The following is a 115,343-nucleotide window of genomic DNA, read 5'->3' on the forward strand; positions in this document are numbered from 1 at the left end:
TCTCCTGTATCATACTCGATGGCTGCAGGGTGAATGGCATCTGGTGTGGTGATCTTTACCATAACCGCAAATCGTTCTCCCTTATTAAGCTTTTGCTCTTCCTTTAAGCTGCCGGTAACAGGAACCGTATAATAACCGGCATTGATAAAGCTCCCCTTTGCTAACAGCACCTTCCGGTCGAAATCCCCGCCGCTTACGATCGCAGCCTCGTCACTTACCTTCCCCACTCCATATATTTCATAGGAGGTGTTTTTAGCTGTTGCATAAAAGCCAACTGCAGACAAAGCCTCATCACCTTCTGCTTCGTAAACATTGGAAATCCAGATGGTATCTTCTCCATACCCCAGCTGTCCTACCCAGCCTCTTAAATCAGACTGGTAGATATGGCTGTAATTGTCCGTATCTTCCGTCAGGGAATATACCAGATTATTCATTCCAATATTGGAATCATAATATGACACATAATAATAGCCCTGCTCTCCAAAGCCTTTCCCCCAGCTGTTCAAACAAATAAATGCCCCGTTTCCGTTCACCGGCTCATTAAAATTCTCCTTGGGATAATGATCGTCCCAGCCAATGATTACAGAATCGTGGTTTGGAGGCTCAGAGCCAATATAGCAATACGCATATGCCTTTTCATTGTAGGAGGCGGAACGGCTGTTTTCATCGGTCATGGAGGTATATAGGGAACTCTGTACCCCGCCATAGCGTAGAACCGCCTGTTTTATTTTTTCATAATCCTTACCGGGAATCATCTGAACTTCCTGGACATGCTTGACCGCTTTTAATCCCTTTGGAGAAACGCCATCTCCATAAGGATCCTGTTCTTCCAGAACCGGTCCCTTCCAGGAGAGGAGATAAGCTAAAGACATGGTGAATTCACCGCCCTCTTCCTGAGGGATGGAAAAACCATTCCCGAGGGACATATGGTCTTCGGAAAAATCCTTAGATTCTCCTAGCAGCAGGCTGGCCTCCAGTGCCTGAAGGGAGGCAAAGGCCCAGCAGGTTCCAAGGTTTCCCTGGTTTTTAACGGCTGGCACCCTGCCCTTTTTTCTCCCATCATAGGAGGCAGGAAGGGCACCGTTATATTCCGTCACCTTTCCTGCTTCTGGTTGTTCGGGAGTTTTGTATTGACATCCCACGATACTACAGACTGCGAAAAAAATGACGGCAATCCATTTTTTAATTTTCAACCGAATCTCCTGTTTTTCTTTTTGGAGGCTTTGGCCCCATAAACTGATAGAAATAGGTCTTCATCATACCGTTATAGATCTTACGGTTCTTATCTGCTTTTCTTCCAATGTATTTTTCCGCGTCTTCATAGGCCGTGATCATATACAGGGACCAGGCATCAAGGGCTTTGTAACGCTCGCCGATCTGACGGTAGAGCTCAGGAAGATTCTTTTTCTCTTCAATTCGCTCACCATAAGGCGGGTTGGTGATGACAAATCCATATTTTTTCGGATGGCTTAATGCATTCACTGGTCTTTGCTGGAAATGGATCATATGCTCTACGCCTGCAGAGGCTGCATTGGATTTTGCTGCTTTTATGATCTCAGGATCGATATCATATCCCTGTAAATCTACTTTTACATCCTGATCCACCAGATCATTGGCTTCATCCATAGCATCGTACCAGCATTTTCTTGGAATCAGATTCTTCCAGTCTTCGGAAAGGAAGGAACGATTCATGCCAGGAGCCATATTCGCAGCCATCATAGCCGCTTCAATTAAAAAGGTACCGCTACCGCAGAACGGGTCCACTAAAATACGATCCTTATTCCATGGAGTCAGCATAATGAGGGCTGCTGCAAGAGTCTCTGTAATAGGAGCCTTACTGGTAAGGGTTCTGTAGCCTCTCTTATGAAGAGAATCTCCTGTGGTATCGATTCCCACAGTTACCTCATCTTTGTAAAGAAATACTCTGATAGGATAAGAGCTTCCTTTTTCTTCGAACCATTCCACACCGTAAGACTTTTTCATTCGTTCCACCATTGCCTTTTTCATGATGGACTGAATGTCAGAGGGACTGAACAGCTTACTCTTTATTGAGGAAGCCTTGGCAACCCAGAATTTACCGTCCTGGGGAATATACTCCTCCCAGGCAATGGATTTTGTTCCCTGAAAAAGATCCTCAAAGGATTCCGCATGAAAGGTGCCTGCCTTTAAAAGCACACGCTCTGCGGTACGAAGAAAGATATTTGCCCGGCAGATGGCTTCATCATCACCAATAAATGTCACTCTTCCATCTTCAACGGTTGTAATGTCATATCCTAAATCTGTTATTTCTTTTTTTAATACCGCTTCCATGCCAAAATGACAGGGTGCGATCAATTCAAATGTTCTTTTCACCTTATTCTCCTAAGTCTATTTCTTTTTGTACATTTCCCTCAAAATCCAGGATACGAAATACCTGTTCTTCCAGTATTCCATAGGTTGGCGGATTACCGCCCTTTGGAATGGATACAGAACCGGGATTTAATATGGTAATGTCTCCTTCCCGCTCTGCAGTCAGGATGTGTGTATGGCCATGAAGGAGAATATCTCCCTTTTGTACCGGCGGCAGATGATCTTTATGATAGATGTGACCATGTGTGAGATAGATTGTCAGACCGTTTACTACCAACAGTCCATAATCTGCCAGTACCGGAAATTCCAGTACCATCTGATCTACTTCCGTGTCACAGTTTCCTCTCACACTATAGATCTGGTCCTTTATGCCATTTAACATAGAAATGACCGCTTTCGGATCGTAATCCCTTGGAAGGTCATTCCTGGGACCATGATACAAAATATCCCCTAACAAAATCAGCCGGCTGGCACCGGACTTTCTATATTCATCTAACAGGAGCCCACAGTAGTAGGCTGACCCATGAATGTCAGAAGCAATCATATATTTCATAATTTACTCTCCTTCTGTATATAATAGATATATTTTAAAGCTAGGGGATATTTCTGTCAATGAATTTACCTAACCCCATACCATATATTTTCCCCGATAGTAAGCAATTCCATTGGCAATGTTGACCACATGATATCCATATGGCTCCAGATTCCGGCAGACCATCATGCTCTGCCCGCCTCTGGCACAGTAAAAAATTAAAAGTTTATCCTTCGGCAGGGAGCCGATCCAACGGTCCATTTCTTCGTAGGGATAGTTAACTGCGTTTCGAATATGGGCTTTTTGATAGGACTGCCTGTTTCGAAGATCTATAATCATGATATTATCCTTATAATCAATATAATTATCAATTTCCCAAATGGGGATGGTCTGGAACATATTATCACCTGTCCTTTCTATAATAATATATTCCAGATTTTGCGGTTTGCGAAAATTTTAGAGGATGAGCCTGGATACGAAAAAAACGCAGGAAAGAACACCATGTCTCTTTCCCACGCCTTTTTTCGTTTTTTCTTAAAATCAGAAATAATTACTTGTTGCAGTCACGGCTTGTGTCTCTGTAAGAGTCACGGCTGGAATCTCTGCTGGAGTCTCTGCTGGAGTCACGGCTGGAATCTCTGCTGGAGTCACGGCTTGTGTTGTTGTAAGAGTCACGGCTGGAATCTCTGCTAGAATCACGGCTTGTGTTGTTGTAAGAGTCACGGTAAGAATCACGGCTTGTGTTGTTGTTCATCTTATCCTGCATCTTGTCCTGTGATTTGTTCTGGTTGTTATTCTGGCTCTTGTTCTGGTTGTTGTTCTGGTTGTTGTTTCTTGAAGAGTTGTCCATATCATTGTAGTTATTTCTAGACATTGTATTTACCTCCTGTAGGTGTTGTTTGTTACATGAACTAGTATGGCGGAAACAGGACAGATTATACTTATTTCTAATTTAAAAAAATTGTCAAAAATTTAATTATTCTCTGTTTATGAGCATCTCAGAGAGGAGACCCCTATTTTTTTTATAATATAGAAATCCTTATAAATACTTAATAAAAATTAACTTTGCAATTTCATTCTGGCTATATTATAATTGAATTGAGGAGATATATCCTCATCCTTATTAATTATTTATACTCCCCTCGAAAGCAGCCGGATAGCTCCCCTATCCTGGCTGTTTTCATTTGGTTTAAAGCAAAACAATTATCAATAAAGATTATCAACGTTAGCATATCCCATTCATAGATTTATTATTGAAAGATTGCTGGTATCTTCCATCATTTAAAAAAACAATAAAAGATATCTGTTTTATATTTTGTTAACTTGGTGGAAAGATCTATGAAAGGATAATAATAAGAATGAACTACAGATATCGTTTAAACAAAAACTATAATAATAGCATGCGTTAACATAAGTAGAGGATTCGCTTCATTTGAAAAAACCGTTATGAAATATCAGATGCTGTTTCATATTATACTCGCCGCCCCTGCTCTCTTTGTTATTTAACAGTAGAAGAAGGCATATTGCTTAGAGAAAGTATGGATTTTTTTCTTGAGTCTTTATATTTCTGCAATTTGCCAGAGCCTATGAAATTGAATTATTGATAAAATACTTTAACGTTATTTCAGCTAATATCATTTTTATAATGAATGGAAAGCCCTGTATTTTTTGTTCCATATATAATTTTTTTATTATATTATATCTAAAAAAAATAATAATTCAAAAATTGTTTTAAACAAAGCAGATTTAATATCCTATTACTGCTTATAATGCTGCCATTTCTTCGAATCATAAACTTTTTTATTAATAGGTATGTTGCAGAAGATTAACAGAACAATCGGTTCATTATAATAACTCAATTCATTTCTTCAGAAGATATCTATATTGATATTCTTTCCTCCATTATTATTGATAGGAGATCTATTATAATTGGTTTTTCTTATATGAGAGAAGATAATCACCAAAAATATCTGGCATTGGTAAGAGCCTTTATATTGATCTAATATCAGGATATATTAAATTTTGACCGGATGCTTAACTTCATAGTTCCCTTAATAATATCTTTGATGAAAAAATAAACAACCTTTTAATTAATGATACAAAACAAAGACCTTCGGCAATCCCATGCCGAAGGTCCTATACCCTTATCTAAAATCCGTTATCCGCTTATTCATTAATCGCCGATTACATTGACGATTTTCACAGGTGTCCGATAATTCCATGGGGAAGTCTTAATACCTGTGCTGTATGTGGAAGAATGTACAACCTGTCCATTGCCGATGTACATGGCAACGTGGTTGATGGATCTGCCGCTTCCGTAGAAAAGCAGATCGCCTGGGCGCATCTGATCTGCGCTGATGGCTCTTCCCTGAGTGGCCTGTCCGCCTGAGGAACGGCTTAAATTAATTCCTGCCGCATGCTGTAATACATATCTTGTGAAACCGGAGCAATCAACTCCCGTTCTTGGGTCAGTTCCGCCATAAGCGTAACGTCCGCCTACAAACTGTAAACCGTAATTTGCAATGCTCTGTCTGAAATCAACAGCTACATCTTCCTTATTCTTAACTTCCAGTGCTGCCAGAGTGCTTTCATCTGTCTGAGTAACGGTTGCATTGCCATCTACCGGCAAATAGCCGTATGTATCATTAACCTTAACTTTGACTGTTCCATCGCCCATGTCTTCCATCACCTGAAAGGAAGCGCCCTTGGTTGCGGTCATCAAAGCTTCTTGTCCATCTTCATCTTTGCTGATTGTAACTTTATCTGAATCAACAGTTACTAAATAATTTCCATAACTAAGTCCTGGACCGGATATCTCATCTGCTCTTACATCTGAAGGTCTAGCAATTACAATTGCACTGCAGAAAGCCATAAGGCCTAACGTTTTCCATGTTTTTTTCATCATCGGGAAATTTGCTCCTGTTTTTACTTTTTGGTTTTCAAATGTTACGTAATTATTAAATTCATTACGGTTATTATACATTTATTTTATCTTTTCGTCAAGTATTATTTAAAACTGCACCAAATACCTTAATTTTTTAGTTCAAAACACTAACAAATTTCACAGGCTTGCGATACATGACGTTTGTTACGATAATTCCTGTCTTTTCTGTAGAAGCGTGGACCACACGGCCGTCTCCCATATATAGGGCGACGTGGTTAATCGACCCATTTTTACCATAAAATACCAGATCTCCTGCACGGGCATTCTCGTAGCTGACCGTCCGTCCTTCCGCGGACTGGGATCTGGAGCTGCGACTGATACTAACACCGCCAGCCTTCCCAAGTACGTATCTGGTAAAGCCGGAACAATCCACTCCGGTATTGGGATTGACTCCGCCGTATACGTAGCGGCCTCCAACGAACTGAAGTGCGTAATCTACTACCTCCTGGCGCTTTAGGGCGGACTTGTCCACCTTTTCCTGAGCCTTTTCAATCAAGGTAGCAGAGCTGCTTTTTATGTAGCCCTCTCCCTGGGGAACCTTGATTCTCACCCAGCCATCCTTTGGTGCTTCCATGACCTCATAAGTCTTTCCTTCCTCCGCATTGGAAAGTATGCTTCCTGAGGGATTGGCAGTATTTAAAACTGAAACAGGCACATCGATCTTTGCATAAAGTGTTGTGCTGGTTTCCACTGCAATCTCTGCTCCTTGAACCTTAGCCGGAGTAGCCAGACCAAGTCCACAAAGCAGCCCTAAGAGCCCAAACGCCTTCCACATTTTATTCTTCATATAGATTCTCCTGTAGTTCCTTTCCTGACTCCAAAAAACAGCCGAAAAACAAATGTTACATAATTGTTACATTTTCGATTATATATTTAACTCTCGGTTTTGTCAAGCAAAAACGGCAGTTGTGACGTTTTCACGTCGCAACTGCCGTTACACTTTTGTAATATTTCATTGGAATTGTTAACAATATTTGACATTATCGTTTCATTCCTCTGAAAAACCAGAGTATTAAAAGAACCAGGAACAACGGTCCTAAAAGAGGCATTAAAAGGCTGAAAATTCCAGTCAGTATGGTCGCTGTCAGAAAGAATACAAGGATCAAAGCTCCCAAAGCAAGGGCCTTCCAGTACCATTTACTAAGATCAATGTAATGCATACCATGTCCAGTATCTTCCTGATCTTCATAAACGTTACGTGTGGACCCAGTGTAGGATTCGTAATAAGACTTTCCTGAAGCTGATGCATTCTCATTGGCTTCCATGATGGTCTTGGCAATCAGCCTTGGATCTCCGATGGATGCAATTACCTCATCTTCCATGGAACCTTTATTTACTTCCGTACTGATATATTCGTCATAAAATCTGATATTGTCCTCAATTACGTTTCCAGGGACCTCACCGGTTAGAGTTTCCCTTAGGCGCTGTAAAAATTCCTGTTTGCTCATCTGAGCCTCCTTCTTATAAGTAAATCACTCTGACCATTGTACCATCCGGGGGAAGCTTCGTAAATAAACCTTATCTGAAATAATTATTAAAAAATTCGTTGGAATGCTATTCTACATTTTCCTTGAGAATGCCTTCCCGGTATGCTGCCACCAGTTCTTTTAAATCTGATATCCGTCCGGCAAGCTCTGCTCCCTTATCTGTATCAGCCACCATGACCCGGTGTTTTACGTGTTCTACGACGGATACTTTTGGAGTGCTTTCCTGTTCTCTGTTAAATGGTTTATGCTCTGCTAAAGCCAAGTGATTGGAATTATAAATAAGTGTATAACCGGCAATGCCAGTCTTTGACTGATAGGCTTTGGAAAGTCCACCGTCAATTAAAAACAGTTTTCCACCTGCCTTCACCGGGGATTCCCCTTCCTTAATTTTAACTGGAACGTGACCGTTGATGATATGAGAGCCCTCTATGGACAGTCCAAATTCCTCCAGAATCTTATCGCAGTACTCCTCTTTCACGCTTAGACGGTAATATGGATTCATGGGTTCCTTATAGGTCTGGGGATCATCGATGAAATAATGCTCAAAGGTAGTCATCTTACCTTTTCCATAGACCGGTGACTTGGCACCGCACCATAGATACCACATAAAGTCTCTGGCATCGGCTCCTTCCGGCGAGTCCTCAGGCATGAAATAGGCGTTTTGTACCTTTTGGTCTAAGTAATCCATAAGAGCTTTCCCACAGTAGGCCTTACCATCTACCATCAGTTCCTCAAAGGAACCGTCTTCCTTCATGGGGATGCAGCCATGATAAAGAAGGTTTGAATTGGAGCACTTGTACATGCTTCCATGGGAATAAAGGAAGCGCACATGCTTATGAAGCAGTCCGTTATGAAGAAAGGACAGTTGTAAGACCCGAAGAAGCTCTTCCTCTTCTTTATTAAGCTCCAGTGGATGCTCCGGGTCCACCGTAGGGAAGAAGGTATCCACCATGGGATACTCCTTCCCTTCAACGGTTACCGTTCCCTGTTTAAAATCAATGGCTTCCATTAATATTCTGTCATTCATCTCATATTCCGGGTGGCGCTTTATGATTTGCCCCTCCACCTTGAACTGAATGACTGTTATGGCCTTGTGCATCTTAGCTGCCAGAATGGGATCTACTGCGTCATATATGTTTTCATCAAGCGTCATAGGGAAGAACCGCTCACAGGGATCTTCCTTATAAACTCTGGCTGCAAACATGGATAAAGGCCTTAAATTAATTCCATATCCATCCTCTAAGACATCAAAGCTGTTGTAGCTGATGGCAATCCTAAGCACATTGCAGATGCAGGCCAGATTGCCGGTAGCGGCTCCCATCCAGGAGATATCGTGGTTTCCCCACTGGATATCCACATCGTGGAAATGAAGAAGTTCATTCATTATAATATCCGCCCTTGGTCCCCGGTCGAAGATATCCCCGATGATGTGAAGGCTGTCAATGGTTAAATTCTTAATCAGTTCACACAGGGCGACAATGAACTTGTCTCCCACCTCAATATCTATGATGGAACGTATGATTTCACTATAGTATACACGTTTATTATCATCATTATAATCCACATGAAGGAGTTCATCGATGACATAGGCAAATTCCGCAGGCATCTTCTTTCTTACCTTGGATCTTGTATATTTGGATGATACCATCTTACATATCTGTACCAGACGGTATATGGTCACTCTCTGCCACTCATCGTCTGCCGCTTCCAGACATTCCAGCTGATTAAGCACCTTCTCCGGATAATAAATTAAGTTTGCCAGTTCCACTTCCTCTTTTTCCGGCATGATGTGGCTAAAAGTCTCTGTAATCTTCTCCCGGATGATTCCGGATGCACTTCGTAACAAATGGATAAAAGCTTCATGCTCACCATGTAAATCACTGAAAAAATATTCCGTACCCTTAGGCAGGCCCTGAATAGCTGTCAGGTTAATGATCTCACTGGATGCCGCTTTAATCGTCGGGTATTCCCTTGACATCAGTTTCAGATATGCCAAATCTCTCATAATACGCTTTCCTCTCCTGAAACACTGTTGCATTTGTATGAATCATATAGTACCATATTTTACGACAACAGAAAACCCCCGTGTGAAAAAGGAGCAAAAGATGGAACAATTATATATTTTCGGTACAGGTAATGCTGCCGTGTCTAAGTGCTATAATACGTGTTTTGCCATAAAAAAAGAGGATGAGTACTTTATGATCGATGCCGGAGGCGGCAACGGTATCCTTGGAATCTTAAATAGTATGAATGTAGAACTCTCCCATATCCACCATTTGTTTGTGAGCCACGAGCACACAGACCACATTCTTGGCGTGGTCTGGATGGTTCGTTTTATCGGCACCCGAATGAAGTCCAATCAGTACGAAGGGGACTTTATGATCTATTGCCATAAACGTCTGGTATCTGTAATTGATACCCTATGCCGTTTGACCTTACAGGGGAAATTTTATGAACTGATCGGAAAAAGAATCCACCTCACAGGGGTTGATGATGGGGAAACAAGAACGATTCTTGGAAACCAGGTGACCTTTTTTGATATCCATTCAACAAAGGCAGAGCAATACGGATTTTCCACTGTCCTACAAAATGGAAAGACTCTCACCTTCTGCGGGGACGAGCCTTTAAATAGCGCCTGCCTCCCTTATGCAAAAAACTGCGGCTGGCTCTTACATGAGGCATTTTGCTTATATGAAGAAAGGGAACGTTTTAAGCCTTATGAAAAGCATCACAGCACGGTAAAGGATGCCTGTGAACTGGCTCAGGAATTAAATGCAGAAAATTTAATTTTATGGCATACGGAGGACTCTGATATTTTACATCGGAAGGAACGATACGGAAAAGAAGGGGCGCCTCATTATAATGGCAGGCTTTTTATTCCAGATGATAAGGAAATCCTTCCTCTGACGCCTTAAAAAGCCTATCTATGTGGCTCTCGTCCCCGGCAGTGCATATCATATAACATAAAAACACGCAAAGGAGTTTCGTCGTATGGGCTGCCAGGGCTATACCTTCTACCGTGACGTTAACTGCAAAGACCTGGTGATTTTTCATGAAGCGACCAGGGACCTAAGAGGCACCACCTATAAGCCTTATCTGGTATCCACTCAGGAATCCTGCGGAATCAACTTTCGATTCATCTGCAATTCCACCTTCATGACCAGGCCGCCGCAGAATGCGATTACCATGGTATCTATTTTCAAACCCTTTTGCAAGGATAAGGAAAAAGATAAGGAAAAATCAAGACCTTACGTAACCAACATCTGCAAAATGGGGTGCTACAAATAAAAGATTGGATGCGGTAACATTTATCTATCAATAGAAAAGGGGGGCATCAAGCCCCCCCTGGCAATCAGTATTAATATGCCTTTCGGTATATCTCCATCATTTCCTGTTTTCCAAGAGTCATGATTCCAGGTAAACTCCTGGTTCCGTAAAAGGAACATTTTTCTGCCATCAATTCAAAATCATCTTCCCTTACAGCATCATCAAGCTCTCTTAAGCTGACCGGCATCCCAAGGCTTACAAAGAACTCTTCCAGACGGTCGATTCCTTTTAATGCCGTTTTTAAAGGTGCCTCAAAATCCATCTCAACCTTCATCACCCGGACAGCCAGCTGAGCAAATCTCATGGGATCCTTTTCACATACGTATCTGGCCCAGGAACAGAATAAGGCAGATAATCCAGCCCCATGAGCGATACAGGGATACAGGCCGGAGAGCTCATGCTCTAATTGATGGACCTGCATCATATATTCTCTGCCAAGGCCGGTAAGGTCATTGTGCGAAAGGCTTCCTGCCCACATAAGAGTGGCTCTTGCCTCATAATCCTGTGGATATTTATCTGCAACAGCTCCTGCCTCCATGACAGAAATAAGAAGTCCTTCTGCAATCCGGTCCGTCAATGGAGTATCCTTTGTATTGCCGCCCAGATACCGTTCCAAAGTATGCATCATAATATCTACGGTACCACATCCGGTCTGGAACTTATTCACGGAATATGTCAGCTCCGGATTTAAAATAGCAAAGAGAGGGCGGTGTGTCGGACTGTTAAAGCCTCTCTTATAATTTCCATCTTCATTGGTAATGACGCAGGATAAGCTTGTCTCACTTCCAGAAGCAGAAAGGGTCAGTATATTTCCATGAGGAAGGGCCTTTTTAGGCGCTGCTTCCTTTAAGAAGTATTTCCATGGGTCTGTTTCAGGATTTAAGGCACCGTCAGCGATGCACTTGGCAGAATCCAGTACACTTCCGCCTCCAATGGCGAGTATAAAGTCGATTCCTTCTTTTCTGCAAAGCTCCATACCTTCCATAGCCAGGGAGAGGGTGGGATTTGGTTTCACTCCACCAAACAAAACAAAGTCAATTCCCTGTTCCTTTAAGGAGTCTGTCACCTGATCAAGAAGACCGCTCTTTTTCACACTTCCGCCGCCGAAATGGACCAGTACTTTTTTATAACCATATTCTTTTATGACCGTTCCTACCTGCCTATGGGTATCCCGGCCAAACAGCACTCTTGTGGGTACGCAATATTCAAAATTATTCATGTCTTAACCTCTCTTTCCGGTACGGTATTCCCCCTCCCGCACCTTTTTATCATACTTCCATTATAACATGAACAGACTTCAAATCCAACTGTAAGGTGTCTTATGATTTTCGTCATATAATTCCCTGTCTTCGCATATCTTATATGGGAAAGGCTTAAAGCTTCTTTCCCTTTTCACTTGTACCTCTTATGGAATGACAAGGAGAACATTTATGAACCCATTCAAAAAATTCTTAACCTATTCCCAGATAACAAAGCATCATATGATTATATACATAGAAGTCATAATTCTGACCTTTCTTTTAGTATCTCTTTTTTTCATCTCTCCTGTAAGAAGTCTTTCCTTTCCCGTAATCAATCAGGACGGAAAAGCAACTGCTTCAGAACCGAAAAAATATATTAAGTGGGTGGATTTTGGTGTCACGGCAAGAGCCATGCAGGAAGCCTTCCGCTATGACGTTAACACCTGTCAGTCTGAGATTCATTTAAACTGGGTGGATCTTCTCGCTTATCTGGGTGGAAAGTACGGTGGGGACTTTTCAAAGTATTCCACCAAGGACTTAGATGCACTGGCGGAACAGCTTTTAGCTGGAAAGACCATGGCGGAGCTGACAGAGAAGATGAAGTATTATAATTATTATAGAGAAGCTTATGGCGCTGTTTTAGATGGCCTTGTAGGGGTTTATGAGATTCAGATTCCTTCTGCCAATGCACCCCTATATGCGACTCCTGCTCTTTTACCTGACGGATCCGTTGACCCGGATAAGGTTTGGGTGAAAAAATATGGACTCAAAGGCTTTTCGCCCATTGCCAAAGGATATCCTTATAATGACTTTGATGACTTTGGCGTTGCCAGATCCTATGGATTTAAAAGGCAGCATCTGGGCCATGATCTAATGGGTCAGGTAGGGACTCCTGTGATTGCCGTGGAAAGCGGATATGTGGAGGCCATTGGCTGGAACCAATACGGGGGCTGGCGTCTTGGCATCCGAAGCTTTGACGGGAAACGGTATTATTATTACGCTCATTTGAGAAAAAATTATCCTTATCATAAATCATTAAAACAGGGAAGTATTGTAACTGCCGGTGATGTCATTGGATATCTGGGGCGTACCGGCTACAGCCGGACAGAAAACACCAATAACATCAATCAGTCCCACCTTCATTTTGGCCTTCAGCTTATTTTTGATGAGTCACAGAAGGAAGGGAACAATGAAATCTGGATCAGCTGCTATGAACTGACCAAGTTTTTATCCATGAACCGGTCAGAGGCACTGAAAGATCAGGCGACCAAAGAATATGACAGAATTTATGATATGAAAGACCCCGGGATCCCAGATCATTTTGTACCGCCGGAGCCGGTGGCTGAGGAAAAAGAATAACAGGAAAAATATCATATGAAAAGGCGTTGGTCACTTAACATGTAGCCAACGCCTTCTTTTACCTTGTCCTTGACAGAGGGTACCGTTTCCCTTATTACATCAGACATTATTATTGAATTATCAATCATGCTACAATAGACTCTGCATGAAAGTAGTTGCAACAAATTCTTTATGTCTTTGTAGAAAACCCTCTGAAAAAGGATTAATGTTAAGTGACTTTGCAATCAAATCTTTCTGCAAAAAAGGAAACCAGGTAATGGAAAGAGAATACATTAAAATGCTTTCACTATCTTGGCCGACGATAATTCCTCGATTCCGTGCAAGCTCTATCAGTTCTTTCCCCTGTTCTACTACCGCTATAAAATTATGTGTGGATAAAAGAAAGCCGTTGTTATCAAGGGCTTCTCTGCAAATCAATGGAACATAGGTCGGCCTTTTAAATATAAAATCTATATGGGTACAGAGTAAATCCTTGATACGCCCCTCGATATCATCACTTTCTAATAAATCCCTGCGCTTAACAAATTCTCTTTCATCATCAATCAACCGTAACAACACCGCTTTATATAACGTAGCTTTATTCTTAAAATAATAAGTAGGCGTAGCTCTTGATAATTCGGAATATTCACCGATTTCTACAAGGCTGGTATTGTTATATCCTTTTGTTGCAAACAACTGTTCCGCGGAGTCTAATATCTTGTTTTTGGAACGTTCGGCATCTCGCATGGCCTCTTTCATCGTCTTTTGTCCTCGCGCAAAAACAGATAAAATGGTACCGAAAATGATAACCCTATGCAGAAGTTACCCACGAAAGGAATCCACCATAATTTAATGTCATTTTTCTTATGGTCAGCTAATAGGAACAGTAACCAGGCCAACCATGTAATAATAAAATCCGCAGCAAAGAATTTTGAGATTGGTGTGGAGAACCATTCGCGAACAAAGAGTGATACATCTAAACCATTGGTAAGCAACCACGGAACAAAGATAGTAAATGGAATGATTGTGCCAAGAACTGAGAATCCTATAAAAACTTTTTTCATATCGTACCATCCTTTACAATGAATATAACTTGTTGTTCAACAAGTTATATTCATTGTACGTCTCCCAGAGACCAAAGTCAATCGATTCACGGTATAACGAATCATTGATGGTACAGGTTATTGTAAACAGATAAATTTCGTAGTGAGCTACTTATCCTTGGAAGGCTCTTAATTCAACTGAATCTCTATTACTAGTGATCTCACTTTGCCAGCCCTTAGCTCTTTTGCATCATCACCAGTGATTAAGGCATCATTCGTCTCTTTCATCTGTCCATTTAAGAACTCGATCCGGATCTTTTTAATCTGATAAGATCCGGGTGTGATATCTTTCTTTTTGTCAAAGCGATAGACCACCACGGTCTTACCTAAAAATCTGGCTTCTATGCGTTTGATCTCAGGAATTAAATACTGCGGGATTGTCGGTTCCAGCTTACAGATAAGCGTTTCTTTTTCCATGCGAAACGGCTGTTCTCCAAACATCATAATTTGCCACATCTGCAAAAATTCAGCCGTGGAACCGCTTAACCTGGCTACAAACCCTTTTCCGTGAATTTTTTCATCTGCATTGGCACTGCTCGCCAGGAAGGAGGAATTCTCTAAAAGGCTTCTTCCATACATTTCTTCTGACAAAAAAGGAATACAGGCATTGTGGAAATCCTCAAAGAATTCATGATACAGCTTTAATCTCAACAGCTCCAGCAGATATTTGTATTCCATATGAAGCCAGATGGACTCATTCTCCAGCCACCCAGGGGAGAATGCTTTGGCTCTTCCTATCTCAAAGGAAGCCTCCTGAAGGGATTCGTTGACCTTATACATCTTAAGCTTTGAATCATACAGTCCTGATTTTTTTACCTTGTGGTATAAAGCGGTCTTATCTTCTCTGGCAACAGGAAGCTTAAAATACCGAACGTATCCCTCTAAGAATAATGGAAGGGGTACCGCCTTTACATTGACAGGAATTATATGTTTCCCCTCGTACTCATAGTGGTCAAATTCATAGGAAAAATAAGTAGGAATCCGATCATTGCCGTCACAGACTTCATGTATGCCCTCTTCTACATAGGAAATCCAGACTTTCAGCATTTTCTCCAGGTTCTGAAATGGTATTACAATCTCATCTCCAAGGATTCCAAATACGGTTTGCTCCCTGTAATCTTCCTTAAGCCGGTTGCACTCGTTCCAGACCCACAGCTTGCTTTTATGATTCTCTTGATAGCTTTCAAAGGTATTTTGAAGGCCATTCATAAAATCATGCAGCTCCACTGGTACCACAACAGGGTGACAATATCGGTTCTGTACATTTTGAATCCATAGGAGCAAGCGGTATAATTCAAAGGTTTCCGGCATGGAGGAACCAAACAGTCCCGGAAGACCATTTAGGGCATCGTACCAGCCTGGCTTTCCGCCCTCCATCTCAATTCCATACCCCATCATATCAAGAGTTGCCACTTTATTCACTGCCAGCAATATGAGTTTTGAGATTAAATTGGTCCTATACTCCATTCCGGTCCCATAAGCCGTATGTACCGTATGAGTGGAGACACCCTTTTTCCGTTCCTCGTCAAGGGCATGATATTGTCTTACACCATGTTCTGTCTGGACATACCTTTTATAACGGGGATTTACCACTGCCCTTGACTCATAAAACGTATAGCTTTTATCCAGATATAAAAGTTCCTCTTCCATTTCCGGGTAAACACTCAGATAAGATTCTATGAGATCAAGGTTGTAGGTCCAGTGGTCCGTCCAGTAGCCTTCGGTAAATTCAGCCGGGAATTTTGGAATACTCATTTTTACTGCCCGATACAAGAATTCTTCCCTGCTGCAAGCCAGAGTGATATTCTGCTGGTCCAGCAATGTATATAAGCTGCCTGGGGAATATTCTTTCTGGAAAAATTCCTTCACCACCAATTGACTGTCTCCCTGAACCAGCTCCAGAACCTCTTTCACTTGATTCATTTCATAGGCAGCCTGCTTTATGACCAAAGGATTATATCCGTCCAATTGAATCAGATTATAAAACAGTTTTATGTTATGATCCTTTACATAAGGGGCAAATAAAACATCGCTTCTCCGGTTTTGATTCAAGTCCCTGAAATTTCCATTTCCCTGAGAATAGTACTCGGGCAACATGGAAAAATCATTGTAATCCCGCTCGATATCTCCATGTTTTCTGGAATAGATATAAAAGACGGAATCCTCCCCAAGAAGGATAGGAAAGCCGCCCCGTAAAACATTATCTATGAACGTCTGCCTGCAATAAGCATCAAAGACGGGATCGGCTGTTTTTGTTTCGATGGAATCCCCAAGCTGTCTGGTCATTTTTATTGCTGTCTCATACTTTCCATCAAAATAGCTTCGGTCAAGCGTCTGGTCTGCATAGGTATCTCGTATCTGCTTTGAAGCTGCCTGACCAATCACACTGTTCCACTCCAGCTCATTTCCGGGTGAGAGGCATTGTTCCACACAGGAAAAACCGGATGGAACTGTATTCTGCCCAATCTGCTTTTTCTCTAACAGGGTTCTTAAACGATGCTTCAAAAATCCAATGGGGTGCTCCAATGCAGTATCATATTCAAATATCAACTCCGGGTCACCGATGATTGGCAGAAGGTCTCCGGACTTCGAGAATGACAGCATGAAATTGCCTCTTTCCACCTTGGAAACCATGGCATGGTCTCCTGTGCTGTACCGCACCCGGTAATATGGCATTCTTTTCTCTAAATCTTCCACCTGCATCCATGCTTTCATGGTCTGAGCCATATCCTTCATTGCCCTTAAATCTATTCCATAGGGAAGGATTCCTGGAAGTCCATCAAGGATTTCCAAATCCATAGGCTTACCTGATATATTTTTAACGACCACTCTTCTTACAAAGCCAGCCAGGGGTTCCTCCGGAAGGGTAAAATACCGGATATTGATTTTAAGGCCAATCTGGTCATTGATTTCCTCCAATTCCAGCTCATTCATTCCCACGTACATCCGTGTTTGGAGAGAATCGGAACGGAATGGCTCATATACTTCTTCCCCTATCTTTATAAAGGTGCGAAATCCCAGATTTCTCACAAGCTGGTATGCCTGATGAGCCGGGTAAAACTCCAGAATGGAATTATTTTTATTCTCCACGCCAAAGCTTGCAATGGCCTGCCCGCGGTTTACATAAAAACTCCAGAGAGGAATGCCATGGATTCCATTGATCCCAGGCAGAAAACTGGAACATGTGGTTTTCCGGTTATAATCTTCTATAATAAATCTTCCTCTATCATCAAACATCGCTTCTTATCCTTTCACCGCGCCTGCTACCAGACTATCCTGAATCTGATTGCTCAGCATAAAGTAAATGACAATGGTTGGCAACGTTGCAATCACCATACCAGCACCAATGAGTCCCCAATCCGTGGAATACTGTCCGGCAAAGGACATGATACCTACCGGCAGGGTCCGGTAACGGTCGCTGTCTACAAAGGTGTTGGCCAGCATCAGTTCATTCCAGGTTCCTAAAAAGGTAAAAACAGATGCCGTTGCAAGAGCAGGCTTTATAATGGGAAGGATTATGGTTGCAAAGCAGCGGATAATCCCACAGCCATCAATGCAGGCCGCCTCCTCAATCTCCATTGGAATGCTTTTATAAAATCCGGTCAGAATCATAATGCTCATGGGAAGAGCACCAGAGATATAAGGAATCAAAAGCCCAAGATAACCTCCCTTTAGTCCCGTCTTATCCAGAAGCTGAAACAGGGGAAGCAGTGCGGCCTGGGCCGGAATCATGATTCCCAGGGCAAACACACCGAATACCAGGGCTTTTAACTTCCATTTCATTCTGGCAATGGCATAGGCGGCCATGGCTGACAACAGACCGGCAATGATGACGGTGACCATGGAATAGAACACGGAATTTAAGAAATACTGGATCAGTTTGGTCTGAGTCAAGGCGGACTGGTAATTTTCCCACCTCCAGTACCTTGGAAGTCCGATGATATTTTCTCCAAAAATCTCTCCGTTTGTCTTTAAAGAGAAAGTAATCAGCCAGTACAAAGGGAAAATCTGAGAGACCGCAATCAGGCTCAGCACCAAAAATTTAATTTTTTTTCTGATTTTCATAGTATCATCCCCCTCTTATATGGCTGAAGCATTTTCTTCTGCTTTTTTAAACAGCCGGCTCACAATAAAGGTGAAAATAAGGCACTCCACTACGATGAAAAATGCCTGGGCACTTCCATAGCCATACAGCCCTTTTCGGAATAAATTGTTGTACATAAGGGTTGCCGGCACTTCACTTGCATGGTTTGGACCGCCTCCTGTCATAACATAGATTAAATCAAAGGCACGTAAGGAACCGGTAATGGAAAAGATGACACAGGTCTTTACCACCGGAGCCAGAAGGGGAAGGGTGATTTTTGTATTCACCTGCCATTTGCTGGCGCCGTCGATCTGGGCCGCCTCATAATAGTCCGGAGAGATGGATTTGATTCCTGCGTAGAAAATAAGCATATGGTAGCCGATGTATTGCCACACTGCCGGGACCACGGTGGAAAGAAAGGCAGTCTCCGGGTTTGAGAGCCAGGAATAATTAAATTTAGAATATCCCATGGCACGAATGAGTCCATTTAAAAGTCCGTAATCGCTGTTGAACATCTTCATCCAAAGCTGACCGATGACCATACTGGATATTACCACCGGGAGAAAATAGACCGTTCGGAAAAATTGTTCGCCCTTCACTCCTCTTGCCAAAACCATTGCAAGAATCAGGGAAATGGGAAGCTGTATCAGCAGGGACGCTCCTACTAAGATAAGGGAGTTGGTCACTGCTTTGATGAAATGACGGTCCTCTAAAAACATCCTGATATAATTTCCAAGTCCAATGAAATTCATCTTGCCGATCCCATCGTATTGAAAGAAGCTGTAGATCCCGGAAATAATCAGGGGAATGATACTGAAACTGACAAATAAAATAAGGGCAGGCAGCACAAAGCAGGCTACATTTCTTTTTTTCCCTAACATGTTGTTCATAAAAGACCTCCTTTTTGGCAAAAAAAGGGCATCGCCTCAGTCTGTAAGCGATACCCCCTTTGCTCTTACTTACTTGTTAATAGCCGCCTCATGTTCTTTTATGAATTCACCCGTATCCGCATTGGGTGCAAACAAGGTCTGGACCTGTTCATTGTGAATGGTGGCTGGCTCTGCATCTAAGGAAGTATCCCAGGCAAGAACGGCTGTGGTTCCCTGAGAAAGAAGATCCTTGATCTGTATGAACAGCGGATTTAACCCCTTCTCATCGATCTCTGTTTTCCAGCCGCTGAAACCGCTTCCTGTTTCATAGGCTGCTTCCCCCATCTTTTCATTGATGTAGATTGCAAACTTGGCTGCCTGGTCGGGATTCTTTGTGTTTTTATTGACCCAGAAGGATTCTACGAATCCACCGCAGTAATCTCCTTCATTTCCTTTGCCTGGAATCATGGGAATCTTCATGGCAACTACATCCTCCGGTTTAATGGTAACCGTCTTATCGGAATAAATGCTGTTTGCAAACCAGCTTCCCATAAGTCTCATGGCTGCTTTCCCGTTTCCAAAGGCTGCATTGGCATCGTCATTGCTCTGCTCTAAGGGATTGGCACCAAAAGCGCCCATCTTGTATAATTCTTGTACCTTATCTGCAGCGTCCTTATATCCTTCCCCTTCAAAGGGAGCTTTTCCAGACAGCATCTTGTTGATATCTTCCGCACCCACTGACCGTAAGGCCAATGCCTGATAGATAAAAGCTGCGTTCCATCCGTCCTTTGCACCGGAAGCCATGGGCGTTACCCCATCAAGCTTTGAAAGCTTCTCTACCGCAGTAACCAGCTGGTCATACGTCTTAGGAAGTTCTGCTCCTGCCTGCTCAAACAGGTCCTTATTGCAGTACAAGGTCATATACCAGGAAAACATGGGAAGGGAATAGGTTTTATCATTGTATTCAAAGGCTGCCGTAGATCCCTCCAGCAATTTACCCTTTACCTCATCGGTGATATAAGGATCCAGAGGAAGTAATTTATCTGCATTTACCATCTTTCTGGCGGTTCCTGCCCCCCAGTAGTAAAACAAATCGATTCCTTTGGCATCTCCTGCAAACTCTGCGGAGATTTTCGTCTTATAAGCTTCTGTATCCAGCGTCTGCGTATTGATTTCCACATCTGGATTGTCTTTTATGTAAGCGGCTACTGCTTCATCATATTTCTTCTTTAACTCGTTGGTATCATTGGACCACTGGTGCCAGACATTTAACACCACCTTATCTTTTCCAGATCCTGATGATCCCGCTGCTGCTGGCGGCGTACTGCTCTTGCCTGCACAGCCTGCCAATCCCACTGCCAGGGCGGCAGTCAGTATAACGGCTGAAACCCTTTTTCCCATTCCTTTTTTCATTACAAATTCCTCCTCCTGGATTTTGTGTAACCATATGATACTATCAGTATACGGAAAACTGCTTTCTGACTCAATTTAATATTTTGACTCAATAGGTAAGAAATTTTACTACCTTTGTTTAAATTCCTTCACCGTGACGCCCACATGCTTTTTAAAGCAAATGCTAAAGTAATGGGAATCCCGAAAGCCAACTTTTTCCGCAATTTCATACACTTTCAAATCCGTGGAATTGAGAAGGAGAATGCTTTCCTCGATCCGCTTTTTCATCACATATTCAATCAGACTTAAGCCAACCTCTTTTTTAAAGACCCTGCTTAAATAGCTCTCATTGGAATAGACGTTAGCTGCTGCGGTCTTTAAGGACAGGTTGGGATCACAGAAATTCTCATTGATATAAGAAAGGGCTTCTCTCACCACCTTATTTCCCTGCTTCGTCTTTTTTCCATTGTGATAATCTAAAATGAGATTCATCCAGTCTTTTAGGAACCTGCGGCAATCATCCAGAGACTGAATTCCCCGTATTCCTTCATAAAGAGCCTCTTCTCCAATGAGCTGCTCCAGACTGTCCCCATATTTATGTAGGGTGCTTCCTGCCTTGGAAGTTAAGTCCATGGTCATAAGCCTTAGATATTCCACCTCTGTCACTTTGGAATTTCTGATTCCACTAATATAATCTTCTATGAAGGTCCATACCCGTTCCGATATTCCATTGGTCAGAGAAAAGAGAAAATCGTCCCAGTCAAACATCAGTTTCCCTGGATTTTTCTCCTTCACGCGCAGATAATCTTCATAGGTAATGACCTGGTTACCTCCTAAGAGAACCGATGCACTCAGGGCATGTTCCGCCTCAGTAAAGGCCGTTCCGATTCCCTTAAAGCCATGTTTTATTCCGCTGATCCCGATGGTTGCACTTAACCTGTTATCAGAAAGTATGTGGTGAAATTCCTGGGCAATCTCCTTTCCTTTCATTACACTGCTTCCCACGCAGAATATTATCATGTGTTTCATATAATGAAGAAAGGATATGGTCTGGGGAATCTCATGTTCTCTAAAAAGTTCCATTGCTTTTTTATGAGGCTCCGTGTCAGAGTTCTCATCTTTTATATGGATACTAAGGCAGCAGCAGGAATCAAGGAGGGCTTCACAGCTATAAGCATAGAGTTTTTTCTCTGCTTCCTCTTTGGTGATGCGCTGCTCTACCAGCCGCTGAAAGAAGCTTTCCATTAATATATCCTGGTCTGCGGATACATTCTGTTTTAGCATCTCCACTTCCTGCTCGTGGGCCTTTTCCTTCCCAATTTTCATTTTAATCCGGGCTGCAATGTCTGACAGCTCATTCATATCCACCGGCTTTAAAAGAAAATCTTCTACCCCCAGCTTAACAGCCTGCCTTGCGTATTCAAATTCCCGGTATCCTGTTATAATGATGACATGCACCTTCTCATAAAGAGAATAGATATGTTCCGCCAGCTTAAGCCCGTCCATATGAGGCATGTTGATATCTGTTATAATCAGCTCCGGCCTTCTGTGTTTAATAAATTCCAGGGCTTCCATACCAGAAGAAGCTTCCCCTATAATCTGAAAGCCATGCTCTTCCCAGGGAAACCCCTTGCTGATTAATACACGTTCCAGTTTTTCATCGTCAACGATCAGTACCTTAATCAACCCAATAATCCCCCCTTGTATCCAAACGTTTGACCCTCACTGCCACTTCTGTTCCATTGCCCATTTCACTGTGTATGAGAACCGGCTGTTTAATTCCGTGATAGAGAGTGATCCGCTGCATCAGATTATAGAGTCCAAAACCGGATTTCCCCGTTGCAGACCTTCCTTCCATGATTTCCGCAATCTTCTCTTCCGACATTCCAATTCCATCATCGGATACGATGAAAATAATCTCATCCTCATCAGAAAATACCCGAATGGATATGGTGCCTTTCCCATCCTTTGGCTTGATTCCATGGTGCACAGCATTCTCCACCAGGGGCTGAAGTAAAAGCTTTAATATCTCACATTCCTTTACCTCTTCCTCCACATCAATCTCTGTCCTTATTTCATTGTCATAACGGATATTTAATATGGTCAGATAACTCTCAATGCAGCTGATTTCATCCTTTACCTTTATGAAATCAAGGCCACTGTTTAGGCTGTTTCGGTAAAACCTTCCAAGCGCCTGGGTCATCTTAAAGCAGTTATCGTAATCCTTCATCAGTGCCAGAGCGGATACTGCATCCAGGGTGTTGTATAAGAAATGAGGATTGATCTGGGCCTGAAGCAGGTTCAGTTCTGTCTTTGCAATGATCTGCTCCTCCTCCTTCACCTTATGAATCAGGTTCTTTATGGAGGTGGTCATGTGATTGAATCCTTTTTTTAAGTTGTTGATCTCATTTTTTTGCTGGCTTACCTCCATCTCAACAAACTGCCCCTGTTCCACCAGCATCATATGAGATTCCACTTTCTTTAGGGGGTGGAAAATAAAACGGGTCAGCATGACAGAGCAGAAAAAGACGAAAATCACATTGATACAGATGATTAAAATAACGACAGTGGAATAGTATGGGGCAAGAACCGTGATATCATCAAACTGAAACAGTCCCGCCAGCTTCCAGTCTTCAATGCCAATATCCTGGGTAATCACAAGCCGGTTATCTTCCCGTCCTAAGTCTTTTTTCGGCGCCACAATATACTCGCCCTTACCGTCAATGATATAAAAATCATTTTTCTGGGCATCACTGACCTGATTGAAGTAATTGCGGATGGTTTCCTCATTGACAGTGACCAGTAAAATAGCCAGGGGCTTATAATTATTGACATCCCGAATCTCCCGGACATAGGTGATATATGGAGTATCCCCGTAAAATTCAATGACCCCTTCGCTTCCTTTCATGAAGAAACCGTTTCCCCTGTGGTCTGCAATTTTCTGATACCACTCTGCCTCCAGGAGCTTATCCATTGACACAGTCTTGGGAGCCATTTTATAAGAGCTGTAGGAGTTGTGATAGGAATCAATGATCATGACGCTGGATATGTACTCTCCGGACAGTATCATGTTGACCAAACTCTGCTTGATGGTCTTTTGAATGGAGGGATCAATGGAGGCATTGTCCACGTGCCTTAATACCTCCTGAACATTTTTATCAAAGTAGAGGAGATTAGAAAACTGGGTCACATTTTCAAAAATCAGGGACAGGTTTCCTTTCAGGGCGCTGACAGTCTGGGTTCCCGCATTTGTAATCTCATTTTTCGTATAGGAGCTGTTAATGACCGAGATGACAGAAAATGTGATGACAAATGAAATAAACAGGATGGTCAAATACATGACCAATATCTTAGTCTTAATTCTCATGTTGTTCCATAGCTCTCTCAAACCAGTCATAGCGCTCTCCCCTTGTATTCATCATACCCTTATTCTAATGTTTCTGGCAGAAAATGTCAAAAGAGTCACCGGCTTTTCTGATTGCCTCAATCTGCGCTTCCTTCAACGTTTCTGTGGGGGAATTATCATCTGTGGTATCCTGATTTTCTATAATGAGAACGCTTCCTTCCTCATCTAAGGTGTGGGTATGCCAGACCCCTTTCTTTACATTATAAAGCTGGTTCTTCTCCATCTTTACCCATTGGATTTCTTCCGGGTGCTCCCCATTTCCTCCAGAGAAAAGGACACAGTTTCCTTCCAATAAAACAAACACCTCATCTGTTTCCAAATGCCTTTGCATGGTGACCAACTGATCCAATCTTACATCAAGACAGTAACTCAGAACCGCCACTCTCCAGGTTTCGTAATCTATTAGGGGCAAATAACCCTGGTGTTGTATTTTAGTTCTTTCAATTCCATTCATTCCGTCAGTCCCTCCCCGTTCCGTTTAAGCTTATTTCAATGATATGCAGCTGGTGTTCCGGCAGGCTTATAATATGTTCTCTCTCAATTATGGAATCCTGTCTCCCTGATTGATAAGAAACGCCATTTATGGTGATGCCATGAACCTGATATGTCTCCGGCTCTAACTGATCTGGGTTTTTATATATGATTTTTAAGCTTCTTCCTGCAAATTCCAAGGAAGCAGAGGCCTGGTTATTTTCATCAAACTGCTCCTTTAGAAGCTGGGGACGGAACGTTAAGTTCCCATAATATCCTCTGATTCCAAACATCTGAGTCAGCACCGTAACCAGATACCAGCTTGCTGCTCCGGTGAGGTAGTGGTAGACCCCTCTTCCGCTTGCGTCGATATATTCCGGAATTCCAGGATAAATCCTGCTCTTTTCAAAATCACTGCAATGGTCGAATAAGGCAAAGAGCGCTCCATATCCTTCCTTAGAAGCTTGCCTCCGGTATAGGGCATTGCCAAACATAACAGCCATATGAGAAAATACCGCTCCATTTTCCTTATGTCCATAGGCGAATCCGAACATTCTGCCTAAATCCATCTTTACCTCATGAAAATCTGTATTTAACCGATATCCGCCGACTTCTCTTCGGTACAGGTAAGCATTTGCTGATTTTACAATCTCCCTGACCTGATCATCGGTGGCAGTGCCTGACATAAGGGTAAATACCTGACTGGTAAGCATCATGCGGACTCCGGTCTCATGATCGCCTTCAACCTTATTTCCTGAATTGTCATAATAGCCGTTGTACCAGCCATGACCGTCCTTGGAGGTGACCCATTCCGTTTCTCGAATATGATTATAAATCCATTCAGCTTTCCCCTTTAAGTCTTTTTGCAGCCTGTCTCCTCTTATGGTCATCTTTTCTCCAGAGACCTGGTGAATTGATTTTTTACAATACTCAGCCAGGATTTCTTTTTTCCGGTTGATATCATCATATATCGTTTCATCCTCAGTCAACAGAACCAAGATTTCTTCTGCCAGCTGAAATTCATTGATTCCTTGTGCCCCAAGGGCTGCAAGAAGGGCTGCAAGACCATCTAAATTAGAGGCGTACATGGCGGTAAAGGCTACGCTTTCTCCCCTTTCATTGGCTAAATCCAGGGCATCATTCCAGTCAGCACCTCTGATTCTTATGTGATTGTGCTCTCCCACTTCATAAAATGAGGTAAGATTCTGAATCAGTAAATGTTCCAGAATAGTTCCGGTATAAATGTGATTCTCCTTGTCTTTTAACCGTTCTCCTTCTTCTGGCTTCCATAGGGTATCCTTTTCCTCTCCCCGCACTGCCTGCATGTCTTTAAAATAGGAATTGCTCTCCAATAAAATTCCCAAATCTCCGGTTTGATGTATGTATAATTCCGTGGTCAAAAACGGCCATATTCCATGATCCATCCAGACTCTGGTAATGTTGTTCCTGTCTGCAATGAATTCTCCCTGACCGCTTCCTATGATTGTGGCATTGGTTCCATCAAACCGCACTCCCCCGAAGTGATCCAGTAACATCTGGCGGACTCCCCCTGGATTCATCATAAGAAGGGCCAGACAATCCTGCCATAAGTCTCTCCAGCCGCGTCCGCCTTTTCCATAGTCATGATGGGGCAAAAAGGAACAGCCGTAGATTCTTCTAAGCATGGGCTGAAAGCTCACCCACTTCATAAAGCGGTCAAACTCGGAATCTCCCGTCTGAAGACTTACATTTACCTTTTCCTTCCAGTACTCTTTTGTCTCATTCCAGCACCTGTCAAAGGCTGCTTCTGATAAGAAGCCGCAGCAGTTTTCCATTAAATCTTTTTCTGACTTCCCATACCCCATGGCGATCACATAGGTAATGGTTTCCTGAGGGGCTACTCTGCATTCTGAAAAGCAAAGCCCTCCTAAGGCTTCATATCCACCAGTCTCATAATTAGCTCCCTTTACATCAAGACAGCTTTCAAACAAAGCCCTGGGAGTTTCTAAATTACCGCCTTCTCCAATAAAGTCCCCAAGAACCGGATAATACCCCATGGGCTTTTGAGTCTCATTTCCACCAAACACACCATAGGAGCGATCATTTCTCTTATGCCCCCTTTCATCGAAGGTCATGGTGGGAGTTACCATAACACCGCAATCGGTCGTTTTAATCCGGTGCAAAAGAGCCGTGACATGGCGGTGATCTCTGATGTTATCGGCAGAGCGGGCATACATAGGAATGGCTGTGATAACCTGTAAGTTCTTATATTCGTTAGAAATGTTTTGTATCTGGATCTTCATTAATTCCACGGTCTCACCAGTGGCAGGAACCACGCTGCTAAGTTCTGCCTTACATCCAATTTCTTCTGAGATTCTGGTGATCTTATGATGCATGAATCCTGCTTCTAAAACCACAGGTTCCTTGTATCTGGAAAACTTCTTCGCCTGCTGCCAGGCAGAGCGTCCGGTCAGAGACCATAACTCTTTTCCATTGATTCTGCACCAGATGTTTCTGGACGATCTGTCATTGTGAAGATTATCTATGCTCACCGGCGGCAGCAAAAAGGAGTTCTGATCCATCTTACTGTCTCCCCCAAGGTCTGGCGATATACTGCTCATGACTCCGGCTTCATTGGCCAGAGGAAAATAAAGACCGCTGACCAGGTCTGGATTTTCCATGATAAAATCTCCCTGTTCCCCTAATAGCTCATACTTCATCCCAGTTCCCTTCCTTTCATCCTCATGGTTTTCTTAAATTATATCCTATGGGGATGGATTACTAAATCAAAATATTTTGGAGAAAAGGTTATTATTTTTACTTTTAACAAAGAAAATGCAGAGCTATTATTACTGCCAAGCTCTGCATCCTTTTATCTAATCTTTAATTGCTGCCTTCCATCCAGGCTCCATTTTCATCCACCTGATAGCCATCCGGCGTTGTCTTGTTCATCAGGCAGTCTCCGTTTACGGTATCCAGGTAATACCACTTTCCGTCTGCCATAACCCAACCCGTTGCCATTCCGCCATAAGTCGGATTTAAATAGTACCATTTTCCATCCGCTGCCTGAAGCCAGCCTACCGCCATATATCCGCTCTGGTTGAAATAATACCATATTCCATCTGCCAGACACCACTCCTGTACTGCAATGGTACCGTCCTTTTTTATGAGACACCATGCATTTTCACTGTTTTTCAGCCAGGTTCCAGTGTCAGCTTCTTTTACTTCTACGGCATTTCTCCTGCGGTTTGCTGCCTCTTTTTTATCTGTCTTTAATTCATAAACTGAGGTATCCTCATCGGAATCGGAGTCCTCCTCCTTCGGATCTGTATTGACATCATCATCATCGTCAGGAATTGTATTGACCGTGTCAAAATATATTCCCTTTTCCCATTGGAGAACTGTCATCTCAATCGCTCCGGCTCCGCCCTTAGGAATCACAAGCTCCTTTAACCTCTCTGCCGGATACAGCACAGGTGCCTTATATGGAAGCTTACTCTTAAATTTCCCAGCATCAAGCACTAATATGGAAGAATCCGTAGTGCTGTTGGATTTAGGCTTAAGCTCAGTCTTAATTCCGTCCATATAGTAAACGGAATTAATTGCATTGATATAGCCTGAGGGACTTTCGCCATTGCCGCTGTTTAAGGCATTAACAATACCGTCAATATAGCAGTTTTCTAAAAGTAGCTCCCCTTTGCAGGTAGAGCTTGCGCCATTGCTTACAATCTTTGCTGCCGCCTCACTGTTTGCTATGGAATTCTTAACCTGGTATAAATCTGCCGCATCAAGCACGCAGTTATACACATGGGCCGCTCCATATCTCAGCCTTGGCATACGGTCCATAGAATCCTTATAATAATTGTTTGCCAGTGTCAGCCTGATATTTGCCGCATTGACAGCATCATCTGACTGTCCCAAAAGATGGGTCTTCTTCTGACCATACGCATAGTAGTATACCTGTTCCCTGGTCATACGAAGGTCATTGATCAAATGAGTATAATAAGGGTATTTCTGTGGATTAGATGCAATCTCCTCCATCATATCGTCAAAGAAATCTCCTCTGCTGGCCGGTAAAAAGCTGCACCAGGAAATGGTGATGTTGCTGGTTTTTGTAGTACTTGGATTTTTAACGTCAATGACACCGTCATATGCCTTATAAAAGGTACAATGATCCACCCAGATGTTGGTGCTTTCATTTTCAATGGTCATATAATCCCAGTCATTTCGGTCATAGTTACCTTCCGTCTCCTCATCCCACTCCCATAATTCATCAAAGACCAGATTTCTGATAATAATGTTAGAGGAATTGCTGATATCAACATTTGCATGAAGCAGTGCGGAACCATTTCTTGAAAAAATCGTCAGATTACTCATATTTTTAAGCATTAATACGGAAACACCAGTCTCCTTTAATACGGGATGAGTCAGTGCCTGGGCACTGTATGGCTTAATCAGGCTGCTGTACTCCGCGTAATTTTCTATCTCCTTGCTTCCCAGCTTAATATCCTCTGTAATTTCGATTACCGATTTTTTGCCGCTGTCACTAGCGTACTTTAACGCCTTTAGGAAGGACTCCCCATCTGAAACGGTATAATAATTCTCTGAGGTTTCCTTTAGTAGACCTCCGCCGGTTACGTTTCCTGCCTGAGCATAGCCTTCTAAATTAAAAGCTCCTAAACCGGTATCATCTCCGTCTTTTATGTTGTAGGTATCCTGGGAGTATCCGAAAATTACATACTTTGGCGCTTCATTTGTAATTACACTGCCCTTATAATCCGCAGAACGGCTGCTTGACTCCTTTTCAGGTTCCCAACCAAGAAGGGAGGACCCAAGCATTGCTTCTGCCTTTGCCGGAGAAATCTGTCTGCGATTTTCATTGATTGCATACGATGGACCATAGCTTCCAAATTCGAAAAATCTTGCCTTCCTATAGGAATTTCCGCTCATATCATCATAGCTTTCTTCCCCGTTTATTACCCCTCCCATATAAGTATTAATAAAGGTTAAATAGCCGTCAGCACCCCACGGCCTTCCTAGGCGGTATTTACTTCCGCTGCATCCCTCCTCCGAGAGGATGCGGCAGTCATAAAAGGTAAGTCCGTATGCCGCGGTCTCTGAGGTCTTTGGTGCACTTAGATAGCCACTGTTTTTTACCCCGTTATAACGGAATATTAAATCGCAGTCTTTAAATAAGGCTCTGGGGTCGTTGCCGTAAATAAAGTCCACATTACCAGTGATCATACATTTATAATAGTACTGCTTGCCTACATTAGCGCACAGAGTATCCTGATAGCCCTTTAAGGAAAGATTTACATAAACAGCGCCTTCTGCATCATTCCTTAGCGCATCTGCAGACTCATTGCTTCCGGTTCCAAGATACTCGTAATCATTTTCAATGGTGAGATTCTCTGCTGAAAATCCCTTTGCTTCGCTTGTCACATAAACGGCACACCTGGTTTTCATATCCCCACCTTCCGGACTTTCCAGTCTGTCATAGAAGTGGATATTAACCTGGTCTCTGTCTTCCCCTATCAGAGAAAGGTACGGTTTGTTGATAACCAGATGCTCTCTGTAAGAGCCCTCCTTTATAAGAATTACTTTTCTTACTTTAGAATCGGAGGGCACGGCACCGACAGCGGCAGTAACTGTTTTATAGACAGGAATCCCATTTACTAAGTCTCCGTCGTTACCGGCATAGGAGCCATCTACCACCATATCGTAATTCGTAAGATATACGTAGTTAAAGGTCTTTCTGGTAACGGCTCCTTCTGCATCTGTAAATAAAAGATTGACATCATTGCGTCCTTCCTTTAATACAAGGTTCAGCTGGAAGCTTCCGCCTGCCTTTATTCCCTTTTCCGTATCCTGTTGGCTTCCGTTTACCATTGCTTTTAATATACAGGCTTCCTCTGCGATACCTTCTATCACTATCTCCTTTTGATAGGAGGTGTCATAGGATTTCTTGGTAATTACCACTGGAATCGCCTCGTCCTCATAAGCATACTGGCCCTTCCTGGGTCCGGTGGCAACTGCCCATACCTCCTGTGAGGCATTGCTGCTGTTGGTATTGGAAAATGCTTTGACGTAATAATAGTAGGGCATTTGCTGTGTTATGGTGCTGTCTGTATATTCAGGAACCTGGGTAGTTCCTATGAGCCTTGCTCCTGCTTTTGTCTCATCATAAGAATAACGGTATATCTCGTATCTGTCTGCTGTTTCCACAGCCTCCCATGACAGCTTAATATTATCTATATCTGCTGTGGCAGTAACTGCCGGGGCCGGAAGCGCAGCTGTTATTGTTACAGGCTTTTCTATGGTTACCCACTGGTTCCGATCCTCGATGGACGAAGCATTGCCCAGCGTTCCGCATATTCTAAAGTACCATGAGCCGCTGCCTGTGATTGGATAATCATAGGTGTTAACTGTCAAATCATCAGCCACATCTTCCCAGCTTACGCCATCTTGGGATACCTGGAGAACATACTTTTCATCTCCTGTACACACCTCTCCCGTCCAGGTAACACGGATAAATTCTCTGGAGGCATCAGCCTCAGCCATGACCTTTAGTGCAACAGGAGCGGTTCCCTCCGGCTCATAGCAGTCATTTTGGTCGTACAGAATGTTGTCATCCTCATCATAGAGCATCATGTTGGTAATCACGGCGGTTCCACTCGCTAAGGCAAAACCATAATAGCACTCTGTATCAGCCTTATCCTCCTTAAACAGGAAATTTTTTCCGTCGTCATATTTAAATGTATAGCTGCTTTCTCCCGCAGACTTTGTCTTATAAGTAACAAGAAGTCCTCCATCTGTTTTCCGAGCTGTGAAAGTAACCTTTTCCCCATCTTGTATTGTCTGGTTGGGTCCCCCTGCTCCTACCAGCTCTGAGGTTGTTTTGGATAGAATTCCTCTAAGCCCTGTCTTTCCCCTGATGCCCACGGTTGTGAGATACTCTTCATCAAAGGCTCCGAAGAAAACACCGCTGGAGGTGCTAGTGGTCCCTGCCTTTAAAACAATATCCGCAGATAATACCTGCCAGTCCTTTGTCTTTGGAAATACATAATAGCTGACCGTATGAAGGCCTGCGCTTGTCATAGCACCGCCTGCCTGAGTCAATACAAGTCTCTGCCCCTCTGGTGAAACGGTCAGATTATCTCCCATTCCAAAGTCAGCGACTGCCGGCATTACGGGCTGTTCCTTATATTGAACCTCTTTGGGTGGATATACAAGTGTAACAGATTTGATATAAGCAGATCCATCTGACGTGATATCAATGTAACCCTTTTCGCCCTCATACTTGTACACAAAGGGGCTCTGATCCCTGGCAGACACTCCTTTCACAGAATACAGTGCGTATTGAGGCCCGTATGCCTCCACCGACATGGTACAGTCTCCTGTTACAGGGATTCGAATGACAGCTCCAGTAACAAACTGGCTGGAATTGGCTGACTTTACATCTCCGTTTGGCATTACCTTTCCGCTTGTGGCATCAATGATAGCTCCCTTAAAATATCCCGTTTCATTCTGAATAGCTTTTTGATAGTAATCATTGCTTCCATCGGCGTAAAAGCTCCAGTCTGTCACCGGCTTTAAGTCCACCCTCTGAGTGATATCCTTATCTTTTATGGTAATGCTCTCTCCATCTGATATTTCATACGCCAGACGATCGGCCTCTCCTCCAAAGGAAAAGATATAGTTTCCTTCTGTAAGCTCAATTTTTTCACTGGTTTTAAAAGAATACACCTGATTCGTCTCTGTATTTGTATAGGTATACTCCATACCATCCAAATCGATTTTCTCCGAAAAGCTTATTGATACCGAATGCTTCTCAGAGCTTGTTACTGAGAAATCGCAGTCCTCACTATCTGTACCGCCAGATACCCGAATCTGGTCTATGCCGGAAATCTTGTAATGGTCATTGTCCAGGTAGATCTGATAATCCTCTTCCTCATCATAGACAGGTGCCATTGCTTCATAGCTGGCTTCTCCATCGCTGAAATTAACGATATCTGTAAATATCTCCTTTGTCCTCTCATTTAGAAGAACCACCTTTACATTTTTCGGGCTATCCCCGTTTTCCACTTCTAAACGACCGGAAATATTAACATCTGTTGCCGGTAAGCTCTTTACCTCCAGGCTCTTCACATATTGAGTGCCTGAAGCTGCAACCGTAACTGCAGCCTGCTCCGCTCCCTTTTCAAGTACACAGCGATAGGTATAAGCACGATAATTGTTATCTATATCTGAATAATCCGCATAGCTCTCTGCTTTACAGGACTTAGCACCCTGCACCACCACAGCCTTCTCTGCCCCCTCCAGAATCCCAGAGCTATCCGAAGAAGCATGGCTTCCGTCCCAGACTTTGTGGGCAATAATTTCAAACTCGAAGACTTCTCCGACCGCCGGAATCTCAAGTGTGGTTCCTTTGTTTATCTGAGTCCGGTCTGCCTGAACATTAAATTTACCCCCAGAAGCATCGATTCCAAAGCTCTGCCCTTCGCTGTTTGTATAGGTTCCCCTGCCGTTTTGAATCGTATCTGTTTCCTGATCAGCTGAATTCTTTAATATTCCATCTCCTTTTATAAGGCTCCATGTTCCTTCAAAGACCTCAGAGGAAGTCTTTAGTGCTTCTGATGGAGTGGCAGCTATATCTTTTACTGCCTTTACTTCCGTGATTATAGTCTCTTTCTCCCCCACTGATTCGGAGGCTTCCGATGGTGTTGCTTCTGACGGTGTACTAATGCCAGCCTCCTTCTTTTGTGGAATCATCTCCACCATGTCCCCTAATGTTGCAAAAGCCTGAAAATTACTGTTGGTACACAGTACTACTGCTGCCAGACCTGCTGCCGCAACTCTTGCAAATGCCTTTCCTTTGACTCCCACTTTTTCTCCCCCTTATTATTTTTTACATTACAAGCATCATTGATATCTTCTCCGACTATGTAAGAGCTTACACTATTATACATTTATATTTATGGAAAAGTAATTGATAAAACGAATAAATCAAATAGCGTTTTTTGTGTAATATTTACAAATATTCAAAAACAATCCAATTATTTTTTATGGTTTTAAAAGAATATCAAAGATGTTTCCGTATTGTTTCATGTATGTTTTTACTATAAAGTTTTATCATTTCACTTTTTCTTTGCACTTATCCATTTATCTCCATCGGCACATGTAAGCGCTTTCCAGTTGTGCATTCAAGGTCTATATCTTATCTGTAGAACATCTTAGTCATTGTTGACTGGTCAGAAAACCAATGCAATGCCATATCACGGTTGACCATGTTTTGCATTAATTTTTCTGAGTCATTTATACCACTTTCCATGTTCGTTCTCTTTTTAAAGATAAAAATTTCACTGTATATCATAAGCACAATAAAGTGGTGGTAAGGTCGCACAAAAAAAGAACCCTGAAAATCAGGATTCTTTTTTATTATAATATATTCTGTTTAAAATGCAGTCAAAGGATGAATAAACAACCCACTCCGTAGCTTCGGCTCAAACCAGGTAGATTTCGGAGGCATTAATAGTCCTGCATCCGCTACCTGGAACAATTCCTCAATAGAAGTAGGGTACATGGAAAATGCCACGGTCATATCTTCTCCGCAACGTTTTTCCAACTCCTTCAGTCCCCGGATTCCTCCAATGAAATCAATCCGCTTATCAATTCTTGGGTCTTTCACACCAAGAACCGGATTTAACAGATGATCCTGAAGAAGAGACACATCAAGACCTTTTACCGGATCCTTTGATATGAAGGAATCCTTGATGGTAAGACGGTACCACTTCTTATTTAAATACATACCAAAGCTTCCCTTGGTATCCGGTGAGTAAGCATCATCTCCTACAGCTTCCACAACAAAAGCTTCCTCCACCTGCTTTAAATACCCCTCCTCAGAAAGCCCGTTTAAATCCTTTACCACACGGTTATAAGGCATAATCATAAGCTGTTCATCAGGAAAAAGAACAGAAAGGAAAAAGTTAAATGGTTCCTCTCCTGTATAGCCTGGATTTTCATCTCTTCTCTTTAATCCTACCTTCACAGCAGAGGCTGCTCTATGGTGTCCGTCTGCGATATAGGTAGATGGAACACCCTGAAATGCCTGTTCAATCTCTGAAACGGTCTCCGCATCAGAAACCTGCCATATCTTATGGCTGACTCCATCCTCTGCGGTAAAATCATAGAGCGGCTTTGTGGCAGTGACACGCTCCACGATTTCATTTATGGCTTTCTTTGAGCGGTAAGCAAGGAAGATAGGGCCAGTCTGGGCATCGGTCCGGTCTACGTGGCAAATCCGGTCCAGTTCCTTTTCTTCCCTTGTATTCTCATGCTTTTTAATGATACCCTGTGCATAATCATCAATGGAGGAGCAGGCCACGATTCCGGTCTGGCTCCTTCCGTTCATGACAAGCTCATAAATATAGTAAGCTTCCCTGTTATCCTTTAATAAAGTTCCGTCAGAAACCCAGGCATTTAAAAGCTCTCTGGCCTTTTCATAAACCCGGCTGTCATACGTATCCACATCATCGGAAAACTGGGTTTCCGGTCTGTCGATATTAAGAAATGACTTCGGATTTGCGGCTGTAATTTCACACGCCTCTTTCCGGTTATATACATCGTAAGGAAGAGCTGCCACCAGATGAGCACTCGCTTCATCCGGCCTTACACATTGAAATGGTTTTACAATGGCCATAATTCCTCCTTATTTGATCACCCGCACCCGTAAAACGCCCTTAATGGCATTTAACTTCTGAATGCTCATGGCATCCGGTGTTTTTTCTAAGTCAATTAGGGTGTATGCATATTTTTCACGGCTCTTATTTGTCATATCCGTAATATTTACATCACCAGCTGCAAGTGTTCCTGTAATCTGTCCGATCATGTTTGGAATGTTCAGATGAAGAACTGCAATACGGCTCTCCGCTCTGCAGATTCCCATGTCACAGGCAGGGAAATTAACAGAATTGCGGATGTTACCGTTATCAATGTAATCCATGATCTCTTCCACTGCCATCTTTGCACAGTTATCCTCAGATTCTTCTGTAGAAGCACCTAAGTGAGGAATCACGATGGCTCCCTCTAAATGGGCGGAGGTTGCATTTGGGAAATCGGTAACGTATTTCTTTACTTTACCAGACTCTAAGGCTGTCTTCATATCCTCTTCATTTACCAGAATGTCTCTGGCAAAGTTTAAGATGACCACACCGTCCTTCATGATATCAAAGGCTGCTTTATTAATCATTCCTTTGGTGGAATCAATGAGGGGAACGTGAACTGTAATGTAATCGCACTCTTTGTAAATGGTATCTAAGGAAGTGATATGTCTGATGTTTCTGGAAAGTCCCCATGCCGCATTAACAGAAAGGAAGGGATCGTATCCATAAACCTCCATACCAAGGGAAGAACAGGCATTGGCAACTTCCGCACCAATGGCACCAAGGCCAACGACACCCAGCTTTTTACCCTTAATCTCACAGCCTGCAAATGCTTTTTTTGCCTTTTCCGCAGATTTTGCAATGTTCTCATCCTCTGCGTTTGCCTTACACCAGTCAATACCTCCTGTAATATCACGGGAAGCCAGGAGTAAGCCGGCGATTACCAGCTCCTTTACTCCGTTTGCATTGGCACCTGGTGTGTTAAATACCACGATCCCCTCAGCTGCACAGGCATCTAGGGGAATGTTGTTTACACCTGCTCCGGCTCTGGCGATGGCTAAAAGACCTTCCGGCAGCTCCATCTCATGCATGGAAGCGCTGCGGACCAATACCCCCTGTGCTTCCTTTATATCCTTAGTTAATGTATATTCCTCTGTCAGTAATGCAGTTCCGCAGGGGGATATCTCATTTAAACAATGAATCATTTTCTTCATTTCCTGTCTCCTTCCCGCTTGCCTATTTGGCGTGCTTTTCCTCGAAATCCTTCATAAATGCCACTAACTTCTCTACGCCTTCTGTTGGCATGGCGTTATAGATGCTGGCGCGCATTCCGCCTACGCTTCTGTGGCCTTTTAAGTTTTCAAAGCCTGCTGCCTTTGATTCTTTCACAAAGAGAGCATCAAGCTCATCATCGCCGGTAACAAACGGTACGTTCATAAGAGAACGGTCCTTCTTCTCTACAGTTCCCTTAAACATCTTGCTCTGATCCAGGAAATCATATAAGATGGCTGCCTTCTTTTCATTTATTTCTTTCATGGCTTCCAGGCCGCCTAAATTCTTTAACCATTTGAACACCTTGCCGCAAATGTAGATACCGTATGCAGGCGGTGTATTATAAAGAGAGCCTGCATCTAAATGGGTCTTATAACGCAGCATGGTAGGAGTTCCCGGCAGCACATCTTCCGTGATCAAATCCTCACGAATGATAGCGATGACTACGCCTGCAGGCCCTACATTCTTTTGTACTCCTGCAAAGATCATGCCGTACTTGGAAACGTCAACAGGTTCGGATAAGAAACAGGAGGAGAGGTCAGCTACTAAGGGTTTTCCCTTTGTGTTAGGAAGTGTCTTATATTTCGTTCCATAAATGGTGTTGTTTTCACAGATATATACGTAGTCTGCATCCTCTGAGATCGGCAGATCCGAAACATCCGGGATATAACTGAAGGTCTTGTCGGCGCTGGATGCAACTGCATTGGCTTTTCCATAAAGCGAAGCTTCCTGGTATGCCTTTTTTGCCCACATTCCGGTGATGATATAATCGCCTACGCGATTCTTAAAAAGGTTCATCGGAACCATGGCAAACTGCTGGGATGCACCTCCCTGTAAAAGTAAGACCTTGTAATTGTCCGGAATGTTAAGTAATTCCCTAAGATCAGCTTCTGCTTCTCCGATGATGGATTCAAACATCTTAGATCGGTGGCTCATCTCCATAACGGACATACCACAGCCCTTATAATCCATCATCTCTGCTGCTGCTTCTCTTAAGACTTCCTCCGGCAGAACGGCTGGTCCTGCGGAAAAATTAAACACTCTGCTCATATCTCTTCCTCCTCTTTTTCATAGCTCTCAGCTATATCTTTAGATCTTCTGCGTCAAATACCTCTTCAATGGGCGCCCCCGGTGATACCATAGGGAATACCTTATCATCGCAGTGAATCTGACAATCTATAACAACAGGAACGTTTAAGGCAATGGCTTCCCGAAGTACCGGCTCGAATTCCTCTTTGCTGGTTACCCGGTATGCCTTTGCTCCCATTCCTTCTGCTATCTTAACAAAATCTACCTGGTCATTTAATTCGGTATGGGAATATCTCTTTCCATAGAATAAGGTCTGCCACTGGCGGACCATGCCAAGTACGTGGTTGTTTAAAACGATTTGAATAATGGGGATGTTGTAACGGGTGGCAGTGGCAATCTCATTGAAATTCATTCGAAAGCATCCGTCTCCTGCTATGTTAATAACTACCTTATCCTTCACTCCCATCTTGGCACCCATGGCGGCACCAAGTCCGTAGCCCATGGTTCCAAGGCCTCCGGAGGTAATAAAGCTTCTCGGATATTTGTACTGGTAGTACTGAGCCGCCCACATCTGATGCTGGCCTACCTCAGTAGCAATGACAGCGTCTCCGCCAGTCACCTCATAAATCTTTTCTATAATAAATGGACCAGTTAAGATACTCTTTTCATACCGCATGGGGTACATATCTTTTAACCGCTCAATATGAGCCACCCACTCTTCGTGGTTTATTGGGTCCAGTCTTACATTTAACTTTCTTAAAATGGATTTTACATCTCCCACTACGCTTGCATGTGTCTTAATGTTTTTGTTGATCTCAGCCGGATCTACATCAAACTGAAGAATCTTTGCATTGCGGGCGAACTTCGATGCCTTTCCTACTACGCGGTCACTGAATCTGGCCCCAATAACAATTAAAAGGTCACATTCCGTGATTCCCAGATTGGAAGTCTTGGTTCCATGCATTCCTACCATTCCCGTATAAAGCTCATCGGTCCCGTCATAGGCACCCTTTCCCATGAGACTGTCAGCTACCGGAGCCTGAATCTTATGGGCAAAGGAAGAAAGCTCTTCCTCGGCACCGGCAATGATCGCTCCGCCGCCTACGAAGATATATGGCTTCTGGGATTTACGAATCATGGTCAGAGCTGTTTCTAAGTCTTCCTCTGTAATGGTATCCTCCTGGCGGACGATTGGCTTTGGTTCCTTGTATTCATAATCAAAGGAGGCTGCTGTTACATCCTTTGTGATATCAACGAGAACCGGGCCAGGTCTCCCTGTCTGGGCGATTGCAAAGGCCCTGCGAATGGTATCTGCAAGCTTTGTGATATCCTTCACAATAAAATTATATTTGGTAATCGGCATGGTTACGCCAGTTATATCGATTTCCTGAAAACTATCCCGCCCAAGAAGTGGAAGGGCCACGTTACAGGTGATGGCAACCATGGGGATAGAATCCATGTAAGCCGTTGCAATTCCTGTAACAAGGTTGGTAGCTCCAGGACCTGAGGTTGCCATACAGACTCCCACCTTGCCGGTTGCTCTGGAATATCCGTCTGCCGCATGGGCCGCTCCCTGCTCATGGGCTGTAAGGATGTGGTTGATTTCATCCTGATGCTTATAAAGGGCATCGTAAATGTTCAGGATCGAGCCTCCCGGATACCCAAAAACCGTATCCACCTTCTGCTCTTTTAAGCATTCGATTACAATCTCTGCTCCTGTCAATGTCTTCATAGGCCGCTCCTTTTCTTTATACTTCAAGAATTGCTCCCCGGCTGGCCGGGGCTGCCATGGCCGCATAACGGGCCAGATATCCTGTGGTTACCTGTGGCTTTCTTGGCTGCCATTTTTCCTTTCTGGCTGCCATCTCTTCATCGGACACCAGCACATCAAGCTTGCAGTTGTCGATGTCTATGGAAATGATATCTCCCTCTTCTACAAGAGCAATGGGACCTCCCACAGCTGCTTCGGGACAGGCATGGCCGATGGAAGCTCCTCTGGAGGCTCCGCTGAATCGGCCGTCCGTAATGAGGGCTACGGTCGAGCCAAGTCCCATTCCGGCAATAGCTGAGGTTGGATTTAACATCTCTCTCATGCCAGGGCCTCCCTTTGGTCCTTCGTAGCGGATGACCACGACATCACCTGCCACAATTTTTCCGCCCTTGATGGCTTCAATAGCATCTTCTTCGCAGTCGAACACGCGTGCCGGACCTTCATGCTTTAACATGGCAGGATCTACAGCAGAACGTTTTACCACTGCCGTATCAGGCGCTAAGTTTCCTTTTAAAATGGCAATTCCACCAGTCTTGCTGTAAGGATTCTCTGCTGTACGAATGACCTCTGGATTTCTGTTTACACAGCCCTTAATATTCTCGCCTACGGTCTTACCAGTTACCGTCATGCAGTCTAAGTCCAAAAGTCCCAGCTTGCTGATCTCATTCATAACTGCATAAATTCCGCCGGCTTCATGTAAATCTTCTATATAAGTAGGGCCAGCCGGTGCCAGGTGGCACAGGTTGGGTGTTTTATTGCTGATCTCATTTGCGATCTCCAGATTAAGATCAATTCCTGCTTCATGGGCAATGGCTGGAAGGTGAAGCATGCTGTTGGTGCTGCATCCCAGTGCCATATCCATAACAAGGGCATTGCGGAAGGATTTTTCCGTCATAATATCTCTTGGACGGATATTCTTCTCAAGCATATCCATAACAGCCATTCCTGCGTGCTTTGCCAGCTTGATTCGATCGGAATAAACGGCTGGAATGGTTCCATTTCCCCGAAGTCCCATACCAAGGACCTCTGTTAAGCAGTTCATGCTGTTTGCCGTATACATACCGGAACAGGAGCCGCAGGTCGGACATGCGCTCTGTTCGTATTCCTTTACTTCCTCTTCTGTCATCTTCCCTGCGGTGTAGGCACCTACTGCCTCAAACATGCTGGAAAGACTGGTTCTGTGCCCGTGCACACGACCAGCTAACATTGGTCCGCCACTGACGAACACTGTGGGTACATTAATGCGGGCTGCTGCCATTAAAAGTCCAGGGACATTCTTATCACAGTTCGGAATCATAACCAGGGCATCAAAGGCGTGGGCTCTGGCCAGACATTCGGTGGAATCGGCTACTAAGTCTCTGGTGACAAGGGAATATTTCATTCCGATATGTCCCATGGCAATTCCGTCGCATACCGCAATGGCTGGTACCATAACCGGGTTACCGCCTGCCATAGCAACACCCATCTTGACCGCAGCTGTAATTTTATCCAGGTTCATATGACCTGGGACGATTTCATTATAAGAACTGACGATTCCAATTAAAGGCTTCTCCATCTCTTCCTCTGTCATTCCCAGCGCATGAAACAGGGAACGATGAGGCGCCTGCTGCATTCCTTTTTTTACTGAGTCACTCTTCATCTGCTGCACACTCCTTTTTTATTTTCTGATTATATGGAAATCCGGGAGAGGGGTAAAACCATGGGTTTTTCCTCTTCCGGCAATGTTGGCATTTATTTGCTGATCCGCTCTGCGATTAAGTCTCCCATTTCAGTGGTGGATACTCTTATGTTTCCTTCCGAGAAAATATCTCCGGTCCGGTATCCTTCCTGTAATACCGCTTCCACCGCTTTTTCCATTGCTTTCGCTTCCTCATCTAAATCAAAGGAATAACGGAGCATCATAGCGGCTGAAAGAATGGTTGCAATGGGGTTTGCAATGTTTTTTCCTGCAATATCCGGAGCCGAACCGTGACTTGGTTCATACATACCGAATTTGCTTTCATTCATACTGGCTGATGAAAGCATTCCGATGGACCCGGTGATCATACTGGCCTCGTCGGATAAGATATCTCCAAACATGTTTTCTGTGAGAATCACGTCAAACTGTCCTGGGTTCATAACTAGCTGCATGGCACAATTGTCTACCAGCATATGGCTTAAGGTAACTTCCGGGTAATCCTTTGCCACCTCTTCCACTACCTTGCGCCAAAGTCTGGAGGAATCCAGCACATTGGCCTTATCAACGCTGATGACCTGTTTTTTACGCTTCATAGCGATTTCAAATGCTTTGATAGCAATTCGTCTGATTTCTGTTTCATTATAAGAAAGAGTATCAACGGCTGTCATTACGCCGTCCACTTCTTTTGTAAAACGGTCTCCAAAGTAAAGCCCGCCTGTAAGCTCTCTCATGATTACCATGTCAAAGCCATCACCAATGATCTCTTCTTTTAAGGGACAGGCAGCTGCCAGTTCTTTATAGAGGTAAGCCGGTCTGATATTTGCAAATAAATTAAGACCTTTGCGAATGGATAATAGCCCCGCTTCCGGTCTCAGATTCGGTGCCACATCGTACCATTTTGAATTTCCCACATCTCCGCCGACTGCTCCAAGGAGAACGGAATCACTATTTTTTGCTGTTTCTAACGCTTCCTCTGTGAGAGGGACTCCATACGTGTCAATGGAGATACCACCCATTAAAACTTCCTTATAGAGGAAATCATGACCGTATACACTTCCCACTTTATCTAGGACCTTCCTGGCCTCTCCAATGATTTCAGGCCCGATCCCGTCGCCAGGGATCACTGCAATGTTGTAATTCATCTCGTCTTCTCCCTCTATATCACTGTACTTTGCTGATGTATTTCTTCTCATAATAGAACATTTAATGATATTTTTCAACTAAAATTAAATATTTTTACTGGAAACAAATATATAAGATTGGAATTGAACCTATGAATTAAGGTTATGAAAGAAAAAGACACTGCCTGACTTCTCAATTCCCAAATGGTGAAAAAAGAGCCAGGCAATGTCTTTTTAAGTAAGAGATTTTAGAGTCAGGCGTTTATTTTTATACGCAATTTCTGTGTAATATCAGTCTTTGCTCACAGAGTAAAACTGATGTGAAATATATAATAGGTAAAATAATTTCTTATTGCTGCATTTCCTCCTTATTATTAAATATAGAAATAATACGAATTTAAAAGATATTCCAGATTACGTTTCACAGCACAGGTAAATAAATGTTTTTTTACCGTAGCAATAGAATTATCATTTTCTTTATATCCCTTCAGAAGCTTTTGATACCGGTTCTTTTCTGCATTTGTGGATTCTTTGCTGATATACCCCCACACATGTTCCGCTGCATTGACCTCCGCCCCCATATCCTCTGGCAGAAGCATGGCCTCTTCCACTCTGGTATAGAACTCTCTTGCAACCGGCTCTTTCTTATCCTTTAATAGCTGCCTGATTTCTGTATAGATTCTTGCCGAACGGCTGAGGACATAATATTTATACCTTGCCCATTCCTTTTCCAGTTCCACTGCCTTTGCATTGAGGAAAACAGTGTTAATGCATTTATTGGCAGATAAATTCTTATCTTTCACCTCCAGCATAATATCTGCTTCCAGGGGAACCAGGGGATAAAAGTCCTCAAATGGCTGGAGAAATACGGTTTCAGAATGTCCGCCCACCGGGGAATTCTTTCCTTGCTGGGAATAATGAATCTTTTGCCTTCCATCCACCTTTTTCCAGGTCTTTTTACATTCCAGCATCCATTCCTGCTCTGTGCAATTCGTTTCAGATGGTTTAATAGCATTATGAAGATTATCAAAAACCACTGGAGAACCCGTTTGATAAGCTATATTTAAAACATCTTCCACAGTATAGCTCTTATCGTCATTTTCCAGAATCAAACGGCTCCTTATAGAGTCAGAAAGCAACAGGTAATTCTCTACAAACCGACTGGAAGCTTCCTTTTTATCTCCATAAACACCTCCGATATGAAGCACCAGCTTGCTGGTTTGATCCATTCCCAGGGCATTTAAAAAACGGTCGTGATACTCTAAATCCAGAATGGCATTGGCAATGGTAGACGAATCCGGGGAATTTAACACGGTATACTGTCCGGGGTGCATGGACACTCTGATGTTATTATTTTTAATTTTTTCACCCAGAGCCGTAAACATTTCCTCAAATTCCTCCCACCAGATCAGCTAATTGGCTGGATGGGAACCAAAGGGAATGATATCTGAACTGAGACGGAAAAAATGAATGTTGTTTTCTATATTATAATGAAGCATGGCATCCAAAGCGTTTAAATTATGATGGATTAAGCTTCTTAAATTATCTTCACTGGCATTTTTTAAAATACATCTTGACGTTTCCGTTCCCGGAACTCCTATCACCTGACATGCGTATCCAATTGACAATCCCTCTTCCTCCTATGAGCCTGGAATCCCGATTATAAAATGAGACGCACCAGCTAGTAGATATTTAGTAATAAAAAATACTAATACAGAAAGTATCTCCAAAAAACATGCCAATATGATACCATAAAACAATCTATGAAACAATTAAAAATAGCCCTGTAGCTATGGTTTCGGATAAACCATATCGGGCTATTTTTAATGATTTACTTATGCATTCACAAATTTATTGCGGTTGTAATTGATTAAAGAGCCAGAGAGTACAATTTCTTTTTCATTATCGGTCAATGCTTCCCAATATAAATGAATCTCTCTGACGGTATCACCAAGAATGTAGCCGGTGATTTCCTGTTTGCCTTCTGCGATGGCAGCTTTCATGCCGGGGATAAAGATATAATCATCCACCTCAAAATCAGGCTCTTCCTTTGTCTGGAATGGAATCATCCCCCAGTTGATAACATTGGAACGGTAACGCTTGGTTGCATACTCTTTACAGATGTTTGCAAGTCCGCCAATCACTCTTTGGCAGCTGGCTGCCTGTTCGCGTGCGGAGCCGTCTCCTGGCTTTGTACAGTAGATCACACTTCCTATTTCAATGGAGGTTAAATCCTTTCCTGCTGCCGGATACACTTCAGTGATTTTATCATAAACATGGCTGATTTCAGAAGGAACTGAATTGCCTTCTACTCTGGATTTTTCCAGTACAGCCACAGCTTTTGCTTTTCCAACGTATTCAGGGTCTCTTCTTGAGAGAGTAAATTCTGCTAATCCCAATGGATTGGAACGATAAGAAGCAGTTTCTCCTGATGGGATCAGTTCGTCTGTTGTGGTAACTTCATCAAGAATCTTGGAACATACCTTTAATAATACGTGTTCTCCTAAGGAACTCATCTCCGGCCAGTCCTTAATATTTGGACCGTATACAAGCTCTTCCTCATCCTTTCCTTCATCAAAGCCCTGGTAAACTCTGTTACGGTAAGCGGAGTCATCAAAATGGTAATCGTATACTGGATACTCATCGACGACATCAGTAGCAGGAGTCAGTATTCCGTTGTTAATTGTAGTTGCTGCAATGGAACGTGCGTCCATAAGTGCTACGGAGGTCATCTGTCCATTGCCTGGCTTGGAACCGTCTCTGTTGATGAAGTTTCTTGTGGTGTGACGAATGCTTAAGCCGTTGTTGGCAGGGGTATCTCCAGCACCAAAGCAAGGGCCGCAGAACGCTGTTTTTACAATTGCACCAGCAGCCATTAAGTTAGAAACCACACCCTTTTTCGCCAATTCCATATAAACCGGAACAGAGGATGGATAAACGGATAAGCTGTAATCCTTATCAATTGCAGTTGCTTTTGAAATGATTTCAGAAGCTTCATATACATTGTTAAAGTTACCACCGGCACAACCGGCAATGATTCCCTGCTGAACCTTTAACTGATTGTTATGAATCTTATCCGTGAGCTTGAAATCGATATTTGGATTGTTAATTAATTTTTTAGCATCTACTTCTACTTTGTGAAGAATATCGTTTAAATTACTATTTAATTCTTTAATAGAATAAACATTGCTTGGGTGGAAAGGCAATGCAATCATGGATTCAATCTTGCTTAAATCCACATATACGGCACCATCATAGTAAGCCACTGCTTCTGGCTGTAATTCCTTGTAATCTTCCACTCTTCCATGAATATTTAAAAATTCTTTTGTATCTTCATCTGTCTGCCAGATGGAGGTTAAGCACGCGGTCTCTGTAGTCATAACGTCAATACCGTTACGGAAATCAGTGGAAAGATTTGCGATACCAGGACCTACGAACTCCATTACTTTATTTTTAACATAACCGGATTTGAATACCTGTCCGATGATTGCTAATGCAATATCCTGGGGTCCAATACCGGGCTGTGGTTTTCCATCTAAATAAATCGCTATTACTTCAGGGTATTCAATATCATAAGTGTCACCGATGATCTGCTTCACCAGCTCACCGCCGCCTTCGCCGATAGCCATGGTTCCAAGGGCACCGTATCTTGTATGACTGTCAGAACCGATAATCATCTTTCCGCAGCCAGCTAACATTTCCCTCATAAACTGATGAATGACAGCTACGTGGGGTGGAACAAAGATTCCGCCGTATTTCTTAGCAGCAGAAAGTCCAAATACATGATCGTCTTCATTGATGGTTCCGCCAACTGCACAAAGGGAGTTGTGGCAATTGGTTAACACATAAGGAATTGGGAACTTCGTCATTCCAGATGCTTTTGCTGTTTGAATGATTCCGATATAGGTTAAATCGTGAGATGTCATGGAATCAAATTTAATTTTCAGGCTCTGCATGGAGTCGGACTGATTGTGCTCTTTTAAGATACCATAAGTAATGGTTCCTTTTTTCGCCTGCTCCTTATCCAATGGTCCGTTGTTTCGTGCTTCTAATTCTGCGATATTTTCCTCGGAAATAAGTTCATTGTTGCCGACAAGAAAAGCACCTTTTTTGAATATGTCTAACATGTTTGTCCTCCTCATGTTTCAATCAAGTTGGGGTGCTGCGAAACGAAACAACACCCCTATTTTGTTACGTATTAGTATAAAAATGGAACTGGAAGTACACCAATTAAAATTGCAATGATAAGCTGGATAAAGTAGCTTGGAATACCCCATTTTAAGTATTCCTTCTGATAATCAACAAAGCTTACTTCTGTACGGTCTACCAGTACATATAAGAAAGCAACCAATGGACTGGCGAAACGAACGGCCTGTCCCATTAAGGATGCAACACCGATATCCACTGGAGTCGCACCAAAGCTGTAAGCGATCGGTGCAATAACTGGAAGAATACCGAAGTAGAACGCATCATTAGGAAGGAAGAATAATCCTGGTAAAGAGATTAATGCAAGTAATAACGGAATGTATCCGCCCATGCTGGCTGGTAAAAGAGAAACGATCTGCTCAGCCATTGCTGTACTGATACCGCTGCCGTTTAAGATACCCATAATTACACCAGCACCAAATACTAAGCTAACAGGTCCTAACGCTTCTGCACCGTTGGCAGTCAGTCTTTTTGCCTGAAGGTTCGGATCTTTGAAGTTAACGATTAAAGCGACCGCTGTACCGATTAAGAATAAAAGTCCGCCGTTAACAACATCAAGAATCAGTAATACCATGATAAATACAGTTAATGCAAAGTTGAAAAGTAATAATTTAGGTTTCTTTAATCCTTCCGGATCTTCGTTAATGGATTTGATGATATGTGCTAAATCGGAATCATTGATAATACTGGAACCAACGGTATAACCTAAACGTGCACGCTCTTTCTTACCGTAGGAGTATGCCATATAAACAGTAAGGATAATTGCACCAATCATTCCAGGAATTAAAGGTGTGAAAAATTCTTTTGGTCCGATGTTTAAAACCGGCATAGCTCGTGCCATCGGTCCACTCCATGGTACAAGGTTCATGATGGAGTTTGGAATCGCGATTAAAACAGCCAGATATAACTGGTTCATCTTCATCTTCTTAAACAGGGATAATACAGCCGCAGTTACGATTAAAACGGTTGTGGTACCATCACCATCTAAGGATACTACCATGGAAATGGCTGCTGTTGCTAAACAAAGTTTAAGGGGATCACCTTTTGCCCATTTAATCAGTAACTTGCTAAGTGGATCGAAAAGACCAACATCCAGCATGATAGAGAAAAATAAGATAGCAAACAGTAACAATGTAATTGTAGGTGCAACACCTGCTTTTACTTTTGTGCCATTAAACTGGTAATAAAGTCCCTGATAAATCCAATCAAACACTTCCAGGAAGGAAACATGCTGATAAGCTGCTACGATAAAGCCAAACGCCAGTGGAACCAAGATCAGACCTGCGAACGGAGAAATCATTTTTCTCAGAAGCAGGAACATAAATACGATAATCATTAAATATCCCAATAATGCTAACATATGTTTTTACTCTCCTCAAATAAGAATTTGTTAGTTAAAAAATACGGTGCCGGTTAAAATCTTACGAGCCGTACGGTAGGAGGTTACAGAATGTACCTCTACAGTACCGTCCTCTGATTTCTCATAATCAATACAGCCGCTGATGGTTCCGCTGCTATGACCTAATGTATAGGTATTATTTTCAGCTGCATGCTTTTTCACCAGACGGTTTGGAATTGTTCCCGGAATCACACTGGCTGCAAGAGTACATAATGCACCTGTTAAAGCAATGCTCTTATGTGCCTTTTGCATGCTCATCATTCGAATGGACAAATCATAGTCCAATTCGCTGATTATGTTTCCAGACGCATCTTCATAAACCTTTGATGGAGCCACTAATGTTAATTTCGGCACTCCAGGTGAAATGGTTGAACTGTCTTCCAGATTTTTTATGAGCCCCATTTTCAAGGCAGCCGTTCCTCTTATTCGCTCCAGCTTCTCAAGTAATGCCTGGTCGCCGTCAATTTCGCTTACCTTCTCATAGCCTGTTAAGCCAATCTCTCTGGCATCCACATACACCAGGGGATTGCTTGCATCAACGATGGACATCTCCACGTCGCCCACTCCCTCCACAGAAAAGACATCAGAGCTATTTCCTGTAGGAAGCAGTTTTCCTGTTAATGATCCTGCTGGATTCACAAACGTTAAATCAATCTTAAGACCTTTTCCCGGTACACCAGCAATTTTAAAATCCTCTGAGTATATCAGTTCTCCATTGGGAGTAGGTACGCTTTCCTCAATTACCTTTTTTGTGTTGGTATTATATACCTTCACGATTGTAACTGGATCCTGAATTTCCACCATCTTATTTTCAATGGCAAAGATTCCAACAGCTGAGGAAATGTTTCCGCAGTTTCCTGCATAGGACACCACCGGCTTGTCTACAGATACCTGGGCAAAGGTATAATTTACATCCCAGGGCTCATTAAGCTCCTTAGAAATAATTGCTACCTTGCTTGTCGTAGATACCGCACCGCCGAGTCCGTCAATCTGTCTGATATCCGGGCTTCCCATGACTTTAAGTAAGACCTGGTCCAGATCATCCGGTAGATTTTTCAAGTCCTCCTCTAACAGGAAGACCCCTTTACTAGTTCCACCTCGGTAAATACTACACTTTAATTCTCTCAACACTCACCACTCCTTAATAACTTTGTACACCCTTTTATCAATGTACAATTATTTTTTGTGTAAAAAAATAAGAGAGCTCTATTTTTCTACCCACACTTCCATCGCCTTTTGTCTTGATAACTAACCGAAATTACGTTCTTTTGTATCGGCATAATCTGTTTTCCCCATAACTATCATCTTTCCCCATGTTGACTCCTGATACGCCAACCCCACTGAATAGTGGTAGTAATAAGAAGAGTTATCGTATGGTTTTGTACTCATTGTATACTTGTATACAATTTAAGAAATAAAAAAACAATATTATTAGATAAGACCAAATGTTTCCCCCCTCCGTCCTAACTCAAATATGAAAAAGATCAGCTATTGTATACCTGTATACAATTTGTAATAAAAAAAATGGTTTTGTTTCTATCACACCTTCTCATATTCTGTTTCTTAAGACTTCTCATTTGGCTTTTTTCATTCATAATAATATAGTTTTATTGTATACCTGTATACAATCTGTAATGCAAATTATACTTTGGAAGTTCCTGCTCTCTATGTTTGTATTATATTATGGTTCTAAAAAAAATGCAATCCTTTTTACAATTTTTTTTTACAATTTTCGACATTATTGTGCACATTGTCCATAACCTACCAGCAGGCCTCCGGCAACCCCCACAAGTAAGTGTCGGATTTTCCATGTTTTGTGTAATATTTTCCTTTTTAGCTCACCTCCTACTTTTCACTAAGGCTTGCCAGCCATAGTCTTTATCACATAGGAGGCATTTTGCACAATACTTATGGGATCCTTGGGAGATCAGATGTTTGATTAAAACAAATGGATCTCTTTTGTCAGAAACTTCTTTGCATTTATGGTATGCTCTCTGCCAATCTGCTCCGCTAATAGTTCATCTTTCTTTTCAAAGGCCTCAATCAATGCCTTATGCTCTTTCATCGCCACTTCTCTTCTCTTATTCATGACCAGAGTAAAATTTCTAAGCTTTGATAAATACTCATAAATCTGTTTCATTTGATCGATCAGCCTTTTATTGTTGCTTTGATGTACGATGCTGTCGTGGAATTCGTCATGTGTTTTCCAGTATTCTTTGATATCCTCATTTTTAATACACTGCTCCATCATAAGAAGCTTGTTTTTTAATTCTGATATCTTAATATCAGTCATATTTGCGCACGCTAAACGGAATGCCAAGCCTTCCAGAACCTCCCTGATCTCGTAAATCTCATAAATATCTGCTTTGGAAATTCCTTTTACAATGGTTCCCCTTCTTGGAAGATTCTCAGCCAATCCTTCAATTTCTAATTGCCGGAACGCTTCTCTTACCGGAGTCCTGCTTACTCCCATCCCTTCTGCAATGGATGTTTCCACCAAGCGGTCTCCAGGCTTTAGAGTGCCTGCCATAATAGCCTTTCTAAGCCTTTCCAGTACGATTTGTCTGATAGGCCTTAGATCCGTGCTTTCTATCTTTTCATATAATTGCTCCATAAATTCACTTCCTTGCATTTTGCATGTATTTTTATGTGTACCAGTTTGCCATAACCTTTTTGGGGTTTAATGGACCTCCTATACTGGCAGGACTCCTAAAACACTCCATTAGATATTATAATCTGCCCAACATTTTATGTCTATACTTATCTATGGAATGAACCTGAAAAAAAGCAGTGCCATTTTAAGGGGCACTGCTTTAAATTCCTGCACAAAGGAAGGATTCTTATACCTGTTTATCCACATTTAAACACTTATCCACGGAAGCTTTATCGATTTCATTGACAAAGGAAGATTTCTCCGTGCGGGTATAATAAGTGGTAGAATCCTGATTCTTAGAGCCTATGGATAAATGAAAGGTCTCTTCTTTTCCATTCTTCTCATAGGTGTATGTGATCTCTGCCACAGGCTTATCAAGTCCGTAGCTGCCAAGGCTGCTATCCTCTGCTTTATAATCAGCACAGCTCTTTACCTTCAGGCCGCTTAAAGAATCGGCAAGAACGTTTAGGGGAGAATTATCCTTTAATTTATTGCTTTCCGAATCAGCAGAATCTTTATACCATGCAATTTCTTCCTTCTGATCCCCTTTTACCTCCAGCTCCTTTTTTACATAATGGCTGGTGGTACCGTTTTGAGAAATGGTGATAGTCTTTATATCCGTCCCCTGAATGGCAGGAAACTCCTCTAAGGCCATTACATCAGTAAGACCTCCTTCTGTTTCACTAAACAGAGAGGAGCTGATGAGATAAGGGGTATTCTCTCCCTGTATCACAGCATAATAATTCCCATCCTCCGTTCCGTTTCCAAGAAGAATGACCGACTTTTTCCCATCTCCAGACGTTACTTCGACTTTGCGGATTGGCTTATCCAGACCGTAGGCGCTTAATGTATCTGCTCCCTCCAGCTTTCTAAGTGCTTCCAGCTTTGATACAGTTGATGCCATGGAATCCAATTTTGTCTGCTTGACCGGGAAACGGTCATCACCATCATACTTCCAGACCCCATCCTTTTTGGTAAAGGACAGCTCCTGACCATTGTTATCATAGGACAATGCCTGGACATCAGAGAGGTCGGTCATGTAGGCTTTATCCGCCTCTTTCTTTTCATTTTCCTTTTTTTCTGAACCGTCCAGATAGAAATTCACCCCGATATAAAGGGCACAGAGAAGGATCAGGGCGCCGGCACCGTAAAAAATACCTTTTTTCTTCTTCATTACAGCCCTCCTCTTACAGTCGTCTGCGTTTCAGCCAGATGACAAGGCCTGTCAATAGGGTCACTACCGGAATTACAAAAACAAAGAGAACTCCCCATAAGCCGCCTTTTGTAACGGTGTTGTAGCCAACATCAAGGCTCTTGGCCGGTATGGATACATTTGCCACATCCGGATAATTTGCCGTTACCGCATTCATAAAAAGATTCATGTTATTTAAATTGGTAAAGCTGGTGTTTAAGCCCTCATCAATCAGGGATGGTGTGGTCAAAACGGTGAGACGCGCCGCACCGGAGTCCAGTGTCTTTTTCGCCACGGCACCAAGAAGGTACGTTCCTTTTGTCTGCTTATCAGCCGTTACCAGCATACCATTCTCACTGGTTTCCATAAATGGAGCCACTTCCACTCCCTGAGGAAGGTCTTTTAACTGAGTCATAGCACCAGACTGGAGTACTAAAGAAACGCTTTTGTCATCGGTTCCCTGTGTCAGCTCATTGCCGGCTGGAATGGTGGGGAAAATGTAATAGGGGTTATTCTGGTAAAAGTTTTTGGTGTCTGCGGCCAGACCATTTTCCATATTTAAGCCGTATTCATTGAGCAGTCCATTCAGATTTGGACGGTCTTTCTCCGAGTATCCTGCCAGAATCATTACATTTCCGCCGCCGTTTAAGTAATCGGAAACCATCTTCTTTTCATCCGCAGCCAGGTCAGATTCCGGGGCATTCAAAAGAAGAAGCTCGCAGTCCTCTGGAATACTGCCGCCTGTCAGCAGGTTTATCGGGGTTACAGTTAAATTAGATTTCTTTAACATGTCTGTAACCACAGTGCCAAACTGAGCTTCCTTATGCCCTTCTGTTACATAGACCTTTTTCTCCACGTCATTGGTCACATGGGAAATGGCGCTGGTCAGCTGCCCTTCCCCGTCAAATTCTGATTCCTTTGACTGTCCGTAATTGTAATAGGCAGACTCATCCATTTTTATAATGCTGGTAAATGGAACAGACTCTGTCTTATTGGTGGCTTCACAGCTTATAAACAGGGAGTCATCCGTTGCCTTTAGCTTATTGACCTGATCCGGGTGAAGGACGGAATCCAAGGTCTCCACTTTGATATGTTTGGATAAATCCTCATATCGCTTTGCAAAGCTTGTAATTCTTTTATCCACATTGGAAGGATCTCCAACCACATATATGGTAACATCTTTATCAAGCCCCTTTACCAGATCCTTTGTAGTTGTTCCAAGGGTATAGATCTGACTGCTGCTCATATCCCACTGCCGTACCTTCTCCGGAAGCCGTCCTACGATCATATTTAATACTATGACAGCTGCAATCACGATAAGGGAAAGAATTGCTGAATAGCCGCCTTTTTTCAATTTTCTGGTCATTTCCATCCTCCTAACTCCATCTGCGTTTCTCTATGGACTGCACGGTCAAAAATATCAGCAGAAAGATTACGCTGATATAGGAAATCAGACCGCCCAGGTCAAAGATGTAATGACTGGTAAAATTCTGGAGTACCTGAGTGATGGATATTTTCTCCAGAAGGTTTACAAGTGCACGGTCAAGAAGGCTTCTTTTCAGGAAAAAGATTCCCACAATGGCTAGAACGCCGACCATCTCTAAAATACTAGCAATAAGATTATGGCTGGTCATTCGGTGAACTACAAACACGACAAAGGTCCAGAGAATGATAAATCCAATGGCAGACCCGGATGCGCTTGCAGGCAGAAATCCCACCAGATTCGGCCATAGCAAAAGCAAAAGAATGACACCAAAGGTTCCTACCGCTGCTATGATCTGACTTTCCGTTAAGGATGAGATAAACATTCCAATGGCGATGTAAACACAGCCAAGAAGGAAGAAGGCCAGCATCGAGGCATAATCTACCTTTAAATATGCCGTACCGTTCATCTTTATAATGAGAGGACATACACTGGTCAAAAGTACAGGTACCAAAAAGACAGTGACCATGGAAAAATATTTTCCAAGGACCATCTTTGTCACCGTTACGGGTGCAGTCAGCAAAAGCTGGTCCGTCTTTGTTTTCCTGTCATCTGCAAAGCTCCTCATGGTGAGCACCGGAATTCCAATCATGATGATGGTGACCATACCGGAAAGAGTATAGGAAAAATACGGGTAACCGCTCATCATGTTATACGCCATAAAATAAATCCCGATAAACAGCACCATAAAGGCGATGAAAACATACCCTGTCATAGACTGGAAATGGGATTTTAATTCTCTTCGATAGATCGCATTCATTCTGACTGTTCCTCCTCTCCCTCTTCCACTCCCCGATCTGAAATATCCTCGTTGCCAGTTTCAGCTGTACTTATTTCCGCTTCCCCATCCGCTTTCAGTTCGTAAGAATCATCTACACCATCAGATTCCGCCTCTTTAATAAGCTCTAAGAATACTTCTTCCAAGGAAGCTTTCTGGGACTGCATGGATAAAATGGGTAATCTCTGATCCGCAAAGGCAAAGAATATGGTCTCCCGCACATCTTCTTCCGGGTCAAGCTCTCCACTTCGGAAGTTAAGAGATACGTGCTTAATTCCTTCTTCCCCACTTTCGGATACAACAATATCTGCTGCCAGAGAAATGGCTTCTAAGGTGGTCATAATCTCTTCTTCGGAAGCCTTGATAGAAAGCTCCATACCAGAGGCCCCTTCCATCTGGCGCTCCAGATTTTCCGGCGTATCACTGGCAATGAGTTTGCCCCGGTCAATGATCATGATGTGGTCGCATACCGCACTGACTTCGGATAAGATATGGGAGCTTAAGATAACCGTATGCTTTTTTCCCAGTTCCTTAATGGTATCCCGAATCTCTATGATCTGCTTGGGATCGAGACCTACGGTTGGCTCATCTAATACAATTACAGGGGGAAATCCAATGACAGCCTGGGCAAGCCCCACCCGTTGTCTGTAGCCTTTTGACAGGTTTCGGATCAAACGTCCCTTGACCTCAATAAGCTTAGCTAACTCCAAGACCTCCTGTACCGCCTGCTCTCTTTCCTTTTTGGGAATTTTCTTTAATTCTGCAGCAAAGTTAAGCTGTTCCATAACGGTCATATCCACATACAGAGGCGGAAGCTCCGGCAGGTAGCCAATGCATTTTTTTGCTTCCTCCGGTTCCTCCAGTATGTTGTGCCCATTGATCAGCACATCTCCTTCTGTCGCACCTATGTAGCCGGTCATTATGTTCATTGTGGTGGACTTTCCAGCACCATTTGGCCCTAAGAAGCCATAGATCTGTCCATCTGAGATTGTGAAGCTTAAATGGTCCACTGCCAGATGTCCGCCGTAGTCCTTTACCAGGTTTCTGACTTCGATCAACTCTCTCTCCTCCTGTTCTTTTTCGCATGCTTGCGTTCCTATCTAGATTAATTTGGATTTGTGAAAAATGTGTGATATAATTTTGTTGATTGTGTGATAAAAGTATGAAAAGTTTCGACAAAATATGCAATAGAAAAAACCATCACATTTATTCTTAATTTATAGTTCCATGAATCACAGGAGGATAATTATATGCAATACGGACCCAACCCCAATGCCTTGCATCCCAATGAGGCAATAAAAAGTATTTGTTATATCAAAAATGTTATCACGCGACCCAATATCTTCGTTGGCGATTACACCTATTATGATGACATCAACGGTGCGGAAAGGTTTGAAGAACACGTGACGCACCACTATGAATTTATAGGAGACAAGCTCATCATCGGGAAATTTTGTGCCATAGCAAAGGGCATTGAGTTTGTAATGAACGGTGCCAATCATAGGATGAACAGCGTTACCACCTACCCCTTTAATATTATGGGAGGCGGTTGGGAGAAGGCAACACCCGCGCTGGAAGACTTACCCTTAAAAGGGGATACTGTCATTGGCAATGATGTATGGATCGGTCAGAACGTTACCATCATGCCTGGTGTTCATATTGGTGACGGCGCCATAATTGCCGCCAATTCCGTTGTGGCAAAAGACATTCCAGCTTATCATATAGCTGGCGGAAATCCATGTAGAATCCTGAAGAAAAGATTTGATGATGACCTGATTGAACATCTTCTCACAATTAAATGGTGGGATTGGCCTGCAAAAGAGATATTTGACCATTTAGAAATTCTGTGCAGCGGAGATTTGAAAAGAGTCTTAGAAATCAATCCTCTCCTCAAATAGAATTAATATGCTCAAAGTAAGGACAGGGTTGGCAGGAACAACAAGTATGTTCCTCAAAGTGTATGTATCACAAAGGGGCTGACGCACTGGCTGACATTTTAATCAGCAAGTGCATCAGCCCCTTTCTTACGATTCCCCAGACACAATCCAGGTATCTATAAAGATGGTACAGACTCTCCGGTCTTCACGTGGTTCAATTTATAATAGAACATATACTGCTGCAAAATCCCTGCATACCCCTGATACCGTTCCAAGGGAAAGCCCTGGGGATAATGGCTTTCTAAAATCTGCTTTACATGAGTATCAATGGGAAAAGCACCTACATGATGAAGACCAAAGAGGCAGACACAATCCGCTACCTTTTTCCCGATACCATACTGGCTTAACAGCATTTCATGGGCTTTCTTATAATCTGCTTCCAAAAGCTCCATGAGCCATGCTTTTCCCTCCGGCTCACTGGCAAACTCCGATGCGGAAAGAATATATTTATCCCGGTAGCCAAGGGATAAAGGAGCAAGTCCGGTTAAGCCAGCTGCTTTGATTGACTCTGGGGATGGAAAGGCATGATAGATACACTCTTCTTCCCCATAGCTTCCATCATCAAGAAGGACAAGGCCCTTCCCCTTTTTTTCTTCTCCAAAAAGAGTGCAAAGCTTTGACACACTGTTTCGAATCCTGGAGATATTGTTGTTTTGGGAAATGATAAAGGTAATGAGAATTTCCCAAAGGTCCTGCTGTAATATCCTGACTCCCCAGCCCCATTTGACTGCTTCTTTTAAGTATGTATCATCCGAGGCCACATGGCTTTTATAACCACCGTAATCCGCCTCCAGGTCAAAGTACCCGGCCCAGACCTGGTGAAATTCCTCCTCGGTGCAGGAAAAAAGGAAGGTATCCTCTTCTTTTGCTGCTTCAACATAATATTCTGCCGCAGCAATGGAAAAGATATCTCCCGGCTGATTTTTCCTCTCAAAGCGGAAGCACTGGCCGGACCGTGCGATCTGGTCTAAGTCCATATGGTTTATCTGAATCCGGTACATGATATGTATCTCCTGTCTATGATCTGGGTCCCTGGTTATCATTTAACCGGGACAAAAAATCCCTAAGCCGTTCCACATTTCCATCTGAAAAGCAGTATCCGTCCATTCCGCATGCCCTGGCGCCCTCAATGTTCATTGGAAGGTCATCAATAAAAAAGCACTCCTCCGGCTTAAGATGGAAGCGGTCAAAAAGATGCTGGTACATTTCTTTTTGAGGCTTTAAGCATTTTACTTCTGCGGAAAAAAGGATTCCATCAAAAAGTTCTATTCCAGGAATCATCTCATAGCAGGTAAGAAGCCTTACGGAAGCGTTGGAGCAAAGATAGATTCCATAGCCCTGATTCTTTAGCTCAGCCGCTACCTTTCCCATTTCCTCCTTGGGCTGCATATTGTATTCATGCCAGTGGTGAAAGCAAAGGGCTGCCATTTCTTTGGCATGATCCGTGTCCAGGCGGGACTGCATTCTCTTTAAGGCTTCCTCTTCTGATAAAAGGCCCATATCAAGAAGCAGCCATTCCTGGGAATCAAAAACAGAAGCAGCTACTGCCCTTCGCTCCCTCTCATCCTCAATAAAAATCTTGCAGACTTTATCTCCCTCGTAGTCAACGAGAACTCTTCCCATGTCAAATACAATGTTTTTAATCATCTATTTTCTCCTGTAGTAATGTGTTCCTTTTTTTATACCAGAAATAATAAGGAACCTCAGCAAGTAACATACAGCTCCAGCCAATCAAACTAGCAAATGCAACGCCCTTTAACCCCATAGTTGGAACTAAAAATGCTACAAACACCACTCGGACTGAAATCTGAATCAGCGTGGAAATAAGAGTAATAGCCATGTCGCCCATTCCCCTAAAAAATCCCTGCAGTCCGTTGGTAAATGCTGGCATGATATAAAAAAATGCCATTAGCCCTAAGTATTCCGTTCCCAAAGGCACCAACCCGGTGTCTCCCTCTGATACAAAGAGCTTCATCACAGGTTCTTTTAATAGAAGAATTACAACACAGATAATCACCCAGTAACCAAACTCGATGAGAAGTCCATACCGAAAGCCCTTTTTTACCCGCTCCTTATTTCCTGCTCCCCGGTTTTGGGCGATAAAGGTCATCATTCCGCTGGCAATGCTCTGCTCCGGGGTAAATGCGAAGTCATCCACCCGGTTCACTGCATTAAAGGCTGCAATGGTGCTGACACCCAGAGGATTGATCATGCCTTGGATGAGGAGCTTTCCAATGGGCTGGCAGGATTGCTGCAACGCAGTAATAGAGCCATGACGGAGAGTCAGCCTTAATAAGTCCCGGTCCATATGAAAATCCTGTCTCCGAAGCCTTAAAAGGGGAACCTTACGATACACATGCCAGATACAAAGACCAGCAGACGCTGCCTCTGCAATCACCGTAGAAAGCGCGGCACCGAACACACTCATACCAAAAACTCCTACAAGAAGCAAATCAAGCGCCCCATTTAGAACCGAAGCAAAGGCCAGAAAACGGACGGGGGTCTTTGAATCTCCCACGCTCCTTAAGGCCGAGGCCACAGCATTATAAAAAAAGGTGAAGGGCATTCCAAGAAATATAACTCTTAAATAGATAACCGCATCCCCTAAAATCTCTTCCGGAACTTGTAAGAGCCGAAGAATCCCCCTGGAAAAAACAACGCCAAGCACCGCAATTGCCAGGGAAAAATAGGTGCCAAATAAGAGGATGGTGGAAACCTCCTTCTTTAGTCTGTCATGTTTACCGGCTCCGTAAAACTCACTCATTAAGACAGAGGCTCCGATGCAGATTCCTGTAATCCCCAGTATCACGATGTTCATCACAGGATTCCCCGTTCCCACGGCTGCCAGAGCCCTTTCGCCTGCAAACTTTCCCACCACAATGGAGTCTACGGCATTGTAAGTGAGCTGAAACAAATTTCCAAGAACTAAAGGTATGGAAAATCCGATGAGCTGAGAAGGGATATTTCCTTTTGTCATATCTTTCATCATGTTCGTATCCTCTTGGCAGCTAGTAGCTTCTTAACTGGTCGCTGCCATCGTCTTTCGTATTTTCCAGCCGTTTGACCACCACATAATAGCCGGCCTTGTCGCTGATTTTCACATAGACCCGGTCGCCTACCTTATGGCCCATCACGGCCCTCCCTAAGGGTGACTCTGAGCTGATCAGCCCTTTGATGGAATTTCCCCGAACTGTGGTAACTAATTTATAGGTTTCTATCTCGTCATCGTCTTCAAAATAAAGGTCCACCGTATTGTAAAGTCCGATTTCATCTTCCTTGGAATCATCGGTTACCACCTGGGCCGTCTTTATCATCCGCTCTAAATACCGGATTCTGCTTTCATTCTGGTTCTTGTCCTTTTTAGCAGCATGGTATTCAAAGTTCTCGCTAAGGTCTCCATGGGCTCTTGCCTCTTTTACCGCCTCTAAGGCTTCCTTTCGGACCACCAGCTTCCGATGCTCAATTTCTTCCTTCATCTTGTTGATATCATTTTCCGTTAATTTATCAAACACGTTATCGCTCCCTTTTTCTTTTGATCAATCTTTGGCTGATGTCTGAACACCTTCCCCTGACGGATATTTGCTGTAATGGGAAATCAACCGGTCCAGATAAATGGATTTAAACTGCTTGCTTGCCAGTGCCTGTTTCATGGGAGGAAGCTTTAAAATGGCTGCAAATAAGGCTGCCATTGCCCTGTGGTTTGCAAATGCCTGGTTGTCAAAAACAAGATTTTGAAGGGTTCCCTTTTCAATGGCCTGTAGCACAAATCGATGGGTGCTGTTTACGGGAGTAATGATGTGCTTTGGTCTTTGCTTCATCTCAATGCTTTTAAAATTACAGTTTCTGGCACAGACTCCGCAGCCTAAACAAATCTCCTCATCAAGGACAGCCCGTTTTTTTCCATCTTCCTTCGCTTCCATGGATATGGCAAGCACAGGACAGACCTTGGCACATTTTCCACAGCCTACACAACTCTCGATTTCTATATGAGGAATGTAGTTGGTAGTTGCAACCGGCTGCATGGGGCTAAATCTTCTGGCCGCCTGGAGTGCTTCACAGCAGCAGCCGCAGCAATTGCAGATGAAGGCCGGATGCTCTCTCACATTTTCCCCTATTTGAACCAGGTTGCTTTCATAGGACCTCTGAAGGGCGTCAAGGGCCTCTTCCTTTGATATAAGCCTTGCATATTCTCCATGCTCTGATAAAGACCTTGCTACATTGTCAAAGGTCAGGCATACATCCCAGGGAGCATTGATTTCACAGGGGTGTCCGGCATGGGACATCTTGTGACGGCAGTAACAGAGGCCAAGGCCGATGTGTTCTGCCTCTTCGATGATATGTGTGGCTCTTTCATAATCCAGGATGTGGTTCGTCTTATCATTGGTCAGCACCGGCTCCTGAACATAAACCCGTCCCAGCTTTGTTTCTGTGGCAAAGAACAGGTCTTTGATAAAGTCTTCTTCTACATGCATGTATTGATAGTAAAGCTCGCTTAAGTATTTCTGGTCAATGTCCCCTCTTGTTCTCATGAGTGCGAATTCGATAAATCCGGCCATTGGCGGAGGCATTACAAACTTGCGGACTCCTTCGTGCCAGGAATCTACCAGCAATGCCTTTTCGCATAAATGCTCCAAAAGCTTTTCTGCACGGTACTCTGTGGTTCCCCAGATCTTAGCGGCCTTTTTTGCCGTAAATGGACGTACCGGAAGAAGTGAGACCCATTTGGCCTCTTTTTCCGTGTACAAAACCTGAAGAATTTTATAAAGCGTCTCTGACTTAGGCGCTCCTTGTGTAAACCAGTTGATGCGGTCACTTAGATTTAAATAAGCATCCCGGGCTGTCAGATGACCCATATTTCATTCCTTCTTTCAGACTGTTTTTTTGGCAATGACTTCAATACGCCCCCAAGCAGTTCCCACCCGCCGGTAGGATTTAATGGAAAGCCCGCAGGACTGCGCCAGAATCTCCATTCCCTCCTCTGTAAAACAAACCTCCGAAGCCTCTCTCTTCCAGATAGGGGTTCCCTTTTTTTCCAGACTGTTTAGGGTCTTATCAAGATCCGGGCCATCAAACCATAAAATCCCGTCCTCTGCAAGACTTTCTGCAGCCTTTATTAAAACGGACCTGATATCCCTTGTCTTTGGGATATGATCCAGAATCACCACTGAATATGTACCATTCTCTTTCTGATCCTGGTATTCTTCCAGGGAAACTGCCTGTAAGGAGTATCCTGTCTTTTCTGCCTCTTTGTATAATTGACTCTTTTTGTCTCCAATAAACAGTAATGTGCCATCGGAAGCAAAGGTATTTATATCCTTAAAAAGCCGTTCACAGCCTGTTTTTGTACGGTTGTGCTCCTTATATTCCTTTACAAGACTGCTTTCATCCTTTGCAAGATAATAATTTCCGCACTCCTGACATTTCATAAAGATTCGTACCGGCTTTGAGACAGTCTCTTCCTCGCCATCTCCTTCCATATAAAGCAGAGCGCTGTAATGAGGCTCCCCTTTTCCTGAACAAATCGGGCAGATTTCCAGTTCCTCTGCCATTAGATTCCGTATCTCTTTTAAAGTGGAGAAATACCACCGGTACAGTCTGTCCTTAAACTCACGGTCATAAGCAAACAACCAGTTCTTTATAATTTCTGCCATCCATCTGGTCTCATGGATGACTGACCCGTCCGCTTTTAATTTCTTTAAATTACCCACCAGCGTCATAAGACTTAAGACAGTATCCTCCTTCAGCCGTTCATTCCCCTGATTGGACATTAGGTGCTCAATTCCTTCCACTACACTGCTGCATAAGTTCACCATTGTTACCAGCTGATTCATTCTGCCTGTTGTCATACTCATTCCCTTTCCTTACAAATCGGATCTCGTCCATGTATACCTTATTATATTACATTTTTACAAGGGGAAATGCAAGATAGAATGAATGGAAGTATTTAAATAAGGTGCCGCCAAGCAGCTGTCCAGCAGCGATTGGCGGCACCTTATTATCTATATTTTTATCATCAGGTAATGTTCCGGCTGAATAAATCGGTCTCTTCTAAAAGACTTTCAATGGTATCCAGATTCAGACGGTGTAACAGCTCAATGACATAAGGATTTTCCGCCGGGTGCTGATAGGTGGCATTCTTTCCATATTCATTGACCAGCTTAGTACCGTGTTCCACATCAAGAATGGACCTGGGGCCTCCCACACAGCCTCCCACACAGCCCATTCCCTCATAGAAGTTGGCTTCAATGTTGCCCTCTATGATATCCTGAATCATCTTTTTACAGGCCGGGACTCCATCCGCTCTTTTTGTGACGATCTTGGTCTTTTTCTCCGGGTCAATGGCCTTTACCGTAAGCTCTACTGCCTCGCTGACACCGCCTTTTCTGGCATAGATTCTACCAGCCCTTGAGGAATGGTCTTTCTCGCTTTCCTCCATGTCAGCCGGATCGATTCCCAGGGCATCAAATATATTTTTCACTTCCTGGAAGGTAAGTACATAATCTACAGCACCCACCAGATCCTTTTCCCTTGCCTCTGCCTTCTTTGCAAGACAAGGACCGATAAATACGGTCATTGCATCTGGGTGAAGTGCTTTTACCACATTGGCACAAGCTACCATAGGAGATACAGAGCCTGGTACATGGGGAAGTAGCTGGTGATATACCTTACGGATCATTCCGATCCACATGGGGCAGCAGCAGCTGGTCAGCTGAAAATCTCCGTCATTTACAATGTTCTTATCAAATTCAAGGGCTTCTTTTAAGGTCAGAATGTCTGCGAAAAGAGCAACCTCCAGCATTCCGTCAAAGCCAACTTCCTTTAGTGCATTTCTAAGCTTTCCAGGCGTTACATCGTTTGTAAACTGGCCTAAGAATGCCGGTGCGATCATGGCATAAACAAGTCCCTTGGAACCTCTGATTGCCTTTAGGGCAGGAATAATATCCGTGCTGGCTGTAAGCTTTTCTCTGGCACAGCCTTCAATACAGTTATCACACCCCAGGCAAAGCTCTGGGTCTACTTCCACGCCATCCTTTCCCATACTAAGAGCTCCAAATGGACAGCGCTCCAGACAATCGCATTTTTCGTCCTTGGAACAATTACATTTCCCGGTCCGGATTACAATGGGGTGCTTTTCCGGATTTAACAGACAATCCAAATGATAAGGATCATAATTGCCTGCCTCCGGTGATACAAAAACCTCATCTAAAACTGATCTGACCGTACTTTCATACAACTCTTTAAATGTCTGCATAAAATACCTCCCGCATGTATGCTGTTATATCTCTCCAATGTTGTACCTCGTGTGAACTCAGACATTGTTAGTACAACATCATTATAATACCTTTTTTCCATCCATGCTATACCATTCATCCACACTCTTTGATGAAAAAATAGTGTTTTATTTGATATTTAGAAGGTCTAAAAGCTCCTGTACCTGCTCCGGGCTTGCAGAGAAGGATTTGACATCCTGTCCAAGCCTTTTATCTGCATCCTGCAGTGTATAGGTCTTTGTTACCATCTGACCACCGCTTCCATAGGTCCATGTAATTTCACCACAGTTTTCAATGAGGGACAGTAAGGCCGCCGCATAAGATTCCATCATGGAATCAAATTTCAGCTGGTTGGCAGGCAGTATCTCCTGTTCAAAATGAAGCGTCCACCCGTAAGGCTCCGTGGTTGTCTGAAGCTCATTGGTAAAGCTCCCCAGGTTCTGATAAATCTCCAGGATACCTGCAAGGGCTGAATTCTTTGGCATTCCACCAATGTATGGATTTTTGTGTTTAAAAAGTTCCATGGCTTTCTTTGATATTATGGTTCCATCTGACTTAACCAGCTCTCCGTTTACAAAAATATCTCCCAGCTTCAAGTCATAATCCATGGTAAATTGCCTGTTTAAATTTAAGAAGGAAGCACGAGTTCCATAAATGATCAACGTTCCATTTTTAATCTCATACCCTTTAAATGCCTGGTTTTCATCATTTATTTCTCCAGATATCTTAAGCCAACCGCCTGCTGCCTCTGCTACTGTCTGGTAATTTTCAACAGGGAAACCTATGATAAAAAATTTAAATAGTACAACGGATGCCCCAAGTAACATAGTCATAAAGGCAGCTAACACGATTTTATTCCGGTTTTTTCGTCTGATCTTTTTTAAGTAATCAATCTCTTTTCTTGATGCTTCCTCTTTGATGTCTTTCGTTCCCATCTGTCCCGTCATATTTTCATATTTGATCCGGCAGCTTTCACAGCCTTCCAAATGTTCTTTTATGGTTTCATTGGTTTTTTCCTGTGTCAATTCATCTGCATACAATGGAAGCAGATCTTCTATGACTTCACACGGTATGTCATTTCTCATTTTTTCTTACCTCCTCTATGATTTTTTCTTTTCCTCTGTAAAAATTTACTCTTGCCCAGTTCTCACTTTTCTCCATGATCTCTCCAATATCCTGAAAGGAAAGATTCCCTATGAGCCTTAGATACATCACTTCTCTCATGGGGTCTTTTAAGGAATGGAGGTGCTTTAATATCTCCTTGCTGTCCCATTCCAGAAAAACAGTTTTCTCAAGCGGCTCATCCTTTAAGGCTTCTGCCGCTGTATCAAGTTCCACCGTATATGTTTGCTTTCGGCACCATATCTGATAGACATGGCCTGAAATTCCGCAAAGCCAGGTGAACACACTGCTTCTTCCTTCAAAGGTATGAAAGCTTTTCAGAGCCTGATAAAAGGTCTCCTGGGTCAATTCCTCCGCAAGGTCAGGATTATTTACTTTTGACAGCAGATAATAGTAAATCATCTTGGAATGCTTGCGGTATATTTCATCCATTGAATCCATGTCACTCATCCTTTCCGTTAATAAGTGCCAAAATCCTTCGGTTCGTTACAAATTATTTTTAAAAATAGTATTAACTTTATTATACCTTGAATTCGCCATTGTAACATCAATAAAAAAGAGTCCTGCATTCCAAGTGATTGGCCCTGCAGAGCTCTCTTTCTTCGTCCTATATTTAAATGAAATACTCGATGGTATCCGCCGCCTTTTTCTGAGTCTCCCGGTTAAAGATTATGGTTGCCTCTCTTATCTCCAATGGACCAAGGGCGTAAGGATTTTTTCCCGTGCTGTTTACCATCTCCCAGGAAACACTGCGGTTTCGGCTGCATGGCATATCTGTAATCAGCTTTATATCCGGCTGATGAAATGGCTTTTTCCTGAAATAAGGGTCAAACAAATACACCTGCTTTTCATCGGCTCCTGTAAACAGAACATAATGCCAGCATCCATACATAACCCGTGCCACCACAGCCCCGCCCTGCTGCAGTGCATACATGATTTTGCTGTTCTCCCCCATATACACCTCTTTGCCGGTTAAATATTCACTGTGTATGGGAAACTTCTTCACCTTGCCAAACTGGTTGAACCATTCACTTAAAAACATCATGGCCATCCGGGAGGTACCATTTTTCCCAAATTCCCCTTTTCCGTTATAGGCGTCAAGACAGTAAAGCATGATATGCTTCATGATATCAGGGGGTACTTCCTCTCGTTTGAAAAGAAAGCTCATAGCATTAAACAATGTGGTGGGGCCGCAGTCGTACTCCGTCACCTGATAATTCAGCGGGTTCTTCATGGATCATTCCCTTTCTTCTCTGTTTGTAACTCTATTCACTGAGGCCATACCACTGGCATCATACATACGTCTCGTCATACCCAGTATGGAAAGGTCGCAGATACCAATATTATTAAAGCCTCCCTCAATGAGCGTGCCTTCATACCGCAAGCCTGCCTTTTTCATGACCTTACCGGAATTAGGATTCTTTGTATCGTGCCTGGCCTCGATACGATTTACGCCCACCTCTTCAAAAAGAAAGCGAACAATTTCTCTTAAGGCTTCCGCAGTCAATCCTTGAAACCAATAATCTTCGCCGATACAGTATCCGATTTCAACGGATTTTGTGTTTTCGTTTCGACTCACCACTCCCATGCTTCCGATGGCCTGATGGTTTCCCTTATACTCGATGCACCAATCATAATATCTTACATCTTTGTAGTTTTCGATCCATTCTGCAATGATTTTTTCGGAAGCTTTGGGGGAATCATGAAGCGGCCAGCCAAGGAATTTGGTCACATTGGGATTGCTCGCCCAGTTCCGGTGCATATCTTCTGCATCAGTCAAACAGAATGGTCGTAAGATCAGCCGATTCGTTTCTAATACAACAGTTCCTAAATCATACATAGTTATGCTCCCTTCCAAATCCATAACCCATCAAAAGATGCTGCCTTCAGGTAATTGTACCCTATTATATTTCTATGCTCTTTGTTTGTCAAACAAAAATGGTTTTATTAGTTTGTAAAAAAGATGAAGGTGAGATTATCACCTTCATCTTAAGGATATAAAATTATCCGATTAATCATTCATATTTACAATCAAGGCGTCACAATCGACCACTGCTGATTGTTACTTGTACTGCCTGTCCACTGGTACAAACTGGAGCCATTGGCAGTAGCCCCTATTCCATCCAAATATAATCCGGTTGCTGCATTTTTAAACTTGTAATAATTGCCTGACGCTTCCCGGATCCATTTCTGATTATTACTGCCGCTGCTGCTCCATTGACCACAGACAGACCCATTGGTCGTACGGCCCATTCCATCTAAGTACAGTCCTGTCGCAGCGTTTCTGATGAAATAATAATTGCCGGATTGCTCAAGCACCCACTTCTGATTATCACTGCTATTGTTGGCATACTGATTGCAGTCAGAACCATTTGTGGTATATCCATATCCATCTACACACAACCCGGTAGCGCGGTTAGAAAGTTTGACATAGGTATCCGTAGTTGTAGGAAGGGACATATCGCCGTAAGTAACACTATTTAATCCACTTCCATTCCAGCCTGCTCCGATTACAAACAAGCGTCCGTTTTTCATTGGTACAATACATCTGGAATAACATGCTCCAACAATAGAATTAATCTGCGTCCAGGCACCAACCCCATTGTTGCTATTTGTATATAGTTTGTTATTACCGCCGCTGCTTAAGATAATAGTTCCATTTAAGTTAACACAATAAGGACCGCTGCCAGACGGATCAAAACAGGTGCCAGCATCGGAGGGATTCCAGCTTTCCGGATTTGATGAGATTTTATAATAAGCACCGCCAGGTTTTCCCACGATCTCATATGTCATGATGTAATTACCGTCAGGCATTTTGGCTACCACTGACATTCCCGGTCTTTGGCTGCTGTCTGATAATGCTACGTCATTTACCACGCTGCTCCAATGGATGCCGTCTGTTGTTGTCTGATGCACTAGCTTCTGACTGTGAGCGTTATCTCGTTCGTCGGAGTAATAACAGATAAGCTTATTGTTGGCAACCATTAAAAATGGCTCCCAAACCGGATCATTTCCAGGATAAGCTGCCTTACCTTCTGCAATGGTGCTTACATACGTCCAGGTTCTCCCTGCATCTTTGCTCTTATATAAATCTATTTCGCAGAAAGACCGGTCATAAGGCAAAACAAGTCCGGCACAAAGCAGAGTACCTGCCGGCATGGTTCCAATTGCCTGAGGCAGCTCATATAGCTGAGGTTCCCACCTCATTCCTACTCCCTTATGGGTGTCCTTTACGTCTCCAACCTTTGTCCAGGTTTCCCCGTTGTTCGTGCTTTCAAAGATTGGGAAGGAAGCTACCCCTGTGGTGTATTGTTCAAACGTCGCATACAGGTTTCCATTGCTGGTCTGCGCTGCCCTCGCATACAATGCTCCCGGTGCCGGTGCCCCTCCAGGAGATGTATACATAATCGATGGTCCGTATGCCTCCACCTTCTCAGGAACAACAAAGACAATCATTATTAACAGCAATAACAATACCCCTTTTAAAACTCTTTTCGCAATCTCTTTCATCTCTTTACCCCTTTCTTCATTTCGTTTTCAGTAACATATTTCTTACTGAGGCTTGATGGAAACATGCCTCAATATAACTACCTATACGTTTGGTTAGAAAATGGAATATGTGGTAATGGTCAAATAATACTGGAATGAAATTTTCAGGGCAGATAGGAGGATCGTACCGGAAGCAGGAGAATGCCCAATGTTCATGATCAGACTCAGGAATGAGAGCCCGTCTCAGAAATAAATGATATTTACAAGTTAGATGGACTGGAATGCCAGGAAGCCTTTGCCATCTTTTCAGCAAATTATAAGATTATGTAAACTGAAAGCCGCAACCAAAGATATTGTTTTAAACCAGGTTACTGGACTCCGATGAAGAAATGATAACATATGTAAATCCATATACAATATATAAAATAACAAATATAAAAGTATGGGCAAAATTGTTTTTTTAATCATACATGCCCATACTTTCATTATAAATCTGTTCTTCTTATTGTCAAGAAAAACTAGTTGACGAATACAATATACTTTGCATTCAACAACCGCTTAAGTTTTAATCTCCCAATGCTTAAGCACTTTTCTCATTATCCGAAAACCCACCCTACATCAACCCGTTCTTTAACCCACTCTTTCCATTACGAACTGGCACTATTATAACACCGTACGCCCTGTTTCCATACCCCTTTTGTAATAATAGTAAAAATAATGGTAAGCAGTATCCCATACACGGCTCCCATAACACTTAATTCCCCAATCAATGACTGAACCGGTATGGTTGCCATAATTCCATAGGGCAAGATGCAGCAAAACAATAATTTATATCCCCCATAAAAAACGATTCCCGGAATCTTCATACACAATTCCAGACCAATCTCCTCAATTCTGGTCACATTTGCATTGGATAATACAAAAAAGCAAATAGACCGAATGATCACTTCCATCTCATAAAACAAAATAGTCATCAAAATAATCCAGAACAGATACCCTGCTATGGCACCACCTGAAATCGGTTTTCCAAGCTGATGTATTCCATAAGCAATAATGAGAACGCTCATACCCACAAGAGGAAGGGAACCAGGATTGATCTTTTCAAATGTCATTCGAACCAAAGGGCTCCCTGGCTTCGTAAGATACAAATCCAAATCCCCGTTCTTAATTTTCTGAGGCAGCCCATTGATTCCAAAGAAATAGACAACCATATTAATAGCATTGATCATGGAAAAAGTGCCGATAAAGACAATCATTTCCCCTCTCCCCCAGGTTCCGATCCGGTCCACGTTGGAATAGATCGCCTGAAATACCATTAGCTGAATGATAAACAAACTGCCGTCTACAAAAAATGGGCCAAAGAACCCCAGCCGAAACATCATCAGATTCTGAAACCTTATCTCAATCAATGCCTTTATCACTCTAACATTTCTTTTAAACTCCATCATATCCCCACCCCATCATACTTTCTACGGTAACTCCCCCAGGTCACATGGATCAGGACTTGAAGCATCACACACCATATAAAAATAATGACCAATCCAGACACAGCTTCACTTTCTAATTGTCCGATGAACAGCATAGAAGGCAGATAGGTGATGTAATAGAATGGAAAAAACTTCATTACAGAGACAATCCCCTCCGGCAGCAGCATGAGAGGAACGATACTCCCTGTGATAAATGCCACAAGGTTATTCTTAATCATCAGAAAAGTACCAATTTCCTGATATTTTAAAGCCAGCAATCCTAGATAATAATTCAACTGCACCATAAACAAAAGACCAAGCACCACCAGTAAAAATGCACATAGTATGATAATCGGATTATGAGAAACTACAAATTGAATCCGAAAAATAATAACCCATACAAACGCAGCCATAAATTGAAAGATTCCATAATAAGCCACAACACCTGCTTCCATGGCAATAAAGTATTTCTGAATGTCCACAGGAATCACCATATATTTGGAAAATGTTCCGTTTCTGATTCTTTGGCTGATTTCACTACTGATCCCATCAGACATCTCAATCTGAGATAATAATGAACTGATAACATAATAGGATAGCATACTCTGAAACGAAAAGCCCGCTACCTCAGTATGGTCATGAAATATAATCCCCCATAACAGATAGGCAAATAGTATTTTAGTAACCGTAAATAAGACCTGAAATACCACATCTGCCCGCCAAACCAACTGGGATTTGATATATATTTTAGATATTTCAAGATATTTCATCAAGTGAGCTCCCCTCCTCCCCATAGATACGTTCCACAATTGTACCGATATCTTCCTCCTCTACGGAGATATCGCTGGGATTGAACTTCATTAGAACGCTTAACAGCTCACTTGCCTTTTCTTTTGATACCTTCATAACCTTTTTATATGGAGTCTCAGAAATCATAGAAACGCCAAAGCCAATCTCTGGTAATTCCATGGGAGCATCAAAGGTGAGGCTGATTTTTTTGTGTTTCTGATACCGTTCAAATAGCTGCTCTGTATTTCCATCATAGATTTTACTTCCATGATTAATGACCACAGAACGACTGCACAATGCTTTGATATCCTCCATATAATGAGAGGTCAACATAATAGTAGTTCCTTTTGCCTCATTGATTTCCCGTAAAAATCCACGGATCTGCTTTGAGGCAACGCTATCCAGACCAATGGTAGGCTCATCCAAAAATAAAACCCTCGGGTTATGTAATAGAGCAACAATCAGTTCCATTTTCATACGCTCACCCAGGGACATGGTCCTGACCTGAACATTCATTAATTCCTTTACGTGAAATAACTCTATAAAGAAGTTTTTTGCTGACTGATACTCTGCTTCCGGTATTCCATAGATCTCCTTAAATAACCGGAGAGTATCCTCCACCGTTAAATCAAAAAATAACTGGCTCTTCTGTCCCATGACTACTGCATACTGCTGCTTAAAATCATTTTTCAAATCATTTGGATAATAGCCCATAACACTTACTTTCCCAGAAGTCGGCGCAATAATTCCTGTCAGCATTTTGACCAGAGTTGTTTTACCTGCACCATTAGGCCCAATAAGTCCTACAAACTCGCCTTCTTTGATGGTTAAATCCAGCTCACTGACGGAAGTAATCTCTTCATAATCTCGTTTTATAAGCCCCTTAATGCTTCCGGCAATTCCTGCTTGTTTTTTGTATCTGCGAAACCGTTTCGTCAGCATTTCCGTTTCAATAATATTCATCTTTTCCCTCCATACAAATAAAAATGACCAGGATACCCGCCTTACATGCATGCTTTCCATAGTCATAAATAGTTCTGGATTTGGACAAAGATTCCCTAATGAGAACAAAAAAGAGCATAACAATACTGTTATGCTCAAAATAGTCTATCCAATACAGACATCTATTAAGGTATGATCACCTGATATCCAGGGGTCAAGCATTCAGTAAGGCTTTCATATCGGCAACATCAGCCGATAAAAGGGCAGACCTATGACGTAGTCACTTATGTCCTTCCTTTTCAACTATTTAATTAGTTGTTTTCCTTTCCAACAATGCTTAACAAACACATACCTCTCTTTTCTATATTTTAATATCATACTACGCTACTATTTTATTCCTGTCAATCCATTGTTATTACATTTTAATATAAACTGGTCATGTTTTAAGTGGTGTCTTAAATATCCCCAAACACGGTCTTAATACCCGCCGTAGAACACAACAGGCCTCTTTTAATATGGCGTTATTGTATAATATTATCTATAAAGGTTTCCTCTCTTTGGCTCTCAAAATCTCCTTATTATTCCTAATTCTAAAAGCATTTTTAGATTTCCCTGCTATAAAGCCACTTTACACCCCATTGTCTACATCCTTCTATTATGTGTGTGATAAGGTGGGAATTCTCTGTTTCCAATGTACCATATCCACGAGGGAACTTCCCTTCCCGTAAAGCACTGTATCCTCACCTTTGCTTTCTTCCCACTGAAATCCAACATCTTCTAATGGCGTAAACCCAAGTGTCACTTTTTTAACCTCTTTTCCAAAGGAAGCAATGATTCTATCCAGATTCACTTTTTCCGGGGAAAAAACCTGATGAAGAAATAATTCTCCCTGATGAAATTCTGCAATGGCATAAGCATTTTGATTCTTAATTTCATAGATACTTTGATTCATGAAGCTGGTGGCATAAAACATAATCAGTTCCGTATTTTCAATCATCCAAACGCTGCTTTGTGTACAACTGTTATTAACTGCTGCCTCCAAAAGCTTAAAATCCTCCCGTGTCTTCATGGGAACTCTTCTGGCTGTCATTTCGCAATCAATATCTGTGTGTTGATAGAAACTGTGCTCCTTTACTCTCTCATATCCAAATTTAGGATAAAAATTCAGAACTGTTTCATTTGCAAAGAGAAAAAATCCGTCTACTTTATTACTATAATCAGAATCCACCTCCTGCATCAGGCGCCGGATGAGACCCTGATTTCGATACGCTTCCTCTGTCATCACAGTTCCTAATTGAACATAGTTTTTTATGATTCCATTGTGCACGAATTTCATCGGACTTACAGAAACATTAGCAATCACCTTATCCTTGTGAAGGAAGGAATAAGGAATATATTTTTCCGTCCAGTAACCATTTTGATACCAGTCTTCAAAATTTATATCAAACACAGTCTGGGCCAATTCATTAAAGGATTTTCTATAGACGTTGTCAGACTGATATGCCTTTATAAATATATAATTGTCTTTCATTTTATCTCTCCCCTATGTTTCAAATAATCTTATTATTACAGATAAGTATACACGTTAATAAACTGATATCTACCTCAATCTTATTTATAATTAAACTTAAGCATGCATTGAGCCCGATTCCTCAAGTCGAATACCATAACTTCTTTTTTTATAAATCATGCACACGCTGTAAATCCTAAATAAAATAAATGCGGAACAGTGTATCCGTTTTCACTGTTCCGCATAAAGTGTTACCATTAGCTATAGCTGGATCTTACTTCCAAATTTACTTTTACGCTCTTCCATTAAGAATTTAATATGATTTCTTAATTCCAGCATCCACTCTGGTTCATTATCCCAAGTCTCATGCATCGCGCGCAAACAACGGGCATAACCATAAACATTTGCATAGCGCCTAAAAACAGGTAATAATTTTCTTATATTTATTGATAGTACCATTTCACTCTGATAACCTGATAGGAAAGAGTCTTTTGCTTTTTCACAAAACTCAGGAGGAATCTCTCCCACAAAGCTATCAATGGCCTGTTCAATATCCATAGCGAACCAGTGGTAAACAGAATCATCAAAATCAATTATATTGTATTTTTTGTCTGCTTCATTGAAAAAAACATTATCCAGTTCAAAATCATAATGAATCAAGCCATAATTACTTACATCAGTTTCTACATTGTTTAAATAATCAATTAAAATATCTACTTCGTCCATAGATTCATTTGGTGCAGAGTATTCAAGTAAAGTATCCTTTGTCCATTGCAACCTTTGCTTCCAATCAGAACGAGATGACTTAAGAGGCTTATAATTTTGACTGAGTTTATGAAGTTGTCCCAGAGACTTGCCGTATCCAAAGTATAAATCATCGGAATAAGGAAGGGATTCCATCTGTTTTCCCTGTACTCCCTTGAAAACAACTGCTAAATAATCACCCCACGGTGTATTAGCATTGATATACCTGCTTTGTCTTTTTGTCTCTACTATATTAGCAGCAGAATATCCACAATTTCCTAAATAGTCAATAAAATCAAGCTCTGCCAATAAATCTGATTCGCTCTTTTCAGTTAACGGAGCAAACCTAAGAAAATGCAATTGTCCGTTTATGGTAAAAGGATAAACCGCGTTAGCAGAAATACGATACCGCTCCAGTAACTTTGTATTATCTTTATCATAATTCCAATTCTCTAACAGCATAGTTACCAAATCTCTATTATCAAAGAGATATTTAAATTTCATCATAAAATATTATTCTCCAATCATTATTCTAATTTCACCTCATTTACCAAAATCTGCATATGTATCAGTCGACGTTTCATGTCGCTCACCCCTTTCCAATATTTTTAGGTTCTATATAAAACAGCTGCCTAAAAATTAGTACAGCCTAAACCTTCCTTCCAAAAGTAATCATTTTTCCTAACACATGAGTATAGCAAGCCATTCCCTCATTCTTCTTAAGATAATCTGCTATTCTCTGCTTTTTATGAAGAAAACCATCTGCTTCTCTTATACTCATTCCATGATTGACCATATATTCCACTGTTTTTTCCAGTTGTTCTTCTGGATAAAAGTAGTTGTAACCGTTGGACTCCTGAAAATCTTCCACTATCTGTTCATACTCAGCCATCTCAGGCTGTACAAAAGAGACCTTATCATTCATCCTGACCTCAATCTCCTTCAAACCAGCCTTTCTCATATAATGAGCAGTTTTCATCGCAATGGAATAATCACGGCCTTCCCTTAAAAGCTCCGTCTTCCAACCTTTCTCCAGACCGGAGTGCTCGCATAAATAACTATATTCCATACCATCTATATATAAACCATCACACTCGAATTCCCTGTTGGTGTCAATGCATACAATAAGGGCATTATTTGTTCCATGACCAACCATTTTAGTTAAGAACTGTTCCGGTCGGATGATATGCCTTAATACAGACTGACATATTACTACATCATACACATGAATCAGAGGATACTCAATAAAATCACAAGTAACAAACTTTCCCTGCACTCCTGCACGAAGAAACATTTCATTTCCCTGGTCTATCAGCTCTTCTGTAAAATCAACACCTGTATATGTACTTCCTTCCGGCAGAAGAGGCATCATCATAAGGCCTAGCGCACCGTATCCACAGCCACAATCCAGCACGTTCACAGGAGAATGAAGTTTCCAGACCTGATCTATAAGAAATCGCATATAATCCCTGTTCCAGTGACTCTTTCTCGTTCGTAGCAGATAGTCGAGCTTATTCTCCCAATACTCCTTCTTGTCCGTCTTTGCAGGCATATACTCTTCCCAGGCCAGCGGCTTCATTCCCAGTAACTCATCAACCGTGACATGAAAATACTCCGAAAGCACTGGAAGCATTCCAATGTCAGGCATGGTGACTCCATTTTCCCATTTGCTCACAGTCTGATAAGAAACGCCAATTGCGTCTCCAAGCTCCTGCTGCGTCATTCCATTGTTTTTTCTAAGCGCAGCAATCTTTAAATGAATCTGTTTTTTCATCTCATCTCCCCCTTTTTACCTATCATACCCTATAGTTATTCCGCTGTATTCCCCTCATTTTGAGATATTTCTCGCTTATTAGGGGAATGGAACGATTCGGTCGCAGATGAGATTACTGTCATTTTAATAAATCTCTTTCGCATCCTTAGGAAGCTTTCTAACATGTTCTAAAAAGCTAAGACTATTTTCCCCTTCAATCTCCTGATATTCATACCCAAGCTTATCTCCCACATACCGGGCTGTTTTCTCAAAAAGGTGGCACATTCTAATCACTGCGTCCCACCCCTCCTCAATATCGGCGGAAAAATAAGTGGATAAATACTCCTGCCACTCCACTTCGGTCAGCCATCGATTGATATACTTACCAGACTTACCAATGCTAACAGAAAAATCTGTCATGATTCCAACCTTCCAGGACAGCATCTTCAATAATTCTTTCCGAATGATGTGATTGACCATATCCTGTACATAAGTCATTTCCTCCCGCCAAAGCCCCTTTGCCACATTATTCAGACACCACCAGAATTCATTGCAGGAACATAAGAACTGTTCTTTCATAGGACATTGTATCCAGTAATCCTGATCCGTTGACGGTGCCATGGGTGGGAGAACCCCTGCTTTATCCATAAGTATTTCACAAAGACTGTCCTTTGTTATATTTTCCACTGCATGCGCTACCGTTTCCACATGCAGATCCAGCCGGTTCCCATCCGTAAACTGCATCAACCAGCCGTAAAATTCTATATTCTTTTTGGGTTTGCCTGGAAACTCATCGGGATACTGCATATATAGCCGTTCCCCAAAGCGGTCAATCCATGAACGGTCACTGATAAATGGCTCCAACGCTTTTACCACATAAACGATATCATAATCCTGAAATATATCCTTAGCTGCATTTTTATTGGTTCTGGAACCATTCATATAAACAGCAAGAATTCCGCTGTCCTCCCTTGCCGTGTTTAAGATAAGGTCAAACATCTCCGGTTCATTTCTCATTATCCTACCCCCACACATCTATTTACTAAGTTGCTCCTTAATGAAGATACCCTAACTCCTTAATCTTCTTCATAAGCTTTGGCTGAATGTCAGGATACGTCCAGTTCTTTGGCAAATGCTCCGTAATCAACACACTCTCAATCTCACTGTGAAGCTCCTTTTCAAATGTCTGAATCTCCGCATAGCAAAGCATTCCAAAGCTTTCTTCTCCAAGCTTCTCACCGGCAGCTTTCTTTCTGGATACAGAATACACGCACACCGGTCTCAATTCAAAATCAATGGCCCCTGTCTCTTCCTGCAGCTCCCGCATAGCCGTTACAAGAATAGCTTCTCCCGGTTCTCTGTGACCGCCTGGTACCTCATACGTATCCCGTTCCTTATGCTTGCATAAGACCCATTTTCGATGAAACCTGCTTATAATGACTGCAAAATCCAGCTTATGGTCTTCCACTTCTTTATAAAACTTAACTTCAGTAAGTCCTTTTGGCTCTGGTCTCATGGATTCACCTTGTTGTAAAACTCACCTTTCTTATTGCCTCCAGGATCTTACCTTCTTTCCCGGAGGCGCTCATCAATCAGTATCAAATAATTCAAATATCCTGATGTCTCTGCAATGGTGTGTTTGTTTCCTTATCAGACTTCTTCGTTACCGGTATCAGAAGGTCCAACTGTATAAAATCAGATTCGCTACCGGTATAAAATGAAAATGCATTCAGATGCTCCTCCAGTGCCCCACCCATGCCAAATGGTTCACGCCATTGGATTTCATAATCCTCATGATTTTTCATTTGCTCAAAAAATGCTCCCCACTCGTGAAAATCTCCCATTTTAATGCAATGAGCGGCATAAAGTCCCCCTGCAAACTGCTTTTTCTCCAACGGCTTTGTTACTTCCATATCTTCTGGTATGGTAACCCAGAATTCATAGCCATAGTATTCTTCCCCCTCCTGAGGAGAAGGGTTGTTGAATCCATACAGCCTGAAATCTGGTTTAACCACCGGCAAATCTCTTTCTTTGATCAATGCTTTCACTCGGTCTCCAGATACATCTTCCGGATTTTCTCCCGTAAACTGACTGGCTGCAACGGTTGCCGGCGGCAGGTATATAAACCTGATATCCATGTTACGTTCCATTCTTTCACTTGCCTGATTTAACTCCTCCATAGAGCAGTCCTCCTTTAAATGATTTTTAGGAGAAATAAGGGCATCAGCAATCTCAATCAATTCGCTGTCTTCCAAAAGGTCCACCCGGACCTTGGCTCTGATTCCATCATCCAAGCGATGGACAAAGGCATCTAAAATGGAGCGTATGGTGTTAAGAGCATGGATTTCCTCATCTAGCCCAGTCATATTTTCCCGAAGGACTTCCAGAGCCTGGGTCTGCCCGATATCATTTAAAATAACCCCGATCTGCTTTAATGAGATTCTCAGCTTCCGAAGAATCATGATCTGTCTCAGCCTTCTGACTGCTGCTTCGTCATAGATCCGGTAAGCGTACTCCTTTCTCCGGTGGCTTTCAATCAGGCCTATTTTCTCATAGTACCGGATCATTCTTGCAGATACTGCATACGTTTTAGAAACCTCTCCGATTGTCATTGCTTCCACTGACTTATCCCCCTTTAGAATCAGTATAAAGTACGACACAGTGTCTCAGTCAAATGTTTCTTTCTCTTTCGTTCATGAAAATTTCTGCTGTATTCTCAGCTATAAATCCATGATACCATCCTTAAATAAGACAATACAACAAAAATGTGGATAAATTTTCCTTACTACTTATTCACCCTGACAAATAGCTTCTTTCCGATTTTTATAACGTCATTATTAAATAACACTGTATTCAGATCATCTTCCACAATTTTTTCTTCATTTAGCCGGATTCCTCCCTGCTTTAAGAGTCGTATAAATTCACTTCGGCTCTTTACAAATCCCATGGCAACGAATTGAGGAATGGTATCATTCACAGTCTCTCTTCCAATAGCCAGAATCATGGTTGGAATATCATCGGGAGTTGACTTTTTACGGAAAGCAGCCTCATAGTATGAAACAGCCTTCAAAACTTCTTCCTGCGAATGATACAGAGCTGTAATAATTTCTGCCAGTTTGAATTTGATATCTCTGGGATTTTCCCCTTCCGACAGCTGCTGCCTGATTTTATCTATCTCATCCGGATGTTCATCTGTTGCCAGCTCAAAGTATCTGATGATTAAATGATCCGGTATTTCCATCACCTTTTTAAACATCACTTCAGCAGGTTCATGGATACCGATATAATTTCCAAGACTCTTGCTCATCTTTTCCACCCCATCCGTTCCTTCCAAAATCGGCATGAGAAGAGCTACCTGTGCCTCCTGACCCATTGACTTTTGAAGCGTCCTGCCCATAAGAATATTAAACGTCTGGTCTGTCCCACCCAGTTCAATATCCGCATGCAATTCCACAGAGTCATATGCCTGCATCAGCGGATAGAAAAATTCATGGATTCCAATGGGAACTCCATGTTTAAATCTCTTTTCAAATTCATCTCTCTCAAGCATTCTTGCAACCGTGGTGGAAGCTGCCAGCTTCATTACATCTTCAAAGCAAAGCTTGGAAAGCCACTGGCTGTTAAATGTAACAACGGTCCTCTCCTTATCCAGAATCTTAAAAATCTGCTCGCAGTAGGTGCTTGCATTCTCCTTCACCTGTTCATCGGTCAATAAATTCCGTCCCTTGGATTTCCCTGTAGGGTCCCCGATTTTACCTGTAAAATCTCCGATGACAATGACTGCCTTATGCCCCAGCTCCTGTATTTGCCGGATTTTTCGAAGAACCACTCCATGGCCTAAATGAATGTCCGGGGCAGAAGGATCAAGTCCCAGCTTAATGATTAGCGGCTCCTTCTGGTTAAATGACCGTTCTAATTTTGCGAGTAATTCTTCCTCATTGATACACTGATGAACTCCTTTACAGATGATACGCATTTGCTCCTTTGGTGTTAACATGTTAAAGCATCTCCTTGTCATATTATTATAAATATTTGCAGATTTATAAGAAATTCAGAAAACAAAGAGTTTAAGTTTTTAACAATAAAAAACTCCCGCCCTTTTGTTTCAAAAGGACGAGAGCAAATCTCGTGTTACCACCTTAAGTTCGCAGACAGCTCACACTGTCTACCTCATCGGGTACGGCCTTGGCGATACCCTTGCACTTGATCACGGTGTGCTTTCCGTCGCAGCCTACTCCTGTTAAAGTTTTGGTGCGCAGCTCCAAGACGTATTCACACTTTCTATCCACGAGCCTCTCATCAACCGGCATCTTTCTGTTTGGAATCGAAAATGCTACTCTTTCTTTTCATAGCCTTTTCTTATACTCCGGATTGCATGGCAATCCTTTGTAGTGCAAATATTTAATTATCTGGTATGTTATCACATTCTGTTTGCAGCGTCAATACAAGATTTTGATATTCTATGATTTTCCCACAAATTAAATGGGATTACATTGTCCTTTTGTTATTTGTAAATAGAAACCGTTCCTTCTTTTCTTGGAGCCGCCTTTGGTGCTTCCTTGCTGCTAAAGCCTAAGGCCGCTGTACCTGAAATCTCATAATTTTCCGGTATTCCAAACTCAGTAAGAATACTTCTCACCTTAGGATCATTTCCAGCAAATGCTAAAATATGAATCCAGCAGGAGCCAATCTCCATAGAATGAGCCGCCAGGAATATGTTCTCCAGAGCCACCGCACAATCTGAGACCCCAGTAGCAGAATCTTTTTCATAGGCTGTAATGATAATTGTAGGTGCCGCATAAAAGGGATTGAATTCCGGGTTATTTCCAATCGTTCTAAAATGTTCAATGGGTGAATTCTTCATCACCTCTTTCGTAGCAGTAATCAGTTCCTGAATCTTCTCCTTATTCTGCACCGCTGCAAAATGCCATGCTTGCTTTCCCATTCCGCTGGGTGCAAACTTTGCAGCTTCCAGAATATCATGGAGTGCTTCATCTGGAATCTGTTTTTCCTCAAAAGCTCTTACGCTTCTTCTTGTTATTATGGACTGGATTATTTCATTCATAGATTATCTCCTTATAAAAATGCTTAATTGGCTAATGCCTTTCAAAAGTCAGGTACCTGTGTCCTAAATGCTCCCTATTATTTTATCATAATGTACGGATATGTCATATATTATTCTTCACAAAAAAAATATGGAAGCCTTTGAAATTCTAAGGATTTTATCATATCAAATTTACCTTTTTTAATAATTCCACGTTTTCCAAAAGTCTCTCAGAAGGAAGATCTGCTGCAATCGTATGCGCCTCATCAAAAAGAACGGCTCTGTTTGATATTTCATGTATTAGTTCAAGATTATGTGTCGACGTGATTAAGGTCTTACCTGCCTTGTTCAGATGATTTAAAAATTCCACAAGCCATCTTTGCGTTTTTGGATCAAGTCCGTTCATTGGCTCATCAAGTACCAGAACATCTGGATTCAGAGACATCACACATGCAATGGCGACCTTACGTTTTTCTCCACCACTTAATTGATATGGAATTCTATTCTTTAGACTCTGTATGCTTAACAGGCAAAGGCAGTCATTTACCCTCTTATCAACTTCTGATTCGCTCATTCCCATCTGTCTTGGTCCAAAGGCCACCTCATCATAGACGCTGGAAGAAAACAACTGTGTATCAGAATTTTGAAATACAAAACCAATTTTTTGATGAAAGAGTTTAGAGAACTTTACATCCTGCAGCTTTTTCTCCGTTATCTCCACTCCATTAAATGTATAAGAGCCTTGGTCTGGTGAAATAAGTCCGTTAATCAGTTTCAGCAATGTGGATTTACCACATCCATTAGCCCCCATCAGCGCAACGGCTTCACCTGGTCTTATTACAAGATTTATATCATTTAATGCGACAGAATCCCCATAGGAATAAAACAGATCCTTAATCTCAATCATCTTACGTCCTTTCAAAGTGGAAAAACAGGAGTATAACCCCCACGTTTATAGCCATAAAAATATAATCCACCCATTTGAATTTAGATTTCTTACAAATATGATATTCACCAGTAAATCCCCTGCATTCCATGGCATGGTACATGTCTGTTACCATTTCTTTTGATTGAAGAAATGTGGTCCCTGCAATACCAGCCATGGATGTATATTTATTATTGTTCTTACCGACTGATCGAAGTTTCAATGCATAAAGCATATTTATCGAGTAGTCACCCAACATAAAAATATATTTTATAGTGATATCCAGAATCAATATAAAAATATCAGGAACATGAAATAGCTTCAACGCTTCCGTGATGGAATTCCATTTTGATGAATAGGAAAGCAATCCCATAGACGTTGTAGTGGCAAATACCTTTGTAGTTATCATAATACTGCTATAGCTGTTCCCCATAAGGAATGCCGGTAACATAATAATGGCAGTGAATAAGGTGACACTAAAACTGAATTTCAATATTTTAACCAGCTTGTCTGCCTCCGTGAAACTTAAAATAGAGAGCAGATACACAATGACTATGACTACGAATATAAAGCTTCTTGTAATTGACAATAAAACTATAAGTAAAAAGGTAAAGGATACGTTAAGGGATACATTTATTTTAAACCTTGAGTTACCGACAGAATCCTGCATTCTTATTCTTGAAATAACGTGGAAAACAGACAGGATACTTTTGTTTACAAAAGTATCCTTATCAGTAAGCGGAATATAATTTTGATTACTATAAATCCATTCCGGCATTTCTATTTTATAATCCTTTGAATTATTCAAGTTTCCCACCAACCTTGTCTTTCTTAAAGGTGCTGATCACCTTAAAAAAGATAATAAATATTGCAACTCCAGCAATGGCAGACAATATATACCCAGCAATTTCAGGAAGGCCATTTACTGCATAATCTGGCAGCAGTGCTTTGAAATTCACCCCAGCCTTCATCCCTTGTGGTATAAATCCTAATGTTTTTCCGCCAGAAACCACACTCCTGATTTCCTCGCTTCCCCATTCGCCCCATGCAGTTCCTGTTGCCAGCAGACCCAGTGGGGTCAGGCAGATAAGGAAGGCCAGTAAACCATAAATTGCTTTTTTCTTTTCATTTGATTCTTCATACATGGTATCTGGAGCTACTTTCTTTATGTAGATGACAATAAACAAAGTAAAAACCGCTTCAACAATGCCTGCAACCAAAAGATGGGGAATTACCATGGCTGGTATTGAGATTGACAAAGGATATGGACAATATAATGCCTGACCAGCTGCATCTTTGAATAATAGAGGTTGAATACCAAACTCTATTGCCGCACATAAGGCAGCTGCATTTATACCTGCGTATGAGCCTAAGACAATTCCCAAATATTCTCCCTTTTCTGATTTGATATTATCCTTAACAGCTTTATAAATGAAGTAGCCTAAAAATGGCAGTACAAACGCCATATTAAAACAGTTTGCACCAAAAGATAAAATCCCGCCATCACCAAAAAGAAGAGCTTGAATCAGCAGGGCCACAGTAACACTGACACATGCAGCATAAGGTCCCATCAAAATTGCAATCAAGGTCCCGCCTACTGCATGACCTGTGGTACCCCCGGGAAGCGGAACATTAAACATCATGAGCAAGAAGGAAAATGCTGCCCCAACACCAAGTGATGGTATTTTAACCTTTGGTATCTCTTCTTTTACTTTTTTAACTGCTCTTGTCCAAACAGGGACCATAGCCGCACTCATGAGGGCACAAGTTGACGGGCTCAAATAATTATCCGGAATATGCATATTCTTACCTACCTTTCAAAAAAGGAATTTACATCAATTTCAATTATATAACTTTATTTTCCGTAAACAAGCCCGTATGGGGGATATGATTTTCAAATTTAATTTGTACGTAAAACAAGCTTTCATGGCCGTGTTCAAGCTCTCAGTTCCCCGCAATTTTTCATAGGAAGAATATCCATAATAAAATGCCCCTTACTGTTTCAAGTCCAAAAGATTGAATGAAAAGCTTTTACCGTTTGTGGTAAAATAAAAGAAGCCCAGCAGATATAATTATTTGCTGGGTTTTCGAAACAATCTATTTTCATCACCTGTCAAAACAGGTCTCTTTATCCTTATCCGTGATAGGCCGAACAACTTTGCACGGATTACCAACTGCAACACAATTATCAGGAATATCCTTTACCACAACACTTCCACCGCCAATTACTACATTACTTCCTATGTTCACACCTGGCATTACATGAACTCCTGCGCCAATCCAAACATTATTCCCTACCGTAATGGAATATGCATATTCAAGTCCCTGATTTCTCCGGTCAGAATCGATGGGATGTCCTGCTGTGTAAAATCCACAGTTAGGTGCAATAAACACATTATCACCAAATGTAATCTTTGCTCCATCTAAAATCACCAGATTGTGATTGGCATAGAAATTCTCACCAAGCTCTATATTATATCCATAATCGCACCAGAATGGTGCAGTAATACAAAATGATTCTCCCGTCTTTCCTAACAGTTTCCTAAGTACTACCGCCTGCTTCTCTGTCTCTGATGGACGAGCTTGATTAAATTCATAACAAAGGTCTTTTGCTATTTCACGTTCTTTTAATAAACCCTTGTCGTAATTAGCATCATAAAGCATTTGATTTAACATTTTTTCTTTCTCTGTCACTGAAATATCCCCCTTCGATCAAATATTGGTCATTACATAAATATCTAATATTGCTTATAACATCATAGGAATTTTCACTATAATACAATTAGGTGATTTCTTAAACCGATCTATGTAATGAGATTATCATAGATAATATAATTAGATATAGTATTACTTTATTTTCAGAGTAAATTAATTTCAATACATATTTAAGGTAAGAAATCGACTTTACGGTATAATACATAAACTACATATTTAGTTTCATGAAGCTTAATTATGGAGGAGGCTATTTTTATTCCAGAGACTATTGAACCGACACCGCATCATTCTCCTCTTCATACGCATCTTCCATTTTAACAGAATCTTCGATCTGCTCCTCCAAAAATTTGACACGGATAACTGCCTGCTGCCAATTAATTGATACCTGGCTGTGCCTGTTCTTTTCCTTACCTGCTCCAGCTATGATTTGAAGTAATTCTTCCAAGACAGCTTTTGTCAGATAACCGCCTCTCCAATGAAAGGTCAAAACTTTCCCCTTTTTTATAGCCTGTTGACAACGCTTTGCTACATCTTCCTGCTTTGTAAAAGATAGCTTCTTCTCTTTATAATAAAAGTGATTATCGTCATTGCACGCAGGAGCTTTATAGATCAATGGCTCATGATCCTTAAAAATACTCTTATCATCCAAATTGAAATAATCATATCGCACTTCTTTCTTCCCTAATGTATTATCAAACGTAGCATCCAGATGATACCATACTCCATTGATCTGGATTACATTCCACGCATGACGATACTTGATGTTTTTATCCGGATTATTCTCAGAAATAACTACAATACAAGGTATTGATAGTTGATCGCAAAGGACTTTTACAGATTTTGCAATTCCTTCGCATACGCCAACGCCCTGCCCCAATGGGCCTATAATCTCATGTGAATATTGCTTCTTCAATTTATCATAAGTCACATTTTCACAGATGAAATCATGAATATATTGCTCTTTTTCCCAGTCACTCTTATCCTTCACCACCCGGGCAAGCTTCTCCACTCTGGCTTTCATGGCCAACTGGTGCTCTTTAATTTTATTCTTTTCAAATAAATATTCCGGCTTTATCTTGAGCAGCGTGGAATCTTCATAGAAAGAATAACGAAAGGTGGAAGCGTAAAATATCTCTGGACAATCCAGCCTTAACTTATTAAAAATATCGCTAAGGTCCTTTCCATCTATTCTCTGAACATCAAAGCTTTGAGAAAGTGACTCCAGCCCACTCTTCATGACCTGATAGATTCTTTGGTGTTGCTTATTCATCTGACTATAATAATATGGCTCCATGTTACCTCCTCTACCATTTCATCTTTTTCGTAATACAAAAACCCCCAAGATGATTCGAAGCTTGTTCGAATCGTCCTGGGAGGTTCTGCTCGCCGAATGGCGTATATTCTGTTGGCAATCTCCGAAGATATTGATTATCGTTTGGAGAACTGTGGTGCACGACGTGCAGCCTTTAAGCCGTATTTCTTTCTTTCTTTCATTCTTGGATCTCTTGTTAAGTATCCAGCTTTCTTAAGAATTGGACGATAGTCCGCATCTGCCTGAAGCAGGGCTCTTGAGATACCGTGTCTGATGGCACCAGCCTGTCCTGTAAAACCACCACCGTGAACGTTAACTAAAACGTCGAACTTGTCAACTGTCTCTGTAGCAACTAATGGCTGACGAACAACAACCTTTAATGTTTCAAGACCTAAATACTGGTCAATATCTCTCTTGTTGATAGTGATCTTGCCTGTACCTGGTACTAAATATACTCTAGCGATAGATTTTTTTCTTCTACCTGTTCCGTAAAATTTTGCATTAGCCATGATAACTTCCTCCTTTCAGCGCCTCTAATTAAAATTTGATTTCTAAAACTTCTGGCTTCTGAGCTGCATGAGCATGCTCTGCACCTGCGTATGCGTGAAGTTTTGTAATCATGCTTCTTCCTAAAGGTCCCTTTGGAAGCATACCCTTAACAGCTAATTCAATAACTCTTTCAGGCTTTTTAGCCATCATTTCTCTTAATGTTGTTTCTTTCATACCGCCAACATAGTCAGAGTGATTGTAGTAGATCTTCTGATCTAACTTCTTACCTGTAACGGAAATCTTATCTGCATTCACTACGATCACATAATCACCGCAATCCATATGTGGTGTGTAGGTCGGTTTATTCTTACCTCTTAATACTTTAGCTACTTCTGAAGCCAAACGTCCTAATGTATATCCTGTAGCGTCAACTACGTACCATTTTCTCTCAATTGTTGCTGGACTAGCCATAAAAGTCTTCATTGGACAACCTCCTGTAAATTCTGGTGTTAGTAAGCATTACTATACTATGAAATCCAAGTTTCATAATCAGATGCATGGTGCCAATATCAGGGCACCGATTCATTAGAAATCATAAAATAATCTCTAATTAGTCTTATTTAAAAATGCTCACTCCGGGGCATGGCTGAACATTTTCGCCTGACGTCACAGTTATACATTATATTACATTCAGCCTCGTGTGTCAACCTTTTTTCCCCATAAAATCAAGGTTTTCCGGCTTATTTTTCTGTGACCATCCACTCTTCTTCCCCATCTTCCTGCCTGAAAATGTAAAATCCATAAGATTTGCCTAAAAGTATCCTTCCAGGCCCTTCTTCATCCTTTACATAGACCTTCTCCGCTCCGTTTCTTACTGCCTGATGGACCACACGGATGAGCAGCCGGTCAAAGTCTTCCTTACGGCATCTGTGAATGGTGAGCCAGGCTTTTTTCTGGGATACGATCTCTTCCTGGGAAAGCGTGTAGCTCCATTCCTTATTCTCTCCCCGAATCTCTTTTTCCAGTTCCTTTTCATAATCAAGGCTGACCAGGGTAAGACCTTTGGCTGCTGCCTTCGGGCCTGCCGCATTCCGGTCCCTGGCATCTATGATCTCTTCCACATGGGAAGGCGGATAGACACCCATTCCCACCTTCATCAGAGTTCCTGCGATGATCCGCACCATGTTGTATAAAAATCCGCTTCCCTTAATACGTATTGTAATCAAATCTCCGGTCTTTTCTATGTCCAGGCTATAAATGGTCCTTACGGTCTCTTCCGCCTGTCCACGGGCCGTACAGAAGCTTTTAAAATCATGTTCTCCAACCAGATAGGCTCCTGCCTCCCGCATTTTGTCCACGTCCAGGGGATAATAGCAGAAATGAGTATAAAGTCTTAAGGTAGGTATCTCAATTTTCCGGTTCATGATTTTATATTCATATGTTTTGACGCAGTTTTGCTTTCTGGGGTGATAATCCGGCGCTACCTCCTCTGACTGGAGGATGCGGATATCGTCCGGAAGCCTTTGGTTTAGGGCAAAACAGATTTTATCCGCGGGCATCCTGTTTTCGGTATCAAAAACCGCCACATTTCCCTCCGCATGTACTCCGGAATCAGTTCTGCTGGCTCCGGTAACGGTGATTTTTTCCTTTAACAGCTCCGTCAGGGTCTTGTTAAGGACCTCTTCTATGGTCAGCCCGTTATTTTGTATCTGCCAGCCGCAGTAATTGGTGCCGTCGTAGGCAACGATCATTTTTACCCGTTTCATAACTTCTCCTTTTTACGGAATTTCTTATCCCATGATCCGAACAGCTGCAATTGCGGCCATGTACACCACAAAGACCAGGTAGGTAATTCCATCCCGTCTCCCATATCGGAGAGGCTTCATCTTCGTTCTTCCTTCCCCGCCCCGGTAGCATCTTGCTTCCATGGCCATGGCAAGGTCTGTGGCCCGCCGGAAGGCTGAGATAAAAAGGGGAACCAGAAGGGGAATCATATTTTTGGCCTTTTGAATCAGATTGCCCGATTCAAAATCAGCACCACGGGCCATCTGGGCCTTCATGATCTTATCCGTTTCTTCTACAAGAATAGGAATAAACCGAAGGGCAATGGACATCATCATAGCCACCTCATGAACCGGTACTCTGACCTTGTTTAAAAAGTTCAGACTTTTTTCCAGGCCATCTGTAAGCTGATTTGGTGTGGTGGTCAAAGTCATAATAGAGGAACCTACCACCAGATAAATGAGCCGTACACCCATAAATGCCGCGATCTGAATTCCTTCTTTTGTAATTTTAAAAAAACCAAGACGGAAAATTGCCTCTCCTGGTGTTAAAAACAGGTTGAAGCTGACACTGATCAGCAAAAGAAAGACAATTGCCCTTAACCCCCGTACCATAAAGGACAATGGCACCTGGCTCAGCCGTATGGCAACTGCAAGAAACAAGGTGGCGATCACATACGCCCAAATATCATTTACAACAAAAAGGGATATAATAAAAACCATGGTCCCAAACAGCTTTGTCCTGGGGTCCAGCTTGTGGAGAAAAGAATCCACCGGATAATATTGTCCCAATGTAATGTCTTTTAACATAGTATCTCCTGATCTATTTTGAAAGAAGCCTTAAAATTTCGTCTCTGGCTTCCTCTATGGTAGTAATGTTGCTATCAATGGGTACGCCCCGTTCCTTTAAAGTATGGACCACATAGGTGATCTGAGGCGCAGCAAGGCCGATGGCTTCCAATTCCTTATAATGCTTGAATACTTCCTTGGGTGTATCATCAAACACCTTTTCCCCATGATTCATCACTAAAATCCGATCCACGTACCGTGCAATGTCTTCCATGCTGTGGGAAACAAGGATGATGGTCATCTTCTGCTCCTTGTGAAGCCGCTCAATCTGATCCAGAATCTCATCTCTTCCCTTGGGATCAAGACCAGCGGTAGGCTCATCTAAAATAAGAACCTCAGGTCTCATAGCTAAGACTCCGGCGATTGCCACCCGGCGCTTCTGGCCTCCTGACAAGTCAAAGGGGGAACGCTTATAATAGCTCTCATCAAGCCCTACCATAGTAAGAGCTTCTCTGGCCCTTGTTTCTATTTCTTCTTTTGAAAGCTTTTGATTCTTTGGACCAAAACACACATCAGAAAACACATCCACCTCAAAAAGCTGATGCTCCGGATACTGGAATACCAGACCCACCTGACTTCTTAGAGCCTGCATATTATAACCATCGCTGTAGATGTTCTTATCGTTGTAATAAATGGCTCCGCTTGTCCCCCGAATCAAACCATTTAAATGCTGAATCAGAGTGGATTTACCAGAACCGGTATGACCGATGAGCCCGATAAATTCTCCGTCTTTTATTTCCAGGTTCACATCCTTAAGGGCATGCTGTTCAAAGGCGGTACCATTTCCATAGATGTAATTTAAATGCTCTACTTTAATTCCCATGGTCTCCTCCATTTTCCGAAGCTTCCTTATTAGATATATGACCGGCAAACTTAGGGATCAGATTTTCCATGAGTTCTTCTAAGGTAAGGATTCCATCTGGCAGGTCAACGCCTCCCTTTTGAAGCTCATAGGCAAGCTCTGTAACCTGTGGCACGTCAAGACGGTAGGATTTAAGCTCCTCTACCCTGGAGAATATCTCTTTGGGTGTTCCGTCCATAACCACTTTACCTTCGTCCATAACGATTACCCGGTCTGCATCTGTGACCTCTTCCATGTAGTGGGTAATTAAAAGCACGGTAATGCCTTCCTTCTTATTTAATTCCAGGACGGTCTTAACCACTTCCTTACGGCCGTTGGGGTCTAGCATGGCAGTGGGCTCGTCTAAAACAATACACTGAGGGCGCATAGCCATAACTCCGGCAATGGCAACTCTCTGCTTCTGGCCTCCTGACAGCTTATTGGGAGACTTTAAACGATAGGAAACCATTCCAACCGCTTTCAGGCTTTCATCCACCCGCCTCCAGATTTCTTCTGTAGGAACTCCCATGTTCTCAGGACCGAATCCCACATCCTCTTCTACTATATTTCCAATGATCTGGTTGTCCGGGTTTTGGAACACCATCCCTGTCTTTTTCCGCACCTCCCATAAATTCTCTTCCTGGGAAGTATCAAGTCCCTGAATCCATACCGTTCCCTCCGTGGGCAGCAAGATGGCATTGAGCTGCTTGGCAAAGGTAGACTTACCGGAACCGTTGTGCCCCAGTATGGCGATGAATTGTCCTGCTTCTATATCAAGTGAGACATCATCTATGGCACGTTTGATTTCTTCTATATTTTCTTCTTCATCTCTTCTGATATAATCAAATATCAGCTTTGACGCTTTTATTATTCCCATAGCAAGCCTTTCTGTCGTGAATTTATATACTCGTATGCCACATAATTTTAGTTGAATATTCCCAATCAGTCAAGCATCGACATAAATCTTTTATAAATAAAGAGTCTGGCGGAATTTATTATTTGATAGATGTAATTTCCTATTACATAAAAAAATGGTACAGAATTTTTTCTGTACCATTTCTCATTATATGATTAGTGTACCCAAAGTCCGGAGCTGTCAACCTTATAAGCTCCATCAATTAAGGTATCCGATGCCATACTGCCGTCTAAATTTAAATAATACCATTTTCCAGGGGTTGGCTGAATCCAACCGGAAGCCATATCTCCATTGGAATTTAAGAAATACCACTTCTCATCTAACTTCTGCCAGCCCGTAAGCATGGCTCCGTCGCTGCCTAAGTAATACCATTTATCATTAATGAACTGCCAGCCGGTTACAGCAAATTCTTCTCCGTTGAAGTAATACCATTTACCGCTTATCATCTTCCAGGTGTTGGCGGCATAAGCGCCGTCTTCGCCGCGGTACTTCTTACCGCTCTTATATCCCGCCCAGGCACCGTTTGTTTCACCCAGCTCCTGAACCACGGAATCATCAGAGATCACCGGCTCACCTTCCTGTAAATACTCTTCCTCGGAAGAATCCTTTAAAATGGCTTTCACCGTATAATAATACTTCTGGCCACTTTCCATATATTGCAGCAGATCTACGGTGTTGGTGGAAATGGTCATGCTTTTGACCCAGATGCCGCCTTCCTTATAAACAACGACCTGATACCGGGAAGCGAAGGGAACCTTTTTCCAGGTTGCCTTTGTTCTTGCCGCATCGCTAAAGCCTGCTTTTTCCGTACCGGCAAGCTTTGCTACCGGAACATAGGAAACCTTTACTACAGTCTCACCATCTTCTGCTTTTGTGGATATCAGCTTTCCTCCGGTAACAGAGCAATCAGAATTTGAATAGGTGCCAGGAACTCTGAAAGTAGCAATTACTTTTTTCCCTGGTTCCCATTTCTCAGGATCCTTATTCCATTCGGGACTTGTTTCTGATAAATTTACCGTGACAGACGGAATTTGAATTCCCTCTGTCCAGCTGCTCTTCCTGCCGTGGTCCAGCCGGATTTTCAAGCTGCCGGAAGCCCCTGCTGTGATTGACATTCCCATCACCATAACCATGCACAAAAGCACCAGCCAGGCTGCCTTTCCCCGTATCCACTTCATCTGCATCAACATCCTTTCCTGTTACTTATGCCAAATACCAGTGGCATCTACTGTAAAACCGCCTATCGTAGTGCTTACTGCCTTGGATCCCTCACCAGGATAGAAATAATACCAGTTACCATCTATCTGCTTCCAGCCTTCCTGCATCGCACCGCTGTTGTCTGCATAATACCATTTATTATTATAATTGATCCAGCCAACTGACATGGCACCCTCTACCCCACTGTTCGTGGATGGATTCAGGAAATACCACTTATTCGCAGAAGACTTAACCCAGCCCTTTAACATAGCTCCATCATTATTAAAATAGTACCACAGAGAATTCTTTTGCTGCCAGCCTGTGAGCATGTTGCCATTGGTATCAAATAAATACCAGATGTTGTTAATGTGTGCCCAGTTATTCTTTAAATAAGAACCATCTGGATAACGATATAACCAGTTATTGCCGTTCTTGATCCAGCCTACATCCTGACTTGTTACCACAGAGCTGTTACCATTATCCTGACCACGTCCGTCAGATACCTTTTCCTGTGGTACGTAGATTTCACCAGACTCTGTCCAGTCACTGTTCTTTGCATACTTTGATTCACTGTCGGAAGCTGGAACGGTACGTACCTTAAAGGTGTAGGTTCCTGCTTTTGTCATATAAGGATAGAAATTATAAGAGGTCGCTTTCAGTCTCTCTACCTTTTTTACAAGGCTGCTTCCACGGTATAAATACACATCATAGGCATCAGAGCTGCCTTCCGGAGCACTCCATTTGGCACTGCCAAGGCTGGAACCGGAATCTCTCCAATCTGCTTCTTCCGGTGATTCATAGGTTCCCTTAATTGGTTTAAAGGTAAATGTCACATATAAGGTATCTGAGCCAGACCGGTTGGTTGACACATAGTTTCCACCTTTGATGCTGACATTGCTAGACTGATAGCCACCCTTAAATGCGTAGTTATCAGAATCTGTTGCTCTTAAAGTGACCTTCATCTTTGGTTCAGAGCCAAGCTTCATCTTTTTGGTGTCTGATGTAATCCACTGCAAGTCAGTCACCTCGTATTTATCATTATTGGTATAAACGTAATTACCTGTTTGCTCATTAGTTTTAAAGGCAGACTCAGATGGTACCGTATCTCCTGCACCAATCTCCTCTAACCCAACATTGATCGTCACGGACGATATGGTCTTTGCTGCTGCAAACGCCTCAAATGGTACACTGACCCCTAAAAGGGTAACCAGGGACGCCCAGGCCATCAGTCTCGTAGTAAACTTCATAAAAATCCCTCCGTTCCTATATTTAACGAATCTGGCAAATTAGCCATAATATTCTATATTTAACATTATAGCCCGGAAAGCAATTGACCGTCAACTTACGATATTCTTTCTTTATTCTTGCTTTTCTTACAGGTATAAAAATAAAAAAATCCCGATAAAGGATTATCTCCAATATCGGGAATGTAAATTTTAAATTATACAAGCTCAAGAAGAACTTCCATTGCTGCATCACCTTTACGCTGGCCGATCTTAACGATACGTGTGTAACCACCGTTGCGGGAAACATACTTAGGAGCAACTTCTTCGAAAAGCTTCTTTGGAAGATCAACAGACTTTGTGTTTTTCTTTCTGCCTGCAGCTTCAGCCGGAACCTCAGTCACATCATAAAGAACCTTTAACATCTGTCTTCTTGCATGAAGTCTGGAAGGAAGATCTTTTTTGATCTCTTTCTCAACTTCGTCGTATACGGTAACTTTCTTGCCGTTTACAACTTCTTTGACTCTCTTGCCATCTTTATCTTTACGTGCAACCTTTGCAGTAACTTTAACAGTTTCGAAGTTATCCTTCTCTTTTACTGCTAAAGCGATCAGGCCTTCCGCAACTTTACGGATTTCTTTTGCTCTTGCTTCTGTTGTCACGATTTTGCCATTGTGTAATAATGCAGTTACCTGGCTTCTGATTAATGCTTTTCTCTGGCTGGAAGTTCTTCCCAGCTTTCTATATCCTGCCATTATAATATTCCTCCATTTGTGGAACACGGATACATGCTTCTTCGGTCTTACTGTATCGGTGCTTAATTCTCCATGCATTGGGCATGAAATCAGACCCATCTTAATCCAAGCGGATCAATTATACATTGGAATCATCGCTTGGGTTAAGCTGTAAGCCTAACTCCTTTAACTTGGCTAACACTTCTTCTAAAGACTTGCGGCCAAGGTTACGAACCTTCATCATATCCTCAGATGTGCGGTTGCACAGTTCTTCAACGGTATTGATTCCAGCTCTCTTAAGACAATTGTATGAACGGACAGAAAGCTCCAGCTCATCAATGTTCATCTCAAGCACTTTCTCTTTTTCATTGTCTTCCTTCTCCACCATGACTTCAGCAGTCTTAGCGTTTTCAGAAAGATCGATGAACAGATTTAAATGCTCGCTTAATACTTTAGCTGCAAGGCTGACAGCCTCATCTGGTGCCAAAGTACCGTTTGTAAATACATCTAATGCCAACTTATCATAGTCAGTGACCTGACCTACTCGGGTGTTCTGTACCGTCATATTAACGCGTTCTACTGGTGTATAAATAGAATCAACTGCAATTACGCCAATCGGTAAATCCTCACTCTTGTTCTTGTCTGCACTCACATAGCCACGGCCCTTTGTGATAGTAAGCTCCATATAGAACTTGCTGTCTGTTCCGCCGCTAAGTGTAGCGATAACCAAATCCGGGTTCATGATCTCAATATCAGGATCTGCCTGGATGTCAGCAGCAGTCACAACACCTTCGCCTTCAAACTCGATGTATGCAACCTTAGCTTCGTTGGTGTCGCTATTATTCTTAATAGATAAGCTCTTGATGTTCATAATGATCTCAGTAACATCCTCTTTAACACCAGGAATAGAACTGAATTCATGCAAAACGCCGTCGATTTTTACCTGACTGACTGCAGCTCCCGGTAAGGAAGAAAGCATGATCCTTCTTAAGGAATTACCTAAAGTCGTGCCATAACCTCTTTCAAGCGGTTCAACTACAAACTTGCCATATTTCTTGTCTTCTGAGATCTCAGCGATCTCAATATTTGGTTTTTCAAAATCGAACACTAATAGCCCCTCCTTTTGGGTATTTTGTATCGAGGGTCTTATACTCAAACCTTGCCCGGAGGCCAAGGACCCCCGGGCGAAAGCCGGCTGCTATGAACAGACTTTCAATTATTTGGAGTACAACTCGACGATAAGCATTTCATTCACTGGAACATCAATCTCATCTCTTGTTGGTAACTCTTTAACAGTACCACGTAAATTCTCATGGTCAACATCAAGCCAAGCTGGAACTAAACGTCCTGCTGTGGTCTCCTGAACACTTTTGAATCTTGCATTGGTTTTGCATTTCTCTTTTACTTCGATCACATCTCCAGCCTTTACTAAGAAGGAAGGAATGTTTACGCACTTACCATTTACAAGAATGCTCTTGTGGTCAACCATCTGTCTGGTCTCTCTTCTTGTTCTTCCGAATCCCATACGGAATACTACATTGTCAAGTCTTCTCTCAAGAAGGGTCATAAGGTTTTCACCTACTAAACCGTTCATTCTTTCAGCCTTAGCATAGTAGTTACGGAAAGGTTTCTCAAGAACGCCGTAGATGAATTTGGCTTTCTGCTTTTCTCTTAACTGAACGCCGTACTCACTCATCTTTCTGTTCGCTCTTTTTAATTCTCTTTTTGATTTTTTATCTATTCCTAAATAGATCGGATCAAGACCAAGGGATCTACATCTTTTAAGAACAGGAACTCTATCAACTGCCACTGTAATTACCTCCTAATTAGACTCTTCTACGTTTTGGTGGACGACAACCATTATGTGGAACTGGTGTTACATCCTTAATGCTGGTTACTTCTAATCCGCATGCCTGAAGTGCACGAATAGCTGCTTCACGGCCTGAACCAGGACCTTTAACCATAACGTCTACTGATTTTAAACCATGTATAAGAGCCGCCTTAGTAGCAGTTTCTGCCGCCATCTGAGCTGCATATGGAGTAGATTTTCTTGAACCTCTAAATCCCAGACCGCCAGCACTTGCCCATGATAATGCATTACCCTGTGTATCTGTTAATGTCACGATTGTGTTATTAAAAGATGACTGGATATGTGCTTGTCCGCGTTCAACGTTTTTCTTTACGCGCTTTTTTGTCACTTTTTTAGTAGTGGACACTTTTTTAGCCATTTTAAACTAACCTACTTTCTTTTTACTTGCTCCGCCCTGCCCTCATCGTAAGAGCCGGCGCAGGGTACGAATATCGAATCCTGTTATTCCTGTTTTTAAAACATGTAACGTGATTCTGTATTGTTGTTAATATTGATGTTCTTTTCCCTTGCGGTCAAAGAACGGCTGTCACACTAAGTTCGTGAGATACCTCACTAAGTGTTCAATGCCTATTTCTTCTTATTTGCTACAGTTTTTCTTGGGCCTTTTCTTGTTCTTGCGTTGGTCTTAGTCTTCTGACCACGAACAGGAAGGCTCTTTCTGTGACGAATTCCGCGGTAGCAACCGATTTCCTGAAGTCTCTTGATGTTCATAGCGATTTCTCTACGTAAATCACCTTCAACAGTCTGAGTTCCAGTAATTACTTCTGCAAGTCTTTTAACTTCGTCATCTGTTAAGTCCTTAACACGAGTGTCAGGATTAACGCCTGCTTCTGTGAGAATGCGGTTTGAACTTGTTCTACCGATACCGTAGATATAAGTTAAGCCGATCTCAACACGTTTTTCTCTTGGTAAATCAACACCTGAAATACGAGCCATTTGTGTATTACACCTCCATTAATGATTTTTAACCTTGTCTCTGCTTATGCTTAGGATTTTCACAGATTACTCTGATACTGCCTTTTCTCTTGATGATTTTGCATTTTTCGCAAATCGGTTTGACTGATGATCTAACCTTCACAGCAATTCTCCTTTCCGTTATGCGCTCTTTCGCATGGAGCACTTAGCGTCTGTCTTCTAGACGTTTACGTGCGAAAGCGCTCCCCGACACTTGACGAGTTCTCTTGCGAGCCTAGTGACGATGGAGACTCATCTTGCAAAGAGCCTTCTGAGTATACCCGCAGTGTGTTTTATATAAAACCAGTGCTGTCTTACAGACAATATACACCCAGTATTTCAACAAAGTCGCTCCAGCATTATACCACTAATCATGCAAAAATGCAAGCGCTTTTTCCTATATATTTATTAACCCTTTACCCTGGTGTGTCATGGTAAAATGGGTTCTTTCCGGCAAATAAATGCCTTATTTGTCTCTCCAGATGATTCTTCCCTTGCTTAAATCATAAGGGGACATCTCGATCGTTACCTTATCTCCTGGTAAAATACGAATGTAGTTCATACGGAGCTTGCCGCTGATGTGGGCCAATACCTGATGACCATTCTCCAGCTCAACCTGGAACATGGCATTGGGAAGTTTTTCCACAACGGTTCCTTCAATTTCAATAACATCTGCTTTTGACATAAAGCTTACCTCCTAACAACCTGTTCTTCTCTTTTGAAACATCGGATGAAATATTTAATCTCTTCATCGGTGACTTTTTGTTCCGCCCGGATCTTAGCTCCAGGGGAATGCTTCTCCCATGCAAGGGCTTTTACATGCTTTTTCTTTTTCTTCTTTGGACAGTCAAGACACCGGTATTTTCCGTCCACCAGATATATATATTCGTCTTCTTCTTTTAATATGAAGAAATAGCTACCTTTATCGCGTCCCGCGATTGACTGTACCAGTGATCCTGCTTCTAATTCCATGGGCACTTCCTTACTTATTACTGGTAACCAGACTTAAAATCTCCGGTTCGCCTTCTGTAATCAGAATGGTATTTTCATAGTGGGCAGATAAGCTTCCGTCTTCTGTTACAACGGTCCAGTCATCATCAAGCCATTCTACTTCCGGTGTTCCTTCATTGATCATCGGTTCAATGGCAAGGGTCATTCCTGGCCTCAATATAATTCCTCGTCTTCGTTGAACAAAATTCGGTATCTCAGGCTCTTCATGGAGGTTCGCACCAATTCCATGCCCTACCAGATCACGGACAACACCATAGCCAAAACTTTCTGCATATTTTTGAATCGCAGCAGATATATCACCTAGATGATTGCCAGATTTTGCAAATTTAATCCCTTCGAAGAAACATTGTCTCGTCACTTCAATCAGCTGGCCAGCATTTGGAGTAATTTCTCCTATGCCGTAAGTCCTGGCAGCATCGGAATGGTATCCCTTGTAAATGACGCCTGCATCAAGGCTTACGATATCGCCTTCCTCTAAAAAACGCTTCTTACTTGGAATTCCATGGACCACTTCATCGTTTACAGAAACGCATATGGACGCTGGATATCCGTTGTAGTTTAAAAAGGAGGGGATACAGCCGTAGCTTCTTATGATCTCTTCTCCCAGATGGTCGATATCCCAGGTTGTCATTCCAGGCTTTAGGGCCTTTGAAAGTTCTTCATGGGTAATGCTGAGAATCCTACCGGCTTCTCTCATTCGTTCTATCTCTCTTGCAGATTTAATCGTAACTGACATAAACTATGCTCCTAAAATAGAAACGATATCAATAAACACCTTACCTAATTCCTGGGTACCGTCGATATCCACTAACATGCCTTCATTCTTATAATAATTAATGAGAGGCTTTGTCTGGTCGTGATAAACGGCTAAGCGTTTTTTTACCGTCTCAGGTTTGTCATCGTCTCTTAACACAAGCTCTGAACCGCAGATATCGCAAACACCCGCAACTTTGCTTGGGTTAAATACAACGTGATATGTAGCACCGCAGGAAATGCATGCGCGGCGGCCGGACATTCTGCTGACGATATTTTCATCTGGTACATCAACATTTATCGCAAAATCAATCTTCTGCCCCATTTCAGAGATCGCTTTTTTTAAGCATTCTGCCTGCGGGATGGTTCTTGGGAATCCGTCCAGCACGTATCCGTTGTTACAATCTTCCTTCTGAATACGGTCTATAAGCATACCTATAGTGAGTTCATCTGGAACAAGTGCCCCCTGATCCATATATTCTTTTGCCATTTTTCCTAGTTCTGTTCCGCCCTTTATATTAGAACGGAAAATATCTCCGGTAGAAATGTGCGGAATCTGATATTTTTCAGATATCTTTTTCGCCTGAGTACCTTTACCGGCACCAGGGGCACCTAACATGATGATCTTCATCAACAGTCCCTCCTTGGAAACATAAGGTTAAATAGCACAAATTCCAAGAGAAACACGCATGACGTGTTTCCCTTGGTTCGTGCTTTAATCATTCAAAAATCCTTTATAATTACGTACAAGCATCTGGGATTCAATCGCCTTTAATGTCTCAAGCACAACACTGACAATAATAATAAGTGAAGTACCCCCGAAGGATAAATGGCTTACATTAAATAAACCTGAGACCATAATCGGGATAATACAAATAATCGTCAAACCGCATGCACCTAAAAATACGATATAGTTTAAAATAGAGTTAAGATAATCGCTGGTCGGCTTACCTGGGCGGATACCCGGGATAAAACCGCCTGACTTCTTCATGTTGTTCGCTACTTCCAACGGATTGAATGTGATGGATGTATAAAAATATGCAAAGACAATGATAAGAGCCACATAAACGATCATACCTATGGAATAGAAAGGACGATCCACTTTAAACCAACTGGAAGAATTAAGTGCAGTTAAGATGTGTCCACCAATACTGCTGTAGTCGATCCGGCTTCCAAAGAACTGGGAAATAACAACCGGGAAAGACATGATGGAAGAAGCAAAGATAACCGGGATAACACCGGCAGTATTTACTTTGAGAGGAATGCTGCTGGCTTGACCGCCAACCATCTTCCGCCCCTGCATCTTTTTAGAATACTGTACAGGAATTCTTCTCTCGCCACCCTGAAGGATAACGACAAAAACAACAATCGCTACGATTACCGCTAAAATGATAATGGCTGCTATGGCTGCCAATGCAACGGACTTACCAGTCATGAATCTGGTATATAAAGTGGAAGCATCGGAAGGGAAGCTTGAGATGATGTTAAATAACAGGACGATGGATATACCATTTCCCACACCATTCTCTGTGATACGCTCGCCAATCCACATAAGAAGCGCACTACCAGCAGTCATAGTAGCAACTGCTATGATAACACTTAAAGCATTAAAGTCTCTTAACAGCCCCTGGCCGCCGAATCCTATCGCCATAGCGACGGACTCGATTAATGCCAGACCAACTGTTACATAACGGGTGTATTCTGCAATCTTCTTTCTTCCATCTTCACCATCTTTTTGCATTTCCTCAAGCTTGGGGATTGCAATGGTTAAAAGCTGCATGATAATGGAAGAAGTAATGTAAGGGGTAATGCTCAGAGCGAATACGGACATGTTAGTAAAAGAACTACCTGTCATAGCGTTGAAAAATCCAAACGCATCGTTATTCTGCCGAGCAAAAAAATCTTTAAAAAAGCTTGTTTCAACTCCTGGAATCGGTAACTGAGAACCAATTCTAGTAACCACCAGCATCAGGAATGTAAAGATAAGTTTCTTTCTTACATCCTTGATCTTGAATGCATTACGGAGTGTTTTCAACATATTAGATCACCTCGCAGGTTCCACCTAAAGCCTCGATTTTGGTCTTTGCGCCTTCGCTGAAAGCATCTACCTTTACTGTAAGCTTTTTGGTTAATTCTCCATTTCCAAGGATCTTAACTCCGTCACGCGGATTCTTAACGATTCCGCTCTCTAATAAAGTCTCAACAGTAACAACTGTACCATTGTCAAAGTTCTCTAAAGCACTTACGTTAATACCGATAATTACTTTAGAATTTCTGTTTGTAAAGCCTCTCTTAGGAATACGTCTGTATAAAGGCATCTGACCACCCTCGAAGCCAGGTCTTGTAGCTCCAGAACGAGCTTTCTGTCCTTTATGACCTTTTCCTGCTGTCTTACCGTTACCTGAACCATGGCCACGGCCTCTTCTGAAGTTATCGCTGTGTTTAGAACCTAACGCAGGCTGTAAATTTGATAAATCCATCGCTTGCACCTCCTTACTGTATTTTCTTAGATCTCTTCTACTTTTACTAAATGACGCACGCTGGCAATCATACCTCTAACCGCTTCGTTATTCGGCATCTCAACTGTTTTATGAAGCTTCTTTAAGCCTAATGCTAAAACAGTTGCTTTGTGCTTCGGAACTGCACCGATCGGGGATTTCACCAATGTGATTTTTAATTTATCTGCCATCTTCTTATCCTCCTTAGCCTAAAATCTCTTCAACAGATTTACCGCGAAGTCTTGCAACTTCCTCAGGAGTCTTTAACTGAGTCAATCCTTTGATTGTAGCTAAAACAACATTAGTCTTGTTGTTAGAACCCATAGACTTTGTACGGATATTCTTAATACCTGCAAGCTCAACAACTGCACGAGCAGGACCGCCTGCGATAACTCCAGTACCTTCGTTTGCTCTCTTAAGAAGTACAGATGCACTTCCGAATTTACCGATTAAGTCATGAGGAATACTGTTGTTCTCGTCGATCGGTACGCTGACCATGTTCTTAACAGCAGCCTCTTTTCCTTTACGGATTGCTTCTGGAACTTCACCAGCTTTGCCAAGACCTGCACCTACGCGGCCGTTGCCATCGCCTACGACTACTAAAGCAGAGAATCTCATGGTACGTCCACCTTTAACGGTTTTAGATACACGCTTGATAGCAACTACTCTGTCGTTTAATTCTACTTGATTTGCATCAACAATTGTACGTTTCACGCTGTCATTCTCCTCTCTACTTAGAATTTCAGACCAGCTTCTCTTGCTGCGTCTGCTAATGCCTGGATCTTACCCTGATATATAAAACCGCCTCTGTCAAAAACAACTTCCTGAATACCTTTTTCAATTGCTCTCTTAGCAACTACGGTACCTACATATGCTGCAGCATCAACGTCGTTAGTTTTCTCTAATTCTGCCTTTACTTCTTTTTCTACTGTAGAAGCAGCGACTAAAGTCTTACCAACTGTATCGTCAATAATTTGAGCATACACATGATTATTGCTTCTAAACACAGCTAAACGTGGTCTTTCTGCAGTGCCTGCAAAACGATTACGTAATCTGTTGTGCTTTTTAACGCGAACTTCGCTTCTTGACTGTTTGCTAACCATCTTTACACTCTCCTTAATTATTTCTTACCAGTTTTACCAACTTTACGTCTGATAACTTCGTCAGCATACTTAATACCTTTGCCCTTATAAGGTTCAGGTCTTCTCTTATCTCTGATTTCAGCAGCGTACTGGCCAACTTTTTCTTTATCGATGCCTTTAATGAAAATGATGTTCTGACCTTCCATTGTAGACTCAATGCCTTCTGGATCGATCATTTCTACTGGATGAGAATAACCAAGAGACAGGATCAGCTTGTTGCCCTGCTTCTGAGCTCTGTAACCAACACCGTTGATTTCAAGCTTCTTCTCATAGCCGCTAGTAACACCAACAACCATGTTGTTTACCAGTGTTCTTGTCAGACCGTGTAAGGATTTCATTTTCTTTAAGTCATTTGGTCTTGTAACTACGATATGACCATCTTCTTCTTTGATAGCCATCTCTACAGGTAAATCTCTCTCAAGAGTTCCCTTAGGACCTTTTACAGTCACTTTATTATTTTCTGCGATTGTTACAGTTACGCCTGCTGGAATCGCGATAGGCATTCTTCCGATACGTGACATGCCGTTTACCTCCTTAAATTCTCGGAGAGGAACCTGTGTCCTCTCTGTTTTCAGATGCATTGAGCACTCAGCGTCTGTTCTTTAGACGCTTACGTGCGAAAGCACTCCCCGGCACTCAGCGTGCCCCGCTCTACTGGGTATAGCGAGGTTTTCCACGAGCTTAGTGGCGATGGAGTTTCCTTTTTGTTATTACCAAACGAATGCCAGAACTTCTCCGCCTACACCCATGGAACGAGCTACTTTATCAGTAATTACGCCCTGGTTTGTGGAGACGATAGCAATTCCTAAACCGCCAAGTACTTTCGGTAACTCCTCTTTGTTTGCGTATACACGTAAACCTGGTTTGGAGATTCTCTTAATACCTGTGATGATTTTTTCGTTTTTGTCTTTACCGTATTTTAAGGTAATCCGGATTGTCTGGAATGCACCGTCTTCTACGATATCATATTTTTTAACGTAGCCCTCTTTCACAAGGATATCAGCAATAGCTAATTTCATCTTGGATGCAGGTACATCTACTGTATCATGTTTTGCAGTATTTGCGTTACGGATTCTTGTAAGCATATCTGCGATTGGATCGCTCATTGTCATTTTGAATTGCCTCCTTCCTTAATTTACCAGCTAGCTTTTTTAACGCCTGGGATCTGACCCTTATATGCTAATTCACGGAAGCAGATTCTGCAGATTCCGTATTTTCTTAAATAAGCATGTGGACGACCGCAGATTCTGCAACGATTGTATTCTCTTGTGGAGAATTTTGCAGGTCTCTGCTGTTTGATCTTCATTGAAGTCTTAGCCATGGAATATTCCTCCTACTATTTTGCAAATGGCATATTGAATAATGTCAAAAGTTCACGGGCTTCTTCGTCTGTCTTAGCGGTAGTAACAAAAATGATGTCCATACCTCTTACCTTGTCAACTTTATCGTACTCAATTTCAGGGAAAATGAGCTGCTCTTTAATACCAAGTGCATAGTTTCCTCTTCCATCAAATGCATTGGCGTTAACGCCTCTAAAGTCACGTACACGAGGAAGTGCAAGGTTGATCAGACGATCAGCAAACTCATACATTCTCTGGCCACGTAATGTAACTTTACATCCGATCGGCATACCTTCTCTGAGCTTGAAGTTAGCAATTGACTTCTTAGCCTTAGTTAAAACTGCCTTCTGTCCGGAGATGATCTCTAAATCTCTAACAGCAGAGTCTAAAACCTTGGCATTGTCTTTAGCTTCACCAATACCCATATTGATGACAATCTTGTCTAACTTCGGTACTTCCATAACATTCTTATATCCAAACTTCTTTACCATAGCTTCTACGATCTCTGTCTGGTAAATATCTTTTAATCTAGCCAATTTTTATTCCTCCTCTCCGAATTAGTCAATTACCTTACCGGTAGCTTTAGCAACACGTACTTTTTTGCCGTCTTTAACTTCAAAGCCAACTCTTGTAGCTTTTCCGTTAACAACAAGCATAACATTGGAAATATCAAATGCAGCTTCTTTCTGCACGATACCGCCCTGTGGGCTGCCTGCGCTAGGCTTAACATGCTTTGTGATCATGTTTACGCCTTCCACTGTTACTTTGTTGTTCTTTGTGTCAACATGAAGAACTTTGCCCTGTTTGTTTCTATCTTTACCTGCGATAACCTTAACCAGGTCGTCTCTTTTAATTTTATGCACAGTCCGACACCTCCTTATAATACTTCTGGAGCTAAGGAAACAATCTTCATGAACTGCTTCTCTCTTAACTCTCTGGCAACCGGTCCAAAGATACGAGTTCCTTTTGGAGTCTTGTCATCTTTGATAATTACGGCAGCATTCTCATCGAACTTGATATAGGAACCGTCTTTACGGCGTGCGCCCTTTACAGAACGTACAACAACGGCCTTAACAACGTCGCCTTTCTTTACAACACCGCCAGGTGTTGCATCTTTAACGCTGGCAACGATAACATCACCAATACTAGCATATCTTCTTGTAGATCCACCCATAACACGGATGCAAAGAAGTTCCTTTGCACCAGTATTATCAGCAACCCTTAATCTGGTCTCCTGCTGAATCATGCCTGATACTCCTTCCTAAAAATAAATTATTTCGCTTTTTCGATAATCTCAACAAGTCTCCATCTCTTATCTTTGGACAGGGGTCTTGTTTCCATAACTTTAACGGTATCGCCCATGTTACAATCATTTTTCTCATCATGAGCTTTTAATTTATACGTTCTTTTTACGATCTTGCCGTATAAAGGATGTTCTACATGGTCTTCGATAGCAACTACGATAGTCTTATCCATCTTGTTGCTTACAACCTTACCAGTACGGGTTTTTCTAAGATTTCTTTCCACGTTAGGTATTCTCCTTTCGAGTTTATGGCCTCTTCGGCCCTATCTATAAGTTTACACGCACTCGTGTGTGTCATGCTTTTATAAAGTCACAACTTAAGCTAACTTTGCCTTCTCAGCGATAACAGTCTGGATTCTGGCAATGTTCTTGCGAACGTCTTTGATTCTGCTTGTGTTATCAAGCTGATTGGTCGCATTCTGAAATCTTAAATTGAAAAGTTCTTTCTTTGCAGCTACTAATTCTGTATTCAGTTCAGAAACTGATTTTCCTTTTAATTCTTCTACATACTTATTAGTTTTCACTGTCATTCACCGCCTTCTAAATCTGCTTTAGCAGCAATCTTACATCTGCATGGTAACTTGTGCATAGCAAGACGTAAAGCTTCACGTGCTGTTTCTTCAGGTACTCCAGCGATTTCGAATAATACACGGCCTGGTTTTACTACTGCTACCCAGTATTCCAGACTGCCCTTACCGGAACCCATTCGGGTCTCTGCTGGCTTTGCTGTTACAGGTTTATCCGGGAAAATCTTAATCCAGACTTTACCACCACGCTTAATGTAACGTGTCATGGCAATACGAGCTGCCTCGATCTGGTTAGATCTGATCCAGCATGGCTCTAAAGAAACCAGACCGAATTCACCGTTGCTGATCTTATTGCCTCTTAAAGCTTTACCAGCCATGTTTCCACGGAACTGTTTACGACGCTTAACTCTTTTAGGCATTAACATTATTTTACGCTCCCTTCCTTGTTTCCTTTAGTTGGAAGTACTTCACCATTGTAGATCCAAACCTTAACACCGATCTTACCGAAGGTTGTATCAGCCTCAGCGAAACCGTAGTCAATATCTGCTCTTAATGTCTGTAACGGAATAGTTCCTTCGCTGTAGAACTCTGTACGAGCCATATCTGCACCGCCAAGACGGCCAGCAACTGCAGCTTTGATACCTTTAACTCCAGCCTTCATGGAACGACCCATAGTAGATTTCATAGCACGACGGAAGGATACACGGTTCTCTAACTGCTGAGCGATAGATTCAGCAACTAACTGAGCATCTTTATCCGGTCTCTTAATCTCTTTGATGTCTACGAATAACTTTTTATCTGTAAGCTTCTGAACTTCAACCTTTAACTTCTCGATTTCAGATCCGCCTTTTCCAATTACAACACCTGGTTTTGCTGTGTGGATAATAACTTTAACGCGGTCAGATGCTCTTTCAATTTCAATATTAGAAATGCCAGCGCTGTATAATCTCTTTTTCAGGAATTTTCTGATCGCATAATCTTCTACTAAGTTGTCTGCGAAATCAGCTTCAGCATACCATTTTGAGTCCCAGTCTTTAATAACACCGACTCTTAAGCCGTGTGGATTAACTTTCTGTCCCATTCTTTGCCTCCTTATCTTTCATTAAGCACGATCGTGATGTGGCTCATTCTCTTTTCGATTCTATAAGCGCGGCCCTGTGCTCTAGGTTTTACTCTCTTCATTGTCGGTCCCTTGTTTGCAAAACATTCCTCTACGTAAAGCTTTGCTGGGTCCATGCCGTTATTATTCTCAGCGTTAGCTGCTGCTGATTTTAATAACTTCTCTATTAAAGTAGAAGCATATCTGGGATTGTAAGTTACAATACCAAGTGCTGTCTGAACGTCCTTGCCTCTGATAGCGTCTAATACGAAACATGCTTTCTGAACAGAAACTCTAGCATAGGATAACTTTGCTGACGGTCTTTTGTCCTTATCGGCATTTCTCTCTCTTTTAATCTGGCTTCTATGTCCCTTAGCCATGGTAAATCCTCCTTTCAACTATAACGCCCTTTGGGAGTCCTTACGACTGCCCGGAGGGAGTTTGTTTCTTTCATTACTTACGGCCAGACTTCTTCTCGTCTTTGCCATGTCCTCTGTAAGTTCTTGTAGCAACGAATTCACCCAGTTTGTGTCCAACCATATCTTCTGTTACATAAACCGGAACGTGTTTTCTGCCATCATGAACTGCAATTGTATGTCCAACCATCTGCGGGAAGATAGTAGAACGGCGAGACCAGGTCTTAATTACCTGCTTCTGTCCTGCTGCGTTCATAGCATCTACTTTTTTGAGTAAATGAGCATCTGCAAATGGTCCTTTTTTAAGTGAGCGAGCCATAGATTCTAACCTCCTTCAATTATTTAACGGTCTTTCCATCTCTTCTTCTAACGATTAACTTGTTAGACTGCTTGTTTTTCTTTCTTGTCTTTAAGCCAAGTGCTGGTTTGCCCCATGGTGTACTTGGACCTGGACGGCCGATACCAGTCTTACCTTCACCACCACCGTGTGGATGGTCATTCGGGTTCATAACAGAACCGCGGACTGTAGGACGGAATCCCATGTGACGTTTTCTACCAGCTTTACCGATATTGATCAGGTTATGATCTCCATTGCCTACAACACCGATGGTAGCTCTGCAGTTGATTGGAACCATTCTCATTTCGCCGGAAGGTAAACGAAGAGTTGCGTACTTGCCCTCTTTCGCCATTAACTGTGCGCCGTTACCAGCAGAACGTACTAACTGACCGCCTTTTCCTGGGTAAAGCTCAATGTTATGAACCTGAGCACCAACCGGGATCTTGCTTAATGGTAAACAGTTACCTACTTTTGCTTCTGCGTTCTCGCCGCTCATAACCTTCATTCCGTCTGTTAAACCAGCAGGAGCGAGGATATATGCCTTTGTACCATCAACATAGCTGATCAGAGCGATGTTTGCTGTTCTGTTTGGATCGTACTCGATACCAATTACAGTTGCTGCAACACCATCTTTGCTGTTTCTCTTGAAGTCGATGATTCTATATTTTCTCTTAACGCCGCCTCCGCGATGTCTAACTGTGATTTTACCCTGATTATTACGGCCGGCTGTCTTCTTGATAGTTTTGCTGATCAAGGACTTCTCAGGAGTATCTTTAGTGATTTCGCTGAAATCAGAACCGGTCATGTGTCTTCTGGAAGGGGTATATGGGTTATACTTTTTAATTCCCATGATTATTTCTCCTTTCAACGCCGCCTGGCGTATCTTAAATATCGTGATATAATGTTCATCACATAGGTTGACTGATAGTCTTTTGTCTGCTCTCTGACGGTGCAAAAGATACTCCTCACGCTGTTCGGAGTATCCGCTGTCACACGTAGTTCGGATAACCGCTCCTTCGTGCTTCACGCGTCACCAGGCGTCCCGATCTTACAGTCCTTCGAAAATTTCGATCTCTTTGCTGTCTGCTGTTAACTGAACGATAGCTTTCTTTGTCTTAGAAGTCTTACCGAAAGTCATACCTCTTCTTTTGGTCTTTCCGTCTAAGTTCATAGTGTTCACTTTGTCAACTTTTGTTCCTGGGAACATCTTCTCAACAGCTTCCTTAATCATAGCCTTGTTAGCATCTGTGTGTACAATAAATGTGTACTTCTTGGACGCCATAGCGTTCATGCTCTTCTCAGTTACTACAGGCTTCTGGATTACGTCGTAATACTTAATATCTGCCATTATGCGTACACCTCCTCGATTGCTGCAACAGCAGTCTTGGTAGCAACAACTGTGTTGTACTTTAAGATATCGTATACGTTGATTGTGTTAACGAAAGCAGTCTTAATAGAAGCAATGTTTCTTGCGCTCAGTACTGCGTTAGAGCTGTCATCACCAACAACAACAAGTGCTTTAGATACCTTTAAGTTATTTAATACAGTCTGGAATTTCTTTGTTTTGATCTCATCAAACTTTAACTCGTCAACAACGATGAACTTATTCTCGTTCACTCTGCTTGTTAATGCAGATTTAAGAGCAAGTCTTCTTTCTTTCTTGTTCAGTCTGATTGTATAATCTCTTGGAGTTGGAGCGAATACTACTCCACCGCCTGTCCACTGTGGAGATCTTGTTGAACCCTGTCTTGCGTGACCGGTTCCTTTCTGCTTCCACGGTTTTCTTCCGCCGCCGGATACTTCAGCACGTGTTTTTGCTTTCTGTGTGCCCTGGCGCTTATTTGCAAGCTGGCTTACGACTGCCATGTGTACGAGATGCTCATTTACATCTACGCCGAACACTGCATCGTTTAACTCTAATGTGCCAACTTCTTTACCTTCCATATTGTAAACAGATACGTTTGCCATCTGTATGATCCTCCTTTCTTATAAAAGCATTAGTTAGATGCTTTTACTGTTTCCTTGATTGTTACTAGAGACTTCTTTGGTCCTGGTACAGCACCCTTAACTAAAATCAGGTTGTTTTCAATGTCAACCCTAACGATTTCAAGGTTCTGGATTGTGATTCTCTTGTTACCCATCTGACCAGGCATCTTCTTGCCTTTGAATACCTTACTTGGATCAGAAGCAGCACCATTGGAACCAGCATGACGGTGGAACTTAGAACCGTGAGCCATAGGTCCTCTGGACTGTCCGTGTCTCTTAATAGCACCCTGGAAACCTTTACCTTTGGAGATTGCGGTTGCATCAATCTTATCGCCTGCAGCGAAGATATCAGCTTTGATTTCGTCTTTAACAGAATACTCGGAAGCATTCTCAAGCTTGAATTCTCTTACATATCTCTTGTAAGAAACTCCGGCCTTATCAAAATGGCCTTTTAATGGCTTGCTAACAAGTTTTTCTCTCTTATCAACATAACCAACCTGTACTGCACTGTAACCATCGTTCTCAACGGTCTTGATCTGTGTTACTACACAAGGACCAGCCTGAAGAACTGTTACTGGAGTTAATACTCCGTTTTCATTGAAGATCTGTGTCATTCCGACTTTGGTAGCTAAAATACCCTTCTTCATGTTTTTACCTCCTGTTTGTTAATTCTACAGCGGATTGCTTTCGCAATCATCCTAGAACAGTCCAATATACGTGGAACACTATAACTCTGCCTGGCAGAGATGTTGATTCCTTACAGGAAAAAGTGTTGCTTCTATATTAAAACCCTTCAGGATATTACCTAAATTGTTTCTGATGAAGATTATTTATTCTTCATCTTGATATCGATGTACACACCTGCAGGCATTTCCAGTCTGGATAATGCATCAACAGTTTTCTGGCTTGGTGTGATGATATCAATAAGTCTCTTGTGAGTTCTCTGCTCGAACTGCTCTCTGGAATCTTTGTATTTGTGAACCGCTCTTAAGATGGTTACCACTTCCTTCTTGGTTGGTAACGGCACCGGTCCGCTCACTTTAGATCCTGTCTTTTTTACAGTGTCGATGATTTTGCCTGCTGACTGATCAACTAACTGATGGTCATAGGCCTTTAATGTGATTCTCATTACTTGACTTGCCATAAAAAAAGTCGCCTCCTTTTCGCACTTAATAGAAGTACGACAAGCGGTGACTGTACACGTTCCCGTGTGTGTCCTCCAGGACCTCACACAGACTTTCTCTTTCAATTGCAGAGTTTTAAATTGTACAGTGACTTGTCGCCAGTTTCCTAACTTGACATTCGCTCCGCGGAAAACCTGCTTATACAAGCAGCAACCTCACGCTTCAACGCTATCATGCCACAGCCTTAACAGAATAACACACTTTTTTTTCCATTGCAAGAGTTTTTTTCATATTTTTTCAAAAACTAAGACATGCAGAAAAAGATAAGCAATTTCCCCGTGTGAGCTCGCTCACAAAGAGGAAATTGCTTATCTTTTTCTATAGGGCGCAGCCCGTGAATGAATCATTTGGCGCCAACAAATCCATCTTTATAAAAATATCAACACGCCAAATGATGAATTCCATGTCTGAACTCCCTCCAACCACCTGAAGGATTTCATGTCTGACCGGATCTCTCCATCTTACTGCCAAGCCGGTTCCACAGGTTCTTTCCCTTCATTCCCTTTTGGATTCTCATCATCCACCTTAATCAAATTCCCATTACTCCCGGTCTTATACTTCACACCATCCGCACTTTTAACCGTAGTATTCTTAGAAACTCTCCCAGACGTATTCACCACATAGGTAGTCTTTGTACTACCAGTAGGAATTGCAATCGGGTCATACTTATTGCCGTCATCCGCACACTGAAGCTTTCCCATATAATAAAGGTAGCCATCCTTCACCCCAGTATACCCACGACCGCTGTCACTAAAGTAATAAGTAGTATCGTTGCCATCGCCCTCCACTACTTTCACTTTCCCCTTTTGCATCGTACTGGTTTTTTTATCACCAAAATAGAAAGCAGTATAATCAGAAGACCCGCCAATGGATACCTTCTGAAGTCCATACACCGGATTCCCAAGTTCATTAAATAAATACGTTTTATCATTAATCTTAGTTAAATCTGAAGTTCTTGCCTCGCCCTCTTTCGGTCCAGCTTTTGGAACTCCTGCCGTAGAAAAGTAAAACCACTCTACATTCTCTTCATAACCGGAAATATCTCTGGGGGGCTCTACCGAGTACCAGCCCACTCTTAATTTCCCATTGGCATCATAGTACTTATAATTCTGAATCTCATGTTCCGCGTTATCAATTCCGACATTCTTCCAGCCAGTCTGAAGGGCACCATCTGAATTAAAACAATAGGCTACCCCATCAATCTTATAGGATCCATAATCACCGCTTGAATCCTTAGGAACGTACTTTTTTCCATTGTCACCAAAATAATACCATAACTTGCCGTCATCACTGTCTCCAGGATTTACCCTTCCGGATTCTTCATTGCTGCCAGGTGGATAGAGCTTCTGCCAGCCTGTCCTCATAGCACCGTCTGTTCCACAGTAATACATGTCATCTAAGACCCAGCCTGTCTGCATCTCACCATTGGAGTCAAAGTAATACCACTTGTTGTTGATCTTTGACCAATTGTCCATAATGGCTTTCCCACTGCTTCCAAAATAATACCACTTATAGTTGGCAGAACCGTTATCCTGGAACTTCATCCACTTGTCTGTCACTAAAATTCCGTTGGAATCCACATAATAGGTATTCTCCACCCATGAATTAAGTGCCATCTCACCGTTGGAATTTAAGTATCTCCAGTTGTTGTCCTCGCCCTTCTTCCAGGTGTTGGTTACTTTATTCCCGCTTTCGTCCACATACACCCAGTTATTACCGGAAGCTGATTTCTCCCAGCCTGCCCAGGCGTCTACGGTCGGAACATGAACCGCCAGCACTGCACTTGCTGCCAGTACAATGAGACCTTTTCTTTTCATATCTTCACTCCTTACAGGGATTTCCTTTTCTTGCTAATTTCATTTTAACAATTATTCTCAGATTATTCAACTGTTTTAATCTTTCGATTCTATTACAAAATTATTGCTCTGTTTCTCCATATGGTCATAAATATGAAAGAATACATAAGAATAAACGGTATTTATTACATTCATCAAGGAGATTCTGCGAAAGAAGCTCATTACATGAAAAAGGCGGGTCCGGCAATGCCGGGAACCCACCCAATCTATAAAATATGAAAGAATGCTCACGCACTCTGTCAGTTACAACGATTATTTCTGCATCCACAATTACTTCCGCGCCCGCAGTTTCCACATTGATTTGTGCAACGGTTACAACGATTGTTGCAGCGATTGCATTGATTTCCACAGCGGTTTCTGCAGCAACATCTGCGGTTGGAACAATTGTTAAAGCAGATATTTCCCCAACTGCCGCAGCCGTTACAAAATCTGTAATTCCCCCAGCAATTGAGCCCACAGTTACCTACACAAAAGCCCATACGTAAACAACTCATTAAAATTCACCTCTTTAAGCGATTTATACTATATTATATAGGACATAGCACAAAGAGGTGATTAAAGCCGTCCAAAACCTGTTTTGAGCCGTACTTGACGCTTAAAGCTCTTTCCAGTATAATCATAGAATCGTAGGAAATATAGGATTGTTAGATAGAAAGGTTGGCACCGATTATGTGGATTGCAGACGGCTGGAAAGATTATGAAATTATAGATTGTTCAGAAGGAGAAAAGCTGGAGCGCTGGGGTAATTATATCCTTGTGCGTCCTGACCCTCAGGTTATCTGGTCTACTCCCAAGACAGAAAAGGGCTGGACCAAGATGAACGGCCATTATCACCGAAGTGCAAAAGGCGGCGGTGAATGGGAATTCTTTCACCTGCCGGAACAGTGGACCATCAGCTATAAGGAGCTGACATTTCAGCTTAAGCCCTTCAGCTTTAAACATACAGGACTCTTCCCGGAGCAGGCGGCAAACTGGGACTGGTTCAGTGATAAAATAAAAAAGGCCGGACGGCCCGTAAAGGTATTAAACTTATTTGCATACACCGGAGGCGCTACCTTAGCTGCCGCAAAGGCCGGGGCTTCCGTCACCCATGTGGATGCTTCCAAGGGTATGGTAGGCTGGGCCAAGGAGAATGCCCGCTCCTCTAATTTAGAATCTGCAAACATTCGCTGGATCGTAGATGATTGTGTAAAGTTCGTGGAAAGAGAAATCCGCAGAGGCAGTAAATACGATGCCATTATTATGGATCCTCCTTCCTATGGAAGAGGACCTAAGGGTGAGATCTGGAAGATTGAAGATGCCATCTACCCATTGGTTCAGCTTTGTTCTCAGCTTCTTTCTGATACTCCGCTGTTCTTCCTGATTAATTCCTATACAACAGGACTGGCACCTTCTGTATTGTCCTACATGTTATCCACGGAAGTTGGCGGGAAACATGGCGGCAAGGTTGAGGCCGGAGAAGTAGGTCTTCCGGTTACCAGGACAGGTCTGGTACTTCCCTGTGGTGCATCAGGACGATGGTCATCGACCTCCGTTTAACAGACACCAGATTCTTGGGGTGAATCTCCGTAAGAAACAAGCGATATAATAGCTTAAAAAAACGCATATGACCGGCATGAATAAAAAGATTCCTATAGGAATTGCCGGAAGGGACGGGAGCAGAAATGCTCCTGTTTTGTTTATCAGTCTCACCATGGCAAAATGAATGGCATAGAGAAAAAAATTCTGCTTCATCCATTCCTTTGCTTCAAACAGCAGAAAATCAGGTACTATAAGCCATAAGGCCACGGGAACAAACAAGCGAAATAGCACAACAGAAGCTGCCATCTCTCCCGGAGCTTCCCCCGGAAAGTCAAAGCCATATACCAGATAAGATAAAATAAGCAAAAAAAGACCGGCCAGGAACTTTTTTCTATCCCAGCTTTTTTCTACTATCTCTTTTCCATGAACTGCTGCAAAGGCCCCGGCAGAATAATAGAGCATGGCATCCAGATTTACAAATCTTAACTCTATACCCGCATAAATAGCAAAGAAGATGCCCAGGATAAAGATTGCGCCAATTACTTTCTTCTTTATTATAAGGTAGATGAGAGGCGCCAGTATTACAAGGATTATGAGCTGGTTCAAATACCAGAACACGTAATTATAGGTATAATGAAGAACCGCATCCCCAGCCTTAACGATGGAAAAAGGAATCCTCCCCTTTCCCATAATATCTCTGATCACAGGAATCCTGCTTCCTATGACATATCCAAGATAATATAGAAAATTCCATACAATATAAGGAACCAGTATGCTGCGTATCCTGGAGTTCCATTTGGGCCAAAGAAGCTTCAAGGTAAAGGTTCGAAAGAAAAGGTAGGAAGAAATCAAAAAAAAGCCGGGCACAGCCACCTGCGCGATAGTATCTCCTAAAAAGCGCTCCAAATAATCAGTACGATAGGCGGTTTTGGTGGCACCTAAAAATAGCACTGCGTTATAGGAGTGGACCCAGATAACCAGAACACTGAAGAAAAAGGTAAACCAGATGATTTTATTTCTAAACTTCTGCTCTTCCATAGGCTCTCCTTTCTTCCTTCTTCTAAATAGTAAGTGATTAACACATTTTATCCAGAACTGATGCCGATACCTTCTCATTATTCCTGTCACACTGTTCAAAATACCTTCTATAATATTCCGTATACATTAAGTCAATGAGAAATAGCTGGCTGATCTCAGAGGAGGTGGACCCACCCTGAAGAGGACCTTCATTGGCACCGCATAAAAGAGTCATATCTGCAAAGGATGTAAGAGGCGATTTTAAGAACCTGGTGATGCAGATGGTAACTGCTCCTGCCTTTTTTGCCAGCTCCGCGGCATGTATAGTATCCTTAGTGGAGCCGGAATAGGAGAAAAATACAGCTGCCTCTCCCTCTGTCATCATGGAAGCCGCCATGGCCTGCATGTGAGCATCCTGAAGGCAGAACACCTTGGGCTCTATTCTCATAAATTTATTTGCAGCCTTTAGGGCAGATATCATACTGGCTCCAACACCAAAAAAGCAGATCCGTTTTGCCTCATATAGAGCATCAATGACCTTACCAAACTGCTCCTCATTTAAGAGAGAGTACGTCTCTTCCAGTGCACTCATATTCGTATTAAGCACTTTTCTGGAAACCTCCTGAAAGGAATCCCTTAAGCTGATGTCTCCTTCTAAGCGACCCTGGCCCGTCGTCTCATCGTGGAGGCTTAAAGACAACCTCATCTTAAATTCCTGGTATCCCTTTAAATCTAAAGTCTTACAGAAACGGAACACACTGGTATCTCCTACCTCACACGCCTCTGCAAGTCCGGTGATTGACATAAACAGGACCTCTCTGGAATTTTGCAGGATGTAGTCTGCTACCTTTTTCTCCGCCTTAGTAAACTGATTGTACTCCAAACGGATTCTGGTCAAAAAATCCCCCTTCATATTATATACGCTCCTTTTTATCCTTATCTCATTTCATTGCCATTCCGGCATCCGGAACCGGTAACAAAATAATTGGTGATATCCCTTGGCCTTGTTATGGCACTTCCTACGACTGCCGCAAATACACCGGCAGAAAATGCTTCCTTTAATTGCTCTGGTGACCAAATGCCTCCTTCTGCAATGACCGGCCCCTTTATGACCCTGGAAAGCTGTTTCATTAATAAAAGATTGGGAAGCTTCACTTCTTTTGTCTCCCTGGTGTACCCGCTTAAGGTAGTTCCAATCAGATCAAATCCAAGAATAGACGCTTCCATGCCCTCCTCATAGGTGGCACAATCCGCCATGAATAACTGATTTGGGTATTTTACCCGGACTTCTTTCCAAAAGTCTTTTAGAGTTTCTCCCCCAGGCCTTTGTCTGTTAGTGGCGTCCAGGGCAATGATCTCTGCCCCACAGGAAACCAGTTCATCTACTTCCTTTATGGTGGGAGTTATATATACTTCACTTCCAGCGTATTCCTTCTTTACAATTCCAATGACAGGAAGCGTTACCGTCTCCTTAATGGCTTTTATATCTGCACTGGAATTAGCCCGGATTCCCACTGCACCGCCCTCTTTTGCCGCATATGCCATTCGGGACATGATATAAGAACTAAAGAGAGGTTCATCCTCAAGTGCCTGGCAGGAAACAATCAGGCCGCCCTTTAGCTTATGAAGAATTTCTTCTCCCATAATCTGCCCCCTTCCCATTAATAGAACAATCATATCATAAACAAAAAATATATTTCAACATAATTTCTGTG

Annotated in this window: 114 protein-coding genes, 1 pseudogene and 1 other annotated feature (1 of these 116 only partly in view); of the genes and pseudogenes, 5 read left to right on the forward strand and 110 right to left on the reverse strand. The window is 42.3% G+C overall.

Annotated features, from left to right (window positions below):
- The 9 genes from OW255_RS17640 to OW255_RS17680 form a co-directional block, all read right to left on the reverse strand.
- Positions 1-1,142, reverse strand: the 5' portion of a protein-coding gene (locus OW255_RS17640; RefSeq protein WP_416861724.1) for a lectin like domain-containing protein. Its footprint begins 127 nt before the window's first position; 1,142 of the gene's 1,269 nt are visible here — the first part of the coding sequence; it begins with the start codon at positions 1,140-1,142; the stop codon falls past the left edge of the window.
- 40 nt (positions 1,143-1,182) lie between these two features.
- Positions 1,183-2,310, reverse strand: a complete 1,128-nt coding sequence (locus OW255_RS17645; protein WP_051464584.1) for a THUMP domain-containing class I SAM-dependent RNA methyltransferase — start codon at positions 2,308-2,310, stop codon at positions 1,183-1,185.
- Between the two features lie 43 nt (positions 2,311-2,353).
- On the reverse strand, positions 2,354-2,902 hold the full coding sequence (gene yfcE, locus OW255_RS17650; protein ID WP_024834983.1) for a phosphodiesterase: 549 nt from the start codon (positions 2,900-2,902) through the stop codon (positions 2,354-2,356).
- A 69-nt stretch (positions 2,903-2,971) separates the two neighbouring features.
- Positions 2,972-3,280, reverse strand: a complete 309-nt coding sequence (locus OW255_RS17655) for a rhodanese-like domain-containing protein (protein ID WP_268114813.1) — start codon at positions 3,278-3,280, stop codon at positions 2,972-2,974.
- Between the two features lie 151 nt (positions 3,281-3,431).
- A complete protein-coding gene (locus tag OW255_RS17660; protein WP_268114814.1) occupies positions 3,432-3,755 on the reverse strand; it encodes a hypothetical protein in 324 nt (107 codons plus the stop codon).
- A gap of 1,299 nt (positions 3,756-5,054) precedes the next feature.
- Entirely contained in the window at positions 5,055-5,786 is a 732-nt protein-coding gene (locus OW255_RS17665; RefSeq protein ID WP_268114815.1) for a C40 family peptidase, read from the reverse strand.
- A gap of 133 nt (positions 5,787-5,919) precedes the next feature.
- The gene (locus OW255_RS17670; RefSeq protein ID WP_268114816.1) at positions 5,920-6,612 is read right to left on the reverse strand and encodes a C40 family peptidase; all 693 of its coding nucleotides are present in this window, start codon (positions 6,610-6,612) and stop codon (positions 5,920-5,922) included.
- 193 nt (positions 6,613-6,805) lie between these two features.
- Positions 6,806-7,273 carry a DUF1700 domain-containing protein gene (locus OW255_RS17675; protein WP_268114817.1) on the reverse strand — a complete coding sequence of 156 codons (468 nt, stop codon included), beginning with the start codon at positions 7,271-7,273 and terminating at the stop codon, positions 6,806-6,808.
- Between the two features lie 106 nt (positions 7,274-7,379).
- Positions 7,380-9,317 (reverse strand): fructose-1,6-bisphosphatase, encoded by a 1,938-nt coding sequence (locus tag OW255_RS17680; protein ID WP_268114819.1) that lies wholly within the window; start codon positions 9,315-9,317, stop codon positions 7,380-7,382.
- Between the two features lie 100 nt (positions 9,318-9,417).
- Between OW255_RS17680 and OW255_RS17685 the strand changes: the two genes are divergently transcribed.
- Both OW255_RS17685 and OW255_RS17690 read left to right on the forward strand, forming a co-directional pair.
- A complete protein-coding gene (locus OW255_RS17685; protein WP_268114820.1) occupies positions 9,418-10,227 on the forward strand; it encodes an MBL fold metallo-hydrolase in 810 nt (269 codons plus the stop codon).
- 76 nt (positions 10,228-10,303) lie between these two features.
- Positions 10,304-10,600, forward strand: a complete 297-nt coding sequence (locus OW255_RS17690; protein ID WP_268114821.1) for a hypothetical protein — start codon at positions 10,304-10,306, stop codon at positions 10,598-10,600.
- A gap of 70 nt (positions 10,601-10,670) precedes the next feature.
- Here OW255_RS17690 and OW255_RS17695 read toward each other — a convergent pair whose 3' ends face one another.
- Positions 10,671-11,858, reverse strand: coding sequence for an iron-containing alcohol dehydrogenase (locus tag OW255_RS17695; RefSeq protein WP_268114822.1), 1,188 nt, complete (start codon positions 11,856-11,858; stop codon positions 10,671-10,673).
- A gap of 211 nt (positions 11,859-12,069) precedes the next feature.
- Here OW255_RS17695 and OW255_RS17700 point away from each other — a divergent pair, with 211 nt between their 5' ends.
- Complete coding sequence (locus OW255_RS17700; protein ID WP_268114823.1) at positions 12,070-13,239, forward strand: M23 family metallopeptidase; 1,170 nt, start codon at positions 12,070-12,072, stop codon at positions 13,237-13,239.
- 129 nt (positions 13,240-13,368) lie between these two features.
- On the opposite strand, the gene OW255_RS17705 is transcribed toward OW255_RS17700, so the two are convergent.
- The 27 genes and pseudogenes from OW255_RS17705 to OW255_RS17835 all read right to left on the reverse strand — a co-directional run bounded on the left by OW255_RS17705 (position 13,369) and on the right by OW255_RS17835 (position 54,823).
- The gene (locus tag OW255_RS17705; RefSeq protein ID WP_268114824.1) at positions 13,369-13,977 is read right to left on the reverse strand and encodes a TetR/AcrR family transcriptional regulator; all 609 of its coding nucleotides are present in this window, start codon (positions 13,975-13,977) and stop codon (positions 13,369-13,371) included.
- Positions 13,974-14,282: a DUF2834 domain-containing protein gene (locus OW255_RS17710; RefSeq protein ID WP_268114825.1), complete on the reverse strand. Its 309-nt coding sequence runs from the start codon at positions 14,280-14,282 to the stop codon at positions 13,974-13,976. The genes OW255_RS17705 and OW255_RS17710 overlap by 4 nt, the downstream gene beginning before the upstream one ends.
- A gap of 168 nt (positions 14,283-14,450) precedes the next feature.
- Positions 14,451-17,558, reverse strand: a complete 3,108-nt coding sequence (locus OW255_RS17715) for a hypothetical protein (protein WP_268114826.1) — start codon at positions 17,556-17,558, stop codon at positions 14,451-14,453.
- Positions 17,559-17,564: 6 nt separating this feature from the next.
- The gene (locus OW255_RS17720) at positions 17,565-18,386 is read right to left on the reverse strand and encodes a carbohydrate ABC transporter permease (RefSeq protein WP_268114827.1); all 822 of its coding nucleotides are present in this window, start codon (positions 18,384-18,386) and stop codon (positions 17,565-17,567) included.
- Between the two features lie 15 nt (positions 18,387-18,401).
- Positions 18,402-19,295 (reverse strand): carbohydrate ABC transporter permease, encoded by an 894-nt coding sequence (locus OW255_RS17725; protein WP_024834964.1) that lies wholly within the window; start codon positions 19,293-19,295, stop codon positions 18,402-18,404.
- 69 nt (positions 19,296-19,364) lie between these two features.
- The gene (locus OW255_RS17730; protein ID WP_268114828.1) at positions 19,365-20,687 is read right to left on the reverse strand and encodes an ABC transporter substrate-binding protein; all 1,323 of its coding nucleotides are present in this window, start codon (positions 20,685-20,687) and stop codon (positions 19,365-19,367) included.
- A gap of 108 nt (positions 20,688-20,795) precedes the next feature.
- Positions 20,796-22,352: a response regulator transcription factor gene (locus OW255_RS17735; protein WP_268114829.1), complete on the reverse strand. Its 1,557-nt coding sequence runs from the start codon at positions 22,350-22,352 to the stop codon at positions 20,796-20,798.
- Complete coding sequence (locus tag OW255_RS17740) at positions 22,345-24,063, reverse strand: sensor histidine kinase (RefSeq protein WP_268114831.1); 1,719 nt, start codon at positions 24,061-24,063, stop codon at positions 22,345-22,347. The genes OW255_RS17735 and OW255_RS17740 overlap by 8 nt, the downstream gene beginning before the upstream one ends.
- Before the next feature lie 34 nt (positions 24,064-24,097).
- On the reverse strand, positions 24,098-24,526 hold the full coding sequence (locus OW255_RS17745; protein ID WP_268114832.1) for a cupin domain-containing protein: 429 nt from the start codon (positions 24,524-24,526) through the stop codon (positions 24,098-24,100).
- A 4-nt stretch (positions 24,527-24,530) separates the two neighbouring features.
- A complete protein-coding gene (locus tag OW255_RS17750; RefSeq protein WP_268114833.1) occupies positions 24,531-27,242 on the reverse strand; it encodes a GH36-type glycosyl hydrolase domain-containing protein in 2,712 nt (903 codons plus the stop codon).
- Positions 27,243-27,405: 163 nt separating this feature from the next.
- Positions 27,406-33,408, reverse strand: a complete 6,003-nt coding sequence (locus OW255_RS17755) for a pectinesterase family protein (RefSeq protein WP_268114834.1) — start codon at positions 33,406-33,408, stop codon at positions 27,406-27,408.
- Positions 33,409-33,976: 568 nt separating this feature from the next.
- Positions 33,977-35,221 (reverse strand): DUF1015 domain-containing protein, encoded by a 1,245-nt coding sequence (locus tag OW255_RS17760; protein WP_268114835.1) that lies wholly within the window; start codon positions 35,219-35,221, stop codon positions 33,977-33,979.
- A gap of 9 nt (positions 35,222-35,230) precedes the next feature.
- Positions 35,231-36,397: a phosphoglycerate dehydrogenase gene (locus OW255_RS17765; protein ID WP_268114836.1), complete on the reverse strand. Its 1,167-nt coding sequence runs from the start codon at positions 36,395-36,397 to the stop codon at positions 35,231-35,233.
- A 22-nt stretch (positions 36,398-36,419) separates the two neighbouring features.
- Entirely contained in the window at positions 36,420-37,505 is a 1,086-nt protein-coding gene (serC, locus tag OW255_RS17770; protein ID WP_268114837.1) for a 3-phosphoserine/phosphohydroxythreonine transaminase, read from the reverse strand.
- Between the two features lie 31 nt (positions 37,506-37,536).
- Complete coding sequence (gene ilvB / locus OW255_RS17775) at positions 37,537-39,216, reverse strand: biosynthetic-type acetolactate synthase large subunit (protein ID WP_024834954.1); 1,680 nt, start codon at positions 39,214-39,216, stop codon at positions 37,537-37,539.
- A gap of 16 nt (positions 39,217-39,232) precedes the next feature.
- Positions 39,233-40,894, reverse strand: coding sequence for a dihydroxy-acid dehydratase (ilvD, locus tag OW255_RS17780; protein ID WP_268114839.1), 1,662 nt, complete (start codon positions 40,892-40,894; stop codon positions 39,233-39,235).
- Positions 40,895-40,986: 92 nt separating this feature from the next.
- Positions 40,987-42,075 carry a 3-isopropylmalate dehydrogenase gene (gene leuB, locus OW255_RS17785; RefSeq protein ID WP_268114841.1) on the reverse strand — a complete coding sequence of 363 codons (1,089 nt, stop codon included), beginning with the start codon at positions 42,073-42,075 and terminating at the stop codon, positions 40,987-40,989.
- A 353-nt stretch (positions 42,076-42,428) separates the two neighbouring features.
- A complete protein-coding gene (locus OW255_RS17790) occupies positions 42,429-42,866 on the reverse strand; it encodes a DUF1722 domain-containing protein (protein WP_268116629.1) in 438 nt (145 codons plus the stop codon).
- Positions 42,867-42,899: 33 nt separating this feature from the next.
- Positions 42,900-43,658, reverse strand: a pseudogene (gene uvsE / locus OW255_RS17795) (UV DNA damage repair endonuclease UvsE); the annotation flags it as partial.
- Between the two features lie 231 nt (positions 43,659-43,889).
- Complete coding sequence (locus OW255_RS17800) at positions 43,890-46,181, reverse strand: hydratase (RefSeq protein WP_268114842.1); 2,292 nt, start codon at positions 46,179-46,181, stop codon at positions 43,890-43,892.
- A 71-nt stretch (positions 46,182-46,252) separates the two neighbouring features.
- Positions 46,253-47,620, reverse strand: coding sequence for a CitMHS family transporter (locus OW255_RS17805; protein ID WP_268114843.1), 1,368 nt, complete (start codon positions 47,618-47,620; stop codon positions 46,253-46,255).
- A 30-nt stretch (positions 47,621-47,650) separates the two neighbouring features.
- The gene (locus tag OW255_RS17810) at positions 47,651-48,790 is read right to left on the reverse strand and encodes a 2-methylaconitate cis-trans isomerase PrpF family protein (RefSeq protein WP_268114844.1); all 1,140 of its coding nucleotides are present in this window, start codon (positions 48,788-48,790) and stop codon (positions 47,651-47,653) included.
- Positions 48,791-49,598: 808 nt separating this feature from the next.
- Entirely contained in the window at positions 49,599-50,273 is a 675-nt protein-coding gene (locus tag OW255_RS17815; RefSeq protein WP_268114845.1) for a GntR family transcriptional regulator, read from the reverse strand.
- 226 nt (positions 50,274-50,499) lie between these two features.
- A complete protein-coding gene (locus OW255_RS17820) occupies positions 50,500-51,486 on the reverse strand; it encodes a DUF4340 domain-containing protein (RefSeq protein WP_268114847.1) in 987 nt (328 codons plus the stop codon).
- A 13-nt stretch (positions 51,487-51,499) separates the two neighbouring features.
- Positions 51,500-52,870 carry a GldG family protein gene (locus tag OW255_RS17825; protein ID WP_268114848.1) on the reverse strand — a complete coding sequence of 457 codons (1,371 nt, stop codon included), beginning with the start codon at positions 52,868-52,870 and terminating at the stop codon, positions 51,500-51,502.
- Positions 52,871-52,880: 10 nt separating this feature from the next.
- On the reverse strand, positions 52,881-53,747 hold the full coding sequence (locus OW255_RS17830; RefSeq protein ID WP_268114849.1) for an ABC transporter permease subunit: 867 nt from the start codon (positions 53,745-53,747) through the stop codon (positions 52,881-52,883).
- Complete coding sequence (locus OW255_RS17835) at positions 53,744-54,823, reverse strand: ABC transporter ATP-binding protein (RefSeq protein ID WP_268114850.1); 1,080 nt, start codon at positions 54,821-54,823, stop codon at positions 53,744-53,746. The genes OW255_RS17830 and OW255_RS17835 overlap by 4 nt, the downstream gene beginning before the upstream one ends.
- Positions 54,824-55,015: 192 nt before the next feature.
- Between OW255_RS17835 and OW255_RS17840 the strand changes: the two genes are divergently transcribed.
- A complete protein-coding gene (locus OW255_RS17840) occupies positions 55,016-55,663 on the forward strand; it encodes a Vat family streptogramin A O-acetyltransferase (protein ID WP_268114851.1) in 648 nt (215 codons plus the stop codon).
- 155 nt (positions 55,664-55,818) lie between these two features.
- Here the strand turns inward: OW255_RS17840 and OW255_RS17845 are convergent, their stop codons facing one another.
- The 70 genes from OW255_RS17845 to OW255_RS18190 form a co-directional block, all read right to left on the reverse strand.
- Positions 55,819-56,703, reverse strand: a complete 885-nt coding sequence (locus OW255_RS17845; protein ID WP_268114853.1) for a DNA glycosylase — start codon at positions 56,701-56,703, stop codon at positions 55,819-55,821.
- 16 nt (positions 56,704-56,719) lie between these two features.
- Positions 56,720-57,349 carry an HAD family hydrolase gene (locus OW255_RS17850; protein ID WP_024834937.1) on the reverse strand — a complete coding sequence of 210 codons (630 nt, stop codon included), beginning with the start codon at positions 57,347-57,349 and terminating at the stop codon, positions 56,720-56,722.
- Positions 57,342-58,691, reverse strand: coding sequence for an MATE family efflux transporter (locus tag OW255_RS17855; RefSeq protein ID WP_268114854.1), 1,350 nt, complete (start codon positions 58,689-58,691; stop codon positions 57,342-57,344). Before OW255_RS17855 ends, OW255_RS17850 begins: the two co-directional genes overlap by 8 nt.
- Positions 58,692-58,710: 19 nt before the next feature.
- Positions 58,711-59,214: a GreA/GreB family elongation factor gene (locus OW255_RS17860; RefSeq protein ID WP_268114855.1), complete on the reverse strand. Its 504-nt coding sequence runs from the start codon at positions 59,212-59,214 to the stop codon at positions 58,711-58,713.
- 24 nt (positions 59,215-59,238) lie between these two features.
- Entirely contained in the window at positions 59,239-60,555 is a 1,317-nt protein-coding gene (locus OW255_RS17865; protein ID WP_268114856.1) for a 4Fe-4S dicluster domain-containing protein, read from the reverse strand.
- Between the two features lie 15 nt (positions 60,556-60,570).
- Positions 60,571-61,554 carry a hypothetical protein gene (locus tag OW255_RS17870; protein ID WP_268114857.1) on the reverse strand — a complete coding sequence of 328 codons (984 nt, stop codon included), beginning with the start codon at positions 61,552-61,554 and terminating at the stop codon, positions 60,571-60,573.
- Between the two features lie 161 nt (positions 61,555-61,715).
- The gene (locus OW255_RS17875; RefSeq protein ID WP_268114858.1) at positions 61,716-62,954 is read right to left on the reverse strand and encodes a [Fe-Fe] hydrogenase large subunit C-terminal domain-containing protein; all 1,239 of its coding nucleotides are present in this window, start codon (positions 62,952-62,954) and stop codon (positions 61,716-61,718) included.
- A gap of 147 nt (positions 62,955-63,101) precedes the next feature.
- Positions 63,102-64,058 carry a DUF4825 domain-containing protein gene (locus OW255_RS17880; protein ID WP_268114859.1) on the reverse strand — a complete coding sequence of 319 codons (957 nt, stop codon included), beginning with the start codon at positions 64,056-64,058 and terminating at the stop codon, positions 63,102-63,104.
- Complete coding sequence (locus OW255_RS17885) at positions 64,048-64,536, reverse strand: RNA polymerase sigma factor (RefSeq protein ID WP_268114860.1); 489 nt, start codon at positions 64,534-64,536, stop codon at positions 64,048-64,050. Before OW255_RS17885 ends, OW255_RS17880 begins: the two co-directional genes overlap by 11 nt.
- Positions 64,537-64,708: 172 nt before the next feature.
- Positions 64,709-65,329, reverse strand: a complete 621-nt coding sequence (locus OW255_RS17890) for a peptidase C39 (RefSeq protein ID WP_024834929.1) — start codon at positions 65,327-65,329, stop codon at positions 64,709-64,711.
- A 3-nt stretch (positions 65,330-65,332) separates the two neighbouring features.
- Complete coding sequence (locus OW255_RS17895; RefSeq protein ID WP_268114861.1) at positions 65,333-65,935, reverse strand: GNAT family N-acetyltransferase; 603 nt, start codon at positions 65,933-65,935, stop codon at positions 65,333-65,335.
- Positions 65,936-66,126: 191 nt separating this feature from the next.
- The gene (locus OW255_RS17900; RefSeq protein WP_268114862.1) at positions 66,127-67,605 is read right to left on the reverse strand and encodes an RICIN domain-containing protein; all 1,479 of its coding nucleotides are present in this window, start codon (positions 67,603-67,605) and stop codon (positions 66,127-66,129) included.
- Between the two features lie 626 nt (positions 67,606-68,231).
- Positions 68,232-69,032 carry an ABC-2 family transporter protein gene (locus OW255_RS17905; protein ID WP_268114864.1) on the reverse strand — a complete coding sequence of 267 codons (801 nt, stop codon included), beginning with the start codon at positions 69,030-69,032 and terminating at the stop codon, positions 68,232-68,234.
- On the reverse strand, positions 69,029-69,820 hold the full coding sequence (locus tag OW255_RS17910) for an ABC transporter permease (RefSeq protein WP_268114865.1): 792 nt from the start codon (positions 69,818-69,820) through the stop codon (positions 69,029-69,031). Before OW255_RS17910 ends, OW255_RS17905 begins: the two co-directional genes overlap by 4 nt.
- The gene (locus OW255_RS17915; protein WP_024834920.1) at positions 69,807-70,802 is read right to left on the reverse strand and encodes an ABC transporter ATP-binding protein; all 996 of its coding nucleotides are present in this window, start codon (positions 70,800-70,802) and stop codon (positions 69,807-69,809) included. The genes OW255_RS17910 and OW255_RS17915 overlap by 14 nt, the downstream gene beginning before the upstream one ends.
- A gap of 634 nt (positions 70,803-71,436) precedes the next feature.
- Positions 71,437-72,312: a GNAT family N-acetyltransferase gene (locus OW255_RS17920; protein WP_268114866.1), complete on the reverse strand. Its 876-nt coding sequence runs from the start codon at positions 72,310-72,312 to the stop codon at positions 71,437-71,439.
- 240 nt (positions 72,313-72,552) lie between these two features.
- The gene (locus OW255_RS17925; RefSeq protein WP_268114867.1) at positions 72,553-73,542 is read right to left on the reverse strand and encodes a phosphotransferase enzyme family protein; all 990 of its coding nucleotides are present in this window, start codon (positions 73,540-73,542) and stop codon (positions 72,553-72,555) included.
- A gap of 142 nt (positions 73,543-73,684) precedes the next feature.
- Positions 73,685-74,809, reverse strand: coding sequence for a DNA (cytosine-5-)-methyltransferase (locus OW255_RS17930; protein ID WP_268114868.1), 1,125 nt, complete (start codon positions 74,807-74,809; stop codon positions 73,685-73,687).
- 123 nt (positions 74,810-74,932) lie between these two features.
- Positions 74,933-75,805 (reverse strand): aminoglycoside 6-adenylyltransferase, encoded by an 873-nt coding sequence (locus tag OW255_RS17935; RefSeq protein WP_268114869.1) that lies wholly within the window; start codon positions 75,803-75,805, stop codon positions 74,933-74,935.
- 37 nt (positions 75,806-75,842) lie between these two features.
- On the reverse strand, positions 75,843-76,304 hold the full coding sequence (locus OW255_RS17940; RefSeq protein WP_268114870.1) for an NUDIX hydrolase: 462 nt from the start codon (positions 76,302-76,304) through the stop codon (positions 75,843-75,845).
- Between the two features lie 91 nt (positions 76,305-76,395).
- Positions 76,396-77,400 carry an effector binding domain-containing protein gene (locus OW255_RS17945; protein ID WP_268116630.1) on the reverse strand — a complete coding sequence of 335 codons (1,005 nt, stop codon included), beginning with the start codon at positions 77,398-77,400 and terminating at the stop codon, positions 76,396-76,398.
- A 173-nt stretch (positions 77,401-77,573) separates the two neighbouring features.
- The gene (gene tyrS, locus OW255_RS17950) at positions 77,574-78,785 is read right to left on the reverse strand and encodes a tyrosine--tRNA ligase (protein WP_268114871.1); all 1,212 of its coding nucleotides are present in this window, start codon (positions 78,783-78,785) and stop codon (positions 77,574-77,576) included.
- 109 nt (positions 78,786-78,894) lie between these two features.
- Positions 78,895-79,147, reverse strand: a binding site (T-box leader).
- Positions 79,148-79,292: 145 nt separating this feature from the next.
- On the reverse strand, positions 79,293-79,853 hold the full coding sequence (locus tag OW255_RS17955; RefSeq protein ID WP_024834913.1) for a nitroreductase family protein: 561 nt from the start codon (positions 79,851-79,853) through the stop codon (positions 79,293-79,295).
- 160 nt (positions 79,854-80,013) lie between these two features.
- Complete coding sequence (locus OW255_RS17960) at positions 80,014-80,739, reverse strand: energy-coupling factor ABC transporter ATP-binding protein (protein WP_268114873.1); 726 nt, start codon at positions 80,737-80,739, stop codon at positions 80,014-80,016.
- 1 nt (position 80,740) lies between these two features.
- On the reverse strand, positions 80,741-81,565 hold the full coding sequence (locus tag OW255_RS17965) for an energy-coupling factor transporter transmembrane component T (protein ID WP_268114875.1): 825 nt from the start codon (positions 81,563-81,565) through the stop codon (positions 80,741-80,743).
- Positions 81,558-82,514 carry a cobalt transporter CbiM gene (gene cbiM / locus OW255_RS17970; protein ID WP_334308246.1) on the reverse strand — a complete coding sequence of 319 codons (957 nt, stop codon included), beginning with the start codon at positions 82,512-82,514 and terminating at the stop codon, positions 81,558-81,560. Before cbiM ends, OW255_RS17965 begins: the two co-directional genes overlap by 8 nt.
- A gap of 349 nt (positions 82,515-82,863) precedes the next feature.
- The gene (locus OW255_RS17975; protein WP_268114877.1) at positions 82,864-83,451 is read right to left on the reverse strand and encodes a sugar O-acetyltransferase; all 588 of its coding nucleotides are present in this window, start codon (positions 83,449-83,451) and stop codon (positions 82,864-82,866) included.
- A 286-nt stretch (positions 83,452-83,737) separates the two neighbouring features.
- Positions 83,738-84,766 carry a transglutaminase domain-containing protein gene (locus OW255_RS17980; protein ID WP_268114878.1) on the reverse strand — a complete coding sequence of 343 codons (1,029 nt, stop codon included), beginning with the start codon at positions 84,764-84,766 and terminating at the stop codon, positions 83,738-83,740.
- Positions 84,767-84,900: 134 nt separating this feature from the next.
- Positions 84,901-85,293 (reverse strand): 30S ribosomal protein S9, encoded by a 393-nt coding sequence (rpsI, locus tag OW255_RS17985; RefSeq protein WP_024834905.1) that lies wholly within the window; start codon positions 85,291-85,293, stop codon positions 84,901-84,903.
- A 28-nt stretch (positions 85,294-85,321) separates the two neighbouring features.
- Positions 85,322-85,756: a 50S ribosomal protein L13 gene (gene rplM / locus OW255_RS17990; RefSeq protein WP_024834904.1), complete on the reverse strand. Its 435-nt coding sequence runs from the start codon at positions 85,754-85,756 to the stop codon at positions 85,322-85,324.
- Between the two features lie 257 nt (positions 85,757-86,013).
- Positions 86,014-87,039, reverse strand: a complete 1,026-nt coding sequence (gene truA, locus OW255_RS17995; RefSeq protein WP_268114880.1) for a tRNA pseudouridine(38-40) synthase TruA — start codon at positions 87,037-87,039, stop codon at positions 86,014-86,016.
- Between the two features lie 24 nt (positions 87,040-87,063).
- Positions 87,064-87,864 (reverse strand): energy-coupling factor transporter transmembrane component T family protein, encoded by an 801-nt coding sequence (locus OW255_RS18000; protein ID WP_268114881.1) that lies wholly within the window; start codon positions 87,862-87,864, stop codon positions 87,064-87,066.
- Positions 87,865-87,877: 13 nt separating this feature from the next.
- Positions 87,878-88,726, reverse strand: a complete 849-nt coding sequence (locus OW255_RS18005; RefSeq protein ID WP_024834901.1) for an energy-coupling factor transporter ATPase — start codon at positions 88,724-88,726, stop codon at positions 87,878-87,880.
- Positions 88,716-89,621 (reverse strand): energy-coupling factor transporter ATPase, encoded by a 906-nt coding sequence (locus OW255_RS18010; protein ID WP_268114882.1) that lies wholly within the window; start codon positions 89,619-89,621, stop codon positions 88,716-88,718. Before OW255_RS18010 ends, OW255_RS18005 begins: the two co-directional genes overlap by 11 nt.
- A gap of 194 nt (positions 89,622-89,815) precedes the next feature.
- Positions 89,816-90,844, reverse strand: a complete 1,029-nt coding sequence (locus OW255_RS18015; protein ID WP_268114883.1) for an N-acetylmuramoyl-L-alanine amidase family protein — start codon at positions 90,842-90,844, stop codon at positions 89,816-89,818.
- A gap of 15 nt (positions 90,845-90,859) precedes the next feature.
- Complete coding sequence (locus tag OW255_RS18020) at positions 90,860-92,104, reverse strand: N-acetylmuramoyl-L-alanine amidase family protein (protein ID WP_268114884.1); 1,245 nt, start codon at positions 92,102-92,104, stop codon at positions 90,860-90,862.
- A 194-nt stretch (positions 92,105-92,298) separates the two neighbouring features.
- A complete protein-coding gene (locus OW255_RS18025) occupies positions 92,299-92,835 on the reverse strand; it encodes a bL17 family ribosomal protein (protein WP_024834897.1) in 537 nt (178 codons plus the stop codon).
- A 118-nt stretch (positions 92,836-92,953) separates the two neighbouring features.
- The gene (locus OW255_RS18030) at positions 92,954-93,922 is read right to left on the reverse strand and encodes a DNA-directed RNA polymerase subunit alpha (RefSeq protein WP_024834896.1); all 969 of its coding nucleotides are present in this window, start codon (positions 93,920-93,922) and stop codon (positions 92,954-92,956) included.
- A 108-nt stretch (positions 93,923-94,030) separates the two neighbouring features.
- Positions 94,031-94,624 carry a 30S ribosomal protein S4 gene (gene rpsD, locus OW255_RS18035; protein WP_024834895.1) on the reverse strand — a complete coding sequence of 198 codons (594 nt, stop codon included), beginning with the start codon at positions 94,622-94,624 and terminating at the stop codon, positions 94,031-94,033.
- 16 nt (positions 94,625-94,640) lie between these two features.
- A complete protein-coding gene (gene rpsK, locus OW255_RS18040) occupies positions 94,641-95,042 on the reverse strand; it encodes a 30S ribosomal protein S11 (protein ID WP_024834894.1) in 402 nt (133 codons plus the stop codon).
- Between the two features lie 209 nt (positions 95,043-95,251).
- Positions 95,252-95,620, reverse strand: coding sequence for a 30S ribosomal protein S13 (rpsM, locus tag OW255_RS18045; protein ID WP_024834893.1), 369 nt, complete (start codon positions 95,618-95,620; stop codon positions 95,252-95,254).
- A gap of 28 nt (positions 95,621-95,648) precedes the next feature.
- Entirely contained in the window at positions 95,649-95,762 is a 114-nt protein-coding gene (gene rpmJ, locus OW255_RS18050; RefSeq protein ID WP_003497809.1) for a 50S ribosomal protein L36, read from the reverse strand.
- Positions 95,763-96,104: 342 nt separating this feature from the next.
- Positions 96,105-96,323 (reverse strand): translation initiation factor IF-1, encoded by a 219-nt coding sequence (infA, locus tag OW255_RS18055; protein WP_013274317.1) that lies wholly within the window; start codon positions 96,321-96,323, stop codon positions 96,105-96,107.
- Positions 96,324-96,328: 5 nt separating this feature from the next.
- Positions 96,329-96,610 (reverse strand): KOW domain-containing RNA-binding protein, encoded by a 282-nt coding sequence (locus OW255_RS18060; RefSeq protein WP_268114886.1) that lies wholly within the window; start codon positions 96,608-96,610, stop codon positions 96,329-96,331.
- A 10-nt stretch (positions 96,611-96,620) separates the two neighbouring features.
- Positions 96,621-97,385, reverse strand: a complete 765-nt coding sequence (gene map / locus OW255_RS18065; protein ID WP_024834891.1) for a type I methionyl aminopeptidase — start codon at positions 97,383-97,385, stop codon at positions 96,621-96,623.
- Between the two features lie 3 nt (positions 97,386-97,388).
- A complete protein-coding gene (locus OW255_RS18070; protein WP_024834890.1) occupies positions 97,389-98,033 on the reverse strand; it encodes an adenylate kinase in 645 nt (214 codons plus the stop codon).
- A gap of 84 nt (positions 98,034-98,117) precedes the next feature.
- Positions 98,118-99,440, reverse strand: coding sequence for a preprotein translocase subunit SecY (gene secY / locus OW255_RS18075; RefSeq protein WP_024834889.1), 1,323 nt, complete (start codon positions 99,438-99,440; stop codon positions 98,118-98,120).
- Between the two features lies 1 nt (position 99,441).
- Positions 99,442-99,882, reverse strand: coding sequence for a 50S ribosomal protein L15 (gene rplO / locus OW255_RS18080; RefSeq protein ID WP_024834888.1), 441 nt, complete (start codon positions 99,880-99,882; stop codon positions 99,442-99,444).
- A 26-nt stretch (positions 99,883-99,908) separates the two neighbouring features.
- On the reverse strand, positions 99,909-100,091 hold the full coding sequence (rpmD, locus tag OW255_RS18085; RefSeq protein ID WP_024834887.1) for a 50S ribosomal protein L30: 183 nt from the start codon (positions 100,089-100,091) through the stop codon (positions 99,909-99,911).
- A gap of 13 nt (positions 100,092-100,104) precedes the next feature.
- Positions 100,105-100,614, reverse strand: coding sequence for a 30S ribosomal protein S5 (rpsE, locus tag OW255_RS18090; RefSeq protein WP_035317486.1), 510 nt, complete (start codon positions 100,612-100,614; stop codon positions 100,105-100,107).
- Between the two features lie 20 nt (positions 100,615-100,634).
- Entirely contained in the window at positions 100,635-101,003 is a 369-nt protein-coding gene (rplR, locus tag OW255_RS18095) for a 50S ribosomal protein L18 (protein WP_024834885.1), read from the reverse strand.
- A gap of 17 nt (positions 101,004-101,020) precedes the next feature.
- On the reverse strand, positions 101,021-101,563 hold the full coding sequence (gene rplF / locus OW255_RS18100) for a 50S ribosomal protein L6 (protein WP_024834884.1): 543 nt from the start codon (positions 101,561-101,563) through the stop codon (positions 101,021-101,023).
- Positions 101,564-101,752: 189 nt separating this feature from the next.
- Complete coding sequence (gene rpsH / locus OW255_RS18105) at positions 101,753-102,154, reverse strand: 30S ribosomal protein S8 (protein WP_024834883.1); 402 nt, start codon at positions 102,152-102,154, stop codon at positions 101,753-101,755.
- Between the two features lie 23 nt (positions 102,155-102,177).
- Positions 102,178-102,363: a type Z 30S ribosomal protein S14 gene (locus OW255_RS18110; RefSeq protein WP_002566501.1), complete on the reverse strand. Its 186-nt coding sequence runs from the start codon at positions 102,361-102,363 to the stop codon at positions 102,178-102,180.
- A gap of 15 nt (positions 102,364-102,378) precedes the next feature.
- On the reverse strand, positions 102,379-102,918 hold the full coding sequence (rplE, locus tag OW255_RS18115) for a 50S ribosomal protein L5 (protein WP_024834882.1): 540 nt from the start codon (positions 102,916-102,918) through the stop codon (positions 102,379-102,381).
- Between the two features lie 21 nt (positions 102,919-102,939).
- A complete protein-coding gene (rplX, locus tag OW255_RS18120; protein ID WP_024834881.1) occupies positions 102,940-103,245 on the reverse strand; it encodes a 50S ribosomal protein L24 in 306 nt (101 codons plus the stop codon).
- 14 nt (positions 103,246-103,259) lie between these two features.
- Positions 103,260-103,628 carry a 50S ribosomal protein L14 gene (gene rplN, locus OW255_RS18125; protein ID WP_024834880.1) on the reverse strand — a complete coding sequence of 123 codons (369 nt, stop codon included), beginning with the start codon at positions 103,626-103,628 and terminating at the stop codon, positions 103,260-103,262.
- Positions 103,629-103,654: 26 nt separating this feature from the next.
- Complete coding sequence (gene rpsQ, locus OW255_RS18130; RefSeq protein ID WP_024834879.1) at positions 103,655-103,909, reverse strand: 30S ribosomal protein S17; 255 nt, start codon at positions 103,907-103,909, stop codon at positions 103,655-103,657.
- A gap of 93 nt (positions 103,910-104,002) precedes the next feature.
- Positions 104,003-104,209, reverse strand: a complete 207-nt coding sequence (gene rpmC, locus OW255_RS18135) for a 50S ribosomal protein L29 (protein ID WP_024834878.1) — start codon at positions 104,207-104,209, stop codon at positions 104,003-104,005.
- Between the two features lie 2 nt (positions 104,210-104,211).
- On the reverse strand, positions 104,212-104,637 hold the full coding sequence (gene rplP, locus OW255_RS18140; protein WP_024834877.1) for a 50S ribosomal protein L16: 426 nt from the start codon (positions 104,635-104,637) through the stop codon (positions 104,212-104,214).
- Positions 104,637-105,293, reverse strand: a complete 657-nt coding sequence (rpsC, locus tag OW255_RS18145) for a 30S ribosomal protein S3 (RefSeq protein WP_024834876.1) — start codon at positions 105,291-105,293, stop codon at positions 104,637-104,639. The genes rplP and rpsC overlap by 1 nt, the downstream gene beginning before the upstream one ends.
- An 11-nt stretch (positions 105,294-105,304) precedes the next feature.
- Complete coding sequence (gene rplV, locus OW255_RS18150) at positions 105,305-105,691, reverse strand: 50S ribosomal protein L22 (protein WP_024834875.1); 387 nt, start codon at positions 105,689-105,691, stop codon at positions 105,305-105,307.
- Positions 105,692-105,764: 73 nt separating this feature from the next.
- Positions 105,765-106,046 carry a 30S ribosomal protein S19 gene (gene rpsS / locus OW255_RS18155; RefSeq protein WP_024834874.1) on the reverse strand — a complete coding sequence of 94 codons (282 nt, stop codon included), beginning with the start codon at positions 106,044-106,046 and terminating at the stop codon, positions 105,765-105,767.
- 19 nt (positions 106,047-106,065) lie between these two features.
- Positions 106,066-106,914, reverse strand: coding sequence for a 50S ribosomal protein L2 (gene rplB, locus OW255_RS18160; RefSeq protein ID WP_024834873.1), 849 nt, complete (start codon positions 106,912-106,914; stop codon positions 106,066-106,068).
- A 198-nt stretch (positions 106,915-107,112) separates the two neighbouring features.
- Positions 107,113-107,412 (reverse strand): 50S ribosomal protein L23, encoded by a 300-nt coding sequence (gene rplW, locus OW255_RS18165; RefSeq protein WP_024834872.1) that lies wholly within the window; start codon positions 107,410-107,412, stop codon positions 107,113-107,115.
- On the reverse strand, positions 107,412-108,032 hold the full coding sequence (gene rplD / locus OW255_RS18170; protein WP_024834871.1) for a 50S ribosomal protein L4: 621 nt from the start codon (positions 108,030-108,032) through the stop codon (positions 107,412-107,414). The genes rplW and rplD overlap by 1 nt, the downstream gene beginning before the upstream one ends.
- A gap of 29 nt (positions 108,033-108,061) precedes the next feature.
- Complete coding sequence (rplC, locus tag OW255_RS18175) at positions 108,062-108,697, reverse strand: 50S ribosomal protein L3 (RefSeq protein WP_024834870.1); 636 nt, start codon at positions 108,695-108,697, stop codon at positions 108,062-108,064.
- Positions 108,698-108,876: 179 nt separating this feature from the next.
- Entirely contained in the window at positions 108,877-109,194 is a 318-nt protein-coding gene (gene rpsJ, locus OW255_RS18180) for a 30S ribosomal protein S10 (protein ID WP_013274341.1), read from the reverse strand.
- A 501-nt stretch (positions 109,195-109,695) separates the two neighbouring features.
- Positions 109,696-111,051: a PspC-like choline-binding domain-containing protein gene (locus tag OW255_RS18185; RefSeq protein WP_024834869.1), complete on the reverse strand. Its 1,356-nt coding sequence runs from the start codon at positions 111,049-111,051 to the stop codon at positions 109,696-109,698.
- Between the two features lie 124 nt (positions 111,052-111,175).
- Positions 111,176-111,547, reverse strand: coding sequence for a hypothetical protein (locus OW255_RS18190; RefSeq protein WP_024834868.1), 372 nt, complete (start codon positions 111,545-111,547; stop codon positions 111,176-111,178).
- A gap of 212 nt (positions 111,548-111,759) precedes the next feature.
- Between OW255_RS18190 and OW255_RS18195 the strand changes: the two genes are divergently transcribed.
- Positions 111,760-112,629: a class I SAM-dependent methyltransferase gene (locus OW255_RS18195; protein WP_024834867.1), complete on the forward strand. Its 870-nt coding sequence runs from the start codon at positions 111,760-111,762 to the stop codon at positions 112,627-112,629.
- Here OW255_RS18195 and OW255_RS18200 read toward each other — a convergent pair.
- Genes OW255_RS18200 through OW255_RS18210 form a run of 3 tightly spaced genes read right to left on the reverse strand, consistent with a single transcriptional unit; the run spans position 112,612 to position 115,272 of the window.
- Positions 112,612-113,649 carry an acyltransferase family protein gene (locus OW255_RS18200; RefSeq protein WP_268114890.1) on the reverse strand — a complete coding sequence of 346 codons (1,038 nt, stop codon included), beginning with the start codon at positions 113,647-113,649 and terminating at the stop codon, positions 112,612-112,614. The genes OW255_RS18195 and OW255_RS18200 overlap by 18 nt on opposite strands.
- A 37-nt stretch (positions 113,650-113,686) precedes the next feature.
- Positions 113,687-114,541, reverse strand: coding sequence for a MurR/RpiR family transcriptional regulator (locus OW255_RS18205; protein WP_024834865.1), 855 nt, complete (start codon positions 114,539-114,541; stop codon positions 113,687-113,689).
- A 23-nt stretch (positions 114,542-114,564) separates the two neighbouring features.
- Complete coding sequence (locus tag OW255_RS18210; RefSeq protein WP_268114891.1) at positions 114,565-115,272, reverse strand: N-acetylmannosamine-6-phosphate 2-epimerase; 708 nt, start codon at positions 115,270-115,272, stop codon at positions 114,565-114,567.
- Between the last annotated feature and the right edge of the window lie 71 nt (positions 115,273-115,343).

Source organism: Lacrimispora xylanolytica, assembly GCF_026723765.1.
GTDB lineage: Bacteria > Bacillota > Clostridia > Lachnospirales > Lachnospiraceae > Lacrimispora > Lacrimispora xylanolytica.

Coding starts and splice junctions, on each gene's coding strand:
- OW255_RS17645 (WP_051464584.1), bottom strand. CDS start 2,310: ATGGAAGCGGTATTAAAAAAAGAAATAACAGATTTAGGATATGACATT.
- yfcE (WP_024834983.1), bottom strand. CDS start 2,902: ATGAAATATATGATTGCTTCTGACATTCATGGGTCAGCCTACTACTGT.
- OW255_RS17655 (WP_268114813.1), bottom strand. CDS start 3,280: ATGTTCCAGACCATCCCCATTTGGGAAATTGATAATTATATTGATTAT.
- OW255_RS17660 (WP_268114814.1), bottom strand. CDS start 3,755: ATGTCTAGAAATAACTACAATGATATGGACAACTCTTCAAGAAACAAC.
- OW255_RS17665 (WP_268114815.1), bottom strand. CDS start 5,786: ATGATGAAAAAAACATGGAAAACGTTAGGCCTTATGGCTTTCTGCAGT.
- OW255_RS17670 (WP_268114816.1), bottom strand. CDS start 6,612: ATGAAGAATAAAATGTGGAAGGCGTTTGGGCTCTTAGGGCTGCTTTGT.
- OW255_RS17675 (WP_268114817.1), bottom strand. CDS start 7,273: ATGAGCAAACAGGAATTTTTACAGCGCCTAAGGGAAACTCTAACCGGT.
- OW255_RS17680 (WP_268114819.1), bottom strand. CDS start 9,317: ATGAGAGATTTGGCATATCTGAAACTGATGTCAAGGGAATACCCGACG.
- OW255_RS17685 (WP_268114820.1), top strand. CDS start 9,418: ATGGAACAATTATATATTTTCGGTACAGGTAATGCTGCCGTGTCTAAG.
- OW255_RS17690 (WP_268114821.1), top strand. CDS start 10,304: ATGGGCTGCCAGGGCTATACCTTCTACCGTGACGTTAACTGCAAAGAC.
- OW255_RS17695 (WP_268114822.1), bottom strand. CDS start 11,858: ATGAATAATTTTGAATATTGCGTACCCACAAGAGTGCTGTTTGGCCGG.
- OW255_RS17700 (WP_268114823.1), top strand. CDS start 12,070: ATGAACCCATTCAAAAAATTCTTAACCTATTCCCAGATAACAAAGCAT.
- OW255_RS17705 (WP_268114824.1), bottom strand. CDS start 13,977: ATGAAAGAGGCCATGCGAGATGCCGAACGTTCCAAAAACAAGATATTA.
- OW255_RS17710 (WP_268114825.1), bottom strand. CDS start 14,282: ATGAAAAAAGTTTTTATAGGATTCTCAGTTCTTGGCACAATCATTCCA.
- OW255_RS17715 (WP_268114826.1), bottom strand. CDS start 17,558: ATGTTTGATGATAGAGGAAGATTTATTATAGAAGATTATAACCGGAAA.
- OW255_RS17720 (WP_268114827.1), bottom strand. CDS start 18,386: ATGAAAATCAGAAAAAAAATTAAATTTTTGGTGCTGAGCCTGATTGCG.
- OW255_RS17725 (WP_024834964.1), bottom strand. CDS start 19,295: ATGAACAACATGTTAGGGAAAAAAAGAAATGTAGCCTGCTTTGTGCTG.
- OW255_RS17730 (WP_268114828.1), bottom strand. CDS start 20,687: ATGAAAAAAGGAATGGGAAAAAGGGTTTCAGCCGTTATACTGACTGCC.
- OW255_RS17740 (WP_268114831.1), bottom strand. CDS start 24,063: ATGACTGGTTTGAGAGAGCTATGGAACAACATGAGAATTAAGACTAAG.
- OW255_RS17745 (WP_268114832.1), bottom strand. CDS start 24,526: ATGAATGGAATTGAAAGAACTAAAATACAACACCAGGGTTATTTGCCC.
- OW255_RS17750 (WP_268114833.1), bottom strand. CDS start 27,242: ATGAAGTATGAGCTATTAGGGGAACAGGGAGATTTTATCATGGAAAAT.
- OW255_RS17760 (WP_268114835.1), bottom strand. CDS start 35,221: ATGGCCATTGTAAAACCATTTCAATGTGTAAGGCCGGATGAAGCGAGT.
- OW255_RS17765 (WP_268114836.1), bottom strand. CDS start 36,397: ATGAAGAAAATGATTCATTGTTTAAATGAGATATCCCCCTGCGGAACT.
- serC (WP_268114837.1), bottom strand. CDS start 37,505: ATGAGCAGAGTGTTTAATTTTTCCGCAGGACCAGCCGTTCTGCCGGAG.
- ilvB (WP_024834954.1), bottom strand. CDS start 39,216: ATGAAGACATTGACAGGAGCAGAGATTGTAATCGAATGCTTAAAAGAG.
- ilvD (WP_268114839.1), bottom strand. CDS start 40,894: ATGAAGAGTGACTCAGTAAAAAAAGGAATGCAGCAGGCGCCTCATCGT.
- leuB (WP_268114841.1), bottom strand. CDS start 42,075: ATGAATTACAACATTGCAGTGATCCCTGGCGACGGGATCGGGCCTGAA.
- OW255_RS17790 (WP_268116629.1), bottom strand. CDS start 42,866: ATGCTGGAGGTGAAAGATAAGAATTTATCTGCCAATAAATGCATTAAC.
- OW255_RS17800 (WP_268114842.1), bottom strand. CDS start 46,181: ATGTTAGACATATTCAAAAAAGGTGCTTTTCTTGTCGGCAACAATGAA.
- OW255_RS17805 (WP_268114843.1), bottom strand. CDS start 47,620: ATGTTAGCATTATTGGGATATTTAATGATTATCGTATTTATGTTCCTG.
- OW255_RS17815 (WP_268114845.1), bottom strand. CDS start 50,273: ATGGAGCAATTATATGAAAAGATAGAAAGCACGGATCTAAGGCCTATC.
- OW255_RS17820 (WP_268114847.1), bottom strand. CDS start 51,486: ATGAAGAAGAAAAAAGGTATTTTTTACGGTGCCGGCGCCCTGATCCTT.
- OW255_RS17825 (WP_268114848.1), bottom strand. CDS start 52,870: ATGACCAGAAAATTGAAAAAAGGCGGCTATTCAGCAATTCTTTCCCTT.
- OW255_RS17830 (WP_268114849.1), bottom strand. CDS start 53,747: ATGAATGCGATCTATCGAAGAGAATTAAAATCCCATTTCCAGTCTATG.
- OW255_RS17840 (WP_268114851.1), top strand. CDS start 55,016: ATGCAATACGGACCCAACCCCAATGCCTTGCATCCCAATGAGGCAATA.
- OW255_RS17845 (WP_268114853.1), bottom strand. CDS start 56,703: ATGTACCGGATTCAGATAAACCATATGGACTTAGACCAGATCGCACGG.
- OW255_RS17850 (WP_024834937.1), bottom strand. CDS start 57,349: ATGATTAAAAACATTGTATTTGACATGGGAAGAGTTCTCGTTGACTAC.
- OW255_RS17855 (WP_268114854.1), bottom strand. CDS start 58,691: ATGATGAAAGATATGACAAAAGGAAATATCCCTTCTCAGCTCATCGGA.
- OW255_RS17865 (WP_268114856.1), bottom strand. CDS start 60,555: ATGGGTCATCTGACAGCCCGGGATGCTTATTTAAATCTAAGTGACCGC.
- OW255_RS17870 (WP_268114857.1), bottom strand. CDS start 61,554: ATGAGTATGACAACAGGCAGAATGAATCAGCTGGTAACAATGGTGAAC.
- OW255_RS17875 (WP_268114858.1), bottom strand. CDS start 62,954: ATGCAGACATTTAAAGAGTTGTATGAAAGTACGGTCAGATCAGTTTTA.
- OW255_RS17880 (WP_268114859.1), bottom strand. CDS start 64,058: ATGAGAAATGACATACCGTGTGAAGTCATAGAAGATCTGCTTCCATTG.
- OW255_RS17885 (WP_268114860.1), bottom strand. CDS start 64,536: ATGGATTCAATGGATGAAATATACCGCAAGCATTCCAAGATGATTTAC.
- OW255_RS17890 (WP_024834929.1), bottom strand. CDS start 65,329: ATGAAGAACCCGCTGAATTATCAGGTGACGGAGTACGACTGCGGCCCC.
- OW255_RS17895 (WP_268114861.1), bottom strand. CDS start 65,935: ATGTATGATTTAGGAACTGTTGTATTAGAAACGAATCGGCTGATCTTA.
- OW255_RS17900 (WP_268114862.1), bottom strand. CDS start 67,605: ATGAAAGAGATTGCGAAAAGAGTTTTAAAAGGGGTATTGTTATTGCTG.
- OW255_RS17905 (WP_268114864.1), bottom strand. CDS start 69,032: ATGATGGAGTTTAAAAGAAATGTTAGAGTGATAAAGGCATTGATTGAG.
- OW255_RS17910 (WP_268114865.1), bottom strand. CDS start 69,820: ATGAAATATCTTGAAATATCTAAAATATATATCAAATCCCAGTTGGTT.
- OW255_RS17915 (WP_024834920.1), bottom strand. CDS start 70,802: ATGAATATTATTGAAACGGAAATGCTGACGAAACGGTTTCGCAGATAC.
- OW255_RS17920 (WP_268114866.1), bottom strand. CDS start 72,312: ATGAAAGACAATTATATATTTATAAAGGCATATCAGTCTGACAACGTC.
- OW255_RS17925 (WP_268114867.1), bottom strand. CDS start 73,542: ATGATGAAATTTAAATATCTCTTTGATAATAGAGATTTGGTAACTATG.
- OW255_RS17930 (WP_268114868.1), bottom strand. CDS start 74,809: ATGAAAAAACAGATTCATTTAAAGATTGCTGCGCTTAGAAAAAACAAT.
- OW255_RS17935 (WP_268114869.1), bottom strand. CDS start 75,805: ATGAGAAATGAACCGGAGATGTTTGACCTTATCTTAAACACGGCAAGG.
- OW255_RS17940 (WP_268114870.1), bottom strand. CDS start 76,304: ATGAGACCAGAGCCAAAAGGACTTACTGAAGTTAAGTTTTATAAAGAA.
- OW255_RS17945 (WP_268116630.1), bottom strand. CDS start 77,400: ATGACAATCGGAGAGGTTTCTAAAACGTATGCAGTATCTGCAAGAATG.
- tyrS (WP_268114871.1), bottom strand. CDS start 78,785: ATGTTAACACCAAAGGAGCAAATGCGTATCATCTGTAAAGGAGTTCAT.
- OW255_RS17955 (WP_024834913.1), bottom strand. CDS start 79,853: ATGAATGAAATAATCCAGTCCATAATAACAAGAAGAAGCGTAAGAGCT.
- OW255_RS17960 (WP_268114873.1), bottom strand. CDS start 80,739: ATGATTGAGATTAAGGATCTGTTTTATTCCTATGGGGATTCTGTCGCA.
- cbiM (WP_334308246.1), bottom strand. CDS start 82,514: ATGAGTGCGGCTATGGTCCCTGTTTGGACAAGAGCAGTTAAAAAAGTA.
- OW255_RS17980 (WP_268114878.1), bottom strand. CDS start 84,766: ATGGAGCCATATTATTATAGTCAGATGAATAAGCAACACCAAAGAATC.
- rpsI (WP_024834905.1), bottom strand. CDS start 85,293: ATGGCTAATGCAAAATTTTACGGAACAGGTAGAAGAAAAAAATCTATC.
- rplM (WP_024834904.1), bottom strand. CDS start 85,756: ATGAAGACTTTTATGGCTAGTCCAGCAACAATTGAGAGAAAATGGTAC.
- truA (WP_268114880.1), bottom strand. CDS start 87,039: ATGAAACGGGTAAAAATGATCGTTGCCTACGACGGCACCAATTACTGC.
- OW255_RS18000 (WP_268114881.1), bottom strand. CDS start 87,864: ATGTTAAAAGACATTACATTGGGACAATATTATCCGGTGGATTCTTTT.
- OW255_RS18005 (WP_024834901.1), bottom strand. CDS start 88,726: ATGGGAATTAAAGTAGAGCATTTAAATTACATCTATGGAAATGGTACC.
- OW255_RS18010 (WP_268114882.1), bottom strand. CDS start 89,621: ATGGGAATAATAAAAGCGTCAAAGCTGATATTTGATTATATCAGAAGA.
- OW255_RS18015 (WP_268114883.1), bottom strand. CDS start 90,844: ATGCAGATGAAGTGGATACGGGGAAAGGCAGCCTGGCTGGTGCTTTTG.
- OW255_RS18020 (WP_268114884.1), bottom strand. CDS start 92,104: ATGAAGTTTACTACGAGACTGATGGCCTGGGCGTCCCTGGTTACCCTT.
- OW255_RS18025 (WP_024834897.1), bottom strand. CDS start 92,835: ATGGCAGGATATAGAAAGCTGGGAAGAACTTCCAGCCAGAGAAAAGCA.
- rpsK (WP_024834894.1), bottom strand. CDS start 95,042: ATGGCTAAAAAAGTGTCCACTACTAAAAAAGTGACAAAAAAGCGCGTA.
- rpsM (WP_024834893.1), bottom strand. CDS start 95,620: ATGGCTCGTATTTCAGGTGTTGATTTACCAAGAGAAAAACGTGTTGAG.
- infA (WP_013274317.1), bottom strand. CDS start 96,323: ATGTCAAAAGCAGATGTTATTGAAATTGAAGGAACCGTTGTGGAAAAA.
- OW255_RS18060 (WP_268114886.1), bottom strand. CDS start 96,610: ATGGAATTAGAAGCAGGATCACTGGTACAGTCAATCGCGGGACGCGAT.
- map (WP_024834891.1), bottom strand. CDS start 97,385: ATGTCAGTTACGATTAAATCTGCAAGAGAGATAGAACGAATGAGAGAA.
- OW255_RS18070 (WP_024834890.1), bottom strand. CDS start 98,033: ATGAAGATCATCATGTTAGGTGCCCCTGGTGCCGGTAAAGGTACTCAG.
- secY (WP_024834889.1), bottom strand. CDS start 99,440: ATGTTGAAAACACTCCGTAATGCATTCAAGATCAAGGATGTAAGAAAG.
- rplO (WP_024834888.1), bottom strand. CDS start 99,882: ATGGATTTATCAAATTTACAGCCTGCGTTAGGTTCTAAACACAGCGAT.
- rpmD (WP_024834887.1), bottom strand. CDS start 100,091: ATGGCAGATAAATTAAAAATCACATTGGTGAAATCCCCGATCGGTGCA.
- rplR (WP_024834885.1), bottom strand. CDS start 101,003: ATGGTTAGCAAACAGTCAAGAAGCGAAGTTCGCGTTAAAAAGCACAAC.
- rplF (WP_024834884.1), bottom strand. CDS start 101,563: ATGTCACGTATCGGAAGAATGCCTATCGCGATTCCAGCAGGCGTAACT.
- rpsH (WP_024834883.1), bottom strand. CDS start 102,154: ATGACAATGAGCGATCCAATCGCAGATATGCTTACAAGAATCCGTAAC.
- OW255_RS18110 (WP_002566501.1), bottom strand. CDS start 102,363: ATGGCTAAGACTTCAATGAAGATCAAACAGCAGAGACCTGCAAAATTC.
- rplN (WP_024834880.1), bottom strand. CDS start 103,628: ATGATTCAGCAGGAGACCAGATTAAGGGTTGCTGATAATACTGGTGCA.
- rplP (WP_024834877.1), bottom strand. CDS start 104,637: ATGTTAATGCCTAAAAGAGTTAAGCGTCGTAAACAGTTCCGTGGAAAC.
- rpsC (WP_024834876.1), bottom strand. CDS start 105,293: ATGGGACAGAAAGTTAATCCACACGGCTTAAGAGTCGGTGTTATTAAA.
- rplV (WP_024834875.1), bottom strand. CDS start 105,691: ATGGCTAAGGGACATAGAAGCCAGATTAAAAGAGAGAGAAATGCCGAT.
- rpsS (WP_024834874.1), bottom strand. CDS start 106,046: ATGGCTCGCTCACTTAAAAAAGGACCATTTGCAGATGCTCATTTACTC.
- rplB (WP_024834873.1), bottom strand. CDS start 106,914: ATGGGAATTAAAAAGTATAACCCATATACCCCTTCCAGAAGACACATG.
- rplW (WP_024834872.1), bottom strand. CDS start 107,412: ATGGCAGATATTAAGTATTACGACGTAATCCAGAAGCCTGTAGTAACT.
- rplD (WP_024834871.1), bottom strand. CDS start 108,032: ATGGCAAACGTATCTGTTTACAATATGGAAGGTAAAGAAGTTGGCACA.
- rplC (WP_024834870.1), bottom strand. CDS start 108,697: ATGAAGAAGGGTATTTTAGCTACCAAAGTCGGAATGACACAGATCTTC.
- rpsJ (WP_013274341.1), bottom strand. CDS start 109,194: ATGGCAAGTCAAGTAATGAGAATCACATTAAAGGCCTATGACCATCAG.
- OW255_RS18185 (WP_024834869.1), bottom strand. CDS start 111,051: ATGAAAAGAAAAGGTCTCATTGTACTGGCAGCAAGTGCAGTGCTGGCG.
- OW255_RS18195 (WP_024834867.1), top strand. CDS start 111,760: ATGTGGATTGCAGACGGCTGGAAAGATTATGAAATTATAGATTGTTCA.
- OW255_RS18200 (WP_268114890.1), bottom strand. CDS start 113,649: ATGGAAGAGCAGAAGTTTAGAAATAAAATCATCTGGTTTACCTTTTTC.
- OW255_RS18205 (WP_024834865.1), bottom strand. CDS start 114,541: ATGAAGGGGGATTTTTTGACCAGAATCCGTTTGGAGTACAATCAGTTT.
- OW255_RS18210 (WP_268114891.1), bottom strand. CDS start 115,272: ATGGGAGAAGAAATTCTTCATAAGCTAAAGGGCGGCCTGATTGTTTCC.